This window comes from Brevibacterium renqingii (genome assembly GCF_017808105.1).
GTDB lineage: Bacteria > Actinomycetota > Actinomycetes > Actinomycetales > Brevibacteriaceae > Brevibacterium > Brevibacterium renqingii.
In genome coordinates, this window is sequence record NZ_JADBHF010000008.1 from 113,124 (window position 1) to 211,621 (window position 98,498).

Genomic DNA, 98,498 nt, shown 5'->3' on the forward strand with positions numbered 1-98,498 from the left:
AGGAGCGCTGCGACTTCAAGTCCCAGGTCGATGAACTCCGTCGAGACTGGATCGCCGCCTCCGATGACGGTGAGGATCCCGAATCGCCGAGGTGCCAGGAACTGGCCAGGAGACACATCGCCTGGCTGTCCGAGACGCCGGGGACTCCCGCCGCCGATCCTGACGGAGATCTGTGCGGATACGTGACCGGACTGGCTGAGATGTACGTTGCGGATGAGCGCTTCGCCGCGAACTACGGCGGGGTCCGCGGTGCGAGCTTGGTGCGGGATTCGCTCCTGGCCCGCCTTGCCACGGCAGGTCAGGACAGCTGAGAGAGAGCCTGACGGATCTTCTCCGCCGGCCCTTCCAACTGTTCCGGAGTCTGCATCGGTGCCCGATCACTGATGTCGAAATCATCCATCGAGTTCGTCGGCAGCACGTGGATGTGGAGGTGGGGGACCTCGTAACCGACGACGAGCAGGCCGATGCGCTCACAGTCGAACGCCTGCTTCTGGGCCTCCCCGACCTTCTTCGCCACCGCCATGAGGTGATCAAGCAGCTCCTGGTCCGCATCGATCCAGTGCGAGATCTCTTCCCGCGGCACAACCATGACGTGTCCCTCCGTCATTGGCGCCACGTCGAGGAACACGACGCACTTGTCGTCGGTGTGGACGAAGGTGCCGGGAATCTCACCGTTGATGATCTTGGTGAACAGCGTGGCCATGATGGAGTCCTCCTTGCAGTGTCCGACGGGCCGTGGTTCGGCGCGCAGAATATGGCTTGAGTGTCAGAGGCTGGAGAGCGCCGCGTCGAAATCGCCGGAGAAATCCCGCATCACCCCGCGGGCGACCTGCCTGCCTCTCACGATCGTACCCGCCGAGATGACGAAGACTCCTCGTTCGGCCACCCCGTGGACCGGATCGAAGACACCGAAGGCACGAGCGGCCTGCCCATGGGGCCAGAAGTCCGAGCCCAGCAGCAGACCGGTGCCCGTCTGCTGCGACCACGCGGCCAAGGTGTACTTCGAGTCGACCGACACCACGAGGACGTCGACCCGCTTCGCGTCCTCGCGCATCGACGCCTGCCAGCGATCGAGAGCTGCCAGCTCGTCCCCGCAGATCGGAGAGAACGCGAAGGGCACGAAAGCGAGCACGAGTACGGAGGAGGTGGCCGCCTCGGCGAGGGTGATGACCGATCCATGCTGATCGGGAAGCGTGAGATCCGGGGCCCTGTCACCGGGCCGCAGGATCATGAATAGTTCTTCTTGCCCACGAGCCGGAAGCCGGCCCAGTCGTCGGCGGCGCTGACAGTCGAGGTCACGTGCATGCCGGCTGTCGGAGCCGCTTCGGAGATCTCGGCCGGGCTGATGTGTCCGGGACGATTGGCCTTCGGGCTGAGCAGCCACACGACTCCGCCCTCCTTCAACGTGGCCTGCGCGTCGACGAGACCGTCGATGAGATCATCGTCGTCCGACCGCCACCACATGAGGATCACGTCGTAGACATCGTCCTCTTCGCCGTCAGCGATCTTGTCACCGATGATGTTCTCGATCGCCTCGCAGAGTGCCTGGTCGACGTCGTCGTCATAGCCGATCTCTTGCACATAGTCCCCCTTGCTGAAGCCGAGATTGTGGCCCAGCTCGTTTGCGAGGGTCGACGTGGAGGATGTCCTTTCAGAAGCGGAGTTGCTCATGCCTGTATTGTTCCGTCAACTGTGGTCAAGGTGCAAATGTCCGGCGCGTCTGCGCACCGCAAGCGAAGCCAAAACGCATCCAAGGGCATGAATGCGTCAGAGAGATCACAAGAACTCGGGACAGCGAAGTTTGCCTGCGCGTACTAGGCTGATGAATGTATCGGATGGACCCTGGGCACAGACATCCTGCGGACCGCACTCCATCTGATCGACATGATCTCTACACCAACGAAGATCGTGGAGCTGAAGAGAGGACCACATCGTGGACAATCGGAATCAAGGCGGGCCCATCCTCAACGGGCTTCCCAGCCAGGTGCCCGACATCGACCCGGAGGAGACCGAGGAATGGCTGGCCTCCCTCGACGGCCTCATCGATGAGAGCGGTCGGTCACGCGCACGCTACGTGATGCTGCGTATGCTCGAGCGCTCACGTCAGAAGCAGATCGGCGTACCGAGCCTCACCGCCACCGACTACGTCAACACCATCGGACCGGAGAACGAGCCATGGTTCCCCGGTGATGAAGAGGTCGAGCGTCGCTATCGTCGGTGGAACCGCTGGAACGCAGCCATGCTGGTCCACCGCGCCCAGCGTCCCGGCGTCGAGGTCGGCGGCCACATCTCCACCTATGCCTCCTCGGCTACTCTCTACGAGGTCGGGCTCAACCACTTCTTCCGCGGCAAGGACCATCCCGGCGGCGGCGATCACATCTTCTATCAGGGGCATGCCTCCCCCGGCATGTATGCCCGGGCCTACCTCGAGGGCCGCATGAGCGCTGACCAGCTCGACGGCTTCCGTCAGCAGCAGTCGCACTTCATCGACGGCAAGCCGCAGGGACTGCCGTCCTATCCGCACCCGCATCAGCTGCCGGACTTCTGGGAGCACCCGACGGTGTCCATGGGGCTGGGACCGATGAACGCGATCGCGCAGGCGCAGTTCGACAAGTACCTGCACAACCGCGGCATCAAAGACACCTCCGACCAGCAGACCTGGGCGTTCCTCGGCGACGGTGAGCTGGACGAGCCAGAGAGTCGCGGCATGCTGCATGTCGCAGCATTCGAAGAGCTCGACAACCTCAACTTCGTCATCAACTGCAACCTCCAGCGCCTCGACGGACCGGTCCGCGGCAACGGCAAGATCATGCAGGAACTCGAATCGTACTTCCGCGGCGCCGGTTGGAACGTCATCAAGGTCGTCTGGGGCCGAGAGTGGGATGCCCTGCTGGGCAAGGACCGCGACGGCGCGCTGGTCAACCTCATGAACGCCACCCCCGACGGTGACTACCAGACCTACAAGGGAGAGTCCGGCGGATTCGTTCGCGACAACTTCTTCGGCCGTGATCCGCGCACCAAGGCGATGGTCGAGGACTACAGCGACGAGCAGATCTGGAACCTCAAGCGCGGTGGACACGACTACCGCAAGGTCTATGCCGCCTACAAGGCCGCCGTGGAGCACACCGGTCAGCCGACCGCGATCCTCGTCAAGACCGTCAAGGGCTACTCGCTCGGGCCGCATTTCGAGGCCCGCAATGCCACGCACCAGATGAAGAAGATGACGGTCGACGACCTCAAGCTCGCCCGCGACCACTTCCAGATCCCGATCTCCGACAAGGAGCTCGAGGACAACCCGCAGCTCCCGCCGTACTACCACCCGGGGGTCGCTGCCCCCGAGATCAAATACATGCAGGAGCGCCGTGCCGCGCTCGGAGGCTACTCCCCCGAGCGCCGCAGCACCCACATCGATCTCAAGATGCCCTCCGACAAGGCCTTCGAAGCCGGACGCCGCGGTTCGGGCAAGCAGTCGATCGCGACCACGATGGGCTTCGTGCGCGTGCTCAAGGACCTCATGCGCGAGAAGGAGTTCGGTCACCGGATCGTGCCGATCATCCCGGACGAGGCTCGCACCTTCGGCATGGACTCGTTCTTCCCGACGGCGAAGATCTACAACCCGCACGGCCAGAACTATGTTTCCGTCGACCGTGATCTGTTCCTCGCCTACAAGGAGGCCACGGACGGGCAGCTCATGCACGTGGGCATCAACGAGGCCGGAGCGACTGCCGCCCTGACCGCGGCAGGAACCTCGTACGCCACCCACGGTGAGCCGATGATCCCGTTCTATATCTTCTACTCGATGTTCGGGTTCCAGCGCACCGGCGACTTCTTCTGGGCCGCCGGCGATCAGATGACCCGCGGCTTCGTCCTCGGCGCCACCGCCGGGCGCACGACGCTTGTGGCCGAGGGCCTCCAGCACGGTGACGGACACTCGCACCTGCTCGCCTCGACGTATCCGTCGGTCATCTCCTACGACCCGGCCTACAGCTACGAGATCGCCCACATCGTCAAGGACGGCATCCATCGGATGTACGATCCGGCCGATGAACGCGACCCTGACGTGCTCTACTACATCACCATGTACAACGAGCCGATGGTCCAACCCGCCGAGCCGGAGGGACTCGACGTCGAAGGCGTGCTCAAGGGCCTCTACCTGCTCAAGAAGGGCCCCGACAACGGCGGCCCGAAGGTGCAGCTGATGGCCTCGGGCGTCGGGGTGCCGTGGGTCCTCGAAGCGCAGGAGCTGCTGGATGAGGACTGGGGCGTCTCGGCCGATGTGTGGTCCGTGACCTCGTGGACGGAGCTGCGCCGTGACGGGCTGGACGCCGAGAACGACCGACTGAGGAATCCCGAGGCGGAAGCCCGCGTGCCCTATGTGACCGAGAAGATGGCCGTGGCCGAGGGGCCGGTCATCGCGACCTCGGACTACATGCGCGCGGTCCCCGATCAGATCCGCCAGTACGTGCCCAGTCACTTCACCTCGCTCGGCACCGACGGCTATGCGATCTCGGACACCCGTCCGGCGGCCCGTCGCTACTACCTCGTCGACGGACCGTCCGTGGTCACCCAGGCGCTCATCTCGCTCGCCGACACCGGCCAGGTGCCGCCTGAGAAGGCGGCAGAGGCCGCGAAGAAGTACCAGCTCGACGACGTGCGTGCAGGCAGCACGGGGTCGACGGAGGGGGCGGGAGCCTGATCACTGCCCACAAATATGGCCGGAGTCTCCAAGACTCCGGCCATTTCTTCTGCCGCTTCCGACTTTTTGTATGTCGCTGACAACAAACTTGTCACCAGTCGTCTAAAGTCGTGTCCATGATGTCCGATGCCGAGACTCTGCGCCGTCGCGCCGAGACCGCCCGGCGACTGCGCGCCGGGGTGGGAGTGCTGTCCTCCGTGACCCTCCAGCGCCTCGAGGCCCAACTGCCCTGGTACCGCTCGATGTCCTCCTCCGACCGGTCCTGGGTGGGACTGCTCGCCCAGTCGGGCATCTCGTCTTTCGTCGATTGGTACCGCAAACCCGATACGAACCTGCGCGTGGTCTCCGACCTGTTCAAGACTGCCCCGCGTGACCTGATCCGCGCGATCAGCCTGCAGCAGACCCTGCAGCTGCTCAAGATCGTCGTCGAGGTCGTCGAGGAGAGGGTTCCCGACATCGCTCGCCCGGCCGAGCAGCCGGCCCTGCGCGAGGCAGTGCTCGTGTATTCGCGCGAGATAGCCTTCGCCGCCGCCGATGTCTACGCCCGCGCGGCCGAGGCGCGGGGCAGTTGGGACGCCAGGCTCGAAGCCATGGTCATCGACGCGCTCGTGCGCGGGGACTCCGTCGACGAACTCGCCAGTCGCACCGCGGCGTTCGGGTGGCAGTCCGAAGGGCCGGTCTGCGTCATCGTCGGCCGGGCACCGCAGCGCGCGGCGAAGAAGGGGCTCGACGGCATCCGGCGCAAAGCCCGCCGCTGGGCCGACGACGCCCTGCTGGGAATCCACGACAGTCGGCTGCTCATCGTCCTGGGCGGGGTCTCCGACCTCGACGATGCCGTCGAGGACCTCTCCGAATGCTTCGGCCCCTCGGAGGTGATCGTCGGCCCCACGGTGCCGGCTCTGGCCGAAGCGGCCACCTCGGCGAAGGCGGCGATCCGGGCTCTCAAGGCGGCCACCGCCCGGCCGGATTCCCCGCGACCCGTCAAGGCCGACGACCTGCTGCCCGAACGTGCCCTGTCCGGTGATCAGATGGCCTTGAACGAACTCATCGAGCGCTATTACGAACCGCTCACCGCGGGCACGGGCCAGCTGCTCAAAACCGTCAGCGCCTATGTCGAGTTCGGCTCGTCCCTCGAGGCCACTGCGAAGGCGCTGTCCGTCCACCCGAACACCGTGCGCTACCGTCTGCGGAAGATCACCGACGCCATCGGACTCGATCCGACGACCTCGCGTGATGCGTTCGTCATCCATATCGCTTTGGTGTACGGGCGACTGTCAGAGGACGGGGTATTGTCGAACAGCGACAAATCTCATTGATTCGGACACAGAATCCATTAGATTGAGCAACGCAACCCAACGAAAAGAGAACTGAGTGCTAGCAATCACCTGCCCGGGCCAGGGAGCCCAGAAGTCCGGATTCCTGAGCTCCTTCCTCGAACTCGCGACCTTCTCCGCGCAGATCGACGAACTCTCCGCCGCCTCGGGGATCGACCTGCGTCTGCACGGAACCGAATCCGATGACGAGACCATCAAGGACACCGCGCTGGCTCAGCCTCTACTCGTGGCCTCGGCCATCGCCTGCGCCGCAGAGCTCGGTGTGAGCCCCGGGGTCGTGGCCGGACATTCGGTGGGCGAGATCGCGGCCGCACAGATCGCCGGCATCTTCTCAGCCGTCGGCGCAATGGGCTTCGTATCCGTCCGCGGGCAGGGCATGGCCTCGGCCGCAGCCTCCACCCCGACAGGGATGTCGGCTGTCGTCGGCGGCGAGCCGGAGGACGTTCTCGCCGCCATCGCGGCCGCGGGCCTCAGCCCCGCCAATGTCAACGGCGGAGGGCAGACTGTGGCTGCCGGTTCGCTCGAGGCACTGTCCGCGCTGTCCGAGAACCCGCCGGAGCGCGCCCGTGTCATCCCGCTTCCGGTCGCCGGTGCGTTCCACACAGAGTACATGGCGCCGGCCACCGAGAAGCTTGCCGCGACCGCCGCAGATCTGGAGATCTCGGACCCGGTCGTGAGCATCCTCAGCAACTCCGACGGCGCAGCGGTGACAGAGGGCCGCGAATACGTCGATCGTCTGGTCAGGCAGGTCACGAACCCGGTGCGCTGGGACCTGTGCCAGGAGACGCTGCTGGCTTCCGGAGTCACCGGAATGATCGAACTCGTCCCCGGTGGCACGCTCACCGGCATCGCTCGACGCGCCATGAAGGGCGTGGAGACATTCGCCATCAAAACAGCCGCCGATCTCGACGGCGCGCGTGAGTTCGCGGCAGCCCACGCCTGAGAACCGAAGGAAGAGACATGCCAACACTGAAGACAGCCGAGCTCGGCACCTTCTCCCGCATCGCGGGAATCGGCGCCTACCGGGCGGAGAACCTCGTCACGAACGACGACATCGCCGGTCCCATCAACTCTTCGGACGAATGGATCCGTCAGCGCACCGGCATCGTGACCCGCCGGAGGGCGAGCAAGGACGTCGGCGTCCTCGACATGTGCGAAGAGGCGGCACTCGAGGCCATCGCTTCCTCCGGGCTCAAGCCGGAGGACATCGGCGGAATCATCATCTCCACAGTCACGTTCCCGTATTTCACCCCTTCGGCCGCTGCAGCGCTGACCGACCGGCTGGGCACCGGCCCGATTCCCGCCTGGGACATCAGCGCCGCCTGTGCGGGCTACTGCTACGGCATCTCGCAGGCCGATGCCCTGGTGCGTGCAGGGACGATGGACAACGTTCTGGTCATCGGCGCCGAGAAGCTCTCGGACATCATCGATCCCGAGGACCGTTCGATCTCCTTCATCCTCGGTGACGGGGCCGGAGCCGTCGTCGTCAGCTCCTCCGACGAGCCGGGCATCTCGAAGACCGTGTGGGGCTCGAAGGGCGAGAGCTGGTCGACCATTCGCATGACCGATTCCCTCCTCGACATCCGCGACAACCGTGAGCTTCCGTTCCCGACCCTGCGTCAGGACGGTCCCAACGTCTTCCGCTGGGCAGTCTGGGACGGCGCCGAGGTGGCCAAGGAGGCCCTGACGGCTGCGGGCATCGAGGCCGGTGACCTTGCCGCGTTCGTCCCGCACCAGGCGAATATGCGCATCATCGACGAATTGGCCAAACAGCTGAAGCTGCCGGAGTCCGTCGTCATCGCCCGGGACATCGCCGACAACGGCAACACCTCGGCGGCGTCGATTCCTCTCGCCACGGAGCGCCTCCTGCGCGAACAGCCTGAGCTCAGCGGCGGCCTCGCGCTGCAGATCGGCTTCGGCGCAGGGCTCGTCTTCGGTGCGCAGGTCGTGCGCCTGCCCTGAGACACACCATTCACGGAAAACTCTCCGTGAATGTCCTAAGATATTCGGCGGGACACTCGTCGAAACGTTCCTCACACGGTCGAAGACCCTCGGCCGAAATCAGAAAGTAGGAAAGAAATGGCATTCACCGAAGCTGAAGTCCTCGCAGGGCTGGCAGAGATCGTCAACGAAGAGACCGGCCTGGCTGTCGAAGCAGTCGAGGCCAACAAGTCGTTCACCGACGACCTCGACATCGACTCCATCTCCATGATGACCATCGTCGTCAACGCTGAGAAGAAGTTCGGAGTCAAGATCCCCGATGACGACGTCAAGGACCTCGTCACCGTTCAGGACGCTGTCGACTACATCAACAAGGCTCAGGAAGCCTGAACCAGAGCAGCCGAACACGGCCCGTCCACCGGCGGGCCGTGTCCACACTATCGACGAGGTTTGTACCATGACAGCTAAAGTTGTCGTCACCGGCATCGGTGCGGTAACCCCCCTGGGCGCAGATGCCGATGCCACGTGGCAAGCCATTCTGGCCGGCACCTCAGGCGTCCACACAATGGACAATGATTGGTCTGAGAAGTACGGCCTCGCCGTGGACTTCGCCGCACAGGTCGACCCACAGGTCGTCCCCGACAATCTCAAACGAGTCCAAGCCAAGCGCCTCGATCCCTCGAGCCAGTTCGCGCTCATCTCCGCTCGTGAAGCGATGGCGGACGCTGGTCTCGAAGAGACCGATCCCGAACGCACCGCCGTCTCCTGGGCAACAGGCATCGGCGGCGTCTGGACCCTGCTCGACGCTTGGGACACCTTGCAGGAAGAGGGCCCTCGGCGGGTCATGCCCCTCACCGTTCCCATGCTCATGCCCAATGGCCCCGCAGCTGCCATCGGAATGGAGTTCAAGGCTCGCGCCGGTGTGCAGACGCTCGTCTCTGCCTGCGCCTCGTCCACAGAGAGCCTCGGACATGCCTACGACGTGCTCGCCTCGGGCAAGGCCGATGTCATCATCGCCGGCGGCTCCGAAGCCGCGATCCATCCGATCACCCTCGCCGCGTTCAATTCCATGCAGGCTCTTTCGCGCCGCACCGACTCGCCCGAGACGGCATCGCGCCCCTATGACACCGACCGCGATGGCTTCGTCATGGGCGAGGGATCGGGTGCTCTCATCCTCGAGACCGAAGAGCACGCGAAGGCCCGCGGAGCGAAGATCTACGCCGAAGTGGCCGGATGGGGCATCTCCAACGATGCATATCACATCACCGGCGGCGAGCCCGAGGGCAAGCACGCCCTGAAAGCCATGCAGCAGGCTCTCGAAGCCGGCGGACTGGCCACGGCCGATATCAAGCACGTCAATGCCCATGCGACCTCGACCCCGGTCGGAGACATTCCGGAATCGTTGGCGATCAGCGAGCTGCTGGGAGACAACGTCGGCGATACCCTCGTCTCGGCCACGAAGTCGATGACCGGCCACCTCCTCGGTGGCACGGGCGCCGTCGAAGCGATACTCACGGTCAAGGCGCTGCAGGATCGCACCGCTCCCCCGACCATCAACATCGATGAGGTCGATCCGAAGGTCGTCGGGATCAACATCGTCCGCGACACGCCTGCAGATCTGCCTGCCGGTGATATCGCAGCGATCACGAACTCGTTCGGCTTCGGCGGACACAACGCCGTCGTCGCATTCCGCTCCGTCTGAGTCGGCGCCTGGAACGTTCGGCCGGTATCCGCGCGTCATCAACGGCACCGGAGATCGGCCCAGAACGCACCGGGTTGCGATAAGGCCCATTTGAGGACGGTCAGCCCAGTTTCGGGCTTGAGCTGACCACCCTCAAGTGGGCCGTTTTCATGTGTGACGCCGGCAGAGCTTCCGGGTGCTCCGCGAACACGCAAGAAGGGCACACCTGAGGTAGGAAGGTGTGCCCTTGAGCATAAGAAGTTCGGTTGTCGCGAACGACGAGACGGGTCAGCCGACCTTGGTCAGCCAGCGAACAGGAGCGCCTTCACCAGCATGGCGGAAGGCATCGAGTTCCTCGTCCCACGCCTCACCGAGCGCGTTGGCCATTTCAGCGGAGAACGGTGCGGGATCACCAGCGGCACGTTCCATCACGGAGCGGATGCGGTCTTCCGGGACCAGGATGTTGCCCGCCGAATCGGTCACGGCATGGTAGATGCCCAGGTCGGGAGTGTGGCTCCACCGTCCGCCGTCGACACCGGGCGACGGTTCCTCGGTGACTTCGTAGCGGAGCGAATCCCAGCCACGCAGAGCCGATGCGATACGAGCGCCGGAGCCTGCGAGCGCGCGCCAGCAGACTTCTGCGCGCACGAGGCCTGGCGCTGCCGGCTGGGGTGTCCAGTCGAAGCGTGCCTGTGCGCCGATGGCCCCGCCCGCTGCCCATTCGATGTGCGGGCAGAGCGCGCGAGGTGCTGAGTGGACGAAGAGTACGCCCTGTGTCATATCCATTTGTGCCTCCTACCTCGGATACGTCTTCCCCTACGATCCGAAAGGAGGTGCTGACCACATGATAGTCGATGTTTCATTCGTAGCCAAGCATCAAAGATGCTGGTGGTGTCGGGTATCTGTCCTCGAGGGTCGGCAGCGCTATGCTGTGGGCATGCCTGGTGAGACCACAGACGAGGACGCACGGCACGAGACCATCCGCATGTTCCCCGACTACGCGGATACGGTGCTGTGGTTCGGTGATGGGCCGGTCGAGTACTCCGACACAGGTCTGACAGCCGCGCTCATCGATGACCTGCAGCGTTGGGAGCAGACTTTCTACGAATCCCGCAACGGTGATCTCGAGTTCGTGTCGCGGGCAGCGGAAGCCGCACACGCTGAGGAAGGAGTCCAGCTCGCAGAGCGTGTATCCGCCGAGGTGGGGCCGCGTTTCGCGATCGCGTGCGATTCGGTCGAGGACCCGACTGAGACGGTCCTGCTGAGAGCCGAACGCCCCGCCGAGAACCCGGCCGCCGAGGCCGCGTTCGCGTGCCTGCGCGAAGAGCTCATTGCCGAAGAGAAGAGGACAGCCGAGATCTTCGCCGAGTCAGGCGGGGTGTGGGTGGCGTATGCGCCATTGTCGGGAGAGACCTTCACACCGAATCTGGGCTCAGGGCACTCGCAGGACCAAGGCTGACGACAGGTCGATCAGTCGTGGTCGCGTCAAGTGGTGCCCCCGGTCGGACTTGAACCGACGACCAAGGAATTATGAGTTCCCTGCTCTGACCAGCTGAGCTACGGGGGCCGACCGAGACAAGATTAGCACCATCGGTGCAGGGGGTCCCATTCGAAGCACATATGTCTCGTGCTCTGTTCATCGACGGGTCGCTGTGAGGTTCGAGTCCACTGGTCGCAGCGAAGTTCAAGCCCGCTGGGTCGCGGCGGCAGCGGCCAGCGGAGACACACGGGTGAGCACACTGCGTGCGGCATCGACACAGGTGTACCGATCAGTGGTGATGTAGACGTCGAAGACAGTCTGTCCGTCGCTGCCCGGATCATTGCGCTTCGACGCGGCGACCATACCGGACCAGTCGGGACCGACCACGACGACGCCGTGTTCGTTGCGCATGGGATCCGAGGCGTCGACCAGACCGCTCCTCACGCCAGGGATGGGCGGCCCGTCGAATCCGCCCGAGAACATCGCGGTCAGTCCCACGGTGTCGCGGATCTTCTCATAGCGCAGGCGAGTCGCCTCGGAAAACGTCTCATCGTCGCCGAAAACACCGAGGGTGATCGTGGCCGTGCCCGATGCCAGCGCACGCTCCTCCAAAGCAGCGATCTGGGCGATGAGAAGCTCGCGATTCATCACCAGCGGCTCACGACGGAGCCCTTGCGAGATCGAGTACGGCGTGCCCAGTGCGGGCAGGTTGCGGGAATAGTGGGAAACGAGTGCGTCCTCACTCGGTTCGGAGAACGGCTGAGGCTGCTTCGTCGCCATTCCGAAGTACGGACCGGACATGTATCGGGCGCCCAGGGCCCGTACGCGATCTAGATCGTCCTCGGTCTCCACTCCGTCGACCAGGATGACCGCCCCCGTGCGCTCGAGGTGCGCATGGAGCAGCCGGTTGAGCTCGGCCAGGTGCGAATCGCAGTCGATATGCAGAACGTCCCGGTGGAGGCCGACCACCGAAGGATTGACCAGAGGGACGAAGGAGGCGCTGCGCAGATCGGCACCGACTGCGGACATGCCCACTCCCCAGCCGAGGGACCGTGCCGACCGCACCGAGCGGAGCACCGAAGCAGGCGAGGAAGCGACACGGTTGGCGTCGAGCTGGAGAATGACCGAACGGTCAGGCTCGCCTGTGCGGTCTTCGAGTGTGGCGAAGGATTCCGCTTCGGCGTGGAGGAACAGACGGTTCGACTTCGGAAGACCGGCACTCTCGGCAGTCCGCAGGGCCGTATCCCGCAGCGATGAGTCGATGTCTCCGATCGTCGACGAGGCACGCATCGTTCGTCGCAGATGCTCGGATTCCGCACGACCGAGAGCCGGATCGCCGCTCGGGGCCTGCAGGATCTGATGACCGACCCGCTGGAAGGTGAGAGCGTCGACGACCGGCGCGAAGTACGTTTCGATTCCGCCGGAACGAACGAGTTCCTCGAGCGCCAGGTCGTCTTCGGGTACAGCCTCGACCACTGTGCATCCTTCCGTGGGCTGGTGTGCGTTCACAGTCTTCCACATTCGGGCACGGTCGATTGTCTAAAATCTGTAACATTATTGTGCTGACAGCTGAGGTCTTCCCCGGTGTGCCCCACAGGCGGGACTGCGCTCAGCGCTGCCGACGCTTGCCCCGACGCACTTCGGCAAGGCCGACGATCCCAGCCAGAACGACGACGACGGCGATCGCGCTGAAAGCGCTCACCATGCCCATGTGCCAGTTGCTCACGGCAGTGACGGCGAAGGCCAGCGCGGTCATGATCGCCAGCCCCATCGAGGTGCCGATGCGCTGACCGGTCTGCAGCACTCCGCCGGAGGAACCGGCATACTTCAGGGGGACCTCCTGCAGCGTCAGTGTCTGATTCGGACTGATGACCATCCCCTGGGCCGTTCCGATGAACGACAACGTCAGGAGCATCCACCATTCGCTGCCGATGCCCTGCGAGAGCAGCATGATCACCACGGCCGTCGACGCCAGGCCGACAAGGCACATGAGGACGCCCCAGACGACGAGCCGGCGCCCGATCTGGAAGACGAAGCGACCGGACACATCGGCCGAGATCGCCGACAGCAGAGCCGCGGGCAGCCCGATCATGCCTGCGGCCAGGGCCGAATGGCCGAGCCCCTGCTGCATGTACATCGCAACGAGGACCCACACGCTGGTCACGCCGAGGAAGTAGAGGGTGATGATGATGGAGCCGTTGCTGAAGCTCCGGATCCGAAACAGGTCCAGGTCGACCATCGGAGGCCGACCGCGAGCCGCATACCGTCGTTCCCACTTCGTCCAGACCCAGACGGCCACGAGACCCACGGGCAGCGCCGACCAGATGAACCAGCCGACTGACGATTCCACGAAAGGCAGCAGAACGAGCAGCACACCGATTCCGAGGAGGACTACACCGATGGGGTCGAGATCCCGCCGATGTTCGTCATCGTCGGAGGCGATGCCCCGCCACGCGCCTGGCGGGAACCAGGCCTTCGCAAGAATGAGGGATGCGATCGCGAAGGGGACGTTGACCAGGAATGTGGCGCGCCATCCGACGTCCTCTCCGAGGAGGGCGATGAGGGCACCGCCGAGAACCGGACCGATCGCCACGGACAGTCCGACCGTGGTTCCCATCAGCCCGAAGGCACGACCGCGAGGAGGACCTTGGAAGTACTGCTGAATGAGGCCGACCACCTGAGGGTTGAGCAGTCCGGATCCCAAGCCCATGAACACGCGGGCGATATTGAGGGTCAGTGGATCGGGAGCGATGCCCGAAACCAGCGACGACAGCCCGAACAGGCCGACCCCGATCATGAAGAGCTGACTGCGGCCGAACACGTCTCCCGCCCGGCCTGCAGCCACCAGCACCACTCCGAAGGACAGGGCATAACCGGTCAGCACCCATTGCAGGGCTGAGGTCGAAGCGCCGATATCGGTGGCGATGGCCGGGAGGACGACGTTGATGCTCGAGACCGAGAGCAGTGACATGAACAAGGGGACGAGCCCGATGACGAGAATTCGCTTCTGCGTCTGAGTCATTGCCTTGTCGTCGTCCACACCATCTCCTTCTATGAGCCCTCGGCAAGTGCGCGGCTCATCAGCCATTCTTCAAGTCAATCTGTCTCATCATACGTCTGTCGGCTTCGTTCTCGGCCGGCGGAACAGCCGGCTCCCCGTCGGGCCTCAAGCCAGGTCTCACTCAGGAGCTCGCGGGACCTCGCCCAGGATCTGGACGGGACCGGAGCCTCCTGGGCAGGACCTTGTTCAGCTGCCCTCACCGCTGCCGATCGGGTTCGGTTCGACGGGCCCGTTCGTATTCGGACGCCATCCCAGCGCCGGGGCAACGTATTCGGCGAAGGACTCGAGAATGTGGAGGTTGTAGTCGACTCCGAGCTGACTCGGGATCGTCAGCAGCACGGTGTCCGCCGCCTCCACCGCCGCGTCGGAACGCAACTGCTCGATGAGCTCGTCCGGCTCGCCCGCATAGGTCTTGCCGAAGGTGGACCTGGTGTCGTCGATGATCCCGATCTGGTCGGCCTGTCCCCTGCCGCGCCTGCCGAAATAGAGATCATCGAGGTCCGTGGTGATCGGGAAGATGCTGCGGCTGACGGATACGCGCGGCGTCCAACCATGTCCGGCAGCCTTCCAGGCGGTGCGATAACGATCGATCTGCACTCGCTGCAGATCTGCGAATGCGGCTCCAGTGGCCTCGGTGAGCAGCGTCGAACTCATCATGTTCACGCCTTTCTCAGCTGCCCACTCGGCGGTCGCAGCAGAGCCGGCGCCCCACCAGATTCGCCGGTCGAGACCGGGAGAATGCGGCTCGACGCGCAGCGCCACGTCGGGCCCGAACTGCGCGGGGTCGGCGGGAGCCAGTTCATGGCCCCTCACTGCCGCGAGGAAGCGCTCGAACTTCTCGCGAGCCATATTCGCTGCCTTGGTCTCGGACGGATCCGAATATCCGAACGACTCCCAACCGCGCAGTGCCGGCTCCGGTGAACCGCGGCTGACGCCCAGTGCCACGCGCTGATCCGAGAGCAGGTCGAGCGCTGCCGCCTCCTCCGCAAGGTATAGCGGGTTCTCGTAGCGCATGTCGATGACTCCGGTGCCGACTTCGATGCGGGAGGTGCGGGCTGCTACAGCGGAGAGCAGGGGCATCGGAGACGCGGCCTGCTCGGCGAAGTGGTGGACACGGAAGTACGCGCCGTTGACTCCGATCTCGTCGGCGCCCACACCGATCTCCACGGCCTGTTGCAGCGCTTCCCTCGCCCCGTACTCACCGGGAGCGCTGCCCGCGCCGTAATGACCGAAACTCAAGAAACCGAATGCCTTCATAATCCGAGCAACCTGGTTAACAGTTCAATTATTCCCCTCGGCTTCCCGCTTACGGACGGACCATGACGCGGCCGCTCTCCCCCGCGACCGGACAACACGGCACACAGGGGTCGAGGTACCCGAACACGACGAAGGCCCCGTCCTGAACGGACGGGGCCTCGACTTCTGCTCCCCCGGCTGGGCTCGAACCAGCGACCCTTCGATTAACAGTCGAATGCTCTGCCAACTGAGCTACGGAGGAATGCCGCAGTCACCTGCGGACGTAGGATCCAGCTTAGCAAACTCCCCGGCGTCCGAACAAAGCGGTCGGCAGTGCTTTAGCTCACAGCACTGCGGGTTGCCCCACCCGGCCACCGCTGGATTGCCGTACAGTCAGAACAAATACAGTCAGCGGCCGTCTCCGTCGCACAGGCGCACGGTAAACTCGAAACGATCCCCACACCGTCTCCGCACCGGAAGAAGCACCGTGACCATAGTGGCAATCGCCCTCGCTGCACTGGCAGCTGTGGCCCTCGCCTATGGCGCCCTGTACCAACACGAAGCCGTGGCCGGTCAGAACGATTCCCACAACGGCCTCAGCTGGGCGCACTTCACCGGACTCCTCGGCAACCGGCGATGGCTGCTCGGCCTCGGCATACTGGGCTTGGGGACAGCGGGCAATCTCGTGTCGCTCGCCCTCGCCCCGGTGATGGTGGTCCAGCCGATCGGTGCCTTCTCCCTAATCGTCTCAGTCCTCCTGGGGATCCGTCACCGCGGTCTCAAGGTCAACCGGCGCCTCGTCCAAGCCGTCGTCTGGTGCACGGCGGGTGTGACGGTCTTCGTCGCGCTCTCGGCAACCACCGCGCGGACCGAGGTCCACCTCGGCGCCGATGCCCTGCCGCTGTTCTGGATCACCGGCGTCGTCGTCGCTCTGGGACTGATCATCATGCTCGTCTTCCGGCGCGCACCGCAGCTGATCCTCATCATCGCCGCCGGTCTCCTCTTCGCCTGCGTCGCCACGAACGTCCACCTCGTCAGTGTCCAGTTCCTCCGGGCCGGCCTCGGGCAGGTCACCCTGATCAACGTCGCAGCACTGGTGGCGGCCGTTGCTCTGGGCTCCTGGTTCGTCCAGAACGCCTACGCAGCGGGTCCGCCCGAGATGGTCATCGCGGGTCTGACCGTCATCGATCCGATCGGTGCCGTCATCCTCGGCACCATCGTCCTCGGTGAGGCCGCTGCGGCACCCGTCTGGCTGATCATCGTCATCACGGTCACCGGATTGGTCGCCTGCGCAGGCGTCGTTGTATTGTCGCGTTATCATCCCGATGTCAAGGACCGAGAAACCCAACGCAGGGACGCCCGCCGTTCCACCATGACCGACACCGAGGAGAGCTGAATCCTGTCCGCGCACCGTCCCACTCAAGCCCGCCGCATCCTCATTCCGGCCGAGACGTACGCCCCCGAAGTCAACGGCGCTGCGAAATTCGCCGAACGCCTGGCCGCCGGACTCGCCGCTCGCGGCAACGACGTCCACGTCGCCTGCCCCTCAGCCACAGGAAAGCCCTCGGTCAGCGTCGAGAACGGAGTCACCGTCCATCGGCTCACCGCTCACAGGTGGCCGCTGCATCCGACATGGATGATCTGCATGCCGTGGGAGACCAAGCCCGAGCTGTCACGGCTGCTCGACAGCCTCCAGCCGGATGTCGTGCACACCCAGGCTCACTTCGTCATCGGCCGGTACGCATTCTCCGAATCGAACCGCCGCGGCATCCCGGTCGTGGCCACCAACCACTTCATGCCTGACAATGTGCGCCCCTACCTCAGAGCACCCAAGGCTGTGCTCGACGGCGGGACCGCAATCGCCTGGTGGGATCTGCGTCGAAAGTTCCAATCGGCCGACATCATCACAGTGCCCACCCAGTTGGCCGCAGACCTGCTCACCGAGAACGGCTTCACCTCCCCCATCCGTGCGGTCTCCTGCGGAATCGATCTGCAGCGCTTCGCTGAGCTGCGCGAAGTGGACGCCTCGACCAGCCGCGCAGTCCCGCCGAGGGTGCTCTTCGTCGGTCGGCTCTCCTCGGAGAAGCACGCTGCGGACATCGTCGAGGCACTGGCGAAAACCGATCCCGACCTCGGGCTCGAGGCCGATATCGTCGGCGGCGGCGACCAGGAGGAACCCCTCAAAGAGCTCAGCTCCGAGCTGGGCATCGGGGATCGCATCCATGTGCTCGGCAAGATCACCGACAGAGAGCTCATGGACGCCTACCGCCGCTGCACCTTCTTCTGCATGCCGTCGACGGCCGAATTGCAGTCGATCGCCACACTGGAGGCGCTGGCCTCACGCAAACCTGTGGTGCTCGCCGATGCCGTGGCCCTGCCTCATCTCGTTCGTGATGGAGTCAACGGCTTCCTCTTCCCCCCACGCGACATCGAGGAACTCGCCGATCGCTTCACCCGCATCTGCACCGCGTCGGATGCCGAACTCGATGCGATGTCGAAGGCCTCCCTCGACGTCGTTGCCAAGCACGACATCGAGTACACGCTGGACACCTTCGAATCGCTCTACGACGGAGTCATCGACGCGGCGGTCGGCTCCTCGGCGGCCTGAACTCGGCGAGTGTCGGCAGGCCGCCCGACGGTCTCGGCGCCGTGGGTCTCAGGGCGTGTGGGTCCGAGACCTGCTCACTCCTGCACCGGCGGGTCGAAGACCGTCGGTCCTCTGGCGATGCGGTCGAAATCGACTCCGGCGATCATATCGTCGATGTCCCTCCATTCGGAGCCGACATCCTGCAGTCCCAGCGATCGCTGCATCCAGGCGAAGACATCTGCCCTCGTCCATCCCTGAGCGCTCAGCTGCTGATAGGTGACGGCGCCGTCACGTTTTGCCAGACGCCCCCCTTCGGTGTTGAGAACCAGCGGCACATGCACCCAACCGGGCGCTGGGGCCCTGAGAAGACCGGCCAGGTACGCCTGCCGCGGCGCCGATGACGCGAGATCGTCACCGCGCACGACCTCATCGACTCCGCTGGCAGCATCGTCGACGACGACGGTGAGGTTATAGGCGAAGACACCGTCTCCGCGCCTGAGCACGAGATCGTCGACGAGGGCACTCACCCTGCCCAGGAGCACATCATCGATCTGGTGCTCCCGGTTGTCCGCGCGCAGCCGCAGGGCCGGCTGCCGCCCGTTGCGCTCCAGCCGTCGTCGCTGCTCTGCCCGCTCGTCCTCGCCGAGGTCGCGACAGGTTCCCGGATAGGCGCCGGGAGGAGCATGCGGAGCGCTCGGGGCCTGGGCGATGTCCTTGCGCGAGCAATAGCACTCATAGACCAGACCGACCTCGTCCAGACCTCGAAGGGCGCGAGCGTAGATCTCCTGCCGCTGGGATTGGATCAGCGGCCTTTCGTCGGGAGCGACCCCGAGTTCGGCGAACACCGCCAGCTGCGATTCCGCCGAGCCGGCCCTGACCCGGTCGAGGTCCTCGATGCGCCACAGGAAACGGCGCCCTGTCTGTCGCGCGCGAACATAGGACAGGAGTCCGGACCGGATGTTTCCGATGTGCAGATCTCCGCTCGGACTCGGCGCGAACCGTCCCGCCCCTCGGTCGGTCCCGGCCGGGGTCACTGATCGGCCACGAGGTCGCCGTATTGCGGGAAGCGCGAGAGATAGTCCTGGACATACGTGCATGTCGGGACGATACGACCACCGTCGTCCCTGATGAGGCCGAGCACCGTGGTCACAAGGGTCCGGGCGAAGCCGCGTCGGGAGAAGCCTTCGGAGATGATCGTATGCTGGAGTTCGAGGGTCTGCGGGTCGATCTCGCGATAGGCGAGGAACCCGATGAACTCTCCTGGGTCCTCATCGGTGTACAGCTCGAAGCGTTCACGATCGACGTTCCTCACGACCTTGACCGGCGTGGAGCTGAGTTCGGGCTGCGGCATCTGCGCCTCCTTGTCGCGGGCATCGGTGACTGACGGCACCGACGACTCTGAATCACGGAGCCGGCATCGATCGTCGGGCAAAGATGCGCACGAGCGGTGCCGTCTCTCAGTGTGAACGATACATGGTGCGCGCGGGCACCGGCAGGCAGGAGCGTCGAATCGAGCGGTGGCTCAGACTCCCGCATGAGCGATCTTCTCGCCCTCCTCGCGCAGTTCGACCTTGCGGATCTTGCCCGAAACCGTCATCGGGAAAGACTCGCGCACCTCGACGTAGCGCGGGATCTTGAAGTGGGCGAGCTTGCCGGAGCAGAACTCACGCACCTCCTCGGCGGTCAGAGCGTCGAATCCCTCCTTGAGGATCACCCACGCCATGAGCTCTTCGCCGTACTTCTCGTCGGAGACTCCGATGACCTGGACGTCGCGGATGGCTGGGTGGTGGTAGAGGAACTCCTCCACTTCGCGAGGATAGACGTTCTCCCCGCCGCGGATGACCATGTCCTTGATGCGCCCGGAGATGTTGACGTAGCCGTCGTCGTCCATGATGGCGAGATCACCGGTGTGGATCCATCTTGCGGCATCGATCGCCTCGGCGGTCTTGTCCGGCTGTTCCCAATAGCCGAGCATGACTGCATAGCCGCGGGTGCAGAACTCTCCTTTCTGTCCGCGCGGAACCGTCTGCCCGGTGACCGGGTCGACGATCTTGATCTCGAGATGGGGCATGACGCGCCCGACCGTCTGGGTCCGTGCCTCGAGAGAATCGTCGACACGCGTCATCATCGACACCGGAGCGGTCTCGGTCATGCCGTAGCAGATCGCGACCTCGGACATGTTCATGTCGTCGATGACTCGGCGCATGGTGTTGACCGGGCACGGCGATCCGGCCATGACGCCGGTGCGCAGGCTGGAGAAGTCGAATTCGGAGAATTGCGGGTGCTCGAGCTCGGCGATGAACATCGTCGGCACCCCGTAGAGCGAGGTCGCCTTCTCCTCAGTCACCGCCGCCATGGTCGCGACGGGATCGAAGCCGGGTGAGGGCAGCACGATGGCCGCTCCGTGGCTGAGCGCGGCAAGATTGCCGATGACCATTCCGAAGCAGTGGTAGTAGGGAACGGGGACAACGACGGTGTCGGCCGGTGTGTAGGCGAGCATCTCGCCGATGAAGAATCCGTTGTTGAGGATGTTGTGGTGACTGAGCGTCACGCCCTTGGGGAATCCCGTGGTGCCCGAGGTGTACTGGATGTTGATCGGCTCGTCAGCCGAGAGGCCGTCGATGACCTGCTGCAGACGGACCCCATACTTCGCTCCCTCGTCGTCGAGCAGCTGCCGTCCCTGCCCGATGAGGTGGGCGAAGGATTCGCGTTCGCCGATCGCAGCCCCGCCCGTCAGTTCCTCGGGCACGGTGTCGAGGAAGACGAGGTCGAGGGCGGGCACTTTCGCAGCCACCTCGGCGGCGATCGCGCGGAAGTCCGAGTGCGGGGGCGCGACGATCTGCGAGATCATCAGGGTCATGCCCGATTGGCCGACGACGTATTCGAGTTCGTGGCTGCGGTAGGCAGGATTGACGTTGACGAGGATGGCGCCGATCTTGGCCGTGGCGTACTGGACGAGTGCCCACTCCGCCACGTTCTGCGCCCAGATTCCCACCCGGTCGCCCTTCTTCACTCCGCGTTCGAGGAGACCGATGGCCAGGGCGTCGGTGTCCCGATCGAACTCGGCATAGGTCCAGCGCCGGTCCGAGTGCCGGTCGACCAGTGCCGTCGCCTCGGGATTCGCCGCCGCTGTGCGCTTGAAGTGCTCGGGAATCGTGATCCCCAGCAGAGGTTCGGTCGATGTTCCGGAGGAGTAGGAAAGTTCGGCCACGACAGTGTGCTCCCTTGTGCTCTCAGACTATGGGTGTGACTGATTGCACACTATTCCGTCTCGATCGGACATGCAAAAGCTGTGCAGGAAGTCCCGGCCGGAGCCGGCTTCTGCGGGGTCGATGTCTCCCACCTGGGCCGAATGGGCGACCGTCCCGTCCTCGACGAGGACCAGGCTCGTCGCCAGAGCTGCGACATCGTCGACGTCGTGGGTGATGAGCATGGCGCTGCGGTCGGAGAGCAGCTCGGCCAGCACGCGCCTGGTCTCGATCCGGACGTCGACGTCGAGAGCGGCCAGCGGCTCATCGAGCAGGAGCAGCTTCGGATCGACGACGAGGGCGCGGGCCAAGGCGATGCGGGCCGCCTGACCGCCGGAGACCTCTTCGGGGCGTCTGGCCGCGCAGTGTCCGACGCCGAGCCGGTCGAGCATGGCCTGGGCCTGCCGCCGCGCCTGCGTCCCGGTCGCGCCGTGGGCGCGCAGACCGAAGCACACATTGCCGATGACGCTCAGGTGCGGAAACAGCAGCGGATTCTGCGCGAGGTGGACGATGCCCCGAGCATGGATCGGAGGCCAGTCCTCGGCGTCGAGGTCGAAGAGCGTGTCCTTGCCGATCCGCAGCGCACCGGAATCGGCGCGCAGCGCCCCGGTGAGCACCTGGAACAGGCTCGACTTGCCGGCCCCGTTGCGTCCGATGATCGCAGTGGTCCCGTCGGCGGGGACGGTGAAGTCGATGGCGATGCCGCGTTCGGCGATGCGCACCGAGGACGTGATGGTCTCGCCAGGACTCGGCCCCCGGGAAGCTCCGAGCCCGGTCGCCCCATGCCCTCTGGGATGCCGACCGGCACCTGCCGGGGCACGGCCCTCCGTCGTCGCGGCCGCCTCGGCGCTGTTAGGATCCCCGTCGGGGGCCTCGGGCACTCGGGCCTCATCGACTCGGTGCGCGCGCAGACGCGGCGCATGTGGGGATCGGTAGGCAACGATGATAATGGCCACGGCGATGACGACGAGCAGAAGGGAGAGCCCGATGGCCGCCTGCGGATCGGATTCGCGTACGAGGTAGATCTGCAGCGGCATGGTGCGTGTGACGCCGGACAGCGATCCCGCGAAAGTCAGCGTGGCCCCGAACTCGCCCAGGGAGCGGGCGAAGCACAGGACGGCGCCGGTGATGATCCCGTGCCGCAGCAGCGGCAGGGTGATCGTGAAGAACACCCGGTTGGGTCGGGCACCGAGTTCGGCGGCGGTGGTTTCGAACCGCTGACCCAGCGCCGATGTCGCGGTCTCGACGGACATCACCGTGAAGGGCAGGGAGACGAACACCTGTGCCATGACGACCGCCGAGGTGGTGTATGCCAGGCTCAGTCCCATCGATTCCAGTGCCGATCCGAGGACTGCCGAACGCCCCCAGGTGTAGAGCAGGGCGAGGCCGCTGACGACCGGCGGCAGGACGAGGGGCAGCAGGACGAGTGTGCGCACGACGCTCTGGCCGGGAAAGGTCCGCGTCGCGAGCAGGTATCCCAACGGGAAGCCGATGAGCACACTGATGATCGCCGAGGTCACCGAGGTCACCACTGACAGCTGCATGGCCAACCGTGACTCCTCGGCGAAGATCACCTCGCCGAGGCCGTGCAGGTCGATGCGGGAGATCATCCCGATGATGGGGACGAAAAGGAATGCGATCCCTGCGGCACCGGGAATCCAGAGCCAGCCCGGGATCGCCGTCTGCCCTCGTCCGGGTCCTTGCCGGGGCATGATCAGGCGGCGGCGAAGCCTGCGTCGCGCAGCAGCTTCTGAGCCGTGTCGGAGCCGAGGAAGTCGACGAAGGCTTCGGCCTGTTCCTGGTTCTCGCTGGCTCTGACGGCCGCGGCCGGGTACTTGTTGACGACCTTGTCCGCTCCGTCGAGGTCGACCTTGTCGACCTTGTCATCGGCACGGGCGATGTCGGTGACGTAGACGATGCCCGCGTCGGCCTGCCCGGCACCGACCTTGCCGAGGACGTCGGTCACGGAGTTCTCCTCGCTGACCGGGTCGAGTTCCACATCGTTGAGCTCGGCCCACTTCTGGGTGGCTGCTCCGCAGGGGACCTGGGGTGCGCAGACCACGAGGTCGTGTCCGGCGAAGTCCTGCGAGCTCGCGATCGTTCTCGGATTGCCTTCGGCCACGGCCAGAGTGAGCGTGTTCGAGGCGAACGTCACAGGCTTCCCGGTGAGCAGTTCGTCTCCGGCGAGAGTGTCCATGGTCGTCTCGTCGGCGGTGGCGATCACATCGGCGGGGGCGCCTTCGGAGATCTGGGAGACGAGGTCCGAGGAGCCTGCGAAGGAGAACTTCACGGTCGGGGCGTCGGGTTCGGCCTTCTCGAACTCATCGGCGATGTCCTCGAACACTTCGGTCAGCGAGGCCGCGGCGAAGACCGTGATCTCGCTCGGTTCGTCGGACTCGGCCTGATCGCTCCCCGATGAGCAGGCGCTGAGGGTGAGGGCGGCAACGATGCACAGCCCCGTCAGAGTTCTCTTCATAGCCCCATTAAACCCGTATCTGCGGAGCAATGTCGACTTTCACGGCAGATCTGAGCGTTGGATGCTTGTTCGGGTGCGCGAATGCGAACCTTGCCGTCAATCCTGCAGAAGGCGTTCGAACCGGGAGCTTCTCAGCCTTCGCGCATGGTGTCGATCGACACCATCGTCGCCTTCACCGAGGCGGTCGCCAACGTCCCGGGCTCGAGTTCGAGCTGCCGGCAGGCTTCGGCCGATATCAGGGACACCACACGCAGAGGCCCGCACTGCATGCTCACCTGCGCCATGACCCCGTCGACGACGACGTCGGTGACGAGGCCGGCGAACCGGTTGCGTGCCGAACTCACGACACCGCTGGGGTCGGGCAGCGAGCCGGCGGACGACTGCGCGAGGGCCGCCAGCTCCCGACCTTCGACCACGGCGCGGTTCGAGGAGTCCTTGTGCGAGGTCAGCCGTCCGTCACTGACCCAGCGGCGGACCGTATCGTCGCTGACGCCGAGGAACCGGGCGGCGTCGCTGATGCGCAGCCGACTCATTCCAGGGCACCCACCCACTCGTCGGAGCCGTCGGTGAAGTGCTGATGCTTCCAGATCGCGACTCGGGCCTTGACCTCGTCGATGAGCTCGGAGCATGCGAGGAAGGAATCCCGCCGGTGCGCCGAGGCGACGACGGCGGCCAGTGCCACGTCGCCGATCTCGAGTTCCCCGACGCGGTGGACGACCGACAGCCGCACTTCGGGATGGCGCGAGGCGATGTCGGCGGCCACCTCGGCGATCTGATCGACGGCCAGCGGGTGGGCCTCGTAGAGCAGCCGCTGCACTCCCCGTCCTCCGTCGTGGTCGCGGATGACCCCGGAGAAGCTGACGACGGCCCCGCAGGTGTCGGTGAGGACGTCGGGTTCGAGGGCCGCGGTCGAGATCGGGGTCTCCACGACTCCGGTGGTGATGACGCTCATGCCTTTCGGGTCCAATCTCCGCTGCGGCCGCCGGATTTCTCGATGACTTTGATGTCGCCGATCACGGCCTGGTTGTCCACGGCCTTGATCATGTCGAAGATCGTCAGCGCCGCCGTGGCCACGGCCGTCAGGGCCTCCATTTCGACGCCCGTCTTCGACACCGTCTTCACTGCGCCAGTGATGCGCACCGAGTCTGCGCCCAGTTCGAAGTCGACGTCGATTCCGGTCAGCGGAAGCTGGTGGCACAGCGGAATCAGGTCGCTCGTGCGTTTGGCCCCCATCACGGCGGCGATGCGCGCCACGGGCAGGGCATCGCCCTTGGGTAGGCCCGCCTCGGCGATCATGTCGATGACATCGGCACGAGTGGTGATGAGCCCGCTCGCCACCGCCCGGCGTTTCGTCACGTCCTTGTCGCCGACGTCGACCATCTGGGCGGTTCCGGTCTCGTCGACGTGCGAGAGTTTCATCTGATCTTCCACGTCTTCAGCCTATCCCCATCGGCGGCGAACGGGTCCTCAGGATCCGGGTCGCCATCGGCGATGAACACGAGATGAGTGGCCTCGGCGTAATTGTGGAGCAGGTGGGAGCGGGAGCCGCCGACGAATTCGAGCCCGCTCGGTCCCACCCGTCCGCGTCGGATCTGCAGCTTGCCCTGCGGCGGCTCCTCATCGAAGCCGTGAGCCAGTCGGTGGTATTCGACGTCGCGAGGCGGCTCCTGGCCGACCAGACCGAGCAGTGCGGGTCGGATGAACATCTCGAAGCTGATGAGCGTGCTCACCGGGTTGCCCGGCAGCGCCACCCAGGCGTGATCGGCCAGACGTCCGCACCCCTGCGGCCCGCCGGGCTGCATGGCGATCGGTTCGAAGACCATCGACGAGCCCGCATCGAGTTCGGCGGCGAGCCTGACGACTTCGTGTGCGCCTTTGGAGATCCCACCGGTGGAGATGACGAGATCGGCGGCGCTCCCCCGCACGCGGTCGAGCAGCTGCTGCGGATCATCGGGGACGAAGGCGACCTCCGTGTCCACACCGAGGCGACGGAGACCCGCCGACAGGGTCACGGAGTTCGCATCGTTGATCCCGGCGGCCGCCTCGGCGGCGATCTCGTCTCCAGTGCTCACGACGAGCACACGCGGAAGGGATCGCACGCTGAGTTCGTTCACTCCGCAGGCCGCGGCCACGCCGAGGTGGGCAGGTGTGAGCATCGTTCCTGCGCTCAGCACGGTCTGTCCCGACCGCACATCGCTGCCGCGGGGACGCACGAAGGTTCCGGGCCGAGGCTTCTTGCCGTCCGGAAACCCGACGGTGATGGACTCCGAGCCGAAGACCCCGGGTGAGGTGTCCTCGATCCTGATGACCGTGTCGGTGCCCGACGGCAGAGGGGCTCCGGTCATGATCTCGACGGCCGTGCCCGGAGCCACCCTCGTCCCGCGGGCCCCGGCTGCGACCCGCCCGACCACCGGCACGGCCCCGAGCTGCCGGATGCCTTCTGCGCGGCTCTGCGGTTCCGACGGATTCGGAGATGCGGGCTGGGCCGGCGTGTTCGGCTGCGACGCGTGCATGGGAGATTCCGCCTCGAGCGCGTCCAGCGTCGCCGCGGCCAGGGCATAGCCGTCCATGCTCGAGTTGTCGAAGCCGGGAACATCGATCGGCGAGTCCACATCGGCGATGAGCCGGCGCGGGGAGTCGAGGAGCGCGCTCAGCGGCAGCGTCTCCGTTTCGATCAGTGGAGCGATCGTCTCGAATACGCGCACCCGGTGCATCTTCGCTGTAGTCATGGGACGATGATATCCACACGCTTTTCGAGGAGGATGACGAAATGTCGACGATCGGTCTGCCGATGCCGGTGCTGAGAACTCCGACGGTCGACCCGGGCGAAGCCTTCACCGCGCACAACGAGGACTCGCTTCTGGACACATTCGGTCGACGCGCCCGGGACCTGCGCATCTCCCTCACCGATTTCTGCAATCTGCGCTGCACGTACTGCATGCCCGCTGAAGGCGTCGAGTTCATGTCGCGCGATGCTGCGATGACCGGGGACGAGATCGTGCGCTTCGTCCGCATCGCCGTCGAGAAGTTCGGGGTCGATCAGGTGCGATTCACCGGCGGTGAGCCTCTGACACGCAAGGACATCAATGAGATCATCGCCGGGGTCGCCGCCCTGGAACCGCGACCGAACATCGCGCTGACGACGAACGCGATCGGCCTCGACAAACGCGCTGCCGGTCTCAAGCAGGCCGGGCTGGATCGCATCAATGTCTCGCTCGACACCATCGACCCCGAGACCTTCGAGACCATGGCCAGGCGCCCCTTCCTCCACCGGGTGCTCGCAGGCATCGACGGGGCGAAGGCCGCGGGCCTCGACCCAGTGAAGATCAACGCGGTCCTCCTGCCCGGCGTCAACGACTCGCAGGCGCCCGATCTGCTGCAGTGGTGCCTCGAGCAGGGGCTGAGCCTGCGGTTCATCGAGCAGATGCCCCTCGACGCCGGGCATTCCTGGGACCGCAGCTCGATGATCACCGCTGCCGATGTCTTCGCTCTGCTCGAGCCTCGTTTCGTGCTCACCCCTGATTCGGCCCCTCGAAACGGTGCCCCGGCGGAGAAGTTCCTCGTCGCCGATCGCAGCGATCCCGCCACCGTCCTCGGCGATGTCGGCATCATCGCCTCGGTGACCCGTCCCTTCTGCGCCGATTGCACCCGCACTCGCCTGACGGCGGAGGGTCGGATCCGCACCTGCCTGTTCTCCCACACCGAGGTCGACCTGCTCACCGCCATGCGCGACGGCGCCGATGACGAGGCGATCGCGAACCTGTGGAAAGGTGCGCATTGGAAGAAGCTCGCCGGTCACGGCATGGGCACCGACGAGTTCCAGCAGCCCCAACGTCCCATGAGCGCCATCGGAGGATAAGTGCCCACCATCACCGTTCGGTTCTTCGCCGCTGCCCGTGAGGCATTCGGCGCCCGCGAGTCCCATATCAGTGCCGGCTCCGTCGACGAACTCGTCTCCACCCTCGCCGAGGCGTCCGACCCGCAGGCGGCGACCGTGCTCTCGCGCTCGAGCTTCCTCGTCAACTCCGTGGCCGCGACTGACAGAACCGCTCCTCTTGCCGACGGAGACACCGTCGACGTCCTTCCGCCGTTCGCCGGCGGCTGAGGTCGAATCACACGCTCCGATTCGCCGGCTGCGAGAGATAGGCGAGGTAGCCGCCGTTGATCGAGGCGACCGCGATGCCCTGTCCCCGCAGCTGCGCGGCGGCCTTGGCCGAACGGATGCCCGAGCGGCAGTAGAGCGCGACACCGGCCTCCGCCCCAGACTCGGCTGCGGAGGCGTGCGCTCTCGGCAGTCTGCCCGGATCGGCCAGCAGCTCGTCCATCGGAATGTGGATCGCACCGGCCGCCATCCCCGCGCTGATCTCCTCATCGTCCCTGATATCGACGACAGTCGCCTCAGCGCTCAGCTCCGACCAGTTCAAGGCGGGCGGTCCGAGTTCGGTCCGATCAGCCTCCTCGCCGTTCGTCTCCGCCGCCGCTGCTCCGAACGAGTGCTGCGCGTAATCGGCACGGTGCTGCTGCAGGTCCGTGACCGGTTTCCTGCCGGGGATCGGTGAGACCGGAATCCTCTCCCACCCGGCGTCGAGGCTGCTGTGGACGGCGACCGCATCGGTCAGTGGAGTGCCGATGCCGGTGAGCACCTTGATCGTCTCCATCGCCATGGCCGAACCGATGCTGCCGCACAGGGGCCCGAGGACGCCGGCGACGGCGCAGTCGGGCACGGAGCCCGGAGCCGGCACCTCGGGGTAGAGATCACGCAGCGTGACCCCGCCGCGGGCATCGAAGACGGCGACCTGACCGTCGAAGCCGAGGATCGTTCCCCAGACGAGGGGAATGCCCAGGATCTCGCAGGCATCATTGGCCAGATACCGCGTCGCGAAGTTGTCGCTGCCATCGATGACGATGTCGACATCGGCGAAGAGGTCGAGTGCGTTGTCGGCGGTCAGCAGGATCGGATGGGTGCGGATCTCGACCGAGGAGTTGATGCCGCTCATGCGCTGCCTGGCGGAATCGATCTTCCGGCCGCCGATGGCCGCCTCGGAATGGATGACCTGACGGTGGAGGTTGCTCAGTTCGACGATATCCGGGTCGATGACGGAGATCGTTCCGATGCCGACGGCCGCGAGGTAGCTGAGCACCGGTGCGCCGAGACCGCCTGCGCCGATGACGAGTGCATGCGACGCAAGCAGAGCGGCCTGCGCGGAGTCGCCGAAACCGGCCAGACGGATCTGACGGGCATAGCGCTCCCGGTGGGCGGGGTCGAGGCGAGATTCTGACATGTCTCCCATCCTAGTCCGGCCGAGATGCGCCGCTTCAGCAGTCGAGGTAGTCGATGACGGTTCCCGCTGTGAGCTCGTCCGTGCCTGGGGATACCCGAACGATGGCTTCGGCGGCGGCGAAGTCGCGCAGACGGGACCGAGGTTCCACCTGTATCTCCCCCGCGGCCGTGAACGCACCGGGACGCAGCAGCACAGCCCTGCTGTGTCGGCTGATCGCGGGACCGGCGCAGAGCCCCTTCTTCCACCTCGTGCGCAGGGTGCGGCCGGTCAGCAGCGATCGCGCGAAGAGATGGAAAGCGAGGAACGCTCCCTGCGGAGTGCCGGGAAAGTGCAGGAGCGGCAGCCCGGCGAAGCGCCCATAGCCCTGCGGGGATCCCGGTCTCATGCCCACACGGTCGAAGGACGAGCAGTTGCCTTCGAGGGCCTGCCGCACGACTTCGTAGGCGCCGGCGCTGATGCCGCCGGTGGTGAGGACGAGGTCGACTGCGCCATCCATATCGGTGAGCACACTCAGCAGCTGGCTCGGGTCGTCGTCGCAGATCGCTTCGCGGACATCGGCGCCGGTCGCACGCAGTGCGGCAGCGAGCATCGGCAGGTTCGAATTGAGGATCGTCGGATCGGTCGCGGCAGTTGCGACCACGGCATCGTCCCCTGGCGCATCGGGTTCGTCCGACGGAGTCTGTGCCTCGTGCGTCCGCAGTTCGTCTCCGGTGACGACCAGACCGATGCGCGCGGGTGCGAGCACCTCGATCTCATCGATGCCGAGCATGACGAGCGTGCCGACTCCGGCGGAGGTGAGGCGCTCGCCGGCGGACAGAACCACTTCGCCGGCACAGATGTCCTCCCCCACCGAACGGATGTTCCACCCCTCGGAAGCGGTTTCGGGCAGGGAGGCGATACGGATCGTGCTCGGAGCCGGGCCCGTCTGCTCCGCATCGGTGAGCTCGACGGGCACGACCGCCTCGGAGCCGGCCGGCACCGGGGCACCGGTCATGACACGCACCGCCGAGCCCGGGTGCAGCGGGGCCGCCGCGTGGCCGGCGGGAGTGTCTCCGACGACGGTGATCGCCGCACCGTTGCCGGCAGCGGTCAGGGCCGCCTCGTCGAGGGCGAATCCGTCCATCGCCGAGGTGGGAAAGGCGGGCACGGATCTCGTGGCGACCACCTCGGTGCCGATTCTGCGCCCGATCGCCGCATGCACGGACACGACCTCCGTACGGGGTACGGGGGCGAGGTGGGCGATGAGCTCGGAATAGTCCTCTGGATCCACTGCTGTCCTTCCTTCGCTTCGATCCTACGCGTCACATCGCGTGGACTCATCGCCGGTCGAGCGCTCCTCGTCTACAGTGTCCATCGTGGACACCGATCATGCAGACACCGCGAACGACGCGCGCCATGGCCTGATGTCCTGGGAAGCCGCCGCGGCGGCACTGCTGGCTCTCTCTGCCGTCGTCCTCTTCGGCTTGGGGACGACGTTTCCGCAGGTCCGAGCCTTCGGATATGGTCCGATGCTGCTCGCACTGGTCGTGGCGTGGAGTGCGAATCGACGTTTCGCCCGCGACCTCAGCATCATCACCGGCTGCCTTGCGCTGATCTCCGCGATTTCGGTGGAAGCGGACATCTCCTGGACGAACATCGCCCGCATGGGCCTCGTGCTCTCAACGGTCGTCGTCGGTCCCTGGCTGGTGACTCGGTATGTGTTCGGGGATGACACGATCAAGTTCCCGCTGCGCCGGGGGCAGCCCTGGTCGCGTCTCGAGTGGGCATGGCTGGCCTTCGTCGTCGTCACCGCATGGGCGGTCCTGCCGCAGTACTTCCTGCGCACCGGCGTCTATCAGAATTGGCCGCCGATCACCGGGTGGTCGGAGATCCTGCGGCTCTTCTTCGGAGTCAACGCAGTGGGCATCTGGGACGAGCTGTTCTTCATCTGCACGGTCTTCGCGCTGCTGCGGAAACACTTCACGTTCTGGACCGCGAACGCGTTCACGACGGTCATCTTCGTGTCGTTCCTGTGGGAGCTCGGATACCGTTCGATCGGGCCGCTGCTGACGATCCCCTTCGCCCTCGTCCAAGCGTTCATCTTCACGCGCACGAAGTCCTTGCCGTATACGGTCACGGTGCATCTGCTCTTCGACGCCCTCGTCTTCCTCACCATCGTCCACGCCCACCACCCGCAGACGCTGCCCATATTCTTCGGCGTCTGAGGTTCAGCGTCCCCTTCCTGCGCAGACAAGCCGAGGGCCCCTCGGAACCATTGGTTCGAGAGGCCCTCGGACAGACGCTGAGTCAGCAGGTCAGCGGATGCCGCGCAGCAGCTTGAGCATCGGCTTCGTCAGGGTGAGTGCGAGCAGGCCGAGCACGACGGAGGCGCCGCCGATCGACGTCCAGTACGGGACCTGGTTGTCGGTGGAGAAGTAGCCGCCGAGCACACCGGACAGTGCTGTGCCCACACCCGAGGCGAGGAAGAAGACCGCGATCATCTGCGACTGGAACACCTTCGGCGAGACCTTCGTCGAGAACGACAGACCGACAGGAGAGATGAGCAGCTCACCGAAGACGAACACCGCGAGGATGAGAGCGACCCACAGCAGCGGAGTCTCGTTCGCCCCGGCGTCGGCGTAGGGCAGGAACATGAGGAAGCCGATGCCGATGAACACCAGCGAGAGCCCGGCCTTGACCGGTGTCGAGATCTGCTTCGGCCCGAGCTTCATCCACATGGTCGCGAACAGCGGAGCGAAGATGATGACGAACATCGCCGGGATCAGCTGGATCCAGTTGATCGGCATCTCCCAGCCGAAGATCGAACGATTGAGCTGCGTGTCCGAGTAGACGGTGAGCACGCCGAAGATCTGCTGGTACATCGACCAGAAGACCACGCTCGTGAGGAAGAACGGGATGAAGGCGAGGACACGGGAGCGCTCCTCGGCGTTCGTCTGCGGCGAGGTGTACATGACGATGATGTAGCAGGCCGCGGCGCCGGCCGAGATGCCGGCGATCCACCAGTCGATGTTCTCGGGGTTGACCAGCTTCGTCATCCACAGCACCACCGCGAGGAGGACGACGACCACAACGGCGACGATGAAGAGGTAGAGCTTCGACTTCGGCAGCGGATTGACCGCGGTCCGCGACTCGGGCGGCAGGTTCTTCCGGCCGGTGACGTAGATGATCAGGCCGAGGGCCATTCCGACCGCAGCGGCACCGAATCCGTAGTGGAAGCCGATCTCCTTCTGCAGGATGCCGGTGATCAGCGGTCCGAACATCGCACCGATGTTCACACCCATGTAGAAGATCGTGAAACCGGCATCCCGGCGCGGGTCCTTCTCCTCATAGAGTTCACCGACCAGTGCCGAGGCATTGGCCTTGAGACCGCCGGAGCCCAGTGCCACGAGGATCAGACCGAGTGCGACTCCTCCGAATCCGGGCACGAGGGCAAGGCAGATATGGCCGAGCATGATGATGATCGCCGAGTAGAAGAGCACCTTCTCGGCACCGGCCAGACGGTCGGCGACCCAGGCGCCGAGGATCGTCGCGAGGAAGACGGCGCCGCCGTATGCACCGACGATGCCCACGGCAGTGCCCTGGTCCAGGCCGAGCCCACCCTTGGTGACGCTGAAGTAGAGGTAGATGGCGAGGATGCCATTCATCCCGTAGTAGGAGAACCGCTCCCACAGTTCCAGGCTGAACAGCTGCATGAGCGGGAGGGGATGCCCGAAGAAGCGAGTATCGCTCCGGACTGCCTCGGTCGTCGAGGTGCTTGAAGACATTGTGTGCTTTCCGTAGTGGTGTGAAAGCACACATCTCGTGGTGTGCTTCACGATGGACCAGCGCACATCCTACTCTTCGCCGCACACGCGGTCACACCAGTCGGAGACTGGGACTCAGCGTCCCAGAAAGCGGAAGATGGACGTGATTCAGATCTCTTCGCCGTCGACGAGCGCTCTGCGCTCCTGCGCGGATCTCTTGGTTCGGCGTTCGGAGCCGACGAAGAGATTGAGTGCGCCGGCGAGGAAGACGATCGCCGAGGCGGCCACCGGTACGGCCATGGCGGTGGACGTGCCCTGCTCATCAGCGAGGATGCCGTTGATCGCCGCGGCCGCGGATTGGCCGACGATGATCGCTGAGCCGGCCATCGACATCACTGTCGCCGAACGTCCCCGCGGGGCCCGTTCGGCCGCGAGGCTGAACAGCGTGACCAGGCTCGGTCCGATGGCCGATCCCATGAGCAGCAGTGCGAGGACGATGATCGGCATGGATTCCGATGAGGCGAGGATCACCGACCCGGTGACCAAGATCGGCGCGAAGCACAGCAGCCGGGCCCACAGGGAGAAGGAGGAGGGGAAGGCCGCCACCGAGATCGCCAGCACCGCAGAGCCGATGCCCATGACGCCGTAGACGAGACCCGCCTCCTCCGGCCGGCCCAGATCATTCGTCAGCGCGGTCAGGGCGGTCAGCGTCGATCCGAACACCATACCGACGCCGAACACTCCTACGACCACGACGAAGACACCGGGAGTGAACATGCCCTTTGCCGGTGCACGCTCGCCGAGGCCGGCGGCTCCACCTGCGGACCGGGCCCGCCCGGTAGGGTGCAGGGCGAAGGCCGTGACGAAGACGAGGGTCATGACGATGGCTCCGATGATCGGCGCCACCGGGCGAAAGAAGGTGGCCAGGAGACCGACGACGAACGGGCCGAATACGAAGATGACTTCGTCGGCGGCGGACTCATAGGCCATCGTGGCGTTGAGCACCTTCGGCCGTCGCGCCTGCGGAAGTGCCGCCATGATGACGTCGACGAGCCGGGAGCGGGACATCGGCGCCACCTGCGGCGAGGTGGCGCCGATCGCGAAGGCGGCGATGAAGACGACGAAGTCGGGCAGCGGACTGAAGACGACCCACGCCATGAATGCCAGTGCCAGACAGTTGAGAACGCCGACGACGAGCAGCACATGGCGTTGGCCCCAGCGGTCAGCGGCCGCGCCGATGAAGGAGCCGAAAAGAGCAGTGCCCAAACCCACCACGGCCGAGTTGATCCCGCCGAGACTGAGCGATCCACGGCCGGCGACGACGAGGGTGAGCACCCCGACGACGATCATGGCGAAGGGCATGCGAGCGATGAACGCGATCGGGAAGTAGCTGCGGCCGACTGCCGAGAACAGGGTCGGTTCGGTCCGCCTGCCTGCCGATGTGGAGATGTCGCTGTCAGTCATACCAATCCAGTTTCGTCTTCTCCCGCGCGAGCGGGAGTTCGTGCCGCCGTGGTGACCTGGATCAAATCACTCGGTAGATGCACTCTGCTGTTCGAACCGATGGGTTCAGACTTCAGGCTACTGGTTTCGGGCTCCGGATACGAGTGGAATCCGGTCTGCGAAGGGTGATCGAGAGCGTCACGGGCAAGGTTCTTCGGCAGGTCGGCACGGACCTCATTCCCATCCGCGACTCAGAAAGAACGCAGATCGATCTGCGAGGATGAGCGATATGAATTTCTTCTCTCGAGTCGTCGTCAACGCCTGTGCGATCTGGGTGGCGTCCTGGATTCTGCCCGGCGTGACGATCACAGGGAATCGGATCGTCGAGGAGCAGACCGGGACGATTCCGGCCATGATCATCTCCTATCTCGTCATCGGGCTCATCTTCGGACTGGCCAACGCGTTCATCAAACCGATCCTCAGCTTCGTCTCCGCCCCGATCACCTGCCTGACCCTGGGCCTGTTCTCGATCGTGATCAATGCGATCATGCTGGCGCTGACGAGCTGGCTCAGCGGATTCACCCCATTCGAATTCACCATCGACTCCTTCTTCTTCTCCGCCATCCTCGCCGCGGTCATCGTCTCGATCGTCTCGGCCCTCCTCGGCTGGCTGGTCCCCGAGCGAAGCGCCGAGCACGACCGGAGATGAGCAAAGCTCTCTACGCAATGTAGACTGTGCCCAGAGTGTCAGCATGACCACCAGAAACACCGCCGGAGGAGACCATGTCCAATACTGCCGCCACGAAGCGAACCCGCAACTCAGCATCCTTTGCCGATGTCATCGTCTTCATCATCTCGTTCGCTCTCTTCCTGTTCGGCCTATACCTGTTCGGGGCGGCGTTCTCCTCACCCGAAGGCACTGAGTTCTGGGTGTTCTGGGGCGGTCTGCTCGCTTCATGCTTCGCGTTCCTCGTCCCGATGGTCTACCACTGGGTCCGTGACCCTCGCCCCTGATCTGCTGAGTCGATGATCGACAGAGGGCCGTTGCGCTGGTGCGCAGCGGCCCTTCGTCGTTTCCGGGAACCGTCCGGTCGTTCTCACGCATCATCTGCTCACCCCGCCGGCTGGGCCAGGCATCCCGGCCGACCGACCGCGGAGGCCGGTGTCCGGTCAGTCCCGCCCTGCGGAGAAGCTCATGATCGCCGCGGCGGCTTCGGCCGACCGTTCGTAGTGCACGAGGTGACCGACTCCGGGCAATTCGACGAACTCGACGTCGGACAGCCGGGCGACGAATGCACGGGTGGGCCCGATGGGCGCGATCGTGTCACGATCGCCGGCGATGACGAGGGTCGGCATGCTCAGGTCCGCGGCCACCTCGGTGACGGTGTGCTCGACCGATGTCGCAAACGCCTCTGCCAGGGACTTCCGATCGGAGAACGACGAGAAGTGCTGGGCATGCTGATCGTGGACGTATCGTCGCAGACCGCGATCGGCAGTCGTCGCCATCACCTCGCTCATGGCCCGCACGATCAGTCGATTGCCCAGAAGCGCGCGCCCCGGACGTTCGGGCAGCCAGGCACCGAACGAGTAGTAGATCCGGGTGAGCGCGGTGAGGAAGCGGGCCGAGCCCTCCAGAGCCGGACTGGTGATCGGGTTGATGAGGACGAGCTCGGGAACCGCTTCGGGATGCGCGGCAGCCAGGTGGCTGACGATGATCGAGCCGAAGGAGTGCCCGACCATGATCGGCACCGTCTGCCGCAGCCGGGTGATCTCAGCGTGGAGTGCGAGGAGGTAGTCGACGAAGGACTTCAGCCCAGATCCCGATTCCAGCGGTGGAGTCCGGCCGAACCCCGGCAGATCGGGGACGATGACCTCTCGACCACGGATGTCTCCGGCAATGAGGTCCATCCCGTGATGGTCCCCGCGGAATCCGTGCACCATGAGCAGCGGTCGATGTTCAGGGTCTCCGGGGTGCACCCAGGCGGAAGTCGTATGCGAGCCCAGACGCAGTTCGATCCGGCGAGACGGTCTCGTCCTCACTGTCTCGAAACGCTCAGTGTGCGGCCGGCCGACTCGTGCTGACCGCGCGACGCGGAACGACGACGACCGGCACCGGCAGGACCCGCAGCAGTCGTCGGGCTCGTGCACCGATGGCGACCTTTCCGCCGCGGCCCAGACGGCTCGAGCCGACGAACGCGACATCGCCCGACTGCCAGTCGATGTTCTCCGCGGCCTCTTCGATATCGGCTCCGGCCTGCGATTTGACCACCGCGCGTCCGGAGGCGAGCATCTCAGATGCATGTTCGGCCAGGACCGCTCCACCGTACTGTTCGGCGAATTCGGTGAGCTCGGCGACCTCGTCCTCAAAGAGGCCGTCGTTCTCGATCAGCGACAGCAGACGCAGGTCGACTCCGAGACCGTAGGCCGTCTCGACAGCGGCACCGATGAGGGAGGAAGCGCCGGGCCGGGCGCCGTAGAGTGCGGTGACGCGTGAGATCGGTCCGATATCCGATCTGCCGTGCGGGGCGAGGAAGACCGGGACCGTCGACGAATGCAGCAGCGCAGAGGCGACCGTGCCGATTCGCAGCTGCCGCATGAGGGTGGTCGCGCGCGCTCCGATGACGATGCCGAGGGCACCTTCGCTCTCAGCGACCTCCATTAGTCCCTTCGACTCGTTGGAGGCGATGTGGATGACTCCCTTCGCACGAACGTCGTCGGGGATGAGCGCCATGGCCTCCTCGAGCCATTCGTCGATCTGCTGCTCCACAATGCCGGCGCCGTCCTTCGGCACCGCTCCCCCGGACAGAATCGTCGACGCCTCCGGGCGCACGATGGTCACGACCAGTTCGATGTCGATGGAGCGGGCGACCGAGATGCCCAGTGCGATCGCGTCACGACCCCGATCGGTGGCGATGTACCCGACGACCAGTCGTCGAGTGCTGGCGGTCTCTGACATTCTCAACTCCCCTGTAGATGCACGTCCGCATCGATTCTACGTTGCTGGTTGAGCATTCTCATCGTGGCGCACGCCACGAGCCCTGAATGGAGGCTGTGTTCACGGCGCGATCACCAGTCGGGCTTGCCTCACTGCACTGTGAAATCCATTCGGGAATATAATGAACAAAACTTCCGCACACGATATCTTCTGTGCTAAATTCGACAGTGCAATTACGGATTCGCAGAAATAAACCTGATTGCACATCGACCACAGTGAGCGCCGACGCCGTTCACGCGAGATCCACGACCATGAGAGGAGCGCAGCTTCGATGAATATTCATTTCACAGGGCCCGACCTTCGAACGCCTTGCCACGAACCAGCTGCCTGCCCCATTGGCGGACAAGGACTCGCCGGCTGACGAACAGCTGTTATCCGCGTCTTTCTCCACCGGTTGGACCGTGGTTGCCGCAGAGCTCATTGCAAGCGGCGACCTGAACTCAGGCAAGCCTTTCGCCCGGCCCGTTCGCTCGGGATCCGACGGAATTCCGTCCGGACTTCGCAACGACCACAGCACTGCTGCTGAGGAGACTCTCTGACGGAGAGTCTGATTGGTCGGTGGAGTTCCTGACCCACCGTCTCCGTTCAGACTTCCGAAGAATGCTGATCTGTGAATTCGGCATGACCTCGCCCCGAGCACATATCCGGATTCATCGTATTCATACTGAAATGCCACACCTTCTCAGGTGTTTCTTTTCAGAATTCTTTCGTCCATGACCTTTTCGGCGATATCCCCTGCCCATTTTCCGGATATCTCCTGCTTTGAAGAATCAGAGGATTCATTGTGTCGACCACATTTCCATTCACCTTTCCCCGACGCTGGGCTCTGAGCACCGGAATGAAGCTCATTCGGTGGGCACGTCGCCCGGCCACCAGCGCCGAGTCGCGCCGTCAGAAGACGGCACGGAGGCAAGAGGCCCGCCTGCGCGCATTCCGACGCGACCAGCTCATCAGTGAGCAGCGCGACCGGGACCTCGTGCGCTACCTCAGCCAGGTCAGGCCGTTCATCTGACCTGGCTGAGGCCAAGTCGTCCATCTGGCCACCGGTGGTCGAGCCGCGCACCCGACCACCGGGGGCGGGTGCGCACCTGGCAAGCGGTGGTCGAGCCGTGCACCTGACCTCCTGCGGCGCGCGTCAGCGGGGCCCCCACCATCGATAAGAAACTGTGTCGAGCGTCACCGTCTGCCGATTTGGTCTGACACCCACATCTGGGTAATATTGTTCAGGCAAGCGGGGGTATGGCGCAGTTGGTAGCGCGTCTCCATGGCATGGAGAAGGTCAGGGGTTCGAATCCCCTTACCTCCACCGCAGAAGCGCCGGGATTCGATCATCGGGTCCCGGCGCTTCGTCGTATCTGCCTCGGCCGAGGCGGTCAAGGACGCTCAGTGTTCGTCGAGCCCGAACTCCACCGCACTTCGCCGGATCGCCTCTTCTTCCGCCAACTTCGCAGGCTGGCTGCGCGTGAGGAAGAAGTAGGTCAGCCCGGACACCAGCAGTCCGACCGCGAACGACATGTCTGCGCCATCGATCATCGACGCAACCGGTCCCGTGTAGAAAGAGAGCGAGAAGAACGGGATCATCGCGACGAATCCGACCGCGTAAGCCGTCAAGCCTTTCCAAGCCCATCGCCCATAGACACCGTTGCCGTCGACGATATCGTCAAGAGCATATCGACCACGCCGAACGAGGTAGAAGTCGACGAGGTTGACAGCTGTCCAGGGAATGAGGAAATACAGCATCAGCCCGACGAAGCTGTTGAAGCTGTCGAGGTAGTCGTCCGGAATGGCCAAGGCAATCACGAGCGAGACTGTGCCGACGATGACCAAGGCCACCACTCGCAGACGCACGGTCGGCTTCATCGGTCTGAAGCCATCGATCGCGCTGGCTCCTGTGAGCATCGCACCGTAGGCGTTGACGCCCATGATCGAGACCAATGCGATCGACGAGACGAGCACTGCGACCGTCCCGAACCCAGGGAATACCATGTCGCCGACACTGCGGAGGGTGGAGATCGGATCGGCATCCGGAATATAGCTGGCCAGCAGCGCCCCCAGGGACATCAGCCACACTGCAGACAACCCGGCGCCTGCGTAGACGGAGCCGATGAGCTTCGGCGCCGACGAATTGCGCGGCAGATAGCGGGTGTAGTCGGAGACGTAGACGGAGTAGCTGATGTTGTATCCGGCGGCGAGTGAGAACTGGACGAGGAATCCGGAGACCGTCCAGCCTGCGGTCCTGACCGGCGCGGCGGCGGCGATGTCCGCGCTCGGGAAGTGGATGACCGCGAAGACGGTGATCACGAGGAACACTGCGATCAGGATATAGGTCATCCACCTTTGGATAAGGTGGAGAAGGTCATGGCCGACCACGGCGATGACGATCGACACAGCGATGATGATCGGGTACCAGAACCATGTCGCCTCTGGGAAGATTCCGATGCCCTGAGCGACGAGGATGGTGTCGAAGACGAGGAATCCGACGTAGACGAAGACTGTTGCGATGAAGGGCAGCAGAACCCCACGGCTGCCGAACTGCGCCCGGGATTGGATCATCTGCGCCAACCCCATCGTCGGTCCCTGGTTGGCGTGGAATGCCATGAAGAAGGTTCCGAAGCCCACCCCGAGGACGACCGCGAGAATGGAGAATCCCAGACTCAGCCCCATCGTCGGGCCGGTGAAGCCCACGACGAGAGTTGTCAGGACGAAGTTTCCGGCGAACCAGAATGGGCCCTGGTGCCAGACCTTTCCGTGGCGTTCGGACTCGGGGACGACATCGATCGATCTGGATTCGATGACCGAGTCGGTTCTCTCTGAGTGCAACTGTGATGACATCATTGTCTCCTGAGGTCGGCGCTCTTCAGCGCTGTGGGTCTTCGCTCATTGCAGATTCGGACGTGCCGTGCGCATCGCTCCGCATCGCAGAGTAGAGATCGGTCCGGCGATCGGCGAAGACATCGCTGTATGCGGACAGCTTCTTGTTTCTGCTCTCGCTCAGATCGACGTCCGCGGTGATGGTCTCTGTCCGGCTCTGGTCGAGATCGGCCATATCGAGCGGCCATCCGTTCGCATCGACGATCACTGATGCCGATGTCCAGTCGATGCCGCGTTCGACACCCGTGCGGTCGCACGCGGCGATGGAGACACGGTTCATCGCCGCCTGCGCCTGGGTGCGCACGACTTCGCCGGGCCTCTCCCCCGCCGGCCGCGGCATCCTCGGCCAATTGACAGGGGCGCAGATCAGGTCTGCCCCACGCAGCGCTGGGTTACGGATCCATTCGGGGAACTCGAGATCGTAGCAGATGACGACGGAGATTCGACCATGCTCTGTCTCGATGACCGGCGGGGCGGCCTCACCGGCAGTGAAGACCGTCCGTTCGGCGTCCCAGAGATGGGCTTTGCGGTAGATGACGGGGGCCCGTCCCGGAACGAGAACAGCTGCGCTGTTGTAGGGCGCCCCATGCTCGTTGGCTTCGCAGAAGCCGGCAACGACGATCGCACCCCTCTCATCAGCGGCCTGCCTCCAGCTCGATACCGCGAGTCCGTCAGCGGTTTCAGCAGCAGCGTCGGCTTCGACCGAGTCCGCGAACGCGTATCCCGAGCTGGCCAATTCTGGAAAGACGACGACTCGAGCACCGCCGTCGACCGCCCGGTGGAAGAGCGCAAGGCTCTCGGCCACGTTCGAACGGACATCGCCGAAGACTGGGGCGTACTGGCAACACGCGATTTTCGTCATGCCAGCGAGAATAGTGTCTCAGTGCACATCGCCATAGCCATTCGCGAGGCCTATTTGGCTGTGAGTGCACGTTTGTCAGGCAACTCGACCAATCAGTTCATTTCACAGCTCCCTGCACGGTCCATTCATGCGAAACTGTATCGACTGTGCTTTTCGATCTTGGGAGGTAGCATGCCGGGACACGTTTCCGAACAGTCACAGAGAAGGGTGTTGCAAGCGCTTCGAGACGATGGCCGAGCCAGCTTCGCTCACATCGCCAAGGCTGTGAGACTGCCGCGTCACCAGGTCGCCTCCATTGTGCAGACTGCTGTCGCTCGCGATGAACTTCGTCTGACTGTGTCGATCAGTCCGGCTCTCTTGGGCCTCGAACGGTTCGCTTACCTGCAGATCGCCGTCTTGGGCCCCGTGCATCCTGCACGGGACGCACTCGTGTCGATGCAGGAGACCACCTTCGTCGCCGATGTCGCCGGCCGCTATTCCATTGACGCCGAAGTGAGAGTCGGCCCTGACCCTCATCTGCGGCGCACCCTCGACACCATTCTCCAGCTTCCGGGTGTCAGCGACGTCCGCACCACACTCTATGAGTCAATCGAGGTCAATCGCTTCTCGCCGTTCCACACGGCTGCGACTCCACTGACGATCGATGAGGCCGACCGTGCGATCATCAGGCACCTCCACACTGATGCGCGAGCCTCCTATCGACAACTGGGGGAAGCCTCTGGCCTGTCCCCCAGCGGGGCGCGTCTGCGATTCGACAGGCTGCTCAGGGGCGGGGCGATCAAGGTCGTCGGCATTCCGGTTCGCACCGGACAGCCCGAGACGCCGACGCTGGGCGTCGGGCTTCGAGCAAGCGTGCCTGTAGGCGAGCTCGTGCCACGGCTCACAGCTCTCCAGCCCGAGTTCTTGGCGGTCGCCATCGGTTCCTTTGACTTCATCGCAACGATTTCGGCCGAATCGGCCCACGAACTCGTCGAGACGATGGATCGCCTTCGTGGCATCGAGGGCGTTGCTGAGGTGGACTGCTGGGCGAATCTGAAGATCGCCAAAGAACAGTACGGGGAGAGCGACAGCCTCCCCATCACCGCCGGCTGAGGAGGCCCGCCGCGTCCGGGCAGCTCAGTTCGCTGCTCCGTCGGTTCTCCTCCTCCGCATCTGCTCGAGGTCGAGCAGATGCCGCTTCTTCTCCTCACCCCACGCATACCCGGTGAGAGACCCATCGGCACCGATCACCCGATGGCACGGGACGACGATGCTGATGGGGTTCTTCCCGTTCGCCGCTCCCACAGCTCGGGCGGCGCCTGGTCTTCCCAGCGCTGCCGCCAGTTCGCCGTAGCCGGCGGTCCGACCATAGGGAATCCCGGTGAGAGCCTTCCAGACCGAACGTTGGAACTCGGTGCCCACCGCCGCGAGCGGCAGATCGAACTCGGTGCGGTCGCCCGCAAAGTACTCCCGCAGCTGTGCCTCGGTTTCGGTGAAGATCGCCAGCCCATCGGCAGGCGTCGGTACGACCCCATAGCCTGCGTGCACGCGTCGCGTGATCTCATCGGAGGTATCGAGATAGAGCCCGGTGAGGTGTTCACCATCGGATGTCAGCAGCACGGGACCGACCGCCGTGCCGAGCACCGTCGAATGGACCGGCGCCGAAGAATTCGGCAATCGGAGCGCGGAGGTGGTCGATGAATCGTTGATTGTGGTCATATCAGCCGTCCTTGATCATATGGTCTGTGCGTTGAGGTTCGCTCATCGAGTCGTCTTCGAGTGATGTGCCCAGAGGATGTGGGTGAGGTAGGAGCGCCAGGGGCTGACGGCCGAGAGGACGTCTGCCCATTCCTCATCGCCCCGCGCCCTCACGCCGGAGGCGTCGATCTCGGTCAGGGCCTTCTTCACCCCGAGATCGGAGGCGAGGAAGACATCGGGGTCGCCGAGAGCGCGCATGCGGATGTATCCGCTGCTCCAGGGTCCGATCCCCGGCAGGGCGAGGAGCCGACGATCCGCGTCCGACCGATCACTGCCGGCTCCGAGGTCCAGGCTCCCCTCCGCCAGGGATGTCGAGAGTGCATGGATCGTGCGGATCCGTGCGGCCGGCAGAGCCCAGTCCTCGGCGGGCACAGCAGCGATCGTCGCGGCGGTGGGAAACAGCCGATCGACGCCCGCAGCCCTCAGCTCCGGAGGAAGCAGTTCTCCGGCGCCGGCGACGAGGCGTTGAAGATGTGTGCGTGCCGCGGCCAGAGAGATCTGCTGTCCGAGCACGGTGCGCAGCGCCAATTCGATGGGATCACTGTGGCCGGGGGAACGTATGCCGGGATGCGAGGCGACGAGACTGCCCAGCCCCGCTGCGCGCAGAGTCGCCTCGACCGCCGCAGGGTCGGCGTCGAGGTCGAGGAGCCGTCGGGCTCGGGCGACTGCGCTGCCGAGGTCGCGGGTGTCGGCCAACCGGAGACGACACTCGACGAAGTCTCCTTCTCTTCGGCGCAGAGTCACCACCGCCGGCCCATGCGCCAAGCGCATCGACCGCGTATAGGCTCCGCCGGCGAGGCTTTCGATTCCATTCACTGCGCGCACTCGCAAGTAGTCGAGAAGGTACTCGAAGTCGAGGGGCGGGCGATAGGCGAGTCGGAGCACGAGTTCGTCCGCCGCAGGTTCCCCCGTCCCGGAGGTGCGCAGCTGCCTGGGACTGAGCGAGTACATCTCGCGGAAGGTGTCGTTGAACTGGCGGATGCTGGCGAACCCGGCGGCGAAGGCGATGTCGCTCATCGGCATCGCCGTGGCTTCGATCAGTGTCCGGGCGGTGCGCACACGCTCGGTGCGAGCCAGTGATAGGGGTCCGGCACCGAGTTCGGCCCGCACGAGCCGGCTGAGCTGCCGGGAGCTGTAGCCGAGCTCCGCGGCCAGACCTTCGACCCCAGCCCGGTCGATGAGGCCGTCGCGGATGAGTCGCACAGCGCGAGCGACGACGTCGCCTCGGGTGTCCCAGTCCGGGGAGTTCGGGCTGGCGTCGGGCCGGCATCTCCTGCAGGCTCGGAAACCGGCTTCAGCGGCCGCGGCAGCCGTGCTGAAGAACTCGACGTTCTCACGCCGCGGCGTCCTGGCCGGGCAGGACGGTCGGCAGAAGATGCCAGTGGTGCGCACCGCCGTGAAGAACATTCCGTCGAAGCGTCGGTCACGTGAGGCGACGGCCTGATAGCACTGGTCGGTGGTGAGCATGCCTCCATTGTGCTCGTCGCCGTCGGCCATTACTAGCGGTTTTCGGTCATCGCAGTTCGGGCGAGCGCCTCGGAAGGGGGACGGAAGCCGTCCCGATGCTCTGAACGTTCAGCCGTTCTCCGGCCAGTAATGGGAGTCGGGCACGGAGCGCTTGCCGAAGATGGCCTGTCCGACTCGGACGCAGTTCGAACCCTCTTCGACGGCCACCTCGAAGTCACCGGACATGCCCATCGACAGCCGACCGGCGCCGATGAGATCCGGATCGGTCTCCCGTGCCTGCTCGCGCAGCTCGGCGAGCATTCGGAAGCAGGGACGCACGCGTTCGACGTCCGAAGAGAAGATCGCCAGGGTCATAAGGCCCTGCACCCTGAGCGTGTCGAATTCCCGCACTGCCCGGAGGAAGCCGAGCAGCTCTTCGGGCGGCATGCCGAACTTCGAGTCCTCGGCTGAGGTGTTGACCTGCACATACACGTCGAGGCTGCGTCCCTCACCCTGGAGCCGACGGTCGAGGGCACGTGCGACCTTGAGCCGGTCGAGAGCCTGGAATTCGCTTGCGAACTTCGCCACCTCTTTGGCCTTGTTCGACTGAAGATGGCCGATCACCGCCCAGTCGATGTCGAGATCGGCCATTTCATGGGACTTCCGATGCGCTTCCTGGACCTTGTTCTCCCCCAGCTTGTGGCACCCGGCCTCGACGGCCAGGCGGATGCGCTCCTGGGGAACGGTCTTGCTCACAGGGAGCAGTTCGATCTCCGAACGCTCGCGACCCGAACGTGCAGCGGTCGCCGCGATGCGTTCGTCGACCTCGGCGATGTTCGTGCGGAAATCTGCGACGGTCAGCGCCGTCGCATACTCTTCATCGTGACTGAGTCCGTAGTTCTCTCCCATGCCCTCATGGTACGCGCGGTCCTGCTGCCGGCAGAACCGCCCGCTCCCGCCCCGATCGGCATCCGGCAGGGCGGCTGTTTCCTGCACGCACGGACGATCTCGGCCACAATGGTGGTCAGGGAGCCTCTTGACCGATCAGAAAGCCAGCGAATGACATCGACACCGGGACGCCGATTGGCCAATATCGGGCCCATCGAACAGCTGCGCGCCGGTCGCCTCTGGCGACGCCTGCCTCAGCTCTTCATCGGGCTCTATCTCTTCGGCGCGGCGATGGCGATGATGGTCACGGCAGGCCTGGGGATGATGCCCTGGGACGTCCTCCATTCGGGTATCCTCAGGCATGTGCCGCTGACGTTCGGAACCATCGTCACACTGCTGTCCTTCGTCGTGCTCCTCATCTGGATCCCGCTGCGGCAGCAGCCGGGCATCGGTACGGTCCTCAACGCCCTTCTCATCGGTCCCTCGCTCGACCTCACCCGCCTGTTCCTGCCCCACCCCGAGCATCTCGGATGGAACATCGCGCTCATGGTCGGAGGCGTCGTCCTCAACGGGGCCGCCTCGGCGATGTATATCGGCTCACAGTTCGGGCCGGGTCCCCGCGATGGTCTGATGACCGGCCTCTCCCGCGTCACCGGACGCTCCATCCGACTCGTGCGCACCCTCATCGAGGTCACCGTCGTCGCCGTCGGCTGGCTTCTCGGCGGAGTGGTCGGCATCGGCACCGTCCTCTACGCGGTGGGGATCGGGCCCATCACGCAGGCGCTGCTGCCGACCTTCACCGTCGAACTCCGACCGCGGCAGGACGGCTGAGCCGCCTGCTCGAAAACGGCTTCACTCCATCGAATCGAGGATGTCGGTGAGGTCGTCGAAGGTCGTGAGCGGATTGACGATCGCGAACCGAGCGTTGGGCCTGCCGGCATGTGAACTGGGAACGACGAAGGCCCGCTGATCCTCGAGAAGCCGGTCCGACCAGGCCTCGTAGTCCTCACGCTGCCAGCCGTCGCGTTCGAAGACGACCACGGACAGTTCGGGTTCGCGGACAAGACGCAGGTTCTCGCGCCGCCTGATCTCGGTGGCGATCTCACGTGCCAGGTCGATGGAGTGACCGATCGCCTCCCGGTAGGTCTCGGCGCCGTAGCTGGCCAGTGAGTACCACAGCGGCAGCCCGCGCGGACGACGTGTCAGCTGGATGGCGAAGTCCGAGGGGCTCCACTCCTGCGCCTCGGTGAGGGTGTCGAGGTACTCGGCACGCTGCGTGTGCGCTCGTCGCCCCGTGTTCGGGTCACGGTAGATCAGCGCGCAGGCGTCGAACGGGGCGAAGAGCCACTTGTGCGGGTCGACGATGAGCGAATCGGCCTGTTCGACCCCGGCGAACCGGTGCCGGACCTGAGGAGCGAGCATCGCCGCCAGACCGTAGGCGCCGTCGATGTGGAGCCAGAAGTCGAATTCCTCCTTCAGTGCCGCGATGCCCGCGAGATCGTCGATGGTGCCGAAATTCGTCGTCCCCGAGGTCGCCACGACCGCGATCACGGCATCACCGTGCTCTGCGAGCGCCTCACGCACACCTTCGGGACGCAGGATCCCGTCCTCGCCGGTGGGCACCGGCGCGACGTCGACGTCCATGACCTCAGCCGCCGAGGCGACCGACGAATGGGCCTCGGCGCTGCACACGATCACCCACCGGGCCGGCCTCGCGGCCGCCAGCTTCTCCTTCTTCGCATTGCGCGCGGCCACGAGTGCGGAGAGGTTGCCGATGGTCCCGCCCTGGACGAAGACTCCTCCGGCGGTCCCCGGCAGACCGAACTCTCCCGCCAGCCACCGCAGCACCTCGTTCTCGGCGTGGACGACACCGGCGCCTTCGAGCCAGGAACCGCCGTAGAGGGCGCTGGCGGAGACGACCAGGTCGAAGGCCACGGCGGCCTTCGTCGGAGCACTGGGGATGAAGGACAGGTACTTGGGGTGATCGGTCGAGATGCATGCGGGAGCGAAGATGTGCTCGAAGATCGCCAGCGCCCGCGCTGAGCCCAGCCCCTCCTCTGTGACGGTGGGCCCGGCCAGGCGACGCAGCTCGGCCTCGGAGGTGGGGTGGTCGAGCGGAGTGTCCTCCGCCAGAGTGCGCCGTCTCGAATACTCGAGGACCAGGTTCACCAGATTGCGGGTCTCATCGGAGACGACGTGCATGCGTGAGTGGAGACTGTCGGTCATAGGTCCTCCCGGGTCGTGTCGGATGCCGATGGGCGCGGCCCATCAGCACGAGACTATCGGCAACTGCGACTCCTGTGGGCGCGGCGAGCGCGATTGTCACGATCAGACTCGCGCGCTCCCGCCCTCCGGCTCGCCGGACCACCGTCTTCCTCATCAATGCCGTAATCGCAAGTTCTGACTATTGATCATAAATACTTGCGATCTGTCGGTTTCCGGGATAGATTCGGCCCATGAGCAGCACCCCGGGACACGGCTCGACCCCGTCTCGAGCCAAGGAGGCGATCGTCGGCACCGGTCTGTCCCAGCGGCAGGTCGCCAAGGCGATCGGCATCGACGAGACGAAGCTGTCGAAGGCCCTGTCCGGTCAGCGGCGCTTCACCGCCGATGAGCTTCTCGGGCTGGCGACGTCGACCGGAGTCACCGTCAGATGGCTGCTCGGAGACGAGTCGCAGGTCTCGGCGGCACCAGAGTCGCTGGCTCCCGAGGCACAGAACCTGACCGACGTCGAGGGGCTGACCGCCGCGGAGGCGACTCCGCGCCGGCACATCGTCGAAGTCGCCTGGAACCTCTTCTCCCGACACGGCTATGACTCCGTGCGCATCGCCGATATCGCGGAGACCGCGGGCGTGTCGAGCGCGAGCGTCCACTACCACTTCACGAACAAGTCGGAGCTCTTCGCCGCCACGCTGGACTATTCGGTCAAGCTCGCCTTCGACCGGCAGATCGCCTGGCTCGACGGCATCGACGATCCGAAGCACCGGCTCGAACGTCTGCTCGAGCTGCAGTCGCCGATCGGGCAGACAGCACACCGCGAGTGGTCGATCTGGCTGCAGACATGGGCTCGACTCGCGCTGGAGGACGGAGGCTCGACCGAGTACCCGGCCAGCTACGAGCGCTGGTCGCGGACCGTGCGCAGCACCATCGAAGACGGTCAGGCCGAAGGGCTCTTCCGCCGCGGCGACAGTGCCGCCATGGCCGATGAGCTCACTTCCCTGCTCGATGGGCTCGGGGTCAAGGTGCTCACCGGAGTCATGGACCCCGGGACGTTCAGAATCCGACTGCAGACCTATCTCACCCGTTCGATCATCAGAACCCAACCAGAGGAGGAGTCACAATGAATCGCAAGGTCATTCTCACCTGTGCAGTCACAGGGGCCGGAGACACGACCGGCAAGAGCGAACACGTTCCCGTCACCCCGGAGGAGATCGCGAATGACGCGATCGCCGCCGCCCGCGCCGGAGCCTCTGTCGTCCACATCCACGTCCGCGACATCGAGACCAAGCAGAGCTCGCGAGAGGTCTCCTACTACCGCGAGGTCGTCCGCCGCATCCGCGCGGCCGACGTCGACCCAGTCATCAACCTCACGGCGGGCATGGGCGGCGACCTCGTCGTCGACCCGCAGGATCCGCTGACGACCATGCCGGGCACCGACCTCATCAACGCCCTCGACCGTCTCCCCCATGTCGAAGAGCTGCTGCCCGAGATCTGCACGATCGACTGCGGAACGCTCAACTTCGGGGAGGGTTCGAACATCTACGTCTCCACCCCGGACATGCTGCGGGAGGGCTCGAAGCGGATCCAGACGCTGGGGGTGCGCCCCGAACTCGAGATCTTCGACACCGGCAACCTGTGGTTTGCGAACGTGCTCGTCGAAGAGGGCCTCATCGATGCTCCGCCGCTGTACCAGCTGTGCATGGGCATCCCGTACGGTGCGCCGGCTGATCCCGGACTGCTGGCTGCCATGGTCAACATGCTGCCCAGGGGCGCGCAGTTCACCTCGTTCGCCATCGGTGCCAACCAGCTGCCCTGGGTCGCCCAGTCCGTGCTCGCAGGCGGTCATGCCCGCGTCGGCCTCGAGGACAATCTCTACATGTCCAAGGGAGTCAAGGCCACGAACGCCGACCTCACCTCCCGCGCCGTCGACATCATCACGAGCCTCGGCGCGTCCGTGGCAACCCCCGACGAAGCCCGCGAGATCCTCGATCTGCGCGTCCAGACCCCGACCATCACAGGAGCCGATCTGTGAACGATTCCCTCACCGACACCCCCGTCGTCTACCCTGACTTCGACTCGATCACCACGGTCACCTGCGTCGGTGCCGGCACGATCGGCGGCGGCTGGGCGGCCTATTTCCTCGCCCAGGGCTTCCGAGTGAAGATCTGGGATCCCGCTCCCGACGCCGGGGAGAAGTTCTCCCGCCTCCTCGACGCGGCCTGGCCCGCGCTCGAGGAGCTCGACATGGTCGCCGGCGCCGACCGCACCGCGTGGTCCGTGCACACCGACCTCGCCGAGGCAGTGACCGGAACCGGCTTCGTCCAGGAGTCGGCTCCGGAGGATCTGGACCTCAAACGCCGGCTGCTGTCCCAGGTCGATGCCGTCTGCGATCCGGGCATCGTCATCGGCTCCTCGACGTCCGGCTACAGCATGACCGAGATGGCCACCGAGGCGGCCCATCCCGAACGTCTGGTCGTCGGACACCCGTTCAATCCGCCGTACCTCATCCCGCTCGTCGAAGTCGTCGGTGGCCAGGAGAGCTCGGCTTCCGCAGTCGACTGGGCAGCCGATTTCTATGCCCACATCGGCAAGTCCGTGATCCGGATGGACCGCGAGGTGCCCGGATTCATCGCCAACCGGCTCCAGGAGGCGCTGTGGCGCGAAGCTCTGTACATGGTCGAGCAGGGCGAGGCCACCGTCGAGCAGCTCGACCGCTCGATCACCGACGGACCCGGCCTGCGGTGGCCGTTCCAGGGACCGATGCTCACCTTCCACCTCGCCGGCGGCGAGGGCGGGATGGCCCATATGCTCGACCACTTCGGACCGTCCCTGAAATCGCCGTGGACGCGTCTGACGGCACCCGAGCTCACCCAGACACTCCGAGACGACGTCGTCGCCGGCTGCGATGTCGAGAGCGGCGAGCGCACGATTCCGGATCTCGTCCGTCACCGGGACGCCGGGATCATCGCGCTGCGGAAGCTCACCGCAGAACTCGCCGCCACCCATGGCGCGGATGCGGCAGCGACTGCCGCCGCGGTTCCGACCGAGCCGACCCCGTCCGAGGTCGCATCGGACCGGGCGGAGAGTCTTCCCGTCTACCTCACAGAGGTCAGCGAGGACTGGATCGACTACAACGGGCACATGTCCGAGGCCTTCTACGTGCTCGTCTTCGGCTTCGCCACCGACCAGGTGATGGACCACCTCGGTCTCGACGCCGACTATCGGAACTCGGCGAAGGCCTCGCTGTACACCGTGGAATCCCATATCCGCTACCTCGACGAGGTGGCCCTCGGGTCACAGCTGAGCGTCGTCCCGAGTCTCGTGAGCGCCGGGGAGAAGAAGCTGCATCTGGCCTATGAGATGTACGTCGACGAGCGACTCGTCGCGACCGAGGAGATCATGGCACTCCACGTCGACCAATCGACGGACGCGGTCGTGGCTTTCCCCGCCGCCATCGCCGAGAGGATTGCGCGGACGATCACGCATCGGCCGGAGTGGGTCGGGCGCGCGATCGGCTGATCACCGCTGCCCGATCAGGGGCCGGCCGGTGGACGCGGGCAGGCCCCGACCGAGGTGCGGCCGCTGCCCACCGGCCGCACCTCGGATCGGCGGGTTTCGTCAGGATTCGAGAAGTCATCTGCGGACAGCGGCGCTATCCTGAAGTTCCCAACCGATCGTCCGGTGCGACCGCACCGCCGAGCCCACTGAGGAACCGATATGTCCGCTGATGCCGCCGAGACGACAACGATCACCTTTCCAGCCATCGCCGAGCTTCTCGGCGACCGGCCCATTCTGCGCCTGCCACAGGACGCCAGCGACCGATTGCCCTCCCGAGGGCAGGTCGCAGTCGACGGCAGCATCGACGGCACCGACTTCACCACGGTGGTCGAACCCGACGGCCGCCGAGGTCACTGGATCAGCATCGAGCCCGACCTCTGGCAGCGCCTAGGCACCTCCCCCGGCGAGGCAGTCGAAGTCAGCCTGAACCCGCGGAAGGAATGGCCTGAAGTCACCGTGCCCGAGGATCTGCAGGCGGCTCTCGACGCGGCCGTGGACCTCGATGAGGTGTGGACGAGCCTGACGCCGATGGCCCGCTGGGAATGGGTGCGGTGGATCAGAGCCACGAAGAGCGCAGACACACGGGCTCGGCGGGTGGACGTCGCGATCTCGAAGCTCGAGTCCGGCAAGCGCCGCCCCTGCTGCTTCGATCTGTCGTCGTGCACCGACCCCGAGCTGTCCAAGAGCGGCAAGCTGCTCGGGCTCTCCTGAACCCTGGGCCGGGTTCGGCTCAATCCGCTGCGGGCGCGCGGAGGACCGCGCGCCCGCGGCGAATGGTCAGTGTCAGGCCGGCACCGATGGTCGAGACTATCGCGGCGGCCGCGAACAGCAGCCAGAACCCGCCGACCAGAGCGACGAGACCGGCTCCGAGCAGCGGCCCCACGAGCTGTCCGAGATTGGCGGCACTGTTGACGAGGCTGAGGTCTCGAGCATGGTCATCGGGATCGAGGAGCAGGTCCGTGGCCAGGGCGAGGCTGACGGCCATGTACGCCCCATAGCCTGCCCCCATGACTCCGGCGGCCACGGCAGTGGCCATGAAGCTCGGGCTGATGAGGATGATCACGCCCGAGGCGGCCTGCACCAGCGCGGACAGAACCGTCCACAGTCTCCGGTTCCCTCTGCGGTCGGTGACGATGCCGACGAGGACCGCTGCGAGGACGACGAAGACCGTGTAGATGACGATGAGCACGAGCAGACGACCCTCGGCGTCGGGGGCGGGAACCCTGATGCCGTAGAGCAGGAAGAACAGCAGCAGCGAGGTGCCGAAGGCATTGCCGACGTTGATGATGAATCGGCTGATGAGAAGTCTCGTGAAGCTCGGGTCGACGAGCGAGGAGATGCGTGCCCGGGTGAGTTCCGCACGAGCGCGCAGGGCGAGCACTGCGGCATGCGGCGGCGGAGGGTCCGGCAGCAGGACGGCGCTCAGCGTCCCGATGAGGAGGATGAACCCGGCGAGCACGACGTAGGATGCGCCGGTGCTCAGCCCGAGCAGGACGATGGCTCCGACACCGACGACGATGCCCACCGCTTGGGCGGAGCTCGCCGCGGCCGATGCGGCACCGCGCTGGTCGTCGAGCTGGTCGGCGATGAGGGCAGTGAAGGCGGCCGAAGCCACGGAGACCCCCACCGAGGTGACTACCCAGGCGGCACCGATCAGCACCGGGCCTTCGGCGCTGCCGGTGAGCAGGAGTCCGACAGCGGCAAGGAACGATCCGCCGATCGCCCAGGGCCGGCGTCGCCCGATCCGGAGGCGCGTGCGATCGGAGAACCGGCCTGCCACGGGTGCGACGATGACCCCGGCCAGGCCGCCTGTCGAGAGCACCAGCCCCGACCAGACGACGCCGTCGATCCAGTGGGCGCTCTGGGTGTCGAGCTGCAGCGGCAGCAGCAGCTGGATCGGCGTGAGCTGCACGGTCCAGATCGCCAACCAGGCGAGGGTGAACCACACCATCCATACCGACGACACGCGCGGCCGACCTCCAGGGTCGCCTCGGCGATCGGGATCGGTGGCGAAGCTCATGCCCGGGCAGCGGTGATCAGATCGCGATACCAGCGGTAGGAGGCCTTCGGGGTCCTGGTTCCGGAGTCCATATCGACGTGGACGAGTCCGAAGCGCTGGGTCCACCCATCGGCCCATTCGAAATTGTCCAGCAGCGACCACACCGTGTAGCCGTCGATGACCACGCCGGCGGCCAGGGCCTCGGTCACAGCGCGGAGGTGCTCGCGCAGGTAGTCGATGCGCCGGACATCGGCGATCTCCTCCTCGCATGTGTCCGGTTCGGGGAAGGACGCCCCGTTCTCGGAGATGACGACAGGGGGCAGACGGTCGCCGTAGCGGTGCTGCATGTCGATGAGGAGATCCCGCATCGTATCTGGCCGGATCGGCCACATCGGGCCGAACCCGGTCGTCGCAGCTCCGGGAGTCGGAACCATCTCGAAGGGCAGAGGACCGCTGGCTGCGCGCACAGTGATCGGGTTGTAGCAGTTGAAGCCGTAGACCTCGTTCGGCGCCGAGATGAGTTCCATGTCTCCGGCGAACACGGGCATCTCGGCCCCGAACCCGGTCAGATCGGGGTAGGCGCCGAGGAGCAGCGGATCGGCGAAGAGCCGGTTGAGGATCGTGTCGAGCATTCCCGCGGCTGCGAGGTCGGCCTCGGAGGAGGTCTCGGGCAGGATGAGGCTGTGGTTGATCGCAGGCGAGACCTGCCGAGAGCCGTGTTCGCGCAGGATCGCGGCGGCGATGCCGTGGGCGAGCAGCTGATGATGGACTGTCGGCAGAGCGTCGAAGAGCATTGTGTGCCCGGGAGCCAGTTCACCCAGTGCGTACCCCTGCAATGCCGTCGATGCGGGTTCGTTGATGGTGTACCAGTGGTGGACCCGGTCACCGAGGCGGTCGGCCACGATCGAGGTGTACTCGCCGAAGCGGTGAGCAGTGTCGCGATCGAGCCAGCCGCCGGCTGATTCCAAAGCCACCGGCAGGTCCCAGTGGTACAGGGTCGGTTCGGGTGTGATCCCGGCGGTCAGGAGCCCGTCGACGAGGCGGTCATAGTAGTCGAGGCCCGCGAAATTCACGCTCGGGTCGATGCCCGCTTCCGGGACGATGCGAGTCCAGGAGATCGAGAACCTGTAGCGATCGATGCCGAGGCCGGCGAGCAGCGCGATGTCCTCGTCGAACCGATGGTAGCTGTCCGGTCCCGGTTCTGCTGTGCTGCCGTCGACGACGTTTCCCGGGGTGTCGACGAAGTCATCCCAGATGGAACGCCCGCGCCCATCGGCGGTCCGTGCGCCTTCGATCTGGAAAGCAGCCGTGGCGGCGGAGAATCGGAGCCCGGCGAGTTCTCGAGCATCGAGGGGAGGAATGCCGTCCATGCGTCGAATATGTCATGGAAGAGCACGGCCCGCAACAGACCCGTCAGATGCGGACCGGACCGGGAGTGGAGTGGTTCCAAGGGTGTCTGTGGAGCTAAGGGGAATCGAACCCCTGACCTTCTCATTGCGAACGAGACGCTCTACCAACTGAGCTATAGCCCCTTGCGGTACTCAGCTTACGCCTGACACCCCCGCAGACCAAAATGGCTTCGTCACTGAACATGTCGGCAGTCGCATTCCTGGTGACGGGCCTGGTCGACGGGTACAGTCGGCAGTGAGTCCCCTCGATGAAAGGACGTGTTATGACCCAGGAATTCGGAACAGTCGTCATCGGCGCAGGCATCGGCGGCGGCACCGTTGTCGAGTCGCTGCGCGAAGCCGGCTATCCCGCCTCGATCGCTCTCGTAGGAGCCGATCCGGCTGCTCCCTATTATCGCCCGGACCTGTCGAAGAAGGTGATGCTCGAAGGCTCGGATCCGGCCGATTCCGCTCTGCGCGGTGAGGAATGGTATGGGGCGCACGATGTGAGCACGTTCTTCGGCACGGAGGTCAGCTCCATCGATCCGGCAGCGCGGACCGTGACTCTCGATGACGGGGAACAGATCCGGTATGGCCAGGCGATCCTGGCGACCGGCTCGACCCCGCGCACGCTGGGTGTGCCCGGCGAGCAGCTGGCCAACGTCCACACCCTCCGCGACGTCGGAGACGCAGTGGCCATCCGTTCGCAGTTCGGCAAGGGCAAGAAGGTCGCCGTCATCGGCGGAGGCTGGATCGGCCTCGAGGTCGCCGCGGCGGCGAGGAGCCACGACTGCGATGTCACGGTCATCCTCCACACGGATGAATCACCTCTCTCGAGCGTGCTCGGGCGGGAGCTCGGCCAGCACTTCGAGGAGCTGCACGAGAAGAACGGCGTCACCTTCCTCAAGCAGGCGGATACGACGTCGTTCGTCGGTTCCACCGCCGTCGAAGCCGTCGAGACCAGCGTCGGCAGCGTCCCTGTCGATCTCGTCGTCATCGGCATCGGCGCGGATCCGACTGTCGAGACGGCCGCCTCGGCGGGCCTGAAGACGGACGACGGTGTCCTCGTCGATGAGCACATGCGGACCTCCGACGGCAGCATCCTGGCCATCGGCGACCTCGCGAACGCCCAGAACATCCTGCGCGGTGAACGCCTGCGGATCGAGCACTGGGACAACGCGGTGAGACAGGCCGAGGTCGCGGCCTCGACGATCACCGGCGGCAACCGGGCCTACGATTGGCAGCCGTACTTCTACACCGATCAGTACGACCTCGGCATGGAGTACGTCGGTCGCGGCAGCGCCGGCGATGAGGTCGTCCTCCGCGGTGACAAGTCCAGCGGCGAATTCATCGTGTTCTGGAGAAGGGACGGGCGGGTCACTGCGGCCATGAACGTCAACGTCTGGGACTATGGCGACGAGCTTCGCGCCCTCATCGGCAAGGAGGTCTCCGCCGAGCGCCTGGGCGATGAGCAGGTCCCGGTCGGCGAACTCTGATCAGTGCCGGTGACACAGGCTCGCGGGGTCGGTGGCTGCGGCCGCCGGCCCCGAGTCATGGATGCCGGCCGCCGTCGCCTCTGGCATCCTGGGAGACATGGATTCGCTCTTCGCCGATGAGGCTTTCGACCGTCGACCGAGCATCGTCGCTCCGGGCGCGGTGTGGATACCGGGATTCCTCTCCGAGCAGGCGCAGAGCTGGATCATCGCTCGCTGGGCCGAATGGCAGTCCGGACCGGTGCCGCCCCATGCCACCACCATTGCCGGCCACCCGATGAGTGTGCGCACGATCGGTCTCGGGTGGCATTGGCGGCCGGGTCGTTACGATCGCCGCGCCGCCGACGTCAACAACCGCAGAGTGCTCCCCTTCCCCGATTGGATGACACGCTTGGGACGGCAGGTCCTGCAGGCGGCCACGGCAGTCGTCGACGACGCCGACGACCAGCCAGCGGACACTGCTGCCGCCTGGGGATTCGTTCCGAACGGCTACCATCCGGATGTGGCGCTCGTGAACTACTACGATGCGCAGGCGAAGATGGGCATGCATCAGGACAAGGACGAATTCGATCCGGCACCTGTCGTCTCACTGTCCCTGGGCGATACCTGCCTCTTCCGGTTCGGCAACAGCGAGCACCGCAACCGACCGTACACCGATCTCCGTCTGGCGTCCGGCGATGCATTCGTCTTCGGCGGACCGGCTCGGTTCGCCTATCACGGGGTGCGGTCGATCCAGCCGGGAACCGCACCGGAGGCCGGACGTCTGGATCACCTCGGCGGCGGAAGGATCAACATCACGATGCGCACCACCGGCCGCGGCTGAGGCTGCTCTGCGCCAGGAATCAGGATCACTCGGAGCCGAACTCAGGGTCGGTCCGTGCCCGGCTCGACGTCCTCAGCCCCGACCGGCGGCTGCGCGAGCCGGTTCGGGGAGGTCTTGCGGAAGACCGGCTGACCGGAGAGCACCGCGGAACGTGCCAGCGTGTTGCTCGCCACCGAAGACACGATGATCAGGCACAGCACGGCCACGACGGCCATGAGCAGTGACACCCAGTCGAAGCCCGATGCGTGCAGGTCGAAGACGTAGGCGGCGACGACGATGAGCGGCATGCCCAGTCCCGTCGCCGGGGAGAACACATTGATCCGCGACAGCGAGTCGCGGACCCGGAACATCGCCAGTGCGGAGGACAGCAGCAGCAGTGAGCCGGTGATGCCGAAGATCCCGACGAGGACGGTGGCCAGTGTCTCGTTCATCAGCGGTGCCCCCTGGTGAGGATGCGGGCCAGAGCGATGGTCGCCAGTATCCCCACCATGGAGGAGAGGAAGACGACGTCGAGGACGACCGAGGAGGACACGGCGATGCCGAGCATCGTCACGATCGCGATGGACGAGAAGTAGATGAGGTCCGAGACCACCGCCCGCGAACCCTGGTCACGGGCGGTGAGGACTCGGACGAGGCCGATGATGATGGCTGCGGCGAGGATGAGCGCGCAGATGCTGACGACGACGGTCATGGGCGATCTCCTTCGGACTCGGTGCGCAGCCCGGGGGCCCGTCCCCGGGTCATGGCGAGCAGACGGGACTCCATGTCGATGAGTCCGGCCAGGGCCTCTTCCTCCGATTCCTCGAACAGCGCATGGACGAACAGCACGGGCGGCTGTGTCGAGGTCCCGGCGGCGATGGCTGCGACGAGCGTGCCCGGGGTGATCGTGATCGACGAGGCGAAGAGCGTGACCTCGAGGTCCGTGGCGCAGCGCAGCGGAAGCTCGACGATCATCGGCTGCGCGTAATCGGCCCGGAACAGTCGGGTGACGACGGTGAAGGAGCCGGTGACGACGGCCCGCAGGATGAAGCCGACATAGGACACGCCGCGGATGATTCGAATCAAGGTGTCATCACCGCCTGAACGTAGTCGCTGTGATCGAGAAGACCGTCGGCGGCCCGCTGGGTGATGTCGAGCAGCGGCTCCGGGAAGCAGAAGAGCGCCGCGGAGAGGCCGATCATGATCGTGGCCGGCACGAGCAGCCGTGCGGGGATGCGCACACTGCGGAGGATCGGCTGTGCCGGGGCACGACCGGTCTCGGCCGAATCGGGACGATAGGTCTGCATCGGCGGCCCCCAGAAGGTGTTGCGCCATGTGCGCTGCAGGGCCAGCAGGCTGATGAGCGCTCCGACGACGATGGTCGACACGAGGACCCACCCGCGGCTGCTGCCGCTGTCCGTGGCCGCAGTGATGAGCCCGACCTTGCCCCACAGTCCCGAGGTCGGCGGCAGGCCGATGAGCGAGAAGAGTCCGAGGACCATGAGCACGGTCGCCCATCTCTCGCGTCCGGCGAGTCCGGACAGCTTCCGGAAGGACCCAGTCCCGTAGGTCTGCTCGACCGCGCCCATGATGAGCAGCAGGCCGGCCATCGTGATCATGTGATGGACCATGTAGAAAGCGCCGGCGCCGAGCGCGGCCGAGGTCAGCAGGGTGACGCCGAGCAGGATGTGTCCGACGCCCGCGATCATCTGGAATCCGAGGACGTTGCGAACGCGCACCTGCCCGAACCCGGAGATCGCACCGATGAGGATGCTGACCACGGCGACGATGAGCAGCACGGACACCCAGGGGGCAGGGTCACCGTAGACCGTGGTGTAGATGCGGTAGATCGCGTAGAGGCCGACCTTCGAATGGAGCCCGGAGAACAGGGACATCATGCCGGCCGAGGTGTTCGGATAGCTGCGCACGAGCCACCCGTGGAAGGGCGCGCCACCGGCCTTGATGAGCAGCGACAGCAGCACCACGCCGAGGGCGATGCCAGCCTGTCCGGTCGGTCTGCCCTGGTCGGCGAGGACGGCGAGGTTGACCGTGCCGGTGGCACCGTAGACGAACCCGACGCCGATGAGCAGCATCGTCGAGGTGAGCAGGTTGACCATGACGTAGAGACGTCCGATGCCGAGTCTGCGCCAGGTGCCGGTGACGGCGATGAGCGCATAGGCCGGCAGCATCATCACTTCGACGAACACGAAGAAGTTGAACAGATCACCTGTCAGCAGAGCGCCGTAGACGCCGGTGAGCATCATCAGGATCAGCGCCGGCACGAAGCGGTACTGGTCTTCTCCGGTGATGATGAGGAAGAGACAGCTGACGAGCGCGACCAGCGAGGTCAGCACGAGCATGAGCGCGGTGAAGGTGTCAGAGACGAACACGATCGCAAGTCCGGGTACGTAGTCTCCCACTGAATGAGCGATCACCGGTGTGTCCCGATGGATGCCGAGCAGCCAGATTCCGCTGCCGCCGACGAAGATCGGCGCGGCCAGGAGCAGGAGACGGTCGAAGGTGCGAGAGGTGATGAGCACGCTCAGCGCCGAGGACAGCAGAGGCACGCCGATGAGCAGGAGGAGAAGGGCCGAGTTCATGAGTCGCGCTCCTCCCCCGTCTCGGGACTGCGTTTCTGGTCGTCGTCATGGCCGAGCACGGCCAGGGCGAGCATGAAGATGGTCACGGCCAGGGTGATGACGATGGCGGTGAGGACGAAGGCCTGAGGCAGCGGATCCGCCGCTTCGGCCAGACCGCCGCGACCGGCCAGCGGTTCGTCTCTCCAGGCACCGACTCCCGCCGAGAGCAGGATGAAGTTCGCCGCGTGCGAGATGAGGGTGAGGCCGAAGACTCCCCTGACCATCGACCGCTGCATCATGAGGTAGACGCCGCCGGCGGTGAGGACGCCGATGGTGAGTGCGAGGATCACGGTGCCTCCTGCCTTTCGACGGGCGGATCCTCATGCCGTTCGACCGGCGGGTCCCCGCGCAGGATGTGCGTCGAGGTCGCGCGCACCCGCTCCTCCGCCGAAGCCTGGGCGGCCCGTCTGCTGCGTTCCGGCCGTTCCCCGCGGATCGCTTCCATCGGACCGCTGAGCTCGCCGTAGAGCAGCTCGTCGGCGCGTTCGCGGGTGCGTTCGACGTCACGGTGGATGATGCCATTGGTGAGCACATCGTCACCGGCCGGAGTCGCGGCCGAATCCGAGACGCCGAGGAGGTTGAACGACAGCAGCATGAGTCCGAGCACCGCAAGATAGACGCCGAGGTCGAACAGCATCGACGTCGTCCAATGCTGACCGGCGAATTCGGTGTGCATGGGTTTGAGGAAGGAACCGGCGAAGACGAGCCCGATGATCCCGGTCACCACTGCGGTGGCGACGCCGGAGCCGATGAGGTACAGCGGTGCCCGCGGCGGACCGATCGCGCGGTCCTTCGCCGTCGACAAGTAGGCCAGTCCGATGACGGCCGCCCCCACGAGCGCGGCGATGAATCCCCCGCCAGGTGAGTTGTGCCCGCGCCAGAAGATCAGCAGGGAGGTCACGGCCAGCAGCGGGCCGAGGACCTTGATCGTCAGCTGCAGCGGGATGACGTTCGGCCATGCTTCATGGACGGCACGGTAGGCGGTGGTGCCCTTCGGCCTGATCGACACCCACGGCGGGCGCGGGGGTTCGGGAATGTTCTCGGCCGGAGGATCGATGTACTTGTCCTTCACCGTCGACATGACGGCGACGATGGCGATGCCGGCCATACCGAGCACCGTCAGCTCCCCCAGGGTGTCGAGCGCACGGAATTCGACGAGGATCGTGTTGACGATGTTGTCTCCCCCACTGATCTCGGGAGCATGCTCGAGATAGTAGCGGCCGAGATCGGAGCGCTCCCGGCGCCCGTTGAGGACAAGGGTCAGAGCACTCATGCAGGCTCCGACGATGATCGCGAAGATCAGGCGGGGACTCTGCTTCCGTTTCGGATAGCGCCAGAACGACCGAGGCAGCTTCTGCAGCACGAGCATGATCACGATGATCGTCATCGCCTCGACGAGCAGTTGGGTGAGGGTGACGTCGGGGGCGCCGAGGGCGAGGATCTGCACCGTGGCGAGGATCCCGACCGCGGAGAGCGCGACCACTGTCGTCAGGCGCGAATGGGACGTGCAGACCACGAGCACGGCGACGGCGATGAGCACGAGGAGGATGAGGTCCACAGGACGTGCCAGCCCCTCCTGCAGAGGCGGCAGATCCCGGTATACGGCGGGAATCGCACCGATGGCCAGCACGCTCAGCCCCGCCAGGGACAGGGCGAGGTACGGACCGGAATTCGCCGGCCTCACGAATGCCGAGAGCACATGCCCGGCGCGGCGCAGTCCCCGGTTGAGCGCGTCGATCACATCCGAGCCGTCGAAGGGCAGTGTGGCACGGTGGAAGAAGACGAAGACCTGCGAGCGTTTGACGATGATGAGCACACCGACGGCGATGATCAGAGCCGAGGCGAGCAGTTCGATGTTCACCCCGTGCCACAGCGCCAGATGCACAGACCCTGTCGCGGTCGGCATCGCCGCGCGAACCACCTGATCGAGCGGGTTATCGAAGGCGAAGAGCACGAAGCTCAACGGGATCGAGGCGACGATCGGCAAGGCCGCGGCCGTGAGCATGACGGACGAGCCCTGGTGGAGGCGGCGCGGCTCGGGTTCGCGCCCGTCGATGAAGCTGCCCCAGACGGTCTTCGCACAGTAGGCGAACGTGAGCACGGAGGCGCCGACGGCGACGAGGAGAGTCGTCCACCCGGTCCAGTCGCCTCCCGGTGCTTCGCCGAGGGCCACGAACAGGGACTCCTTCGACACGAAACCCAGCAGCGGCGGGATGCCCGCCATCGACGCGCAGCCGATGATCATGACCGCAAACGAGGCGGGGGCGGTGCGCATGAGCTTGGGGATGCGTGCCAGATCGCGGGTCCCCGCGAGATGATCGACGACGCCGACCATCATGAACAGACCGGATTTGAATAGGGCGTGGGCGATGACGTGCAGGGTGGCCGCGGCGATGGCCGCCTCGGTGCCGACGCCGATGACGGCGGTGATGAGACCGAGCTGCGAGACGGTCGAATAGGCCATGAGCTTCTTCACATCGTGCTGGTTGAGCGCGAACCAGCCGCCGAGGCAGGCCGTGACCAGCCCGGCGCCGATGAGCAGACCGTTCCAGGCGGGGGTCGCGTGGAAGGTCGGCGAGAACCGCAGCAGGAGGAAGATCCCGGCCTTCACCACTGCCGCAGCGTGCAGATAGGCCGAGACCGGAGTGGCGGCGGCCATCGCATCTGGCAGCCAGGGATGGAACGGGAACTGGGCGGATTTGGTCATAGCCGCGATCGCGACGAGAAGCGCGACGAGCGTCGTCACCTCGGGCTGGCCCGCCCAGACGGGAGAGCTGATCGCCTCATGCAGGTTCGTCGTCCCGGTCGCCGCGATGATGACCCCGGTCGCGACCAGCAGGCTGAGTCCCCCGATGAAGGTGAAGAGCATGGTGCGCAGGGCGGGCGCCTGCCCCGGCGAGCCGGACCGGGCGATGAGGAAGAACGACGCAAGCGAGGTCAGCTCCCAGCACACGAACAGGACGAGGACGTCGTTGCTGAGCACGAGAGCGACCATGGAGAAGGTGAAGATCACCATCAGCCAGTAGAAGCTCGTATTGCGTCCCGGTGAGAGGTACTTCGTCGAGTAGGCGAAGACCACGGCGCCGATGATCAGCGCGATATAGGTGAAGACGACGCCGATGCCGTCGGCGCGCAGGGCCAGATCGACACCCAGCGTGGGAATCCAGGGATAGGAGACCTCCGGGGTGTTCCCGGCCATCACCTCGGCGGCGGTGGGGGTGAACAGACCAGCCACGCCCAGATAGGCGGCTGCCAAGGGCCAACCGCTGGCCCTCCCCGCAACGCGGGTGAGGAAGGGAGTGAGAGCGACGAGTGCGGCAAGTGCGATAATCGTTAGGATCATGACCGGGCCTCAGCGGCCGCGGGCACAGGTGACAGTTCCTTCACTCACTGATCCTTCATCGCGATGTGCGCACATTGACAGACACAGACTTTCGAAGAATCAGACTATCGACTCGGAGTTCCATGAGCAAAAGCACAATGAGGCCCCAGCCGACGCCGAGGCTGTCGGTCTTCTTCGACGCGCGTTTCACTCGCACGCGGCACCACGACGGGATCTCGCGCTACGGTTCATGCCTGCTGACCGCCCTCCTCAGGGCGGTCGAAGGGACGGAGATCGATGTCACCGCGATCATCAGCGACGAGGCGCAGCTGGCTCTGCTTCCCCACTGTCCGTGGGTCAGACTCAACGACCCCACCTCCCCTGCCGAGGTGGCCGTCGCAGCCAAGCTCAATGCCCTGGGCGCCGACGTCGTGTTCTCGACGATGCAGACGATGGGGTCGACCGGGCGCCGCTACGGCCTCATCCTCACCGTCCACGACCTCATCTACTATTCGCATCCGCAGCCGCCGGGAGACCTCCCGCTGCCCATCCGTCTGCTGTGGCGCGCCTACCATCTCAGCTACGTGCCCCAGCGGATCCTGCTCGACCGGGCAGATGCGGTCGCCGCTGTGTCCGAGACGACGAAGGATCTCATCGCCGCCCACCGACTCACCCGACGACCCGTGAGCGTGGTGTCGAATGCCGCCGAGGTCACCGCTTCGGCTGCGCGCACCGTGAACCGGCATGCCGCGAAGACCCTCATCTACATGGGCGCTTTTCTGCCGTACAAGAACGTCGAGTCCCTCATCCGTGCCCTTGCACACCTGCCGGGTTGGACGCTGCACCTCGCCAGCCGCATCGAGGGGCGCCGAGAGGCGCAGCTGCGCCGACTCGTCCCCGACCGGGCGAAGGTCGTGTTCCATCGTGGGATCAGCGACGCGGACTACGCTCGGCTCCTGGACGAGACCACCGCTCTGGTCACGGCGTCGCAGGAGGAGGGTTTCGGACTGCCGGTGATCGAGGCCATGGCGCAGGGAGTGCCCGCAGCCGTCTCCGACATTCCGATCTTCAGGGAGATCGCCGGGGACGCCGCCGAGTACTTCGACCCCACGGATCCGCGCTCGATCGCGGAGTCGATCACCGCCCTCACGGACGAACAGACCTGGGCACAGCGGTCTGAGGCCGGGCGCGCGCAGTCGCAGGTCTTCGATTGGGATCAGTCGGCGGAAGCGCTCGTCGGACTGATCCGCTCGGTCGACGCGCGCAGGCGGTCCGCAGGCTGAGTGCTCACCGTCGGGTCACACGCCGGCGGGATCAGCGGGCGACCGCGCCCCAGCTGCGCAGCACCCATGCCCCGCCGGTATAGCCGAATTCTCCGTGAGCACAGTTGCGAAGCACCCCGATGCGCCCGGTGCCGCGGAGTCCGAGGAGGATCTCGGCGGCGCCGCGCAGAACGGCACCGTGAGCGACGATCGCCACCGTCTCGGCGGCAGTGGACTCGACGATGTCGGTGATCGCGGCGGCGACGCGCCTCCCAGATTCAGAGCGCGATTCGCCGCCCGGAGGCGCGATGTCGGCACCGGCGGCCCATTCGCTGAGCTCAGCGGACCAGGTGGCGGCCACCTCGGCGCGGGTCGATCCCTCCCACTCGCCGAAGGCCGCCTCACGCAGGCGCTTGTCACGGACCGGTTCGACACAGGTGAGGCGGGCGAGGCTGTCCGCGGTCTCGGCCGCCCGCGAGAGGTCGGAGGAGACGATGAGTTCGGGTCCGAGATCCGCGAGTCCGCGGGCCGCGTCCTCGGCCTGGGCGCGGCCGACGTCGTTGAGGGGGACGTCCGACTGCCCCTGAAAGCGGCCCTCGACATTGAAGTCGGTCTGGCCGTGGCGCCAGAACAGGACCGTCTTCGTCATCGAGCCTCGTCGGAGCCGGGCAGCTGCAGGTCGATGACGGGCACATCCTTCCACAGCCGTTCGAGTGCGTAGTATTCGCGCTGTTCGGTGGAGAATACGTGGACGACGATCTCACCGAAGTCGAGCAGCACCCAGTCGCTGCCGCGGCCTTCGCGGCGCAGAGGCGTGCGATCGTGTTCGAGCTGCACGGCTTCCTCGACGGCGTCGATGATCGACCCGATCTGACGTTCGTTGTCGGCGGAGATGATGAGGAAGGCATCGGTGATGTAGAGCGTGGAGCTCACATCGAGACCGACGAGGTCGGTGCCGAGCTTCTCGTCCGCGGCTCTGGCCGCGGTCCTCAGCAGTTGGGTTGATTCGGCGATCTCGCTCACAAGATCCTTTCGGGTGGATGCAGGAAGGGGGTCAGAGGAACATGACGAGGGCGATGACGATGAGTGCCAATGCGAAGAATGCAGCCACGCCGAGGATGATGTACGGCATCTTCGAGGGCTCTTCGCCCATGAGGATCTTTCCGTCCTGACCGGTCACCGAGCTGGCTCGGATCCGCGTTCCCGGGGGGTTCTCCGTCTCTTCGTCCTCGTAATCGGCGTTCGGCAGGGCCCATGCCTCGGGCACCGCGTCCATGGGACGGGTCTCCGGGTTCGCCGCCAAGGCGCGTGCCGCGTCATCGGACCCGGACTCGGACGCCTGGGTCCCCGCAGAGCCCGACCAGTCCGTCGGGGCATCCGCAGCGCCGGACTCCGACTCAGCCGAGGGTGCCTCCTGTGCAGGAGAAGCCTGTCCGTTCGCCGACTCATCGACCTCCGGGGCCTGGGCCGATGCCGCCGTGACGACCCGCACCCCGGACGTCGAGGGCGGCTGCACGATCGGCATCCGGCGCGAGCGAGAACTCGGCTCGGGCCCCTCGTCCTCCCCCGACGAGGGGGCTTCGGCGCTCAAGACGTCGTCGTCGGACACGGCAGCGCTCGGGGCCTCATCCTCGGTCGCGTTCTGACCGGTCTCGGCAACGCTCCGATCGGTCCCTGCTGCGTCCTCGCCCTCGAGCGCCGAATAGGGCTTGGACAGGGCATCATAGGGTTCGTCGTCGAGCGACGTCGGGCGCGGAGCCGATTCGGCTGTCACCGGAGCTTCGAAGTCGCGTGCCGCGACTTCTTCGGAGGCGCCGCCGAACCCGGCGGCATCGTAGGATTCGTGTTCCTGCTCCGGCTGCTCCGTCTCGTCTGTCGCTTCGGGCAGCTCTGCCGAATCCGTCTCCGAGACTTCGGGCACCGGCCCGGTGAGGCGGCCTTCGGCTGCGGCCCGTCGCTCGGCCAGCTCCTCCTCGTCGGCGACGACCGGCAGGGCCCCGGTGGACAGGTCACCGTTGAGTGAGAGTCCGTGTTCGCGCAGATACCGCTTCTTCTCGGCACGGGACTCGAAGTGCGGCAGCGGAGTCCGCTGCGGGTCGAGACGGTCCTCGGCATTGACAGGCGGTCGTGATTCGAGCGGATGGTCCGAAGCCAGGGCGCCGCGCTCGTGATTGGTCCGCGGTGACGGAGCGGGGTCGATGCGGGAGTCCGTCTCTGCCCCGACCGAGTCGAAACCGGAACCAGATTCGGGACCGGTCTCCGCGCCGGCTGCGGACGCATCCGGCGCCGCTTCCGGCTTCTTCGGCGGCAGCGGGCTGAGCAGATCTGCGCGGGAGTTCGGCGCCTCGTTCGGCTGCTCAGGAACCCCTCGTGCCTCGAACGCCTGTTCCGCCGCCAGCCGCTCGGCTTCTCGCCGGGCTCGACGTGACGTGAACTGCTCCTCAGCCATTCTCACTCCTGTACAACTCGTATTTCGCGATGTACTGCACGACTCCGTCGGGTACGAGGTACCAGACGGGCGCGCCATCCATCACCCGTTGTCTGCAATCCGTGGACGATATCGCCAGCGCCGGAATCTGCACGAGACTCAGCCGGTCAACAGGCAGGCCCTCCCCATGGAGTTCGTGCCCCGGTCGGCTGACCCCGACGAAGTGTGCCAAGGAAAACAGCTCATCCACATTCTTCCACGTCAGAATCTGAGCCAAAGCGTCCGCGCCGGTGATGAAGAACAACTCCGTGTCCGAACCGTAGCTTCGAGCCAGATCGCGCAGCGTATCGATAGTGTACGTCGGGCCGGGACGATCGACGTCGACACGTGAGACGGTGAAGCGCGGATTCGATGCCGTGGCGATGACGGTCATCAGATATCGGTGCTCGGCGCTGGTGACCTCTTCGACATCCTTCTGGTACGGCCGCCCGGTGGGGACGAAAACCACCTCGTCGAGGTCGAAGGTCGCTTGGACCTCACTTGCCGCGACGAGGTGGCCGTGGTGGACGGGGTCGAAGGTGCCGCCCATGACACCGACTCTGCGTCTGTGCTCTGCCATATCAGTGGCGGTGCGAAATGCCCTTCCACGACCGAGTCACAATGCCCATCGTGAGGAAGATCGCCAGAGTGATGAGTCCGAAGTAGATCGGATCCATCGGCAGCTCGGTGTGGGCTGAATGCTCCGCACCCTGGGCTGCGGCCATGATGGCTGCGTTCACGTCATATCTCCTTACTGATTGCATGCGACGCTGTTGGAGCGCGTCGCATTCACTGTCTTCTCAGTTTCTCACGAACGTGGCGGGAAACCGGCATCGACATGATGTCGAGCGATGACGGATGCCGATGATCGACGTCCTCGGTCCCGGACCAGTGATTCCCGGGACCCGATCCGGGGCAGGAACGGGACTGTCGGGTCAGGACCGGATCTGGCCATTGCCCATCATCACCCACTTCGTCGTCGTCAGCTGTTCGAGGCCCATGGGGCCGCGGGCATGCAGCTTCTGTGTGGAGATGCCGACCTCGGCACCGAAACCGAGCTCCCCGCCGTCGGTGAAACGGGTGGAGACGTTGACTCCCACGGCCGCGGCGTCGATCGCTGCGACGAAGGTGTCAGCATTGTCGAGGTCCTTCGTCACGATCACCTCGGTGTGCCCGGAGCTGTACGCTCGGATATGATCGATGGCCTCCTCGATGCCCGAGACGAGCTTGATCGCGATTTCGAGACCCAGGTACTCCTTTGCCCAGTCCCGCCGCGATACGCGCTTGATCTTCATCGCAGCCGGTGCCAACGCCGAGACCTCGGAATCGGCATGGACGACGACACCGGACTGATCGAGTCGGTCGAGGATCTTCGGCAGTACGCGCTTCGCGGCCTTCTCGTGGACGAGCAGCGTCTCCAACGAGTTGCACACGCTGGGCCGGTGGGTCTTCGAGTTGAGCACGAGATCGACGGCGGTCTTCACCGTCGCCGTGGAATCGATGAACATGTGCACGTTGCCGACGCCGGTCTCGATGACGGGAACGATGGACTCCTGGACGACCATGTTGATCAGCTCGGCGCCGCCGCGCGGAATGAGCAGGTCGACGTAGTCGCGGGCGTTCATGAGGACATTGGCTCCCTCACGCCCGTACTGGTCGATGCCGTTGACCGTATCGGCCGGCAGTCCGACCGATTCGACCGCGCTGCGCAGGATGGAGATGATCTCCGCGTTCGAGCTCTGGGCGGCCGACCCGCCCCGCAGGACGGAGGCATTGCCCGATTTGAGAGCCAGGATGGCGATGTCGACGGTGACATTGGGCCGGGCTTCGTAGATCGCCCCGACCACGCCCATGGGAACCCGGGTCTGGGTCAGCCGGATGCCGTTGGGCAGTGTCCGTCCGACGACGACGTTGCCGACCGGGTCGGCGAGGTCGACGACCGCTTCGACGGACTCGGCGATCGCCGAGATGCGTTCGGCGTCGAGGCGCAGACGATCGAGCAGGGCCTCGCTCATGCCGTTCTCGGCACCTCTGGCGATGTCGGCATCGTTGGCCTTGACGATGCGGTCGGTTCCCGTCCGCAGCGCCTCGGCGATGGCGATGAGTGCGGCATTCTTCTCCGCCGTCGACGTCGTTGCGAGCAGGCTCGAGGCGGCCTTGGCGTTGCGCGCGATCCGGGTCACGCCGCGGACTGTCTTCGGGTGGATCTCGGATGCTGCTGTCATGGGCTATCTCCCCCCGCTCACCTGTGTGAGAACGAGATCGTTTCGATGGATGACCTCTTTACGGTAATCATTTCCCAGACGGGTGCCAAGTTCCTCGGTCGTGGACCCGAACATCGTCGGCAGCTCGTCCGAGGAGAAGTTCGTCATGCCCCGGGCGATGACCTCGCCCTTGAGGTTGCGGATCTCGACCGGGTCCCCGGCCTCGAAATCGCCCTCGGCCCCGGTCACGCCCGCTGCGAGCAGGGAGGTGCCCCGAGAGAGGACCGCTTGTTCGGCTCCGTGGTCGATGGTGACCGAACCGAACGTCCGCGCCAGATGGCGCAGCCACAGCAGGCGGGTGCCGCGACGTCGATGGGTGACGGAGAAATAGGTTCCGACCTGCTCCCCTGCCAGCGCCGAGGCGGCCTGCGACGCTGAGGTGAGCACGGCAGGGATTCCGGAATCGGTGACCATGATCGCGGCATCGACCTTGGTCGCCATTCCCCCGGTTCCGGTCCCGGCCAAGCCGGTGCCCCCGATGGCGATGTCCTGCAGATCGCCGATTCCGTGCACGTGGTCGATCAGGCGCGTCCCGGGCCGATCAGGGGGGCCCGAATAGAGGGCGTCGACGTCGGAGAGGAGCACGAGCGCATCTGCGTGGGCCAGATGGGCGACGAGAGCGGCGAGACGATCGTTGTCACCGAACCTGATCTCCTCGGTGGCCACGGCATCGTTCTCATTGACGATCGGCAGAGTGCCCAGAGCCAGGAGCTTGTCGATCGCGCGCTGGGCGTTCTTGTACTGCGTCCGGCGAATCAGATCGTCCGCCGTCAGCAGCACCTGACCGGGCACGAGATCGTAGCGGCCCAGAGCCCGGGTGTAGGCGGCCATGAGCAGCCCCTGGCCGACTCCGGCGGCCGCCTGCTGACTGGCCAGGTCCCGTGGGCGCTTCGTCAGTCCCATCGGGTCGAGGCCGGCCGCGATCGCGCCGGAGGACACGAGGATCACCTCGTGGCCGGCGGCCCGGTGCGCTCCGATCACATCGGTGAGTGCGATGAGCTTGGCCTCGTCGAGGCCTCCATCGATCGTCGTCAACGAGGAGGAGCCGACCTTGACCACGATGCGCCGGGCAGTGGCGATGTCCTCGCGGGTCGGAAGGGCGGAACCGTCCCCGTTCGGTGCGGCGCTCACTCCTCGCCGGTCCCCGTTGCAGGGTCCGCTGCCGATTCGGGCGTCGATCCGCCCTTGCGCTGACCCCGCTCGGCCAATCGCTCCTGCTCGAACTCGGCTCGCACGGCGGCTTTCGCATCCATCCGCTCGTGGTAGGCGGCCTTGCGCTCCTTGCGGGTCGCCCGGGCCTCTTCCTCCAGGCGGGCATCGCTGCCACGGGAGCCGAGGAGTTCGGCACCGCCGACAGTGGTGGGGTCCCAGTCGAAGACGACTCCGTCCTCGCCGCCGACGACGATCGTGTCCCCCGGCTTGGCTCCGGCCTTGAACAACGCATCTTCGACGCCGAGGTGTTCGAGTCGGTCAGCCAGATAGCCGACGGCTTCGTCGTTGCCGAAGTCCGTCTGCTGCACCCACCTGCGCGGCTTGTCCCCGAGCACTCGGAACAGGGGCCCTTCCGAATCACGGTCGGCGATGATCTCGAACCCACGATCGTCGACGGCTTTCGGGCGGATGACAACGCGCTGCGGGGTGGCTTCGATCTGCTCACGGCGCTCGCGTTCGGCCAGCACCAGTTCAGCCATCGCGAAGGACAGTTCGCGCAGCCCCGCATGGCTGACGGCGGAGATCTCGAACACGCGGTAGCCGGCGGCTTCAAGATCGGGACGGACGATGTCGGCGAGGTCCCGACCGTCGGGGATGTCGACCTTGTTCAGTGCCACGAGCTTCGGGCGTTCGGACAGCGGCAGCAGACCGCTGCCGTCGTCGAGGTCGACGGCATAGGCCGCGAGCTCGGATTCGATGATCGCCAGGTCGGAGACCGGGTCGCGGCCGGGCTCCCAGGTCGCCATGTCGATGACGTGGACGAGGCCGGCGCAGCGTTCGACGTGGCGAAGGAACTCCAGACCCAGACCCTTGCCTTCGGAGGCTCCCGGAATGAGGCCGGGAACGTCGGCGACGGTGTAGCGCGTATCTCCTGCCTGGACGACGCCGAGGTTGGGCACGAGCGTGGTGAATGGGTAGTCGGCGATCTTCGGCTTCGCCGCGGACAGCGCCGCGATGAGGCTCGACTTCCCCGCGGAGGGATAGCCGACGAGGGCGATGTCGGCGATCGTCTTGAGTTCGAGGACGAGGCTGAGGGTCTCACCGGGTTCGCCCAGCAGCGCGAAGCCCGGGGCCTTGCGCTTCGTCGAGGCCAGGGCGGCATTGCCGAGTCCCCCGCGGCCGCCGGCGGCCGCGGTGAATTCGGTGCCGTCGTCGACGAGGTCGGCGAGGACGTCCCCAGCGGTGTTCTTGACCACTGTTCCCTCAGGCACGGCGATGACGAGGTTCTGTCCGTCGGCGCCGTGCCGCAGGTCGCCCCTGCCGATTCCGCCGCCGTCGGCCCGCAGATGTGGGCGGTGGTGCAGCGGCAGGAGCGTCGTGGTCTGGCGGTCGACTCGGAAGACGATATTGCCGCCGTTGCCTCCGTCGGCACCGTCGGGGCCGCCGAGAGGTTTGAACTTCTCGCGCCTGATCGAGGCGCAACCGTTCCCACCGTCGCCGGCGGCGAGGTGAACGGTGACACGATCTACGAACTCGGTGGCCATAATGTCCTTATATCAGATGAAGGGTGAGTCGTGGCGACTCACCCTTCATGGTCCCCGTGCGGGGAGAGATCATATTGGAATCGGATCGGATCCGGGGAGGATCAGGCTCCGACGATGTTGACGATCTTGCGACCGTTGCGGGTGCCGAACTCCACGGCGCCTGCGCTCAGAGCGAAGAGGGTATCGTCTCCTCCACGGCCGACGTTGGCTCCGGGATGGAACTTGGTTCCGCGCTGACGAACGATGATTTCGCCGGCCTTGACGACCTGACCGCCGAAGCGCTTGACGCCGAGGTACTGTGGGTTCGAGTCGCGACCGTTGCGGGTCGAGCTGACTCCCTTTTTGCTTGCCATGTGAGAAGTCTCCTCTTACTTGATGTTCGTGATCTTCAGACGGGTGAGGTCCTGGCGGTGGCCCTGACGCTTCTTGTACCCGGTCTTGTTCTTGTACTTCTGGATCACGATCTTTGGACCGCGGAGCTCGCCTGCGACCTCGGCGCTGACCGAGACCTTCGACAGAGCGTCGGCGTCGGTCGTGACCGTCTCACCGTCGACAAGAAGCACGGCCTCGAGTTCGACGCTGTCCCCAGCCTTCGCCTTCATTCGGTTGACTGTGATGATGTCGCCGACGCTCACCTTTTCCTGGTGGCCTCCGGCGCGGACGATGGCATAGACCATGGTCGAACCCTCTTTCTGCTAATACACAAACGAACGGCGGTTATCCCTTGGCTGCCTCGAAGTCTCCTCCGCAGGCCTCCCATTGAGAGGAATCTCCAGCCGTGGCGCGTCACGCGCACCGACGATCAATTCTAATCGAACCTCCAGGGCATCGGCAAACCCGATGAGCCGCCGCCTCGCTCCCGTCCGCGGAACTGTGAGGCATCTCTCCTCCCCGGCGGTGAAGCCGGGACGGCATCTTCACTCTCGCGCTTCGGCGATGCGCTCGTGCCGGCGGATCACCTCGGCGACGATGAAGGCGAGGAACTTCTCGGCGAATTCGGGATCGAGATGGGACTCCTCGGCCAGCACACGCAGGCGCGCGACCTGTCGGGCCTCGCGCGACTCGTCGGCCGGCGGCAGCCCATGATCGGCCTTGAGCTCGCCGACGCGCTCGGTGAGTTTGAACCGCTCGGCCAGGAGGTGGACGAGGGAGGCGTCGATGTTGTCGATGCTGTCGCGCAGCTGCACCAGTCGCTCCTGGGCGCGTGTCTTTCCGTCTCTGTTCTGCTCCACGGCACCAGTCTAACGATGCGCCGACACGGCAGTGCGCCGCGTCTCACGGATCGCGGCGCACTGCCCCGCAGCGTCAGGGGCTCGCTCAGGCGGGCTCGTCGACGGGCACGGCGTCCCTGGTCTCAGGATCCGTGAGCGTACCGGCTCTGCGGTCGGCCAGATACTTCTTCATCTCCTTCTTCACCACCGGCATGAGCAGGTAGAGGCCGAGGATGTTGATGAAGGCGCACATGAACAGTGCGGCGTCGGCGAATTCGACGACCTTGGAGAAGGTGGCCACACAGCCGATCACGACGAAGATGCACACGAGGGCACGGAACACGGTGACGCTCGCCTTCGCATTTCCGAACAGGAAGCTCCAGGCCTGCTCACCGTAGTAGGCCCAGGTGATGAGGGTGGAGAAGGCGAAGAGCGCAACGGCGATGGCCAGCAGCACCGGATACCAGGAGGCGACGGTGGAGAAGGCGTCCGAGGTCAGTGCCACTCCCCCGATCTCACCGGCGCCGAGGTCCTCACGATAGGAGGCCTGGTTGGCCACGATGATCGTCAGCGCCGTCATGGTGCAGACGATGACCGTGTCAATGAAGGGCTCGAGCAGAGCGACGAAGCCTTCGGAGATCGGGCGACGTGTCTTGACCGCCGAGTGGGCGATCGGCGCCGATCCGATGCCGGCCTCGTTGGAGAAGGCCGAACGCTGGAACCCGATGATCATGACTCCGACGACGCCGCCGGCGATCCCCTGCGGATTGAACGCACCCGCGAAGATCTCGCCGATCGCGTGCGGGATGTTCGAGAAGTTGAGTCCGAGCACGAGGAGGCAGGAGACGACGTAGAAGATCGCCATCCCGGGCACGAGCTTGTCGGTGACCTTCGCGATGGAGCGGATGCCGCCGAGGATCACCAGTGCGACGAGGGCGGCGAACACGATTCCGAAGGCGAGAGAGGCGAAGGGCCCGGCGAGGAAGCCGTCATCCCCGCCGGTGGCGGTGCGCACCTGGGCGAAGGTCTGGTTGGCCTGGAACATCCCACCGCCGACGACGCCGAAGATGAGGATGGCGATCGCGAACAGTCCCGTCAGCGTCGCTGCCACGGGCCTGCTGAAGCGCCGGAATGCGACAGGGAGGTACTTGAACGGTCCGCCGTGGACTACTCCGTTCTCGTCGATCTCGCGGTACTTCACTCCGAGGGTGCATTCGACGAACTTCGTGCACATGCCGAGCAGGCCGGCGACGATCATCCAGAAGGTCGCGCCGGGACCGCCGAGGGCGATGGCCACGCCGACGCCCGCGATATTGCCGAGGCCGACGGTTCCCGACAGGGCCGACGCCAGCGCCTGGAAGTGGGTGACTTCTCCCGGGTCGTCCTGCGAGGAGAATTTCCCCCGGACGATCTCGAGCGCGAGCTTGGCTCCGCGGGCTTGGATGAATCCGAAATACACGGTGAAGGCCAGGGCCGCGAAGATCAGCCACAGGACGACGAACGGAAAGGAGATCTCGCCGATGGTGATCGGGAAGAAGATGATGTTGCCGAACCACGTCGCGATCGGATCGAACCAGGAGTTGATGGCATCGTCGACCGGAGACACCGGTTCTGCAGAGAGTTGAATGTTGTTCATGGTCACTCAAGATCCCTAAGACGTACGTCACATACAAGGCTTCGGTCCGGGGAGGTGCGTTCATTTATCAAACCGTTATCCAACGGGGGCCGCCACGGTCGTTCTGAGACCCGCGTCTCATTCTGTGACCTAGACTGGAGGCATGACTGAGAATCCCCAGCAACACGGACGACGCCCCCACCAGCCCCCGAATCGCGGGTCCCTCCCGATGGGCGACCCGACTCCGCACTACCAGGACGGACACACTCAGCCGGCCTCGTATCCGGGTGCCGAGCCCGTGACGAATCCCAACGGCCATTACGGGTCTCAGGGTTCTCAGGCCGGCTCCTCGGGTTCTCCCGAATCTCCGGTGGCGTATGGGCCTCCCGGCGGTGCACAGGCGAACACCGGCGGACCGCAGACGCGTGGCGGCGTGCCCGGTCCCGCGGCATCGCAGACGCCCGGCGGAGGCCGGAGCCGGCGTTCGGCTCAGCCCTCCCCCGCCTCGCCGCCGGGTCCCGGAGATGCTCGTCCCACACGCATCGTCTCCCCGGACGGCGAGCGTGTGCGGGAACGATCTGCCGGCGGCGTCTCAGGCTATTTCGCGATCGTCGGAGCCGTCGCCGTGCTCCTGCTGGCACTGCTCCTCGGTGTCGTCGGCTTCGTCCTGACCTTCGCCCAGACCGTGATCGGCGTCGTCCTGATCATCTTCGGCATCCTCTGCTTCATCGCCTCGATGTTCCTCTTCAAGGGCTGCACCTCAGTGGCGCCCGGACATGCCGTCGTCCTCCAGCTCTACGGCAAATACGTCGGCACCGTCCGGCAGTCGGGTCTGCGCTTCGTCAACCCCTTCTATACGAAGGACCAGGTTTCGACCCACATCCGCAATCATGAGACATCGACGCTGAAGGTCAACGATCTCGACGGCAACCCGATCGAGATCGGCGCCGTCGTCGTCTGGCAGGTCAAGGACACCGCTCAGGCGATGTTCGAGGTCGACGACTTCGAGGAGTTCGTCGCCATCCAGGCCGAGACCGCTGTCAGACACATCGCGAATTCCTATGCCTACGATTCCTCCGATCCCCGTCGGATGTCCCTGCGTGACAATGCCGACGAGATCACTTCGAAACTCTCCGACGAGGTCGCCGCCCGGGTGATGGCCGCAGGTGTGACGATCATCGAATCCCGCATCACACAGTTGGCCTATGCTCCGGAGATCGCTCGGGCCATGCTGCAGCGTCAGCAGGCGACTGCCGTCGTCGCCGCACGCCAGCTCATCGTCGAAGGTGCCGTGGGAATGGTCGAGACCGCTATCGAGCAGATCGAGGGACGGCAGATCGTCAGGCTCGGGCAGGCCGAGCGCAGCGATCTCGTGTCGAACCTCATGATCGTCCTCTGCGGAGATCAGGCGGCCCAGCCGACGATCAGCACCACCCGCAATCAGCAGTCGGAGGGCTGATGGCCGGCCGTGTCGCGTGCACAGGAATCGCCGGCGAGCAATGAAGCGCCCCACCGACGGTCATCGTCGGTGGGGCGCTTCGCTATGCGCCGCGCGGTGGCGGAGAGCACCGCTGAGGCTGACCTCAGTCCTCGCCGATGATGACGAAGGAACTCGGCAGCTGATCCTGCTGCGGTTCGGACGTCTTCCGCTTCGGTGCCGCGGTCGGCTTCTTCGCGGCGCGCTCGACCGGAGCCGCCTCAGCCACCTTCGTCTCGGTCTCTGCACCGATCATCAGCGGCAGATCCTTCGGCTCTTCGTCGGCAGGCTTGCTTTTCGCGGTCGGCTTGTCTTCGTGGGCAGACCTGCGCTTCGCAGCCGAGCCGTCCTCAGCGGCGGACTTCGTTTCCCTGTGCGCCCTGTTCTCGGATTCCTTCTCGTCGGTCGACTGTGCTGAGTCGGACGACGCGGTCTCGGACTGCGCCGACCGGGAATTCGAGCGACGCCGCCCGCTGCGAGAACGTGAGCGGCCCTTGCCGCCCTCATCGCCTTCGGACCTCGACTCCGCATGGGAGGCCCCGACGGCCTTCTCGTCCGCGGAGTCCGAATCGCTCTGCTTCATGGTGGCTTTGGCGATCGCCGCGACAGCCGAACGGGAGGCGTCCGAGGACACGGACTCCTCGTGCGAGTCCGAGTCGTTCTGCTTCGCCTTCGAACCGGAGTCTCCGCGACGCTTCCGGTCGCGACGGTGGTCGCCGTTGGACGACCGGCTGCCGCGGTGGGACTTCGATCCGTCCTCTTCGGAGCCCGGCAGCAGCAGCCCGCGACCGCTGAGGTCCACGCCGGCGCTGACCATCGATTCGGCCAGGCCGGTGCCGATGCGCTTGCGGGTCATCTGGACGAGGCCCAGGGAGGTCACCTCGGCGACCTGATGCTTCGTCCGGTCGCGTCCGAGGCATTCGACGAGGCGCCGCACCACGAGATCACGGTTGGACTCGAGCACCATGTCGATGAAGTCGACCACGATGATGCCGCCGATGTCACGCAGTCGCAGCTGGCGGATGACTTCTTCAGCCGCTTCGAGGTTGTTGCGGGTGACCGTCTCCTCGAGGTTGCCTCCCGAGCCGGTGAACTTGCCGGTGTTGACGTCCACGACCGTCATCGCCTCAGTGCGGTCGATGACGAGCGAACCGCCCGAGGGCAGACTCACCGTGCGCTGCAGCGCTTTCTGGATCTGCTCTTCGATCCGGTAGTGGTCGAAGATGCCCTCGTCCTCTGTGTAGCTGTGGACGCGATCGAGAAGGTCCGGTGCCACGGATTCGACGTACTCGTGGATGGTGTTCCAGGCTCCGTCGCCGTCGATGACGAGCGAGTTGAAGTCTTCGTTGAAGACATCCCGGATGATGCGCACGATCATGTCCGGTTCGCTGTAGAGCAGCTGCGGGGCCAGCACCTTCGTCGACTTCGACTTCTTCTCGATCGTCTCCCAGCGCTTGGCCAGCCGTTCGACGTCGCGTCCGAGGTCGGTGTCGGTGGCACCTTCGGCCGCGGTTCGCACGATGACTCCGTTGGAATCGCCGACGAGCTCTTTGAGCAGCTTCTTCAGCCGTGCTCGCTCGTTGTCCGGGAGCTTGCGGGAGATTCCGGTCATCGAATTGCCGGGCACGTAGACGAGGAATCTGCCGGGCAGGGAGATCTGGCTTGTCAGACGCGCGCCCTTGTGACCGATGGGGTCCTTCGTGACCTGGACGAGCACGGAGTCACCGGGGCTCAGAGCGGTTTCGATGCGCCGGGCCTTGCCGTCCATGCCGAGGGCGTCCCAGTTGACCTCACCAGCGTAGAGCACGGCGTTGCGGCCCTTGCCGATGTCGATGAAGGCCGCTTCCATGCTCGGAAGCACGTTCTGGACCTTGCCCAGATAGACGTTGCCGATGAGCGAGGCCTGCTGGCGGTTCTCCTTGAGGTAGTGTTCGACCGCGATTCCGTCCTCGACGACGACGAGCTGTGTCTGGTCACCGCTTTCGCGAACGAGCATCGTGCGCTCGACGGACTCCCGGCGGGCGAGGAACTCCGCCTCGGTGATGATCGGGCGGCGACGTCCGGCCTCGCGTCCTTCCTTGCGACGCTGCCGCTTCGCCTCGAGACGAGTCGACCCCTTGAGGGAGGTCACTTCGTCGCGTTCGGTGCCGCGCGTCCGGGAGCGACGCCGACGACGCCGGCGAGATCCGCCCTCGGAGTCATCGTCGTCATCGTCGTCATCGTGCGAGTGGTTCTCGTCGGACTTGCCGTTGTCGGATTTCGCGTTCGGATGCTGTGAGTCCGTGTCGGAGTTCTGCTTGGAACCGCGGTTGTTCGATCGCGAGCCCCGACGTGAGGAGGAGCGCGGTTCCTCGTTCCCGGAGCTCTCATCCTCCGTGCCCTCGGCGTCCTCGGTCTTCTCTTCGGAGCCGTCATCGGAGTGGTCACCGGAGTCGTCGCGAGAGCGCGACCGACGTCCGCGGCCGCCCCGGCGGCGACGCGGACCGTTCGAGCTCTCGTCTTCGTCCTCGTCGCCTCGGCGGGAGGAGCGAGCGTCGTCATCGGAGTCCTGGGACTCGCCCCAATCGTCGCTGTCATCGTCGTCGATCTTCACTACCTCGGCGAGTTCGGCCTGGGGAACCTGGAAGATCAGACCGCCGTCATGGGGCACGGAAGGGGTCGGGCGCGGTTCCGGTGACGACGCTGCCGCCGGGGCGGGAGCGGCGAAGGGGTTGCGAGGGTCGAAGCTCACGGGACTGGGTGCGGAGTCCGTGTCGTCCGTCTCTTCCTCGTCATCGGATTCACTGTCCGATTCCTCGTCCTCTGAGTTCGAGCCTGCGCGGACGAACTCTTCGAAGACGAGCCCCCGGTTGGCCACAGCCTCTCGTGCCGGCTTCGGATCCCTCCGGCGCTGCGGCGGCTCCTCCTCGTCCTCACCGTCGTCGGCTTCGCCCGTACGCAGTGATTCGGCTGCTTCGGCGATGTCGTCGAGGCGTGCACGCACGCTGTCGTCGACATCGTCGTTCTCGCTGCCCTTGGCATTGACCGACTGCTGCAGGTCGGCCAGATCAGCGAGGATGCCTTCGGTCGGATCTGTCGACTCTGTGCCGTCGTTCGACGTATCGTTCATCAGTTCTCCCAGTCCGAAGACGCCGTCCACACCGTACGGATCTTCGGATCCTTGCATGGTCCGCGGTGGACCGAAACTTGTGGATGGCACGTCCGGCTCGCGCTCGGCGCGTAGGCCTTCAGTGCTGCCTCATCTTGTTGTCGACCTGCGAGGTCATACCCTCGACTCGGTGGAGGCACTTCTCCCGCTCGGTGTGAGAACAGGTATCCGTATCGCCATTATGTCACACATGTCCCCCTCCGCCGGGGTTCCGGCGAGTTCGGGGTTTGCCGCAGGGGGTGCGGCCAGGCATTCTTGAGGGGTGAACAGTGCACAGACTCGCTCCGCTGACCTCGTCTCCGCTCCCGGCACCTCCGCATGGGTGCTCAGGCGGGCTCCCTTCGGCATCTTCCTCATCGTCACATCCGTGATCGGCTTCCTCGCATCGTTCGCGCTCTCGGCGGAGAAGTACGAGAAGCTCGCGAATCCGGATGTCGTCCTCTCCTGCGACCTCAATCCGTTCTTCTCCTGCGGTTCGGTCATGGAACATGCGGAAGCGGAGCTGTTCGGCTTCCCGAATCAGCTGCTGGGCATCGCGGCTTTCGTCTTCCCGCTGCTGCTCGGAGTGCTTCTCGTCGCCGGAGCGGAACTGCCGGGCTGGGTGATGCTCGGCCTGAATGTCGGCCTGGCCCTCGGCGTGGTCCTGGTGATGTTCCTGTTCTACGTCTCGATCTACAGGATCGGCGTCGGATGCCCGTGGTGCATCATCGTGTGGACCGTGACGATTCCGATGTTCGTGGCCGTGACGGCGCACAATCTGCTCTCCGGCCGCTTCGGCTCCCGGGCGGCGGAGAGTCCGTTCGTCCGGGTCATGGCCAAGGAGAACATCGCGCTGTCGGTGCTGTGGATGCTCATCATCTTCGCCTGCATCGTCGTCCAGTTCTGGTCGTACTTCTCCACCCTCTTCTGACGGCCCTCCGCGCCCAGAGGCCTTCGCTCTCGCAGACCCTTCCGTCGAGCAGACGATCGAGGGGCGTCCCACCGATTGGTGGGACGCCCCTCGCACGTTTCTCAGGCTCGCAGTGCCCGTGACATCAGGTCCGCAGGCACCGTGCACTCCGCCCGTTTCGGTTCCGGTGACCTCAGGCGGGGTACCAGATCCCGATCTCGCGTTCGGCCGACTCCGTGGAATCGGAGCCGTGGACGAGGTTCTTCTGCACCTTCTCGCCCCAGTCGCGGCCCAGGTCTCCGCGGATCGTACCGGGAGCCGCGGCTGTCGGATCGGTGGCTCCCGCCAACGCACGGAAGCCGGGGACGACTCCTTGTCCGGAGGCGATGATCGACACGATCGGTCCCTCGGACATGAAGTCCACGAGCGGCTGGTAGAAGGGCTTGCCTTCGTGCTCGGCGTAGTGGGCGGCCAGCTCCTCGGCGGTGGCCGTGCGCAGGTTCAGCGCGTCGATCGAATAGCCTTTGGCTTCGATCCGAGCGACGATCTGTCCGATGAGTCCGCGAGCGACTCCATCGGGTTTGATGAGAATGAGCGTACGTTCCATTCCGGTCCTTCCAAGTTCGAGTGGACGTCCGTCCACAGTTTACCCGGGCGCCGATGCGCGGCCGTCCGGGTCGGGGTTCAGGCGCGGGCTGCTACCTCGCGGTCGATGCGGGCCGACCAGTACACCGCCACCGCCCACAGGGCGATGAAGATGACGGCGACGAAGAACATCGAGTTGAGCACGAAGCCGGAGGCCAGCAGCAGGGCCTGGACGATCCAGCCGAGGATGACCCCGGGCCGTTTCTGACCGATCCTCCGTGGGAGCATGATGACAGCGGCGACCGCGACCACAGCAACGACCGAGGCTCCGATCAGCAGCTGCCCCAGGCTCAGCGTCTGCGCCGACTTCACGGACAGCCCGAATGTCGTGAGGACGGCGAAATACACGACTAGGAGTTCGCAGATGAGGATCGACCCGCACAGGACGGGGTACTTCGACTTCACTGGTCCTCCCCCTTGCCCAGAAGCAGACGCGCCTCAGCGACGGTGTAGAGCGATCCGGTGACGAGGATCCCGGGGCTCTTCGCCGCCACGCCGTTGGCGAGGTCGATGGCCTTCATCAGAGCGGCGTTGAGGTCGGCGGCGACGATCACGGAATCCTCGTCGACCCACTCTCGAGCCGCCTCGGCGAGGGTTTCGGCCGACAGCGCCCGGGCGCTCAGCGTTTCGCTGACGACGAAGACATCGGCGCTGCGGTGCAGCTCTTCGAGCACTCCGTGGATGTCTTTGTCCGCGAGCATCGCCAGCACCACGACGACGTAGTCGAAGTCGAATGCCTCGTCGAGGGTCTCGGCGAGCACATGTGCGGCGTCGGGGTTGTGCGCCCCGTCGACGACCACGCTGGGGCCGGTGCGCACGAGTTCGGCGCGACCGGGCGACGTCACCCGCGCCAGACCTTCGGCCACGGTCTCCTGATCGAGCGGTCTGTCCTCGGCGCCGAGGAAGGTCTCGACAGCCATGACGGCGACCGCTGCGTTGTGTGCCTGATGGATTCCGTGCAGCGGGACGAAGACGTCTGCGTAGACGTCGCGCCGTCCCTGCACGGTGATGAGCTGTCCGTCGACGGCCCGCCGCCGATCGAGCAGCCGGAAGTCCCGCTCCTCGGTCACGAGCTCGACCTCGCGCCGGTCCGCTTCGGCTTCGAGCACGATCTGTGCTTCCTCGTCCTGTACAGCGGTGACGGCCACGGGCTCGGGTGCCGGCGAAGGATCGACGCTGCGATCGAGCACGCCTGCCTTCGTGGCCGCGATCTCCTCGATGGTGTCACCGAGGAACGCCTGATGGTCGAGACCGATCTTCGTGAACACGCACACCTGGGCATCGGCGACGTTCGTCGAGTCCCACTGTCCGCCCATGCCGACCTCGGTGACGACGACATCGACGGGGGCATCGGCGAACACAGCGAAGGCGAGGACGGTCAGCGCCTCGAAGTAGGTAAGCTTCGGGCGTCCCTCGGACTCCAGCTGAGCGTCGACGATGTCGAGGTAGGGAGCGATCTCGTCATGGATGCGCACGAAGGTCTCGACGGAGACCGGGGCACCGTCGACGGAGATCCGTTCGGTCACCGAATGCAGGTGCGGGCTGGTGAATCGGCCGACCCGCAGCTCGTGGGCGGTGATGAGCGAATCGATCATCCGGGCCGTTGAGGTCTTCCCGTTCGTCCCCGTCACGGTGATCGTCGGCGCCGCGGCGTGGATGTCGCCGAGGAGCTCGCAGGCCCGTCGGGTCGCATCGAGGCGCAGCTCCACCTGGGTCTCCCCCGCTCGCGCGAGCAGCAGGGCATAGACCCGGGCCAGTTCCGCCCGTGACTCCGTGCTCGACGCAGCGGCGTCGGTGTCGTCCTCGCGCGGCTCGCCGTCGCCGTTCGTCACTTCGCTGCTCATGCGCGGCTCACCGCCAACCGGGTGCCGCCGGGCAGCTCGTCGGGGGTGAAGATCTCTGCTGCGCCGTCGGCCGAACCGAATACCAGCGAAGTCGCCAGGGTCTCGCCCGCGATGAGCCCGGAGTGGGGTTCGAGTGCCGCAGCGACCTCGGCATCGGCCTCGACGGTGACCTCGATCCGGTCGGAGATGCGCAGGTCGAGCTGTTTGCGGATGCCTTGGATTGCGCGCACGGCGTCACGCGCCATGCCCTCGGCCTCGAGCTCCGGGGTGACCCGTGTGTCGAGTGCGAGGAAGCCGGAGCCCAGCGCGGCGAGCTCCATGCCGTCCGTTCCGGATTCTGCGACCGACTCGAGAGTGTATTCGCCTTCGACGAGTTCGATGCCGCCGCTGACGACGGTGCCGTCGGCCACAGACCAGTCACCGGTCTTCGACGCCTTGATGACCTGCTGAACCTGTCTGCCGAGGCGGGGCCCGGCTGCGCGAGCGTTGACGACGAGGTTCTGGGACAGGGAGAATCCGGCAGCCTCGGCCTCGGCGACGTCGAGCACGACGACCGACCGGACATTGAGCTCATCGGCGATGATCTCGGTGAACTCCGTGCCGAGCTCGGTGTCTGTGGCCACGGTCATGCGAGCCAGGGGCAGTCGCACGCGCAGGTGATTGGCTTTGCGCACCGAGGAGGCCGTCGAGCAGATGTCGCGAGTGAGGTCCATCGCGGCGACGAGGTCGGCATCGGCGGGGAACGCCTCGGCGTCGGGGTAGTCGGCGAGGTGGACGGAGCGATGCCCGGTCAGTCCGCGGTAGATCTCCTCCACTGTGAACGGCAGCAGCGGAGCGGCAACGCGGCAGAAGGCCTCGAGGCAGGTGAAGAGGACATCGAAGGACTCGTGTGTGCTCACCCCGCCGTCCCAGAACCGGCGACGTGAACGACGGACGTACCAGTTCGTGAGCATATCGAGGTAGCTGCGGACGAGCTCACAGGCGGCCCAGATGTCCAGGCCCTCCATCGCCTCGGCGAACTCTGTGATGAGATCGTGCGTCTTCGCCAGCAGATAGCGGTCGAGGACCTGGGCGGAGTCGTACCGGACCTGTGCCTGATAACCGGTCGCGGCGCCGTCAGCGGCGTCAGCGGCATTGGAGTAGGTGGCGAAGAACTGCCAGGTGTTCCACAGCGGGAGCACGACCTGCCGCACACCATCGCGGATGCCCTGTTCGGTGACGACGAGATTGCCGCCGCGCAGGATCGACGAAGCCATGAGGAACCAGCGCATCGCATCCGAGCCGTCGCGGTTGAAGACCTCATTGACGTCGGGGTAGTTGCGCAGCGACTTCGACATCTTCTGCCCGTCGGAACCGAGGACGATGCCGTGGGAGATGCAGTTCGTGAACGCCGGGCGGTCGAAGATGGCTGTGGCGAGCACGTGCAGCAGGTAGAACCAGCCGCGTGTCTGTCCCACGTATTCGACGATGAAATCGGCCGGGAAGTGGTTGTCGAACCATTCGGAGTTCTCGAACGGGTAGTGGACCTGCGCGTAGCTCATCGAGCCGGAGTCGAACCACACATCGAAGATCTCCGGGATCCGTCGCATCACGGACCGGCCGGTCGGATCATCCGGGTTCGGCCGGGTGAGGTCGTCGACCCAGGGGCGGTGGAGGTCGACGTCGCCCTGATCATTGCGCGGCAGTCGACCGAAGTCGGCTTCGATCTCGGCCAGAGACCCGTAGACGTCGGTGCGCGGATAGGCAGGGTCGGAGGAGATCCACACCGGGATCGGCGATCCCCAGAACCGGTTGCGCGAGATCGACCAGTCGCGGGCGTTCTCGAGCCATCTGCCGAACTGGCCGTGCTTGACGTTGTCGGGAACCCAGTTGATCTGCTCGTTGAGCTCGACCATCCGGTCCTTGAACTCGGTGACACGGACGAACCAGGACGAGACGGCGCGGTAGATCAGAGGGTTGCGGCAGCGCCAGCAGTGCGGGTAGGAGTGCTCGTATGATTCGTGGCGGATGAGCAGGGCCGACCGTCCGTCCATCGGGCCCGTGTGGTTCCGCAGGTCCTTGACGATCGCCTTGTTCGCATCGAAGACCTGCTGACCCGCATAGTCGCCGACCGTCGAGTCGAAGCGGCCGGCGTCGTCGACGGGACGCACGGCTGTGATGCCGTAGGCATCCGTGAGCTCCTTGTCCTCCTCACCGAAGGCCGGTGACTGGTGGACGATTCCGGTGCCGTCCTCGACGGTGACGAAATCGGCGGCGAGGATGGTGTGCATCCTGTCGCCGAACTCGTCCTGACGGTTCTCGAAGTAGGGGAACGGAGGCTCGTAGGCGCGGCCGACGAGTTCGCTGCCGGGGAAGGTCCGCAGCACCTCGGGGTTCTCACCGAGTTCGCGGGCGTAGGCTCCGAGCCGGGCCTCGGCGAGGATGAGTGTCCGCCCCTGGAGTTCGGCGGCGCCGTCGGGGCCGGGCACGACCGCGACCAGTGGGATCTCCGGATTGACGGCCACGGCCTGGTTCGACGGGACGGTCCACGGGGTGGTCGTCCAGATGAGCACCCACTCATCGGAGTCGGTGAGCTTGTACCCGATCGTCGCCGCCGGGTCCTGACGCATCTTGTAGACGTCGTCGTCCATGCGCAGCTCATGGTTCGACAGCGGGGTCTCGTCCTTCCAGCAATAAGGCAGGACACGGTAGCCCTCGTAGACGAGTCCCTTGTCCCAGAGCTGCTTGAACGCCCAGATGACGCTCTCCATGTACTCGACGTTGAGCGTCTTGTAGTCGTTGTCGAAGTCAACCCAGCGGCCTTGGCGGGTGACGTACTCCTCCCACTCCTTCGTATAGCGCAGCACGGAGGAGCGGCACGCGTCGTTGAAGGCGGCCAGGCCCATGCGGCCGATCTCGGACTTGTCGGTGATGCCCAGCTGGCGTTCGGCTTCGAGTTCGGCGGGCAGTCCGTGGGTGTCCCAGCCGAATCGGCGGTCGACCTTCTTGCCCCGCATCGTCTGGAAGCGCGGGACGACGTCCTTGACGTAGCCGGTGAGCAGGTGGCCGTAGTGGGGAAGCCCGTTGGCGAAGGGAGGACCGTCGTAGAAGACGAATTCGTTCTCGCCGTTCTCACCGGCGTCGCGCTGATCGATGGAGGCTCTGAAAGTGTCGTCCTCCTGCCAGTAGCGGAGGACGGCGTCTTCGATCGCAGGGAAGTTCGGCGAGGCGGAGAGGCCGAAGGCCGAGGTCGATACCTTGGGATAGACAGGCTGGGTCATGAGCGTCCTTCTGGGTCACTGCGGTCACTGTCACGAGGACGACAGTCTGCCGCGGTACCACCTCGCTTATCCGCAGTCTGCACTGATGGGGTCAGACGACGGATCGCTCATTGCCGGACGCTGACGGGTCCACCCGTCCGGTTCTACTGAGACCGCGGATGTGAGGGAAACCGCCGAGGCGGTCCGTCACGACCATGTGGTCCGTTCTTCCGGATGCTCCCCGGTGATGGCCGGATCGACGCATATCAATCGTATACCGTCGACTGCGCTCGAGACCACTCGGCGGCGGCGCAGCGCAGCCGAGTGGTCTCCGAACGAGACAGCGGCCTCACAGCCCCCTGTTCCGGGCGACCTTGTACTGCTCGGCCTGGGCGATGGGGCGAATGACCATGAGGTCGACGTTGAAGTGATGCGGTCGGGTGAGCGTGTAGACGACGGCATCGGCGACGTCCTCGGCCGTGAGCGGGTTCTCGACCCCCTCGTAGACCTTGGCCGCCTTCTCCGCGTCTCCCAGACGCTTGACGCTGAATTCCTCGGTCGCCACCATTCCCGGCGCGATCTCGATGACCCGCACCGGTTCGCCGAGGAGTTCGAGTCTGAGCGTGGCAGCGATCGTATGGGCTCCGTGCTTCGTCGCCACATAGCCGCCGCCCTTCTCATAGGCCTGGTGGCCGGCAGTCGAGGACATGACGACGATATCGCCGCGACCGGATTCGATGAGCGCCGGCAGCAGGGCTTTCACGACGCGCAGGACGCCGAGGACGTTGATGTCGAACATTTCCCTCCATCCCTCGACGGAGGATTCGGCGATCGTGTCGACGCCGAAGGCGGCGCCCGCGTTCGCCACGAGGGAATGCACAGGACCGCCGCGCAGGACCTCGGCGGCCATTTGCTCGACTTCTGCGTCATCGGTGAGGTCGGCGACGATGTAGTCGGCCCCGGTCTCCTCGGCGAGTGCCTTGAGTCGGTCCTCCCGGCGGGCGACGGCCACGACGTCCCAGCCCTGTTCGCGCAGCTGTCGGACGGTGGCGGCACCGATGCCCGAGCTCGCTCCCGTCACCACTGCTCTCAGTGTTTCCATCTCCGTACTCCCTGGTCTCGGTTCCTTCGATCGTGTCCGCGATCACCTTTTCCGACGACCAGTCTACGGATTCTCCGGCTCCAGGGGGTCGGGGTCCGAGGACCGGGTGTGCGGGGGCTCGACCGACAGTCCTCTCGCTTCGGTAGCCGAGACTTCCGGCGCGGTTCTCGGGTTCTCCGGCACAGGCCTCGTGTCCCCTGCCGTGCGTCTCGGGCTCTTCGCTGCCGGTCTCGCATGCGGGTTGCGCGGACCTCCCTCCCCGAATACGGCACGCACTCCGGGGATCTTCACGGCGAACCAGGTGACGACGGCGCAGATGAGGGTGTACGCAATGGGCATGACGAAGGCATGCAGCAGGACGCCGGGAACGGTCGTCGGCAGCCCCATCTCGTTGCGCACCGGGTAGAGGACGAGCGGATGCAGAAGGAAGACGCCGAAGGAGTACGGATAGAACCGGTGAAGGAAGCCGAATCCCGATCGCAGGTGATGATGGAGAAGCAGATAGGCCGCCAGCGAGGCGATGACGACGACGGGAGACAGATACTCGTAGGGGAAGATCCACGGCTTCTCACCGGGACCGAAGCCGGCCCACAGGGTGGTCACGGCGACCGACCCGATGAGACTCACCCAGGCCGACACGACCGCGCGGGTGCTGAGCACGATGTCCCGCAGGACCCAGCCGAGGATGTAGAAACCGGCCATGGGCAGGAAACGGGTGGCGATATTCGCCTCGCCCACAGCGAAGACCGTCGACACCCATTGGTCGAGCATGCCGATGCCCAGGAAGATCAGACCCGTCCCCCACTGCAGACGGCGGGAACCGTGCACGCTGAGCAGGCGGAAGAACGGGGTGAGCAGCGTCAGCCCCGCCAGAACGTAGAGGAAGTACAGCTGAACGAAGGGCGAACCGGTGAGGATGGCGATCCCCGGATTCCAGCTGTCGTCGCCGGGCTGCAGGTAATAGCGCCGGAAGAGGACGTAGACGACGGTCCAGAACACCAAGGGGATCCCGATGCGCCAGACGCGCTTGGACAGGAACTTCCGAGGTCTGCTGCCCCGGTTCGGGTCGAGGGCCAGGGCTCCGGAGATCATGATGAACACGGGTACGGACCAGCGGCAGGCGGAGTCGACGGCGTTCGCCACCCACCAGTCGGGGCCCATATCGGCGAAGTTCTCCTCTACGACAGTGCCCAGGGAGTGGATGGCGACGACGGCGATGATCGCGATCGCCCGTGCGGGGTTCATCCACGCCGTCGACGTCGGCGGCGGATTCTCTGTCGGAATTCGGTCCAAGGGCGCCATGGGCCCATATTCTCATTGCGGCCTGCCGTGTCGTCTCACCGACCCTTCAGGATGTGAGACCACCCACGTCGCAGGCCGCGATCGGAGCCGCTTGCGGCCTCTGCCGATTTCCGAGCACGCGGGCGGGAACCGGTTTGGCCAGACGCGTACCGGGTGAGAAAATCAACAGTTATGAACACACCTGCCTTTTCGGACTCGACGCACGAGTCAGTGAACCTGCCTGACAGACCGGCCCTCGAGGGCCTTCGGGACAAATGGGACGCGACGTGGAGCGAGGCGGAAGTCTACGCCTTCGACGCCGAGACCGATCGCGCGCAGGTCTACTCCATCGACACTCCCCCGCCCACCGCCTCGGGCTCGCTGCACGTCGGGCATGTGTTCTCCTATACGCAGACCGATATCATCGCCCGCTACCAGCGCATGACGGGCAAGAACGTCTTCTACCCTCTCGGGTGGGACGACAACGGTCTGCCCACCGAACGCAGGGTGCAGAACTACTACGGCGTGACCTGCGATCCCAGCCGGCACTATGATCCGGACTTCCAGCCGCCGGAGAAGGCGCCGAAGAACTCTCGCGACTTCGTCAAGGTCTCACGTCAGAACTTCATCGAACTGTGCGAGCAGCTCTCAGCCGAGGACGAACAGGTCTTCGAGGATCTCTTCCGCTCCACCGGTCTCTCCGTGGATTGGAAGTACACGTATCGGACGATCGACGACGACTCACGGGCCGTCAGTCAGCGAGCGTTCCTCGCGGACCTCGCCGGAGGGCATGCCTATTCCCAGGATGCGCCGACGATGTGGGACGTGACCTTCGGCACCGCCGTGGCTCAGGCCGAGCTCGAGGACCGGGAGAAGGACGGCGCCTACCACAAGGTGAAGTTCTTCCCCGAGGGCGCTGACGGGCTCGCCGACACGTCGGCGGAACCGATCGTGATCCTCACCTCGCGCCCCGAGCTCATCCCCGCCGTGGTCGCGCTCGTAGCCCACCCCGACGACGAACGCTATGCCTCGATGTTCGGCACGAACGTCGTCTCACCGCTCTTCGGTGTCAGCGTCGAGGTGCGTGCCCATGAGCTCGCGAAGTCGGACAAAGGCACCGGCATCGCCATGGTCTGCACTTTCGGCGACCTCACCGATGTCACCTGGTGGCGCGAACTCGATCTGCCCACTCGCGCGGTCATCAACCGCGGCGGCCGTCTCAACCTCGAGGTCCCCGAATGGATCTCCGCCTCGCCGAAACCGGATGCGGTGCCGAACTACGAGGCGCTGGCAGGAAAGACGACCTTCTCCGCGCGCAAGGACATCGCCCAGATGCTCATCGACTCCGGTGACCTCATCGGCGAGATCGAACCGATCACCCATCCTGTTCCGTTCTACGAAAAGGGCGACAAGCCGCTCGAGGTCGTCACCAGTCGCCAGTGGTACATCCGCAACGGCGGCCGGTCGGCCCAGCTGCGCGATGAGCTCATCGCGCGTGGTCGTGAGATCGAATGGCATCCTGCATTCATGCGTTCACGCTATGAGAACTGGGTGGAGAACCTCCACGGCGACTGGCTGGTCTCCCGTCAGCGCTACTTCGGCGTTCCGATCCCCCTGTGGTACCGACTCGACGCCGATGGACAGCCGGACTACGACGACCCGATCGTGCCCGAATCCCTGCCCGTCGACCCCATCGCCGAGGTGCCCGATGGCTTCGCCGAGGACCAGCGTGATGTGCCCGGCGGCTTCACCGCAGACCCGGACGTGCTCGACACCTGGGCGACCTCCTCGCTGACTCCCCAGCTCCTGGGCGGCTGGTCGCGAGACGAGGACTTCTTCGGCAAGGTCTTCCCCTTCGATCTGCGCCCCCAGGGACACGACATCATCCGCACCTGGCTGTTCTCGACCGTGGTCCGGGCGAACTCGCTCAACGACTCGGCGCCGTGGAAGCATGCCGGCCTGTCCGGCTGGATCCTGGATCCTGACCGGAAGAAGATGTCGAAGTCGAAGGGCAACGTCGTCGTGCCCTCCGATATCCTCGCCGAGGCCAAACCAGGCTACGGGCCCGACGCGGTCCGCTACTGGGCGGCCAGCGCGAAGCTCGGCGCCGATACCGCCTATGACGTCACTCAGATGCAGATCGGCCGTCGACTGGCCATGAAGCTGCTGAACGCATCGAAGTTCGCCCTCGCCCAGGGTGTGCATGCGGGACTCATCGGTCAGCTCGGCGCGGTCACGCACGATCTCGACCGTGCATTGCTGGCGAAGCTGTCCGAGGTCGTCGAGCAGGCCGGTGCGCATATGGCCGACTACGACTACGCCCACGCCCTGCGCGTGGCCGAGAGCTTCTTCTGGGAGTTCACCGACGACTACGTGGAGCTCGTCAAGGATCGTTCCTACGGTGCATCCGGGGCCGACGACCAGATTTCGGCTCACGTCACACTCGCCACCGCTCTCGATGTGCTGCTGAGACTGTTCGCACCCTTCATGCCGTTCGTCACCGAAGAGGTCTGGTCGTGGTGGCGCACCGGTTCGGTCCACCGTGCTTCGTGGCCGGCCGACGAGTCCCTCAGCCATCCCGATTCCAGCGTGGATCCCGATCTGCTGGTCTCGGTGGCCGCGGCTCTGACCGAGATCCGTCGCACGAAGACCGAGGCCAAGGTCTCGCAGAAGACTGCGGTCGCCGCAGTGACGATTCAGGCGCCGACGTCCATCGTGTCTGCGATCCGGTCGGCCGAAGGAGACCTCAAGGCCGCCGGCCGAGTCGAGACTCTGGTCACCGAGGAGACCGGCGACGAGATCACCATCGGCGAGATCAGCTTCGTCGAACAGGACTGAGCGAAGGGGCGTTCGTCCCCGAACCCCGTCAGAACCCCACGATGTCCGATGTTCCGGATCCGAGAGAACCGGGCGTCGTGGGGTTCGTGCATGTTCCCGGATGGACACATTCGAACGGCGTGCCCAGCTGATGAACGCACGTATTATGGATCCGACAACCGAAGAAGTACGGAATCCCTTCCTGATCGAAAGGCCCACGGAACGTGAGAAGCGAACTCTTTTCCCAGCGCAACGCCGAGATCCAGAACCAGGATCGATGGACCCTCCAGTCGAAGAAGATGCTGCGCACGGTCATCACGCCGAACGCTCCGATGATCGCCACCAAGGGCGCGATGGTCGCCTATCAGGGTGATGTGCACTTCACCCACCAGGGATCGAAGTCGGTCGGTCAGTTCATGAAGAAGGCAGCCACAGGAGAAGGCGGCAACGTCATGCGCGTCGAAGGCCACGGAGAGGTGTTCTTCGCCCGCGAGGCCTCGAACATCTTCATGATGTCCCTCGAGGGCCCGCAGGACGCGCTGACGGTCAACACCTCGAATCTGCTCGCCTTCGACGATGCGCTCAGCTGGGAGATCAAGCGCATCAAGGGCGGAGTCGGCGCCATGGCCAGCGGCTCGGGCCTATTCAACCTCGAACTCGCAGGCCGAGGCACTGCGGCCATCTGCTGCAAGGGAGAGCCCATGGTCCTCGACTGCTCACAGCAGCCGACATTCGTCGATCCCCAGGCCGCCGTATGCTGGTCCTCGGCCCTGGCCCCGCAGATCAAGACGGACGTCAGCATCGGCACGTTCTTCGGTCGCGGCTCCGGTGAGTCCATCCAGCTCGCTTTCCACGGCCCCGGTTTCGTCGTCGTCCAGCCCGCGGAGAACGCCGTCTACTCGGCAGCTCAGGCCTGAAGTCGTTCGCGGACCTCAGGTGTCGACGGCAACGGTCTGCTCGGGACGCCCCCGCTGCACCCGGTAGCTCCGGAAGGCGGGGAAGACGACTGCACAGGCGAGCACGAGCACGATCACTGCGAGCCCGCCGCCTGCCGCTGCGACGGTGGTTCCCGTCGCTTCCGCGACGGATCCGTGGAGGATGTCTGCGAGGCGGGGACCGCCGGCGACGACGACGATGAACACGCCCTGCATCCGTCCGCGCATGTCATCGGTGGCAGCCTCCTGCAGCATCGTCGAGCGGAAGGCCGATGAGACGATGTCCGCTCCCCCGCCCAGGGCGAGGCCGAAGAGCGCGACAACGAGCGCGAGGGTCCAGAGACTCGAGGCTACCTCGAGCGAGAGGCCGAAGACCACCATCGCCGAGCCCCAGACGACGATGGCCACGATGACCGCGAGCCCCTGCCGCTCGACTCGAGACACCCATCCGGAGAAGATCCCGGCCAGGGCGCTGCCTCCGGCCAGAGCGGCGAAGAGCAGAGAGAAGACGATCCCACCTTCGTCCGGCCCGTCGAAGGTCTCCGCGGCGATCTGTGGGAACAGCGCACGCGGCATGCCGAAGACCATTGCGATGACGTCGACGAGCAGGGACACCATGACCACGGTGTTGGTCTTCAGGTACCGGAATCCGTCGATGATGCCTTTGAATCCCGAGCGCGTATCAGGCTGCATCTTCGGGACCAGAGCAGGTAGGCGGAGCACCGCGTAGAGGGTGGCGAACAGGAACACGGCGTCGACGATGTACAGCAGCTGATAGCCGAAGAGCGGGATGAGGGCGCCGCCGATGACGGGGCCGATGACCGCTCCCAGCGTCATCACCGTCATATTCAGCGAATTCGCCGCCGGCAGCAGCTCGAGCGGAACGATCGTCGGCAGAAGAGCCCCTCGCGCAGGCTGGTTGAGTCCGAAGAACGCCTGCTGCATGGAGAACACGGACAGCAGCAGCCAGACGTTGTCGATGTCCAGCACGGCGATGAAGGCGAGCACGGCGCTGGTGAAGATGAGTCCGACAGTGGAGACGACGAGCAGCTTGCGCCGGTCGACGACGTCGGCCAGCGAACCGCCCCAGAGTCCGAACACCACGAGCGGTACGAGACCGAAGGCACCTGCCAGACCGACATAGCCCGACGAGGCGGTGATATGGAAGATCTGGGCCGGAATCGCCACGACCGTCATCTGAGCACCGATGACGGTGACGATATTGGCCAACCACAGGCGACGGAACGCCGCGTACTTCAGGGGGCGGCCATCAGCGAAGAGCCTCATCCGTCAGAGGCTCAGGCAGACTTCTTGTTGGTCCTGTTCCGCGGCTTGGGCACCAGCGTCGGTGCCACATTGGAGTCGACGACGTCCTTGGTCACGACGACCTCGGCGATATCCTCACGCGAAGGCACGTCGAACATGACCGGCTGGAGGACTTCCTCCATGATCGAACGCAGTCCCCGCGCTCCCGTGCCGCGCAGCAGCGCGAGATCAGCGATCGCCTCGAGCGCTTCGGTCTCGAAGGTCAGGGAGACATTGTCGAACTCGAACATGCGCTGGTACTGCTTGACCAGAGCGTTCTTCGGTTCGGTCAGGATGGACATGAGTGCCGCGCGATCGAGGTTGGACACAGTTGCCAGCACCGGGAGCCGACCGATGAATTCGGGGATGAGCCCGAACTTGAGCAGATCCTCGGGCAGAATGTCCGCGTAGAGGTCCTCCTCGTCGTTCTTCGACTGCAGAAGGGCACCGAAGCCGATGCCGTGCTTGCCCTTGCGGCCGGCGACGATCTCTTCCAAACCGGCAAAGGCTCCGGCGACGATGAAGAGCACATTCGTTGTGTCGATCTGCAGGAAATCCTGGTGCGGGTGCTTGCGGCCGCCCTGCGGTGGGACGGAGGCCTGGGTGCCCTCGAGGATCTTCAGCAGCGCCTGCTGCACGCCCTCGCCCGAGACATCCCTGGTGATCGACGGGTTCTCCGATTTGCGGGCGATCTTGTCGATCTCGTCGATGTAGATGATGCCGTGCTCGGCGCGCTGGATGTCGAAGTCGGCGGCCTGAATGAGTTTGAGCAGAATGTTCTCGACATCCTCGCCCACGTAACCGGCCTCGGTCAGTGCGGTGGCATCGGCGACGGCGAAAGGCACATTCAGGCGCTTCGCCAGTGACTGCGCCAGATAGGTCTTGCCCGAACCCGTGGGTCCGACCATCAGGATGTTCGACTTCGCGATCTCAACGTCCGAATCGTCGCTGCCGAGGGTCTTCGTGTCCTCCCCGGACTGCAGGGAGCGAATGCGCTTGTAATGGTTGTAGACGGCGACGGAGAGCGCCTTCTTCGCCGGTTCCTGTCCGACGACGTACTCCTGCAGGAAGTCGAAGATCTCTCGCGGTTTCGGCAGCTCGAGTTCGGCCTGCTCCGGACTGGATTCGCTGAGCTCCTCTTCGATGATCTCATTGCACAGTCCGATGCATTCATCGCAGATGTAAACACCAGGTCCAGCGATGAGTTTTCGAACCTGCTTCTGAGACTTCCCACAGAAGTTGCATTTGAGCAGGTCTGCTCCGTCCGCACTGCGAGCCACTGTCACAACCTTTCGCCAGGACGCTTGGCCCCAACTCTACCGCTCGTGTTTCCTGTACCTCAATAGCTTCCCATACGTCGCTGACACGAACCCCCAGCGACGTCATTCGGTGTGTCGGCAGACAGAGGAGGAACGGGCCCGCACGGTCGCTGCCGCACGAGCCCGTTCCAACGGTCCTCAGACCACCGCGCAGGGCTCAGACCACGTTCTTGCGTGAAGAGAGCACCTGATCGACGAGACCGTAGTCCTTCGCCTGTTCGGCCGTGAGGAAGAGGTCCCGTTCGATGTCGTTCGAGACCTGCGAAGGCTCCTTGTTCGAGTGCTTGGCCAGAGTCCCCTCCAGCCACTCACGCATCCGCAGCACTTCGGCAGCCTGGATCTCGAGGTCGGAGGCCTGCCCCTGACCCTGCCCCTCCATGGCCGGCTGGTGGATGAGCACACGCGCATTGGGCAGGGCCAGTCGCTTGCCGGGGGTGCCGGCCGCGAGCAGCACGGCGGCCGCCGAGGCGGCCTGACCGAGGCAGACGGTCTGGATCTCCGGCTTGATGTACTGCATCGTGTCGTAGATCGCCGTCATCGCGGTGAACGAGCCGCCGGGCGAGTTGATGTAGAGCGTGATGTCACGATCGGGATCCTGCGACTCGAGCACGAGCAGCTGGGCCATCACGTCGTCGGCGCTCGTATCGTCGACCTGAGCGCCGAGGAAGACCACGCGATCGTCGAAGAGCTTCGTGTACGGGTCCTGACGCTTGAAGCCGTAGGGTGTCCGCTCCTCGAACTGCGGCATCACGTACCGCGACTGCGGCATATTCGACGCCGTCGAACCCGGCATAAAGTTCATTGAATTCATTCTTCCCTCACTCCTGCTCAGTTGTTCTCGACGTCGGACGCGCGGGTGACCATCTTGTCGATGAAGCCGTACTCGAGGGCCTCCTCGGCGGTGAACCAGTGGTCACGGTCATTGTCCTTGAGGATCTGCTCGAGCGACTTTCCGGTCTGCTCGGCGGTCAGCTCGGCCATCTGCTTCTTCATGTGCAGGATCAGCTCGGCCTGGATCTTGATGTCCGTGGCGGTGCCGCCGATGCCGCCGAGCGGCTGGTGCATGAGGATGCGCGCGTGCGGAGTTGCGTAGCGCTTGCCCGGAGTGCCCGAGGACAGCAGGAACTGCCCCATCGAGGCGGCCATGCCCATCGCCACTGTCGAGACGTCGGGCTTGATGTACTGCATGGTGTCGTAGATGGCCATGCCCGCGGTGACCGATCCCCCAGGCGAGTTGATGTAGAGCGAGATATCGGCGTCGGGGTCCTCAGCGGCCAGCAGCATCATCTGTGCACAGATCGCGTTGGCGTTGTCGTCGCGCACCTCTGAACCGAGCCAGATGATGCGCTCCTTGAGGAGACGATTGAAGATATGGTCGTCCAGGCCCATTCCCCCACCGGCGTCGAGGCCGACGGGAGCTGTCATGTCGTGTGCGCTCACGTTTCACTCCTGTGTTCTGTGGATGGCTTGTTATGGACTCTAACCGCTCCCCACCGGGTTTTAGTCCGCGGCGAGGCCCGTGTTCGCCCTCAGCGTGATCGACGTGTGCGGATAGGCAGAGACGGTGGGCGCGGACCCACGTCCGCGCCCACCGTCTCATCCGGAATCCGCCAGTGAAGCGGTTCTTCCTCAGTTCTCCTCGGCGGCCTCTGCCGGCACTTCGTCCGCAGCCTCGGTGTCGGCCTCGGCGGCTTCCTCATCGTCTCCGGCGGAGGTGAAGGCCTCCATGTCGACGACGTTTCCGGCGGTGTCCTTGACCGTGGCGCCGGCAAGCACTGCGGCCAGGGCCTTGCGGCGCGAGACCTCTCCGACCAGTGCGTTGACCTGCCCGGAGCTGTCGAGCATCTGCGCGAACTCGTTCGGGTTCATCCCGTACTGCTGCGATGCGGAGATCAGGTACTCGATGAGCTCGGGCTGGCTGACCTCGACGTTCTCAGCCTCGGAGACGGCGTCGAGGATGAACTGCGTGCGCAGGTTGCGCTCAGTCTCCTCGGTGACCTCCTTGCGATGCTCGTCATCGTCCGACCGGTTCTCGGACTCGAGATGCCGCTCGACCTCATCGGTGACGATCTTCGCCGGCACCGGGACCTCGAGGGTCTCGACGAGGTGCTCGAGCACCTTGTCGCGTGCCTGCACGCCCTGGTCGGTCTCCTTCTGCTTGCCGGCCTGCTCACGCAGGTCTTCGCGCAGTTCGGCGATCGTGTCGAACTCACTGGCCAGCTGAGCGAAGTCATCGTCCGCCTCGGGCAGCTCACGTTCCTTCACAGCACTGAGGGTGATCTTCACCGTGCCCTGCTCACCGGCATGCTCGCCGCCGGCGAATGTGGTTTCGAAGGTCGTGGTCTCACCGGCGGAGAGACCGTCGAGAGCCTCGTCCATGCCCTCGAGCATCGTGCCGGCACCGACCTGGTAGGAGATGTCGGAGGCGGTGTCGATCTCTTCATCATCGATGGTGGCGACCAGATCGAGGGTGACGAAGTCGCCCTCTGCCGCGGGGCGATCGACCGAGGTCAGGGTTCCGAAGCGGGTGCGCAGCTGCTCGAGCTCGGCGTCCACGTCCTCGTCGGTGACCTCGATGGGGTCGACCTCGATGGTGATCGAATCGTAGGCGGGCAGCTCGATCTCGGGGCGGACATCGACTTCGACGGTGAAGTTGAGGTCTCCGTCTTCGGTGCCGTCGAGTCCGGGCACCTCGGAGATCTCGACCTCGGGCTGACCCATCGGCTTGAGCTCGTTCTCTTCCACGGCATTGCGGTAGAAGTCATCGAGGCCGTTGTTGATGGCCTCCTGGATCACTGCGGGACGACCGATCCGCTGATCGATGATGCGCGCGGGGACCTTGCCCTTGCGGAAGCCGGGGACGGTGACCTGAGCACCGATGGTCTTGTATGCCTCGTCGACGCTCGGTTTGAGTTCGGCGTATGGGACTTCCACGCTGATCTTGACCCGCGTGGGGTCGAGTTGCTCGACGGAGCTCTTCACAGTGCGACCTTTCAATTTCGACAGTCATGCATGTTCGGCCATCTTCCGACCTGACCGGCCCCGTTCATGGCCGCAAACGACCATCTCACAGCCTGATCGGCCATCTCGTGACCTTAAGGGGAGCGAAAGTCCACGAATTCTTCGCGCACGTCCGCAAGACGCAATCACCTATATTACGCGAAACCTCGGTCGATACGCGAAACCGGGCGGTTTTCCGGCAAGCGCCGCACCTTCCCATGCGCGGCACCCATCGCCGAACGCGACGGCGTCCGCCATCATCGACGACCAGGGGCCCGCGGAGGCCGACGGCTATATGCCCGAGGCCGCGACCATGGCCGCCCTCGGATACGGCGAAATCCTGCGCGGACATGAGAAAACCGGCCTGACCCGAAGGTCAGACCGGCTCGCGGAGGGGATGACGGTGTTAAGTCTCAGTACATCGTCAACACATGTCTCAATACATCTTCAACACCCCGTGCGCCCATGATGGGGAATGAGTACACGAGCACAGATCATCCGCGCCGTGACCACGGGCACCATGACCCAAGCCCAAGCAGCACGCGCCTACAACGTCTCCCGATCGAGTGTTTCCAAACTATTGAGACAGTGGAGGATCGAAGGCGACACCGCGTTCTACCCCAAGTCCCGCAGACCCCACACCCACCCGGCAACCACACCACCGGCGACCATCACCGCGATCACGACCATCCGCGGCGAGCTGATCCAGGCAGGACTCGACGCCGGACCCGCCACGATCCGCGACCACCTCGACAACAACCCCACCATCGGCGAAGTCCCCTCACGAGCGACCATCGCCCGGATCCTGACTCGACACGGCCTCGTCACCGCACAACCGAAGAAGAAACCCACAGCAGCCCTCACACGCTTCGAAGCCGAACTGCCCAACAGCTGCTGGCAATCCGACGTCACCCACTACCGGCTCGCCAACGGTGCCAGCATCGACATCATCACCTGGCTCGATGACTACTCCCGCACCGCCCTGCACATCAGCGCCAGAGACGCCACCACCGTCAATACCGTCGTGTCAACGTTCACCGCAACCGCGAGGAAACACGGCTGGCCGGCCGCGACCCTGACCGACAACGGCATGATCTACACCAGCCGGTTCCGCGACGGAGTCAACCGGTTTGAAAAGCTCCTGCGCACACACGACGTCGCTCAACGCAACGGACGCGGCGACCACCCCCAAACCCAAGGCAAAGTCGAACGCTTCCAGCAGACGATGAAGAAATGGCTCGATTCGCGCCCAGCCCCCGCGAGCGTCGATGACCTCAACACCGTCCTGGCAACGTTCCAGCACGTATACAACACCGAACGAATCCACTCCGCGAAGAAGGCAACACCCTGGGCTGCCTACATCAGTGCACCCAAAGACGCCCCCACATCACTGCCGGAGGACAAGAGTCGATACCGCACCGACAGGATCGACAAACAGGGCAAGGTCTCATTGCGCTACGACTCGAGAATGTACTCCATCGGTGTCGGACGAACCCACGCCCGAACCCGCGTCGTCCTCATCATCAAAGACCGCCACATCATCATCGTGGACAA

The 98,498-nt window shown here is 65.3% G+C and carries 90 protein-coding genes and 4 tRNA genes (1 of these 94 only partly in view); 31 read left to right on the forward strand and 63 right to left on the reverse strand.

Annotation, left to right across the window (positions count from 1 at the left end; all coding sequences use genetic code 11):
• A protein-coding gene (locus IHE57_RS09950; RefSeq protein ID WP_209326118.1) for a MerR family transcriptional regulator crosses the window boundary here: on the forward strand, positions 1 to 311 show its final stretch. It extends 457 nt beyond the left edge of the window; only the last 311 of its 768 coding nucleotides appear in the window; its start codon lies beyond the left edge, outside the window; its stop codon occupies positions 309 to 311.
• On the opposite strand, the gene IHE57_RS09955 is transcribed toward IHE57_RS09950, so the two are convergent.
• From IHE57_RS09955 to IHE57_RS09965, 3 genes are all read right to left on the reverse strand, one after another.
• Positions 299 to 703, reverse strand: coding sequence for an HIT family protein (locus IHE57_RS09955; RefSeq protein ID WP_209326119.1), 405 nt, complete (start codon positions 701 to 703; stop codon positions 299 to 301). The two genes, IHE57_RS09950 and IHE57_RS09955, sit on opposite strands and share 13 nt — an antisense overlap.
• A gap of 63 nt (positions 704 to 766) precedes the next feature.
• The gene (locus IHE57_RS09960; RefSeq protein ID WP_209326120.1) at positions 767 to 1,231 is read right to left on the reverse strand and encodes a redoxin domain-containing protein; all 465 of its coding nucleotides are present in this window, start codon (positions 1,229 to 1,231) and stop codon (positions 767 to 769) included.
• On the reverse strand, positions 1,228 to 1,671 hold the full coding sequence (locus IHE57_RS09965) for a DUF3052 domain-containing protein (RefSeq protein ID WP_209326121.1): 444 nt from the start codon (positions 1,669 to 1,671) through the stop codon (positions 1,228 to 1,230). Before IHE57_RS09965 ends, IHE57_RS09960 begins: the two co-directional genes overlap by 4 nt.
• A gap of 262 nt (positions 1,672 to 1,933) precedes the next feature.
• Between IHE57_RS09965 and aceE the strand changes: the two genes are divergently transcribed.
• From aceE to IHE57_RS09995, 6 genes are all read left to right on the forward strand, one after another.
• A complete protein-coding gene (gene aceE, locus IHE57_RS09970; protein ID WP_209372804.1) occupies positions 1,934 to 4,696 on the forward strand; it encodes a pyruvate dehydrogenase (acetyl-transferring), homodimeric type in 2,763 nt (920 codons plus the stop codon).
• A gap of 116 nt (positions 4,697 to 4,812) precedes the next feature.
• Complete coding sequence (locus IHE57_RS09975; RefSeq protein WP_209326123.1) at positions 4,813 to 6,012, forward strand: PucR family transcriptional regulator; 1,200 nt, start codon at positions 4,813 to 4,815, stop codon at positions 6,010 to 6,012.
• Positions 6,013 to 6,067: 55 nt separating this feature from the next.
• Positions 6,068 to 6,973, forward strand: a complete 906-nt coding sequence (locus tag IHE57_RS09980; protein WP_209372806.1) for an ACP S-malonyltransferase — start codon at positions 6,068 to 6,070, stop codon at positions 6,971 to 6,973.
• A 17-nt stretch (positions 6,974 to 6,990) separates the two neighbouring features.
• Positions 6,991 to 7,992: a beta-ketoacyl-ACP synthase III gene (locus tag IHE57_RS09985; protein WP_209326125.1), complete on the forward strand. Its 1,002-nt coding sequence runs from the start codon at positions 6,991 to 6,993 to the stop codon at positions 7,990 to 7,992.
• Positions 7,993 to 8,109: 117 nt separating this feature from the next.
• Entirely contained in the window at positions 8,110 to 8,361 is a 252-nt protein-coding gene (locus tag IHE57_RS09990) for an acyl carrier protein (protein ID WP_009882400.1), read from the forward strand.
• A gap of 67 nt (positions 8,362 to 8,428) precedes the next feature.
• Positions 8,429 to 9,673, forward strand: coding sequence for a beta-ketoacyl-[acyl-carrier-protein] synthase family protein (locus IHE57_RS09995; RefSeq protein WP_209372808.1), 1,245 nt, complete (start codon positions 8,429 to 8,431; stop codon positions 9,671 to 9,673).
• 267 nt (positions 9,674 to 9,940) lie between these two features.
• Here IHE57_RS09995 and IHE57_RS10000 read toward each other — a convergent pair whose 3' ends face one another.
• Positions 9,941 to 10,432: a DUF3145 domain-containing protein gene (locus IHE57_RS10000; protein WP_209372922.1), complete on the reverse strand. Its 492-nt coding sequence runs from the start codon at positions 10,430 to 10,432 to the stop codon at positions 9,941 to 9,943.
• A gap of 157 nt (positions 10,433 to 10,589) precedes the next feature.
• On the opposite strand from IHE57_RS10000, the gene IHE57_RS10005 reads away from it, so the two are divergent.
• Entirely contained in the window at positions 10,590 to 11,111 is a 522-nt protein-coding gene (locus tag IHE57_RS10005; protein ID WP_209372810.1) for an immunity protein CdiI family protein, read from the forward strand.
• A gap of 31 nt (positions 11,112 to 11,142) precedes the next feature.
• Here the strand turns inward: IHE57_RS10005 and IHE57_RS10010 are convergent.
• From IHE57_RS10010 to IHE57_RS10030, 5 genes are all read right to left on the reverse strand, one after another.
• Positions 11,143 to 11,219 (reverse strand) — tRNA-Ile (locus IHE57_RS10010).
• Positions 11,220 to 11,336: 117 nt separating this feature from the next.
• A complete protein-coding gene (locus IHE57_RS10015) occupies positions 11,337 to 12,608 on the reverse strand; it encodes an EAL domain-containing protein (protein WP_366933923.1) in 1,272 nt (423 codons plus the stop codon).
• 133 nt (positions 12,609 to 12,741) lie between these two features.
• Positions 12,742 to 14,154, reverse strand: a complete 1,413-nt coding sequence (locus IHE57_RS10020; protein WP_209372924.1) for an MFS transporter — start codon at positions 14,152 to 14,154, stop codon at positions 12,742 to 12,744.
• 225 nt (positions 14,155 to 14,379) lie between these two features.
• Positions 14,380 to 15,450: an LLM class flavin-dependent oxidoreductase gene (locus IHE57_RS10025; protein WP_209372819.1), complete on the reverse strand. Its 1,071-nt coding sequence runs from the start codon at positions 15,448 to 15,450 to the stop codon at positions 14,380 to 14,382.
• 168 nt (positions 15,451 to 15,618) lie between these two features.
• Positions 15,619 to 15,691 (reverse strand) — tRNA-Asn (locus IHE57_RS10030).
• 225 nt (positions 15,692 to 15,916) lie between these two features.
• Between IHE57_RS10030 and IHE57_RS10035 the strand changes: the two genes are divergently transcribed.
• On the forward strand, positions 15,917 to 16,825 hold the full coding sequence (locus IHE57_RS10035) for a DMT family transporter (RefSeq protein ID WP_209372821.1): 909 nt from the start codon (positions 15,917 to 15,919) through the stop codon (positions 16,823 to 16,825).
• 42 nt (positions 16,826 to 16,867) lie between these two features.
• A complete protein-coding gene (locus IHE57_RS10040) occupies positions 16,868 to 18,037 on the forward strand; it encodes a glycosyltransferase (RefSeq protein ID WP_366933928.1) in 1,170 nt (389 codons plus the stop codon).
• A 74-nt stretch (positions 18,038 to 18,111) separates the two neighbouring features.
• Here IHE57_RS10040 and gluQRS read toward each other — a convergent pair whose 3' ends face one another.
• From gluQRS to IHE57_RS10085, 9 genes are all read right to left on the reverse strand, one after another.
• A complete protein-coding gene (gene gluQRS / locus IHE57_RS10045; protein WP_366933925.1) occupies positions 18,112 to 19,050 on the reverse strand; it encodes a tRNA glutamyl-Q(34) synthetase GluQRS in 939 nt (312 codons plus the stop codon).
• On the reverse strand, positions 19,047 to 19,367 hold the full coding sequence (locus IHE57_RS10050; protein ID WP_209326132.1) for a GNAT family N-acetyltransferase: 321 nt from the start codon (positions 19,365 to 19,367) through the stop codon (positions 19,047 to 19,049). The genes gluQRS and IHE57_RS10050 overlap by 4 nt, the downstream gene beginning before the upstream one ends.
• A gap of 171 nt (positions 19,368 to 19,538) precedes the next feature.
• The gene (locus IHE57_RS10055) at positions 19,539 to 21,227 is read right to left on the reverse strand and encodes an AMP-binding protein (protein ID WP_209372825.1); all 1,689 of its coding nucleotides are present in this window, start codon (positions 21,225 to 21,227) and stop codon (positions 19,539 to 19,541) included.
• A 27-nt stretch (positions 21,228 to 21,254) separates the two neighbouring features.
• Entirely contained in the window at positions 21,255 to 22,976 is a 1,722-nt protein-coding gene (locus IHE57_RS10060) for an ABC transporter permease (protein WP_209326134.1), read from the reverse strand.
• A 2-nt stretch (positions 22,977 to 22,978) separates the two neighbouring features.
• Complete coding sequence (gene modA, locus IHE57_RS10065) at positions 22,979 to 23,740, reverse strand: molybdate ABC transporter substrate-binding protein (RefSeq protein WP_209326135.1); 762 nt, start codon at positions 23,738 to 23,740, stop codon at positions 22,979 to 22,981.
• Between the two features lie 131 nt (positions 23,741 to 23,871).
• Positions 23,872 to 24,273 (reverse strand): TOBE domain-containing protein, encoded by a 402-nt coding sequence (locus IHE57_RS10070; RefSeq protein ID WP_209326136.1) that lies wholly within the window; start codon positions 24,271 to 24,273, stop codon positions 23,872 to 23,874.
• On the reverse strand, positions 24,270 to 24,692 hold the full coding sequence (locus IHE57_RS10075; RefSeq protein ID WP_209326137.1) for a molybdenum cofactor biosynthesis protein MoaE: 423 nt from the start codon (positions 24,690 to 24,692) through the stop codon (positions 24,270 to 24,272). The genes IHE57_RS10070 and IHE57_RS10075 overlap by 4 nt, the downstream gene beginning before the upstream one ends.
• Positions 24,689 to 25,159, reverse strand: a complete 471-nt coding sequence (gene moaC / locus IHE57_RS10080; RefSeq protein ID WP_209326154.1) for a cyclic pyranopterin monophosphate synthase MoaC — start codon at positions 25,157 to 25,159, stop codon at positions 24,689 to 24,691. Before moaC ends, IHE57_RS10075 begins: the two co-directional genes overlap by 4 nt.
• Complete coding sequence (locus IHE57_RS10085) at positions 25,156 to 26,469, reverse strand: molybdopterin molybdotransferase MoeA (protein WP_253720137.1); 1,314 nt, start codon at positions 26,467 to 26,469, stop codon at positions 25,156 to 25,158. The genes moaC and IHE57_RS10085 overlap by 4 nt, the downstream gene beginning before the upstream one ends.
• A 41-nt stretch (positions 26,470 to 26,510) precedes the next feature.
• On the opposite strand from IHE57_RS10085, the gene moaA reads away from it, so the two are divergent.
• Both moaA and IHE57_RS10095 read left to right on the forward strand, forming a co-directional pair.
• Positions 26,511 to 27,599 (forward strand): GTP 3',8-cyclase MoaA, encoded by a 1,089-nt coding sequence (moaA, locus tag IHE57_RS10090; RefSeq protein WP_209326138.1) that lies wholly within the window; start codon positions 26,511 to 26,513, stop codon positions 27,597 to 27,599.
• Positions 27,600 to 27,845, forward strand: a complete 246-nt coding sequence (locus IHE57_RS10095; RefSeq protein ID WP_209326139.1) for a MoaD/ThiS family protein — start codon at positions 27,600 to 27,602, stop codon at positions 27,843 to 27,845.
• A 7-nt stretch (positions 27,846 to 27,852) separates the two neighbouring features.
• Here IHE57_RS10095 and IHE57_RS10100 read toward each other — a convergent pair whose 3' ends face one another.
• Complete coding sequence (locus tag IHE57_RS10100; RefSeq protein WP_209372827.1) at positions 27,853 to 29,022, reverse strand: ThiF family adenylyltransferase; 1,170 nt, start codon at positions 29,020 to 29,022, stop codon at positions 27,853 to 27,855.
• Positions 29,023 to 29,056: 34 nt separating this feature from the next.
• The gene (locus tag IHE57_RS16720; RefSeq protein ID WP_209372829.1) at positions 29,057 to 30,292 is read right to left on the reverse strand and encodes a molybdopterin molybdotransferase MoeA; all 1,236 of its coding nucleotides are present in this window, start codon (positions 30,290 to 30,292) and stop codon (positions 29,057 to 29,059) included.
• An 85-nt stretch (positions 30,293 to 30,377) separates the two neighbouring features.
• Here IHE57_RS16720 and IHE57_RS10110 point away from each other — a divergent pair, with 85 nt between their 5' ends.
• Complete coding sequence (locus IHE57_RS10110; RefSeq protein WP_366933926.1) at positions 30,378 to 31,226, forward strand: CPBP family intramembrane glutamic endopeptidase; 849 nt, start codon at positions 30,378 to 30,380, stop codon at positions 31,224 to 31,226.
• A 90-nt stretch (positions 31,227 to 31,316) separates the two neighbouring features.
• Here the strand turns inward: IHE57_RS10110 and IHE57_RS10115 are convergent, their stop codons facing one another.
• Together IHE57_RS10115 and IHE57_RS10120 are read right to left on the reverse strand one after the other, a co-directional pair.
• The gene (locus IHE57_RS10115) at positions 31,317 to 32,786 is read right to left on the reverse strand and encodes a peptide MFS transporter (protein ID WP_209325182.1); all 1,470 of its coding nucleotides are present in this window, start codon (positions 32,784 to 32,786) and stop codon (positions 31,317 to 31,319) included.
• Positions 32,787 to 32,933: 147 nt separating this feature from the next.
• Entirely contained in the window at positions 32,934 to 34,229 is a 1,296-nt protein-coding gene (locus tag IHE57_RS10120) for an MFS transporter (protein WP_209372831.1), read from the reverse strand.
• Between the two features lie 268 nt (positions 34,230 to 34,497).
• Between IHE57_RS10120 and IHE57_RS10125 the strand changes: the two genes are divergently transcribed.
• Both IHE57_RS10125 and IHE57_RS10130 read left to right on the forward strand, forming a co-directional pair.
• Entirely contained in the window at positions 34,498 to 34,917 is a 420-nt protein-coding gene (locus tag IHE57_RS10125; RefSeq protein WP_209325180.1) for a phage holin family protein, read from the forward strand.
• Positions 34,918 to 34,991: 74 nt separating this feature from the next.
• Positions 34,992 to 35,222 (forward strand): hypothetical protein, encoded by a 231-nt coding sequence (locus IHE57_RS10130; RefSeq protein WP_209325179.1) that lies wholly within the window; start codon positions 34,992 to 34,994, stop codon positions 35,220 to 35,222.
• Positions 35,223 to 35,378: 156 nt separating this feature from the next.
• Here the strand turns inward: IHE57_RS10130 and IHE57_RS10135 are convergent, their stop codons facing one another.
• Positions 35,379 to 36,248, reverse strand: coding sequence for an alpha/beta fold hydrolase (locus IHE57_RS10135; RefSeq protein ID WP_343071869.1), 870 nt, complete (start codon positions 36,246 to 36,248; stop codon positions 35,379 to 35,381).
• A gap of 13 nt (positions 36,249 to 36,261) precedes the next feature.
• Positions 36,262 to 37,164: a universal stress protein gene (locus IHE57_RS10140; protein ID WP_209325178.1), complete on the reverse strand. Its 903-nt coding sequence runs from the start codon at positions 37,162 to 37,164 to the stop codon at positions 36,262 to 36,264.
• Positions 37,165 to 37,987: 823 nt separating this feature from the next.
• On the opposite strand from IHE57_RS10140, the gene IHE57_RS10145 reads away from it, so the two are divergent.
• Both IHE57_RS10145 and IHE57_RS10150 read left to right on the forward strand, forming a co-directional pair.
• Positions 37,988 to 38,215 (forward strand): hypothetical protein, encoded by a 228-nt coding sequence (locus IHE57_RS10145; protein ID WP_209325177.1) that lies wholly within the window; start codon positions 37,988 to 37,990, stop codon positions 38,213 to 38,215.
• A 221-nt stretch (positions 38,216 to 38,436) separates the two neighbouring features.
• Positions 38,437 to 38,509: transfer RNA gene (locus tag IHE57_RS10150), tRNA-Ala, on the forward strand.
• A 77-nt stretch (positions 38,510 to 38,586) separates the two neighbouring features.
• Here the strand turns inward: IHE57_RS10150 and IHE57_RS10155 are convergent.
• Positions 38,587 to 40,035, reverse strand: a complete 1,449-nt coding sequence (locus IHE57_RS10155) for a purine-cytosine permease family protein (RefSeq protein WP_209372839.1) — start codon at positions 40,033 to 40,035, stop codon at positions 38,587 to 38,589.
• Positions 40,036 to 40,060: 25 nt separating this feature from the next.
• On the reverse strand, positions 40,061 to 40,936 hold the full coding sequence (locus IHE57_RS10160) for a nitrilase-related carbon-nitrogen hydrolase (RefSeq protein WP_209372841.1): 876 nt from the start codon (positions 40,934 to 40,936) through the stop codon (positions 40,061 to 40,063).
• A gap of 21 nt (positions 40,937 to 40,957) precedes the next feature.
• On the opposite strand from IHE57_RS10160, the gene IHE57_RS16725 reads away from it, so the two are divergent.
• Entirely contained in the window at positions 40,958 to 42,028 is a 1,071-nt protein-coding gene (locus tag IHE57_RS16725) for an Lrp/AsnC family transcriptional regulator (protein ID WP_209372843.1), read from the forward strand.
• Positions 42,029 to 42,052: 24 nt separating this feature from the next.
• On the opposite strand, the gene IHE57_RS10170 is transcribed toward IHE57_RS16725, so the two are convergent.
• The 3 genes from IHE57_RS10170 to IHE57_RS10180 form a co-directional block, all read right to left on the reverse strand.
• Positions 42,053 to 42,634 carry a methylated-DNA--[protein]-cysteine S-methyltransferase gene (locus tag IHE57_RS10170; protein WP_209372845.1) on the reverse strand — a complete coding sequence of 194 codons (582 nt, stop codon included), beginning with the start codon at positions 42,632 to 42,634 and terminating at the stop codon, positions 42,053 to 42,055.
• A 42-nt stretch (positions 42,635 to 42,676) separates the two neighbouring features.
• Positions 42,677 to 44,140: an AlkA N-terminal domain-containing protein gene (locus IHE57_RS10175; protein WP_209372847.1), complete on the reverse strand. Its 1,464-nt coding sequence runs from the start codon at positions 44,138 to 44,140 to the stop codon at positions 42,677 to 42,679.
• Between the two features lie 108 nt (positions 44,141 to 44,248).
• Complete coding sequence (locus IHE57_RS10180; RefSeq protein WP_209372849.1) at positions 44,249 to 45,028, reverse strand: YggS family pyridoxal phosphate-dependent enzyme; 780 nt, start codon at positions 45,026 to 45,028, stop codon at positions 44,249 to 44,251.
• A 150-nt stretch (positions 45,029 to 45,178) separates the two neighbouring features.
• Here IHE57_RS10180 and yczE point away from each other — a divergent pair, with 150 nt between their 5' ends.
• Positions 45,179 to 45,838 carry a membrane protein YczE gene (yczE, locus tag IHE57_RS10185; protein ID WP_209372851.1) on the forward strand — a complete coding sequence of 220 codons (660 nt, stop codon included), beginning with the start codon at positions 45,179 to 45,181 and terminating at the stop codon, positions 45,836 to 45,838.
• 21 nt (positions 45,839 to 45,859) lie between these two features.
• On the opposite strand, the gene IHE57_RS10190 is transcribed toward yczE, so the two are convergent.
• Positions 45,860 to 47,233 (reverse strand): pyridoxal phosphate-dependent decarboxylase family protein, encoded by a 1,374-nt coding sequence (locus IHE57_RS10190; RefSeq protein WP_209372853.1) that lies wholly within the window; start codon positions 47,231 to 47,233, stop codon positions 45,860 to 45,862.
• Between the two features lie 230 nt (positions 47,234 to 47,463).
• On the opposite strand from IHE57_RS10190, the gene IHE57_RS10195 reads away from it, so the two are divergent.
• The 4 genes from IHE57_RS10195 (at position 47,464) to IHE57_RS10210 (ending at position 51,496) form a co-directional block, all read left to right on the forward strand.
• A complete protein-coding gene (locus tag IHE57_RS10195) occupies positions 47,464 to 48,351 on the forward strand; it encodes a TetR family transcriptional regulator C-terminal domain-containing protein (protein ID WP_209325168.1) in 888 nt (295 codons plus the stop codon).
• Positions 48,348 to 49,259 carry a beta-keto acid cleavage family enzyme gene (locus IHE57_RS10200; protein ID WP_209325167.1) on the forward strand — a complete coding sequence of 304 codons (912 nt, stop codon included), beginning with the start codon at positions 48,348 to 48,350 and terminating at the stop codon, positions 49,257 to 49,259. The genes IHE57_RS10195 and IHE57_RS10200 overlap by 4 nt, the downstream gene beginning before the upstream one ends.
• Positions 49,256 to 50,746 (forward strand): 3-hydroxyacyl-CoA dehydrogenase NAD-binding domain-containing protein, encoded by a 1,491-nt coding sequence (locus tag IHE57_RS16730; protein WP_209372855.1) that lies wholly within the window; start codon positions 49,256 to 49,258, stop codon positions 50,744 to 50,746. Before IHE57_RS10200 ends, IHE57_RS16730 begins: the two co-directional genes overlap by 4 nt.
• A 198-nt stretch (positions 50,747 to 50,944) precedes the next feature.
• Positions 50,945 to 51,496 (forward strand): YdeI/OmpD-associated family protein, encoded by a 552-nt coding sequence (locus IHE57_RS10210; RefSeq protein ID WP_209372857.1) that lies wholly within the window; start codon positions 50,945 to 50,947, stop codon positions 51,494 to 51,496.
• Positions 51,497 to 51,515: 19 nt separating this feature from the next.
• Here IHE57_RS10210 and IHE57_RS10215 read toward each other — a convergent pair whose 3' ends face one another.
• The 3 genes from IHE57_RS10215 to IHE57_RS10225 all read right to left on the reverse strand — a co-directional run bounded on the left by IHE57_RS10215 (position 51,516) and on the right by IHE57_RS10225 (position 54,316).
• Positions 51,516 to 52,751, reverse strand: a complete 1,236-nt coding sequence (locus tag IHE57_RS10215) for an MFS transporter (RefSeq protein ID WP_366933927.1) — start codon at positions 52,749 to 52,751, stop codon at positions 51,516 to 51,518.
• A 50-nt stretch (positions 52,752 to 52,801) separates the two neighbouring features.
• Positions 52,802 to 54,154 carry a glycoside hydrolase family 1 protein gene (locus IHE57_RS10220; RefSeq protein WP_209372858.1) on the reverse strand — a complete coding sequence of 451 codons (1,353 nt, stop codon included), beginning with the start codon at positions 54,152 to 54,154 and terminating at the stop codon, positions 52,802 to 52,804.
• A gap of 89 nt (positions 54,155 to 54,243) precedes the next feature.
• Positions 54,244 to 54,316 (reverse strand) — tRNA-Ala (locus tag IHE57_RS10225).
• Between the two features lie 140 nt (positions 54,317 to 54,456).
• Between IHE57_RS10225 and IHE57_RS10230 the strand changes: the two genes are divergently transcribed.
• Together IHE57_RS10230 and IHE57_RS10235 are read left to right on the forward strand one after the other, a co-directional pair.
• On the forward strand, positions 54,457 to 55,668 hold the full coding sequence (locus tag IHE57_RS10230) for an NAD(P)/FAD-dependent oxidoreductase (RefSeq protein ID WP_209372860.1): 1,212 nt from the start codon (positions 54,457 to 54,459) through the stop codon (positions 55,666 to 55,668).
• A 97-nt stretch (positions 55,669 to 55,765) separates the two neighbouring features.
• Complete coding sequence (locus IHE57_RS10235; protein ID WP_209372863.1) at positions 55,766 to 56,488, forward strand: alpha-ketoglutarate-dependent dioxygenase AlkB family protein; 723 nt, start codon at positions 55,766 to 55,768, stop codon at positions 56,486 to 56,488.
• Positions 56,489 to 56,529: 41 nt separating this feature from the next.
• Here the strand turns inward: IHE57_RS10235 and IHE57_RS10240 are convergent, their stop codons facing one another.
• From IHE57_RS10240 to IHE57_RS10265, 6 genes are read right to left on the reverse strand one after another with little or no spacing between them, the layout of a single operon-like run.
• The gene (locus tag IHE57_RS10240) at positions 56,530 to 56,919 is read right to left on the reverse strand and encodes a cation:proton antiporter (protein WP_209372864.1); all 390 of its coding nucleotides are present in this window, start codon (positions 56,917 to 56,919) and stop codon (positions 56,530 to 56,532) included.
• Positions 56,919 to 57,179, reverse strand: a complete 261-nt coding sequence (locus IHE57_RS10245) for a monovalent cation/H+ antiporter complex subunit F (protein WP_209325160.1) — start codon at positions 57,177 to 57,179, stop codon at positions 56,919 to 56,921. Before IHE57_RS10245 ends, IHE57_RS10240 begins: the two co-directional genes overlap by 1 nt.
• Positions 57,176 to 57,553, reverse strand: coding sequence for a Na+/H+ antiporter subunit E (locus tag IHE57_RS10250; RefSeq protein WP_216629993.1), 378 nt, complete (start codon positions 57,551 to 57,553; stop codon positions 57,176 to 57,178). Before IHE57_RS10250 ends, IHE57_RS10245 begins: the two co-directional genes overlap by 4 nt.
• Positions 57,550 to 59,067 carry a monovalent cation/H+ antiporter subunit D family protein gene (locus tag IHE57_RS10255; protein ID WP_209372866.1) on the reverse strand — a complete coding sequence of 506 codons (1,518 nt, stop codon included), beginning with the start codon at positions 59,065 to 59,067 and terminating at the stop codon, positions 57,550 to 57,552. Before IHE57_RS10255 ends, IHE57_RS10250 begins: the two co-directional genes overlap by 4 nt.
• On the reverse strand, positions 59,064 to 59,396 hold the full coding sequence (locus tag IHE57_RS10260; protein ID WP_209372868.1) for a sodium:proton antiporter: 333 nt from the start codon (positions 59,394 to 59,396) through the stop codon (positions 59,064 to 59,066). Before IHE57_RS10260 ends, IHE57_RS10255 begins: the two co-directional genes overlap by 4 nt.
• Positions 59,393 to 62,449: a DUF4040 family protein gene (locus IHE57_RS10265; RefSeq protein ID WP_209372870.1), complete on the reverse strand. Its 3,057-nt coding sequence runs from the start codon at positions 62,447 to 62,449 to the stop codon at positions 59,393 to 59,395. The genes IHE57_RS10260 and IHE57_RS10265 overlap by 4 nt, the downstream gene beginning before the upstream one ends.
• A gap of 122 nt (positions 62,450 to 62,571) precedes the next feature.
• Here IHE57_RS10265 and IHE57_RS10270 point away from each other — a divergent pair, with 122 nt between their 5' ends.
• The gene (locus IHE57_RS10270) at positions 62,572 to 63,711 is read left to right on the forward strand and encodes a glycosyltransferase family 4 protein (RefSeq protein ID WP_253720141.1); all 1,140 of its coding nucleotides are present in this window, start codon (positions 62,572 to 62,574) and stop codon (positions 63,709 to 63,711) included.
• Positions 63,712 to 63,742: 31 nt separating this feature from the next.
• Here the strand turns inward: IHE57_RS10270 and IHE57_RS10275 are convergent, their stop codons facing one another.
• The 12 genes from IHE57_RS10275 to IHE57_RS10330 form a co-directional block, all read right to left on the reverse strand.
• Positions 63,743 to 64,339 (reverse strand): histidine phosphatase family protein, encoded by a 597-nt coding sequence (locus tag IHE57_RS10275; protein ID WP_209372872.1) that lies wholly within the window; start codon positions 64,337 to 64,339, stop codon positions 63,743 to 63,745.
• Positions 64,336 to 64,713: a ribosome silencing factor gene (rsfS, locus tag IHE57_RS10280; protein ID WP_209325155.1), complete on the reverse strand. Its 378-nt coding sequence runs from the start codon at positions 64,711 to 64,713 to the stop codon at positions 64,336 to 64,338. Before rsfS ends, IHE57_RS10275 begins: the two co-directional genes overlap by 4 nt.
• A gap of 31 nt (positions 64,714 to 64,744) precedes the next feature.
• Complete coding sequence (locus IHE57_RS10285) at positions 64,745 to 66,139, reverse strand: hypothetical protein (RefSeq protein ID WP_209372873.1); 1,395 nt, start codon at positions 66,137 to 66,139, stop codon at positions 64,745 to 64,747.
• A complete protein-coding gene (nadD, locus tag IHE57_RS10290; RefSeq protein ID WP_209325153.1) occupies positions 66,132 to 66,737 on the reverse strand; it encodes a nicotinate-nucleotide adenylyltransferase in 606 nt (201 codons plus the stop codon). Before nadD ends, IHE57_RS10285 begins: the two co-directional genes overlap by 8 nt.
• Position 66,738: 1 nt before the next feature.
• Positions 66,739 to 66,897 (reverse strand): hypothetical protein, encoded by a 159-nt coding sequence (locus tag IHE57_RS10295; RefSeq protein ID WP_209325152.1) that lies wholly within the window; start codon positions 66,895 to 66,897, stop codon positions 66,739 to 66,741.
• Between the two features lie 195 nt (positions 66,898 to 67,092).
• Complete coding sequence (locus tag IHE57_RS10300) at positions 67,093 to 68,382, reverse strand: glutamate-5-semialdehyde dehydrogenase (protein WP_209372875.1); 1,290 nt, start codon at positions 68,380 to 68,382, stop codon at positions 67,093 to 67,095.
• Between the two features lie 3 nt (positions 68,383 to 68,385).
• Positions 68,386 to 69,552: a glutamate 5-kinase gene (gene proB, locus IHE57_RS10305; protein WP_209372877.1), complete on the reverse strand. Its 1,167-nt coding sequence runs from the start codon at positions 69,550 to 69,552 to the stop codon at positions 68,386 to 68,388.
• Positions 69,549 to 71,117, reverse strand: a complete 1,569-nt coding sequence (obgE, locus tag IHE57_RS10310; protein WP_209325149.1) for a GTPase ObgE — start codon at positions 71,115 to 71,117, stop codon at positions 69,549 to 69,551. Before obgE ends, proB begins: the two co-directional genes overlap by 4 nt.
• A 101-nt stretch (positions 71,118 to 71,218) precedes the next feature.
• Positions 71,219 to 71,470 (reverse strand): 50S ribosomal protein L27, encoded by a 252-nt coding sequence (rpmA, locus tag IHE57_RS10315; RefSeq protein ID WP_209325148.1) that lies wholly within the window; start codon positions 71,468 to 71,470, stop codon positions 71,219 to 71,221.
• A 15-nt stretch (positions 71,471 to 71,485) separates the two neighbouring features.
• The gene (gene rplU / locus IHE57_RS10320; RefSeq protein ID WP_209325147.1) at positions 71,486 to 71,794 is read right to left on the reverse strand and encodes a 50S ribosomal protein L21; all 309 of its coding nucleotides are present in this window, start codon (positions 71,792 to 71,794) and stop codon (positions 71,486 to 71,488) included.
• Between the two features lie 240 nt (positions 71,795 to 72,034).
• Positions 72,035 to 72,349, reverse strand: coding sequence for a chorismate mutase (locus tag IHE57_RS10325; RefSeq protein WP_209325146.1), 315 nt, complete (start codon positions 72,347 to 72,349; stop codon positions 72,035 to 72,037).
• 85 nt (positions 72,350 to 72,434) lie between these two features.
• Positions 72,435 to 73,964, reverse strand: a complete 1,530-nt coding sequence (locus IHE57_RS10330) for an alanine/glycine:cation symporter family protein (protein WP_209325145.1) — start codon at positions 73,962 to 73,964, stop codon at positions 72,435 to 72,437.
• A gap of 142 nt (positions 73,965 to 74,106) precedes the next feature.
• Here IHE57_RS10330 and IHE57_RS16395 point away from each other — a divergent pair, with 142 nt between their 5' ends.
• On the forward strand, positions 74,107 to 75,402 hold the full coding sequence (locus IHE57_RS16395) for an SPFH domain-containing protein (RefSeq protein WP_253720143.1): 1,296 nt from the start codon (positions 74,107 to 74,109) through the stop codon (positions 75,400 to 75,402).
• Between the two features lie 124 nt (positions 75,403 to 75,526).
• On the opposite strand, the gene IHE57_RS10340 is transcribed toward IHE57_RS16395, so the two are convergent.
• Complete coding sequence (locus IHE57_RS10340; protein ID WP_253720145.1) at positions 75,527 to 78,529, reverse strand: Rne/Rng family ribonuclease; 3,003 nt, start codon at positions 78,527 to 78,529, stop codon at positions 75,527 to 75,529.
• Between the two features lie 301 nt (positions 78,530 to 78,830).
• Here IHE57_RS10340 and IHE57_RS10345 point away from each other — a divergent pair, with 301 nt between their 5' ends.
• Entirely contained in the window at positions 78,831 to 79,478 is a 648-nt protein-coding gene (locus tag IHE57_RS10345; RefSeq protein WP_209325143.1) for a vitamin K epoxide reductase family protein, read from the forward strand.
• 172 nt (positions 79,479 to 79,650) lie between these two features.
• Here the strand turns inward: IHE57_RS10345 and ndk are convergent, their stop codons facing one another.
• The 6 genes from ndk to IHE57_RS10375 all read right to left on the reverse strand — a co-directional run bounded on the left by ndk (position 79,651) and on the right by IHE57_RS10375 (position 87,589).
• Positions 79,651 to 80,064, reverse strand: a complete 414-nt coding sequence (gene ndk, locus IHE57_RS10350; RefSeq protein WP_209325142.1) for a nucleoside-diphosphate kinase — start codon at positions 80,062 to 80,064, stop codon at positions 79,651 to 79,653.
• A gap of 77 nt (positions 80,065 to 80,141) precedes the next feature.
• A complete protein-coding gene (locus IHE57_RS10355) occupies positions 80,142 to 80,507 on the reverse strand; it encodes a DUF4233 domain-containing protein (RefSeq protein WP_209325141.1) in 366 nt (121 codons plus the stop codon).
• Positions 80,504 to 81,946 carry a bifunctional folylpolyglutamate synthase/dihydrofolate synthase gene (locus tag IHE57_RS10360; RefSeq protein ID WP_209372881.1) on the reverse strand — a complete coding sequence of 481 codons (1,443 nt, stop codon included), beginning with the start codon at positions 81,944 to 81,946 and terminating at the stop codon, positions 80,504 to 80,506. The genes IHE57_RS10355 and IHE57_RS10360 overlap by 4 nt, the downstream gene beginning before the upstream one ends.
• Positions 81,943 to 85,206, reverse strand: a complete 3,264-nt coding sequence (ileS, locus tag IHE57_RS10365) for an isoleucine--tRNA ligase (protein ID WP_209372891.1) — start codon at positions 85,204 to 85,206, stop codon at positions 81,943 to 81,945. Before ileS ends, IHE57_RS10360 begins: the two co-directional genes overlap by 4 nt.
• 328 nt (positions 85,207 to 85,534) lie before the next feature.
• Positions 85,535 to 86,287 carry an SDR family oxidoreductase gene (locus IHE57_RS10370; RefSeq protein WP_209372893.1) on the reverse strand — a complete coding sequence of 251 codons (753 nt, stop codon included), beginning with the start codon at positions 86,285 to 86,287 and terminating at the stop codon, positions 85,535 to 85,537.
• Positions 86,288 to 86,350: 63 nt separating this feature from the next.
• On the reverse strand, positions 86,351 to 87,589 hold the full coding sequence (locus IHE57_RS10375; protein ID WP_209372895.1) for an acyltransferase: 1,239 nt from the start codon (positions 87,587 to 87,589) through the stop codon (positions 86,351 to 86,353).
• A 171-nt stretch (positions 87,590 to 87,760) separates the two neighbouring features.
• Here IHE57_RS10375 and valS point away from each other — a divergent pair, with 171 nt between their 5' ends.
• Together valS and IHE57_RS10385 are read left to right on the forward strand one after the other, a co-directional pair.
• On the forward strand, positions 87,761 to 90,406 hold the full coding sequence (gene valS, locus IHE57_RS10380; RefSeq protein ID WP_209372897.1) for a valine--tRNA ligase: 2,646 nt from the start codon (positions 87,761 to 87,763) through the stop codon (positions 90,404 to 90,406).
• Between the two features lie 203 nt (positions 90,407 to 90,609).
• Positions 90,610 to 91,302 carry an AIM24 family protein gene (locus IHE57_RS10385; protein ID WP_209325135.1) on the forward strand — a complete coding sequence of 231 codons (693 nt, stop codon included), beginning with the start codon at positions 90,610 to 90,612 and terminating at the stop codon, positions 91,300 to 91,302.
• Between the two features lie 15 nt (positions 91,303 to 91,317).
• On the opposite strand, the gene IHE57_RS10390 is transcribed toward IHE57_RS10385, so the two are convergent.
• The 5 genes from IHE57_RS10390 to tig all read right to left on the reverse strand — a co-directional run bounded on the left by IHE57_RS10390 (position 91,318) and on the right by tig (position 96,926).
• Positions 91,318 to 92,607, reverse strand: a complete 1,290-nt coding sequence (locus IHE57_RS10390) for an MFS transporter (protein WP_209372899.1) — start codon at positions 92,605 to 92,607, stop codon at positions 91,318 to 91,320.
• Between the two features lie 11 nt (positions 92,608 to 92,618).
• Positions 92,619 to 93,905: an ATP-dependent Clp protease ATP-binding subunit ClpX gene (gene clpX / locus IHE57_RS10395; protein ID WP_209325133.1), complete on the reverse strand. Its 1,287-nt coding sequence runs from the start codon at positions 93,903 to 93,905 to the stop codon at positions 92,619 to 92,621.
• A gap of 196 nt (positions 93,906 to 94,101) precedes the next feature.
• A complete protein-coding gene (locus IHE57_RS10400) occupies positions 94,102 to 94,746 on the reverse strand; it encodes an ATP-dependent Clp protease proteolytic subunit (RefSeq protein WP_209325132.1) in 645 nt (214 codons plus the stop codon).
• 26 nt (positions 94,747 to 94,772) lie between these two features.
• Positions 94,773 to 95,369 (reverse strand): ATP-dependent Clp protease proteolytic subunit, encoded by a 597-nt coding sequence (locus IHE57_RS10405; protein WP_209325204.1) that lies wholly within the window; start codon positions 95,367 to 95,369, stop codon positions 94,773 to 94,775.
• Between the two features lie 204 nt (positions 95,370 to 95,573).
• Positions 95,574 to 96,926 (reverse strand): trigger factor, encoded by a 1,353-nt coding sequence (gene tig, locus IHE57_RS10410; protein ID WP_209372901.1) that lies wholly within the window; start codon positions 96,924 to 96,926, stop codon positions 95,574 to 95,576.
• A 493-nt stretch (positions 96,927 to 97,419) separates the two neighbouring features.
• Here tig and IHE57_RS10415 point away from each other — a divergent pair.
• Positions 97,420 to 98,498 (forward strand): DDE-type integrase/transposase/recombinase (locus IHE57_RS10415; RefSeq protein ID WP_209372903.1); only part of this gene is annotated, 1,079 nt, incomplete at its 3' end.

Coding starts and splice junctions, on each gene's coding strand:
- IHE57_RS09955 (WP_209326119.1), bottom strand. CDS start 703: ATGGCCACGCTGTTCACCAAGATCATCAACGGTGAGATTCCCGGCACC.
- IHE57_RS09960 (WP_209326120.1), bottom strand. CDS start 1,231: ATGATCCTGCGGCCCGGTGACAGGGCCCCGGATCTCACGCTTCCCGAT.
- IHE57_RS09965 (WP_209326121.1), bottom strand. CDS start 1,671: ATGAGCAACTCCGCTTCTGAAAGGACATCCTCCACGTCGACCCTCGCA.
- IHE57_RS09975 (WP_209326123.1), top strand. CDS start 4,813: ATGATGTCCGATGCCGAGACTCTGCGCCGTCGCGCCGAGACCGCCCGG.
- IHE57_RS09985 (WP_209326125.1), top strand. CDS start 6,991: ATGCCAACACTGAAGACAGCCGAGCTCGGCACCTTCTCCCGCATCGCG.
- IHE57_RS09990 (WP_009882400.1), top strand. CDS start 8,110: ATGGCATTCACCGAAGCTGAAGTCCTCGCAGGGCTGGCAGAGATCGTC.
- IHE57_RS09995 (WP_209372808.1), top strand. CDS start 8,429: ATGACAGCTAAAGTTGTCGTCACCGGCATCGGTGCGGTAACCCCCCTG.
- IHE57_RS10000 (WP_209372922.1), bottom strand. CDS start 10,432: ATGACACAGGGCGTACTCTTCGTCCACTCAGCACCTCGCGCGCTCTGC.
- IHE57_RS10005 (WP_209372810.1), top strand. CDS start 10,590: ATGCCTGGTGAGACCACAGACGAGGACGCACGGCACGAGACCATCCGC.
- IHE57_RS10020 (WP_209372924.1), bottom strand. CDS start 14,154: ATGACTCAGACGCAGAAGCGAATTCTCGTCATCGGGCTCGTCCCCTTG.
- IHE57_RS10025 (WP_209372819.1), bottom strand. CDS start 15,450: ATGAAGGCATTCGGTTTCTTGAGTTTCGGTCATTACGGCGCGGGCAGC.
- IHE57_RS10050 (WP_209326132.1), bottom strand. CDS start 19,367: ATGCCGCAGCCCGAACTCAGCTCCACGCCGGTCAAGGTCGTGAGGAAC.
- IHE57_RS10060 (WP_209326134.1), bottom strand. CDS start 22,976: ATGCCCCGGCAAGGACCCGGACGAGGGCAGACGGCGATCCCGGGCTGG.
- modA (WP_209326135.1), bottom strand. CDS start 23,740: ATGAAGAGAACTCTGACGGGGCTGTGCATCGTTGCCGCCCTCACCCTC.
- IHE57_RS10070 (WP_209326136.1), bottom strand. CDS start 24,273: ATGAGTCGGCTGCGCATCAGCGACGCCGCCCGGTTCCTCGGCGTCAGC.
- IHE57_RS10075 (WP_209326137.1), bottom strand. CDS start 24,692: ATGAGCGTCATCACCACCGGAGTCGTGGAGACCCCGATCTCGACCGCG.
- moaC (WP_209326154.1), bottom strand. CDS start 25,159: ATGAAACTCTCGCACGTCGACGAGACCGGAACCGCCCAGATGGTCGAC.
- IHE57_RS10085 (WP_253720137.1), bottom strand. CDS start 26,469: ATGACTACAGCGAAGATGCACCGGGTGCGCGTATTCGAGACGATCGCT.
- moaA (WP_209326138.1), top strand. CDS start 26,511: ATGTCGACGATCGGTCTGCCGATGCCGGTGCTGAGAACTCCGACGGTC.
- IHE57_RS10100 (WP_209372827.1), bottom strand. CDS start 29,022: ATGTCAGAATCTCGCCTCGACCCCGCCCACCGGGAGCGCTATGCCCGT.
- IHE57_RS10115 (WP_209325182.1), bottom strand. CDS start 32,786: ATGTCTTCAAGCACCTCGACGACCGAGGCAGTCCGGAGCGATACTCGC.
- IHE57_RS10120 (WP_209372831.1), bottom strand. CDS start 34,229: ATGACTGACAGCGACATCTCCACATCGGCAGGCAGGCGGACCGAACCG.
- IHE57_RS10125 (WP_209325180.1), top strand. CDS start 34,498: ATGAATTTCTTCTCTCGAGTCGTCGTCAACGCCTGTGCGATCTGGGTG.
- IHE57_RS10130 (WP_209325179.1), top strand. CDS start 34,992: ATGTCCAATACTGCCGCCACGAAGCGAACCCGCAACTCAGCATCCTTT.
- IHE57_RS10140 (WP_209325178.1), bottom strand. CDS start 37,164: ATGTCAGAGACCGCCAGCACTCGACGACTGGTCGTCGGGTACATCGCC.
- IHE57_RS10155 (WP_209372839.1), bottom strand. CDS start 40,035: ATGTCATCACAGTTGCACTCAGAGAGAACCGACTCGGTCATCGAATCC.
- IHE57_RS10160 (WP_209372841.1), bottom strand. CDS start 40,936: ATGACGAAAATCGCGTGTTGCCAGTACGCCCCAGTCTTCGGCGATGTC.
- IHE57_RS10170 (WP_209372845.1), bottom strand. CDS start 42,634: ATGACCACAATCAACGATTCATCGACCACCTCCGCGCTCCGATTGCCG.
- IHE57_RS10175 (WP_209372847.1), bottom strand. CDS start 44,140: ATGCTCACCACCGACCAGTGCTATCAGGCCGTCGCCTCACGTGACCGA.
- IHE57_RS10180 (WP_209372849.1), bottom strand. CDS start 45,028: ATGGGAGAGAACTACGGACTCAGTCACGATGAAGAGTATGCGACGGCG.
- yczE (WP_209372851.1), top strand. CDS start 45,179: ATGACATCGACACCGGGACGCCGATTGGCCAATATCGGGCCCATCGAA.
- IHE57_RS10190 (WP_209372853.1), bottom strand. CDS start 47,233: ATGACCGACAGTCTCCACTCACGCATGCACGTCGTCTCCGATGAGACC.
- IHE57_RS10195 (WP_209325168.1), top strand. CDS start 47,464: ATGAGCAGCACCCCGGGACACGGCTCGACCCCGTCTCGAGCCAAGGAG.
- IHE57_RS10200 (WP_209325167.1), top strand. CDS start 48,348: ATGAATCGCAAGGTCATTCTCACCTGTGCAGTCACAGGGGCCGGAGAC.
- IHE57_RS10210 (WP_209372857.1), top strand. CDS start 50,945: ATGTCCGCTGATGCCGCCGAGACGACAACGATCACCTTTCCAGCCATC.
- IHE57_RS10220 (WP_209372858.1), bottom strand. CDS start 54,154: ATGGACGGCATTCCTCCCCTCGATGCTCGAGAACTCGCCGGGCTCCGA.
- IHE57_RS10230 (WP_209372860.1), top strand. CDS start 54,457: ATGACCCAGGAATTCGGAACAGTCGTCATCGGCGCAGGCATCGGCGGC.
- IHE57_RS10235 (WP_209372863.1), top strand. CDS start 55,766: ATGGATTCGCTCTTCGCCGATGAGGCTTTCGACCGTCGACCGAGCATC.
- IHE57_RS10240 (WP_209372864.1), bottom strand. CDS start 56,919: ATGAACGAGACACTGGCCACCGTCCTCGTCGGGATCTTCGGCATCACC.
- IHE57_RS10245 (WP_209325160.1), bottom strand. CDS start 57,179: ATGACCGTCGTCGTCAGCATCTGCGCGCTCATCCTCGCCGCAGCCATC.
- IHE57_RS10255 (WP_209372866.1), bottom strand. CDS start 59,067: ATGAACTCGGCCCTTCTCCTCCTGCTCATCGGCGTGCCTCTGCTGTCC.
- IHE57_RS10265 (WP_209372870.1), bottom strand. CDS start 62,449: ATGATCCTAACGATTATCGCACTTGCCGCACTCGTCGCTCTCACTCCC.
- IHE57_RS10270 (WP_253720141.1), top strand. CDS start 62,572: ATGAGCAAAAGCACAATGAGGCCCCAGCCGACGCCGAGGCTGTCGGTC.
- IHE57_RS10275 (WP_209372872.1), bottom strand. CDS start 64,339: ATGACGAAGACGGTCCTGTTCTGGCGCCACGGCCAGACCGACTTCAAT.
- IHE57_RS10285 (WP_209372873.1), bottom strand. CDS start 66,139: ATGGCTGAGGAGCAGTTCACGTCACGTCGAGCCCGGCGAGAAGCCGAG.
- nadD (WP_209325153.1), bottom strand. CDS start 66,737: ATGGCAGAGCACAGACGCAGAGTCGGTGTCATGGGCGGCACCTTCGAC.
- IHE57_RS10300 (WP_209372875.1), bottom strand. CDS start 68,382: ATGACAGCAGCATCCGAGATCCACCCGAAGACAGTCCGCGGCGTGACC.
- obgE (WP_209325149.1), bottom strand. CDS start 71,117: ATGGCCACCGAGTTCGTAGATCGTGTCACCGTTCACCTCGCCGCCGGC.
- rpmA (WP_209325148.1), bottom strand. CDS start 71,470: ATGGCAAGCAAAAAGGGAGTCAGCTCGACCCGCAACGGTCGCGACTCG.
- rplU (WP_209325147.1), bottom strand. CDS start 71,794: ATGGTCTATGCCATCGTCCGCGCCGGAGGCCACCAGGAAAAGGTGAGC.
- IHE57_RS10330 (WP_209325145.1), bottom strand. CDS start 73,964: ATGAACAACATTCAACTCTCTGCAGAACCGGTGTCTCCGGTCGACGAT.
- IHE57_RS16395 (WP_253720143.1), top strand. CDS start 74,107: ATGACTGAGAATCCCCAGCAACACGGACGACGCCCCCACCAGCCCCCG.
- IHE57_RS10340 (WP_253720145.1), bottom strand. CDS start 78,529: ATGAACGATACGTCGAACGACGGCACAGAGTCGACAGATCCGACCGAA.
- ndk (WP_209325142.1), bottom strand. CDS start 80,064: ATGGAACGTACGCTCATTCTCATCAAACCCGATGGAGTCGCTCGCGGA.
- IHE57_RS10360 (WP_209372881.1), bottom strand. CDS start 81,946: ATGAGCAGCGAAGTGACGAACGGCGACGGCGAGCCGCGCGAGGACGAC.
- ileS (WP_209372891.1), bottom strand. CDS start 85,206: ATGACCCAGCCTGTCTATCCCAAGGTATCGACCTCGGCCTTCGGCCTC.
- IHE57_RS10370 (WP_209372893.1), bottom strand. CDS start 86,287: ATGGAAACACTGAGAGCAGTGGTGACGGGAGCGAGCTCGGGCATCGGT.
- IHE57_RS10375 (WP_209372895.1), bottom strand. CDS start 87,589: ATGGCGCCCTTGGACCGAATTCCGACAGAGAATCCGCCGCCGACGTCG.
- valS (WP_209372897.1), top strand. CDS start 87,761: ATGAACACACCTGCCTTTTCGGACTCGACGCACGAGTCAGTGAACCTG.
- IHE57_RS10390 (WP_209372899.1), bottom strand. CDS start 92,607: ATGAGGCTCTTCGCTGATGGCCGCCCCCTGAAGTACGCGGCGTTCCGT.
- IHE57_RS10400 (WP_209325132.1), bottom strand. CDS start 94,746: ATGAACTTTATGCCGGGTTCGACGGCGTCGAATATGCCGCAGTCGCGG.
- IHE57_RS10405 (WP_209325204.1), bottom strand. CDS start 95,369: ATGACAGCTCCCGTCGGCCTCGACGCCGGTGGGGGAATGGGCCTGGAC.